Source organism: Paracoccus sp. PAR01 (assembly GCF_014851995.1).
Classification (GTDB): Bacteria; Pseudomonadota; Alphaproteobacteria; order Rhodobacterales; family Rhodobacteraceae; genus Paracoccus; species Paracoccus litorisediminis.
Genome location: NZ_JACVAW010000001.1, coordinates 612,207 through 724,273, shown reverse-complemented (window position 1 = coordinate 724,273; position 112,067 = coordinate 612,207). Strand labels below are relative to the sequence as shown.

The following is a 112,067-nucleotide window of genomic DNA, read 5'->3' as shown; positions in this document are numbered from 1 at the left end:
GGCCCTGCTGGTAGGAGAGCATTGGGCGCGCCGTGCTGCGTCCATCGTCTCGCAGCGGCGCAAGCTGTTTCTTGCCCGCCGGACGCTGGCGGCTATTGCCGATCCGGCATTTCTGGTGGGGGAAGGCGGTGCAATTCTTGCGCAGAACGCGGCCTCGATCGCGCGCGACGGCGTGCTGACCGGGGGGCGGATACAAGATGATCTGGCGCTGGGGCATGCCGAGCCCGATAGGGCCTGGCAGGATATCCGGCTGATTCTGACGAGGTCGGGCGATTATCAGGCCTCACTTTTGGGCCTTGGCTCGCATCTGGTTCGGGGGCTGGGGGCGCTGCAGCTTTGGCAGGCTGTGCCCAAGCATGTTGCGCCTGAACCCGAGTCGAACAAGTCCGTCAGCAGCGACTTCGACCGACTTCCGGTGGCCATCGTTATTCTGCAAGGCGACGCACGCATAATTCGGCTGAACGAGGCCGCTCGCGACCTGCTGGGTGACGCTATGCCCGGCCAATCTATCGCAGCGCATCTTGACGGTCTGGGGCGTGAGATCTGCGACTGGGTTGCCGATATTTCTGCAGGTCGGATGTCCGGCGGCTCGGAGGTACTGCACCTGAAAGCTGCGGGCGGCGACCGCTTTGTTCAGGTTGGATTGACTCGCGACGGTGCCGATCAGGTCATTGCCGTGCTTTCGGATGCCAGCGCGATGAAGACGCTCGAGGCGCAATTCGTGCAAAGTCAGAAGATGCAGGCGATCGGTCAGCTTGCAGGCGGAATCGCGCATGACTTCAATAATTTGCTGACGGCCATTACTGGGCATTGCGATCTGCTGATGCTGCGTCGCGACAAGTCGGATCCCGATTATTCGGATCTGGACCAGATCAGCCAGAACGCCAATCGCGCCGCCGCACTGGTGCGTCAGTTGCTGGCCTTTTCGCGCAAGCAGACATTGAAACCGCAGATCATGGATCTGCGCGACACGCTGGCTGACCTGACACATCTGCTGAACCGGTTGGTAGGCGAACGGATCTATCTGACCTTTGAGCATGATCCGACCCTGCGAATGATCCGCGCGGATCGCAGGCAGTTGGAACAGGTCATCATGAATCTTGTGGTGAATGCCCGTGATGCAATGCCGAACGGCGGCGATATCTCGATCACCACTGACAACCTGCAGATCGATGGGGCAATGCAGATCGGCAAGGCGCGCCTTCCTGCTGGCGAATATGTTCGGGTGCAGGTCCGTGATCAGGGTTGTGGGATCAGCGACGACGATCTCGGCAAGATATTTGAGCCCTTCTACACCACCAAGCGTCTGGGCGAGGGGACCGGGCTGGGATTGTCCACTGCATATGGCATCGTCAAACAGACCGGAGGCTATATTTTCTGCGATAGCCAATTGGGGCATGGCAGCACGTTCGCGTTGTATTTCCCGGCGCATGACCGCCCGGTCGAAAGCGAAGTCGCGCAGGAAGCCATCCATGTCCCGGCTCCACGGCATGAGCCCGACGCCACCGTCCTTCTGGTGGAGGATGAGGCCCCTGTGCGCGCCTTTGCCAGTCGAGCGCTGAAATTGCAGGGGTTGAAGGTGATCGAGGCCGCATCAGCCGAAGAGGCGTTGTCCTTGCTGACCGATCACCGCCTGTCGGTGGATGTCTTCGTGACGGATGTGGTCATGCCCGGCATGGACGGCCCGGCATGGGTGCGGACGGCCCTTCGTGACCGGCCACAGACGCGTGTCGTCTTTATGTCAGGCTATGCCGAGGATGCCTTTGGCGAAGGCCATGTGCCGGTGCCAAACTCGGCCTTCCTGGCCAAACCATTTTCGCTGACCGAGCTGACCTCGCTGGTCAGCCAGCAACTTCAACGGGCGCCGGTGCTGTTGTCCGCTCAGAGCGAATCGTAAAGCGCAATGTCGCGGCTCATGACCTCGCGTAGCCGCGCCTGCTCGTCCTCATTCAGGGACACATCGACCTCGGGCGGAACGTTCACGCGAGGAAGGCTGATCGCGCAGTCGAGATTGTCTTCAAGGAAATGGGTAAACGATTCCATGTCTTCGTAACGGAAGATGCGGTCGGCACGGTCGCTCTGATGGGTCAGAAAGCCTGCCTGCCCTCCGATCCGGCGATGAAATTCATGAGACGGGTTGGCATAGGCGCGCGCGAACTCGGCAAAGCTGACGCCGATCATGGCATGGTCGGGGTCGTCGATATCGTCGCGCAGCAAGAAGCGATACCAGCTTTGCAGCCAGCTGATCGGCTCGCGCATGAGGGCGACGGTGGTGAAGCTCTCGCCCGTCTCATGACGCAGCCAGGGTTCGATATATTGGCGATAGGCCCGCAGATCGGTGTGCTTCAACGGCGAGGGGCGCTGCACGGCAACATTGGCCAGTGATTCCAGCGCGGCCTCGATCGCAGTGGAACCGGCCTTGGGAGTCGCCAGAAAGACCAGCCGCTTTTCCCAAAAGATCAACATTCTGGCTGCCTCCCGGTGGTATCGAGCCTGACGGGGATAGCGGTCGGGCCGGGGGCTGTAAACTGTTTCTTAACCTTTCGCTGCGATGCTGCAACGACACGCGCAAGAGGCTGACCTGCATATCCCGAAGCTGTTCTTGCAATTTTGAAAGAAACTGCTCAGATTAGAACATCCCGTGAACAAATCGCGGGCGGGCGCTGATTGACCCCGGCGGGCGGGGTGTGAAATAAACATGGGGACAGCATGGCAGGGGCTTCACTTTTCGACATGAACGACAAGCGATCGGCAGATAAGCAGAAGGCTCTGGACAGCGCGCTGGCCCAGATCGAGCGGCAGTTCGGCAAGGGTTCGATCATGAAGCTCGGCGGTGATAATCCGGTGGCCGAGATCGAGGCGACATCGACCGGTTCGCTGGGTCTGGATATCGCGCTGGGGATTGGTGGCCTGCCCAAGGGCCGTATCATCGAAATCTTTGGCCCGGAAAGCTCGGGCAAGACCACGCTGACGCTGCATGTCGTGGCGGAAGAGCAGAAAAAGGGCGGCGTCTGCGCCTTTGTCGACGCAGAGCATGCGCTGGATCCGCAATATGCCAAGAAACTGGGCGTCAATCTGGATGAGCTGCTGATCAGCCAACCCGATACTGGCGAGCAGGCGCTGGAGATTGTCGATACGCTGGTTCGATCAGGCGCGGTCAGCCTGGTCGTGGTCGACTCGGTCGCGGCACTGACGCCGAAATCCGAAATCGAAGGCGACATGGGCGACATGCAGATGGGCAGTCAGGCCCGCCTGATGAGCCAGGCGATGCGCAAGCTGACCGGCAGCATCGGCCGCAGCAACTGCATGGTGATCTTCATCAACCAGATCCGCATGAAGATCGGTGTGATGTTCGGCAATCCCGAAACCACCACCGGCGGCAATGCGCTGAAATTCTATGCCTCGGTCCGTCTGGATATCCGCCGCACCGGCTCGATCAAGGATCGCGACGAGGTGGTCGGCAACTCGACCAAGGTCAAGGTCGTCAAGAACAAGGTGGCCCCGCCCTTCCGTCAGGTCGAATTCGACATCATGTTCGGCGAGGGGATTTCCAAGGTTGGTGAGCTGATCGACCTTGGGATCAAGGCCGGCGTGGTCGAAAAATCCGGCAGCTGGTATTCCTATGGCGACGAGCGCATCGGTCAGGGCCGTGAGAATGCCAAGCAGTTCCTGCGCGACAATCCCGAAATTGCCTATGCGATCGAGGACAAGATCCGCGCCAGCCACGGTCTGGATTTCGGAGCCACCGATGACGGCGACGATGCCGTGACCGAGGACTGATCCACCGCCCATCGCCGTGCGCGCCCCGACGGGGCGCGTTTTCCTTTGCCGCCCGCCTAAGCGTTCCGGCTTTACGCCCGCGCGCCCCTCGGTTATTTGCGGACTCTGCTCATCCGGGAAGATTGCGCCATGCCAAGCTTGAACGATATTCGCTCGACGTTTCTGAACTTTTTCGAACGCAACGGTCACCGTGTGGTCGAATCCAGCCCGCTGGTGCCGCGCAACGACCCGACGCTGATGTTCACCAACTCGGGCATGGTTCAGTTCAAGAACCTGTTCACCGGGGTTGAGACGCGCGATTACAACCGCGCGACCTCGGCGCAGAAATGTGTGCGCGCGGGCGGCAAGCACAACGACCTAGACAATGTCGGCTACACGGCGCGCCACCACACCTTCTTTGAAATGCTGGGCAATTTCAGCTTTGGCGACTATTTCAAGACGCAGGCGATCCCCTATGCATGGGAGCTGCTGACCAAGGATTTCGGCATCCCCAAGGACAAGCTGCTGGTCACCGTCTATCACACCGACGATGAGGCCGCGAATATCTGGAAGAAGGTCGCGGGCCTGTCCGATGACCGCATCATCCGCATCCCGACCAGCGACAACTTCTGGCAGATGGGCCCGACCGGCCCCTGCGGTCCCTGCACCGAGATCTTCTTTGATCACGGCGACAAGATCTGGGGCGGTCCGCCCGGCTCGCCGGATGAGGATGGCGATCGCTTCATCGAGATCTGGAACCTCGTCTTCATGCAGAACGAGCAGTTCGAGGACGGCTCGATGCGTGCCCTCGACATGCAGTCGATCGACACCGGCATGGGGCTGGAGCGGATCGGCGCGCTGCTGCAGGGCAAGCACGACAACTACGACACCGACCTGATGCGCAGCCTGATCGAGGCCAGCGCGCACGCGACCTCGAACGATCCCGATGGTCCGGGCAAGGTGCATCACCGCGTGATCGCCGACCACCTGCGCTCGACCAGCTTCCTGATCGCGGATGGCGTCATGCCCTCGAACGAAGGCCGCGGTTATGTCCTGCGCCGCATCATGCGTCGCGCCATGCGTCATGCGCATATCCTTGGTGCCAAGGACCCGGTCATGCACAAGCTGGTCCCGGCGCTGGTCAGCCAGATGGGCACCGCTTACCCGGAACTGGGCCGCGCACAGGCGCTGATCGAGGAAACCCTGAAGCTTGAGGAAACCCGCTTCAAGCAGACGCTGGATCGCGGTCTGCGCCTGCTGGACGACGAGGTTTCCCGCCTGCCCGAAGGTGCGAACCTGCCCGGTGAGGCCGCCTTCAAGCTGTACGACACCTACGGCTTCCCTCTGGACCTGACGCAGGACGCCCTGCGTGAACAGGGCCGCGCGGTCGATACTGCCGGTTTCGACACCGCCATGGCCGAGCAAAAGGCCAAGGCCCGCGCCGCATGGGCCGGTTCGGGCGAAACCAAGGACGCCGCGATCTGGTTCGATCTGGCCGAGCAGCACGGTGCGACCGAGTTCCTTGGCTATGACACCGAGGAAAGCGAAGGTCAGATCCTTGCGCTGGTGCAGGATGGCGCGGCGGTCGAGCAGGCCACCGAAGGCCAGCAGGTCCAGATCGTCGTGAACCAGACGCCCTTCTATGGCGAATCCGGCGGTCAGGTCGGCGATACCGGGTTGATCAAAACCGAGACCGGCGCGGCCCGCATCACCGATACCAAGAAATCCGGCGGTCTGTTCATCCATGTGGCCGAGGTCACCTTAGGCACGATCAGCCGCGCTCAGGGTGCGCAGCTTGCGGTCGATCACGACCGCCGTGGTGCGATCCGCGCAAACCATTCCGCCACGCACCTGCTGCACGAGGCACTGCGCCGCGCGCTGGGTGAGCATGTCGCACAGCGAGGCAGCTTGAACGCGCCGGACCGTCTGCGCTTCGACTTCAGCCATGCCAAAGCGCTGACTGCCGAAGAAATCGCCCGAGTTGAACGCGAGGTGAATGATTTCATCCGCCAAAACACCCCGGTCGAGACCCGTATCATGACCCCGGACGACGCCCGTGGTCTTGGCGCGCAGGCGCTGTTCGGCGAGAAATACGGCGACGAAGTCCGCGTTGTCTCGATGGGTGAGCTGGTCGGTTCGGGCAAGGGCGCGAATGGTCGGACCTATTCGCTGGAGCTTTGCGGCGGCACTCATGTCGCGCGCACCGGCGATATCGGCATGTTCGCGCTGACCTCGGAAACCGCCTCGGCTGCCGGCATCCGCCGGATCGAAGCGCTGACCGGTCAGGCTGCGATGGATGCCCTGCGCCGCGTCGACGGCGAACTGTCCGAGGTCGCGGGCATCGTCAAGGCGCAGGCCGGTGACGTCGTGAACAAGGTCCGCGCGCTGGCTGATGAGCGCAAGGCTCTGGCCAATGAGGTCGCCCAGCTGAAGCGCCAGTTGGCGATGGGCGGCGGCTCGGACGATGCGCCCAAGGAAATCAACGGCATCAAGCTGATCGCGCGTCGCGTCGATGGCGTTTCCGGCAAGGAACTCGGCCCGCTGGTCGATGAGATGAAGTCGCGTCTGGGCTCGGGTGCCGTGGTCGTTCTGGCCGAGGCCGATGGCAAGGCGACCGTCGCCGCTGGCGTCACGCCCGATCTGATCTCCCGTGTCACCGCAGTCGAACTGGTGCAGGCCGCGACCGCAGCGCTGGGTGGCAAGGGCGGCGGTGGCCGTCCCGACCGCGCCCAAGGCGGCGCACCCAGCCTGGATGCCGCCGACAGCGCCATCGCTGCTATCGAGACCCTGATCGGAGAGAAAGCATGACCGCGCTCTGGATTGCCCATGTCAACGTGACCAACCCGGACAGCTATGGCGAATATGCCAAGCTGGCCGGTCCGGCCATCGCCGCGCATGGCGGGGTCTTCCTTGCCCGTGGCACGCGCTATGTGCAGCTTGAGGGCAATGAACGCGCCCGCAATGTCGTCGCGCGCTTCCCCAGCGTCGAGGATGCGGTGGCCTGCTACCGCTCGGCCGAGTATCAGGCTGCCCTCGAATTCGCCAAAGGTGCTGCCGAGCGCGATCTTGTGATCGTCGAGGAAAACCCGGCCTAAGACTTATTGATGATTTCTCAAGCTTTTCGTGCCAAGCTTTGGAAAAAGCACGAAAGGGGACAGGCATGTGCCGCTGGGCAGCCTATATCGGCAGTCCGATCTATCTTGAGGACGTGATCTGTCGGCCCGGCCATTCGCTGGTCCGGCAAAGCCATGGCGCGACGCGCTGCCATACTCCGGTCAATGCCGATGGTTTCGGCGTTGCCTGGTACGGCGAACGCCCTGAACCGGGTCTTTACCGCGACATCATGCCCGCCTGGTCCGACAGCAACCTGCGCAGCCTGACCGCCACGCTGAAATCGCACCTGTTTCTGGCCCATGTCCGCGCTTCGACCGGCACCGCGACCAGCCGCAACAATTGCCATCCCTTTGTCGTCGGCAGATGGAGCTTCATGCATAACGGCCAGTTTGGCGGCTATGACCGCTACCGCCGCCATGCTGAGGTGATGATCCCCGACGAATACTACCCGCATCGCAAGGGCGCGACCGACAGTGAGGCGCTGTTCCTGATGGCCTTGGGTGAGGGGCTGGACAATGACCCAGCCCGCGCGATGGCCATCGCCACCGCGAAATTCGAATCCCTTGCCCGGCAAAAGGGCGAAGCGCCGCATGTCCGCCTGACCGCCGCCTTCTCGGATGGCGAAAGGCTCTATGCCTTGCGCTATGCCAGCGACAATCAGGCGCCGACACTGTTTCACCGCTGGTCGGACACGCGGGGCGGACGCGCCGTGGTCTCGGAACCTCTGGAAACGGATGAATCCGACTGGCTGGAGGTGCCGCCGCAAAGCTTCTGCATCTTTGATGGCCCGGATCTGGTGGTCACCCCCTTCGTGCCACAGGCTCAGGCGGCGGCCGCCTGAGGCGCGACCGCGCATTTCTCCGTTTCACAAATACCCACTGCGAGCTTTCAGCCCGCGATGCGCCCGCGTTCGGCCCGTCAGGCTGCGGCCCCCAGAACCAGCCCGCCTTCGCGCACCAGAAAATCGACGATCTCGTCGATGCCCTTGCCGTGGCGCAGTTGCGCCATGACAAAGGGCCGGGGCCCGCGGGCAACCCGCGCATCGCTTTCCAGCAGGTCCAGATCGACCCCGACATAGGGGGCCAGATCGGTCTTGTTCACCACCAGCAGGTCCGAGCGCGCAAGTCCCGGCCCGCGCTTGCGGGGGATGTCCTGACCTGCGGCGGTGTCGATGACATAGATGGTCAGGTCTGCCAGTTCCGGGCTGAAGGTCGCCGCCAGATTGTCGCCGCCTGATTCGATCAGGATCAGCTCAAGATCGGGATGGGCGGCGCGCAGATCGGCCACGGCAGCAAGGTTGATGCTGGCATCCTCGCGGATCGCCGTATGCGGGCAGCCGCCGGTCTCGACACCGCGGATGCGGTCCACGGGCAGAACCTGCGCGCGCATCAATGCCTCGGCATCCTCGCGGGTGTAGATGTCATTGGTGATGACCGCCATCGACAGGCGCGGGGCCAGCGCGCGGGCCAATTGCTCGGTCAGGGTGGTCTTGCCCGCGCCGACGGGGCCGCCGATGCCGACGCGCAGGGGGCCATTATGGCTCATGTGCGGAAAATCCTTACGTCTAAAGTTTCATGCCGCATGGCCGCAAGATCGGCGCCGAAGCACCCGGTTTCAAGCGCGTCCCGCCCTGCCTGCACCGCAAGCGCCGCTACCTCAGCGATCAGCGGATGCAGGGCGGCCAGCGCCTGTTGCGCTTGCGCCTGACCCAAGGGCAGGAAGCGCGTCGCCGCCGAGATCAGGTTGGCGGCAAAGGCATGCAGGTAATGGGCGATGATGTCCGCGTGCGGCAGGTCCAGCCCGCGCACAGCAAAACCGACGGCGACGGGCAGGGGGCGCAGCGGTTGGGGGGAACCGGTCAGTGCCTCGACCGTCTGGGCGAAGGCGCGGCCCTGATCCATGGTCTCGGTCAGGCGTTCAGCCGATCCGGCCTGCGCCCGCACCAGATCGGCCAGTTCGTCGGCATCCTCGCCGCGCACGGTCAGGGACAGAGCCACGGCATCGGTCCAGCCACCGCCGCGCCGCAGCACATCCGACACCCAAGCCCGCACGGCATCGGCATCGCGGGCACCGTCCACCATGGCCTGTTCAAGGCCGTGGGAATAGGCGAAGCCCCCGGTCGGAAAGGCGGGGGACAGCCATTGGATCAGGGTCAGACGGGACAGCATCAGTGCGAATGGAAGCCGGGGCCGTGGTCATGGCCCATGGTGCGGCCGTGGCCGTAGGCGCCGCCCTCGGGGGCAAAGGGGGCCATGGTGGCGGTGACGGTTGCGCCAAGGCCGCGCAGCATGCCTTCGAGCACATGATCGGCGCGGATCAGCAGATGGTCGGCTTCGATCTGGCAGGGGGTGTGGCGGTTGCCGATATGCCAGGCAAGGCGGGGCAGTGGCCCCTCGACGCGCAGGCAAGGCTCCATCGCTGCGACGACGCCGATCAACTGGCCGCTCTCAAGGCGAAAGGCATCGCCGGGATCAAGGCTGACGGTCTCGGGCAGGTCGACCAGAAAGGACAGACCCGCACGGGAAATCAGGCGCTTGCGGCGCAGGAAGCGGCCTTCATAGTCAAGGACGACGGTATCCTCGGCCGGGGTCGCGCGCAGGACTTCTGTCGCGCGCAGGCTGATCAGGGGCGCGCTCATTGACGCACCCCCGTCCGGGCGTGGCTTACAGCCAGACCATGTCGCGGAAGACGTAATGCACGATCCGGTCGCGCGCGATGCCCATATCGGCCAGTTCCTTGTCCGACAGCGCTTCGAGCGCCTCGATCTCGCGGCGGCGCGAGCGGCGGTCGGCATAGTTGGTCATGCCCTGACCGATGCGGGCAAAGATTGCATCCACGCGGGCGCGAAGCGACGGGGCGAATTCGGTCGATTGGATAGCCATTGGAAACCCTTCCGGTGTTGGCGAACGGTTTCCTCCCATGAGGATGACTATAGGTCATATTTGCTGTCTCAACTATGGCGGTTTTTGCAATGCTACGTTGCAGCAATGATCAGTACATGAAGTAGCGCTGCGCGAGCGGCAGTTCAGTCGCGGGCTGGCAGGTCAGCAATTCGCCATTCGCGCGCACTTCATAGGTTTCGGGATCGACCTCAATCACGGGCGTGGTGGCGTTCAGCATCATGTCGGCCTTGCCGATGCCACGGGTGCCACGCACGGCGACCGCGCCTTTCAGCATGCCGTCGGCGCAGCCGGCATCCAGCCCCGCCTGACTGACAAAGGTCACGCTTGATGCCTGCATCGCCCGTCCCATCGCGCCCCACATCGGGCGCATATACATCGGCTGCACCGGGATCGAGCCGTTCGGATCACCCATCTGCGCCCATGAGATCATGCCGCCGACCAGCACCATCTCGGGCTTGGCGCCAAACATGGCCGGGTCCCAGATCACCAGATCGGCGCGCTTGCCGGGCTCGATAGAGCCGATCTCATGCGCGATGCCATGGGCGATGGCGGGGTTGATCGTGTATTTCGCGACGTAGCGGCGGGCGCGGATATTGTCGTTCTGGCCGGTCTCATCGGCCAGCCGCCCACGCTGGACCTTCATCTTATGCGCGGTCTGCCATGTCCGGGTGATGACCTCGCCCACCCGGCCCATGGCCTGACTGTCCGAGGAGATCACCGAAAACGCCCCCATGTCATGCAGGATATCCTCGGCGGCGATGGTCTCGCGGCGGATGCGGGATTCGGCGAAGGCCACATCCTCGGGGACGCGCTTGTCGAGGTGATGGCAGACCATGAGCATGTCCAGATGCTCTTCCAGCGTATTCGCCGTGAAGGGGCGGGTCGGGTTCGTGGAACTGGGGATGACATTCGGCGCGCCGACCAGACGGATGATGTCGGGGGCATGACCACCGCCTGCGCCCTCGGTATGGAAGGCGTGGATGGTGCGGCCCTTGATCGCGGCAAGGGTGTTTTCGACGAAGCCGGATTCGTTCAGCGTGTCGGTATGGATGGTGACCTGCACATCCATCGCGTCGGCCACCGTCAGGCAGCAGTCGATGGCGGCGGGGGTGGTGCCCCAATCCTCGTGCAGTTTCAGGGTCGAGGCCCCGGCGCGGACCATTTCCTCAAGCGCCTCGGGGCGCGAGGCATTGCCCTTGGCCGAGATCAGCATGTTCACCGGCACCGAATCCATCGCCATCAGCATCCGCCCGATATGCCACGGGCCGGGGGTGCAGGTGGTCGCCAGCGTGCCATGCGCCGGACCGGTTCCGCCGCCCAGCATCGTGGTCATGCCCGAGGAAATCGCGTCCTCGACCTGCTGAGGGCAGATGAAATGGATATGCGCGTCCATGCCGCCGGCGGTGACGATACGGCCCTCGCCGGCGATGATTTCCGTGCCCGGCCCGATGATCAGCGTGACACCGGGCTGGGTGTAGGGGTTTCCGGCCTTGCCGATCCCGGCGATGCGACCGTCCCGCAGCCCGATATCGGCCTTGTAGATGCCGGAATGGTCAAGGATCAGGGCATTGGTGATGACCGTGTCCATCGACCCGCCCGCGCGGCTGATCTGGGACTGGCCCATGCCGTCGCGGATGACCTTCCCGCCGCCGAATTTCACCTCTTCGCCATAGGTGGTCAGGTCGCGTTCGACCTCGATGATGATTTCGGTGTCGCCCAAGCGGACACGGTCGCCGGTGGTGGGACCGTACATCTGGGCATATTCGGCGCGGGAAATGGTCAGGGCCATCTAGTTCTCCTGAAAGCGGTCATCCACCGGCACGGCAAGCGCGGTGGCCAAGGCATTGGTCTGGCTGGCCATGGCGATCACGGCCAGAAGCTCGGCATGTTGGTCGGGCGTCATGCCCTTGGCGCGGGCGGCGGCCGTGTGCGAATGGACGCAATAGGTGCAGCCATTCGCGGTCGAGACGGCGATATAGACCAGCTCCTTGACCAGCGGATGCAGCGCGCCCGGCGCCATCACATGCGCCGCGCGTTCCCATGTCGCGCGCAAAAGCGCCGGGTCATGGGCCAGCGCGCGCCAGAAATTGTTGACGTAATCGGTGCCGCGCGCCTCGCGGATCTCGTCAAAGACCGCCAGGCTTTCGGGCGGCGCCTCGCCATCGGCAAGCAGCGGAACGGTCGCCATCAGACCATCGCCAGAATACGGGCCGGGCCACCGGTGCCACGGGCATGTTTCGGCGCGCCGACAAAGATCGTGGCCCCCTTGGCGGGAAGCTGGTCGACATTGGCGAGGTTCTCGATCCCGTAGCGGCCACCGGGCAGCCACGAGTTATGCACCGCGAAATCCGGCGAATTGCCGGGATCGAGCGACAGGCTGTCGCTGGCAATCGCCGCCACACCCATTTCGGCCAAGAGGTCGGTCGCGGATTTCCCAAAGCCCGGGAAGGCAAACTTGCCATCGGGCGTATTGCGGAATTCGGGCGTGGCGACCTTGGCGCCCCAGCCGGAATTCATCGCGATGCAGGCGCCTTTCGGGATCTCGCCATTGGCGGAAACCCATGCCTGTACGTCCTCGGCCTCAAGGGCGGCATTGGCGTCGTCTCTGGCCTTTGCGGTGATGTCGATCACGCAAAGCGGGCAGATCAGACTTTCCGCCGGGATCTGGTCGACCGACATCCCGTCCTTGGAGAAATGCAGCGGCGCGTCGATATGGGTGCCGGAATGTTCGACGATCGTCAGCTTCCACAACTGGTAGCCTGACTTGTCGAAGTTGACGGCCTCTTCATAGGCAATGCCGGGCGCGCCGTCGAAGGTCGGGAACTTCTCGTCAAAGACATAGGTCAGGTCGACGACCTTGCCGCTGGCCTGAGCCATCGCGGGCCGGGCGCTGATCGCGCTGGCGGCAATCGCCGCCGCACCCGAGGCCGCCGCGCCCATGAACAGGCTGCGCCGGCTCAGCATGGTTTCCTTGACATGTTCGATCACGCAGGCATTGCACATCGTCCGTTCCCTCCCTTGGCAGGTCAGTCCAGCGGACCCATGACCTGACCGTTGAAACCCCAGATCGCGCGCGCCCCGGAAATGGGAATCAGCCGGACCTCGCGCTTCTGGCCCGGCTCGAAGCGGACGGCAGTGCCTGCCGCTATGTCAAGCCGCATCCCTCGCGCCGCATCGCGGTCGAAGCTGAGACCCGGATTGGTTTCGGCGAAATGGTAATGGCTGCCGACCTGAACCGGGCGGTCGCCGGTATTGGCGACCATCAGGGTGATCGCCTCGACGCCCTTGTTCAGGGTGATCTCGCCCTCGGCAGGGAAGACCTCGCCGGGGATCATGGCATCACCGCCAAGGCGACGCCCGCCGCCGCCGTGGCCGCGCCAAGGACGCGTGCGCCGCCCAGACGACCCAGACCGATCCCCGCCAGATGCAAGCCGCCGGTCGCCAGCGCAAAGCCCGCCGCATAGGCCAGCATTCCGGTCGCCGGACCTTCAGCCCCGTGGGCATGGCCGTGGAACAGCCCGAACAGCGCCACCACCGGCAAGGCAAAACCCAGCGACGGACGCAGCGCCAGCGCGACGGCAAGGCCAAGAAGGATGGATGAGGCAAGGATCATCGGCTCAACCGCTGGCAGGCCGATACCGGCAGCACCCATCGCCCCGCCCGCCAGCATCGCCGCGACAAAGGCCAAGGGCAGCGCCCACACGCCGCGGCGGTCGGATCCGGTCGCGGCCCAAAGCCCCACCGCCACCATCGCCAGCACATGGTCGGTGCCGCCCAAGGGGTGCGTCCAGCCCTCGGTGAAGGGGGCGCTATGGCCATGCGCGCCGGGATGGGCAAGGGCCGCCGTGGGCATCAGAAGCAAGGGAAGGATACGTTTCATCATGGCCTCTCAGCGGATCGGGTCGTGGACGGTGACAAGTTTCGTGCCGTCGGGAAAGGTGGCCTCGACCTGCACGGAATGGATCATCTCGGGGATGCCGGACATGCAGTCATCGCGGGTGATGACATGGGCGCCCGCCTCCATCAGATCGGCGACCGAGCGTCCGTCCCGCGCGCCTTCGACCACGAAATCGGTAATCAGCGCGATGGCCTCGGGGTGGTTCAGCTTGACGCCGCGTGCCAGCCGGCCCCGCGCCACCATGGCGGCGACCGAGACCAGCAGCTTTTCCTTTTCGCGGGGGCTCAGGTTCATCTTGTCCTCATCAGGTTCAAATCTGCCAGACGCGGGGCAGGGGACCGGGACGGACCGCCCGGATCAGCCGCATCAGGGCCTGCCGCAGCGGCCAGCCGTCATCAGCCATCAGCCGCGCCACCAGCTTGCCGTCAAAGGCGCTGGCCGCGCCGTCGGGGCCCAAGGCCGCACGGGCGGGCGCTAGGCGGTCAGCGGCGTCGGGGGCGACCAGCACCAGCGTCGCAAAAGCGCGGCATCCGGCCAGCGTGGCGGGGCTGTCGCCCGCCAGCGCGGCATCGTCCAGCCGAAGGTTTTCGATAAAGACCGGGCGGCCATCACGGGTCACCCGGCGGCGGTCGGTCAGGTCCAGCGTGCGGACGGTTTCCCCCATCGCGGCGCGGCCAAGGATCAGGGTTTCGACCCACAGACAGGTGGCGCTTCCGGTCAGCGCGATTTCCTGCTGCCGCAGGAGCGCCGCGCGGTCGAACAGGATGGTTTCCTGCGGCAGCAGGTCCAGATGCGCAGCGTCCGCGACCTCGAACCGCGCTTCGACCCGTGCCCGCCCGGTGGTCGAGCGATAGGCGCGCTCCGCCGTCTGCGTCGTCACCGTCAGCTGCGTGTTGGCACCCTGCGTCACCGCGATCTGCATGCGGTCGCCGCCGGTCAGCCCGCCCGAGGTGTTCAGCAGCACCATCTCGCAGCCGGGGGCGGGGGGCAGCATGGCCTTGGCGCTGCCGGCCTGATGCAGGCGCGCAATCCGGGTCGCGCCGCGCGAATGCGCGAATCCGGCACGAAGCGTGCCTTGGGCGCGGGGCAATACGGGTGACATGTTCTGGTGCAGCATCATGGCCTCTTGCCTGAACCATGGGCAAAGCCGCGACGAATTCGCAATGGAGCGGCGCGGTTGGCCATCCCATCTCTTTCGACCGGCCAAAAATCCGGCAGTTCGCCCAAAAAATGCGCAGGGGTAATTGCGCTTTAATCCAGCGCCTTCAATGTCTATACCATCAGCGGCATTTCATGACCGCGGAAGGGATCCAATATGGCCAATGTGGTGGTCGTCGGCGCGCAATGGGGCGACGAAGGCAAGGGCAAGATCGTTGACTGGCTGTCCGAACGCGCTGACGTGATCGCGCGTTTCCAGGGGGGCCATAACGCGGGCCACACCTTGGTCATCGGCGAAACGGTCTTCAAACTGTCGCTGCTGCCCTCGGGCATCGTGCGCAAGGGCAAGATGGCGGTCATCGGCAACGGCGTCGTGCTGGACCCCTGGGCGCTGTTCACCGAAATCGCGAAACTTGAGGCTCAGGGGGTCGAAATCGGCCCCGAGAACCTGATGATCGCGGAAAACACCCCGCTGATCCTGCCGCTGCATCAGGATCTGGACCAGCTGCGCGAAGCCGCTGCCGGTGCCTCGAAAATCGGCACGACCGGTCGCGGCATTGGCCCGGCCTATGAGGATAAGGTCGGCCGCCGCACCATCCGCGTCGCCGATCTGGGCGATGAGGAAACGCTGGATTCCCGCCTTGATCGTCTGCTGGCGCATCACGACGCGCTGCGTCAGGGCCTTGGCGCGACCCCGATCGACCGGGCCGAGCTGCGCGCCAAGCTGCTGGAAATCGCCCCCCGCCTGCTGCAATACGCGCAGCCGGTCTGGAAGGTGATGAACGACTACCGCAAGGCCGGCAAACGCATCCTGTTCGAAGGCGCGCAAGGCAGCCTGCTGGACATCGATTTCGGCACCTATCCCTATGTGACCTCCTCGACCACCATGTCGGGCATGGCCGCTTCCGGGACCGGCATGGGCCCCAGCGCCATCGGCTTCGTTCTGGGCATCGTCAAGGCCTACACCACCCGCGTCGGCGAAGGCCCCTTCCCGACCGAGCTGGAGGATGCCGACGGCCAACGTCTGGGCGAACGTGGCCATGAATTCGGCACCGTCACCGGGCGCAAGCGCCGCTGCGGCTGGTTCGACGCGGTTCTGGTCCGCCAGACCTGCGCCATTTCCGGCGTGAACGGCATCGCGCTGACCAAGCTGGACGTGATGGACGGGTTCGAGACCATCAAGATCTGCACCGGCTACGAGATCGACGGCGTGCGTTACGACCACCTGCCGACCGCCGCCGCGCTGCAATCGCGCGTGACGCCGATCTATGAGGAAATGGACGGCTGGTCGGAATCGACCCAAGGTGCGCGCAGCTGGGCCGATCTGCCGGCGAATGCCATCAAGTATGTCCGTCGCATCGAGGAACTGATCCAGTGCCCGGTGGCGCTGCTCTCGACCTCGCCCGAGCGTGACGATACCATCCTTGTCACCGATCCCTTCGCGGACTGAGATGAACCTGAAGGCGCGCAAACGCTGGTCCTTGGTGATCCTGCTGATCGGCCTGCCACTGTATATCGTGGTGGCCGTGACGCTGGTGAACTGGATGGATCGCGCCTTTGGACGCCAGCCGATCATTGTCGAGCTGGCGGTCTATATCGGGCTGGGCATCCTGTGGATCCTGCCCTTTCGCCGGGTCTTCACCGGCATCGGCAAGGGCGAATGACCGTCCTTGCCAGCCGCCAGCCGGTCACCTTGATCGGCGGCGGTCCGTTTTCGCAGGCGGATATTGATGCGGCGCGGGCTTTGGCCCCGGTGATCGCCGCCGCCGATGGTGGTGCGGATCGCGCGCTGGCCCATGGCTTGACCCCCGAGGCGGTCTTTGGCGATTTCGATTCCCTGTCCGATGCTGCCCATAAGGCAATTCCGGCGGATCGCCTGCATCACATTGCGGAACAGGACAGCACCGACTTCGAAAAATGCCTGATACGGATCGACGCGCCGCTTGTTCTGGCGGTGGGTTTTTCGGGCGCGCGGCAAGACCATTTTCTGGCCGCGCTGAACGTGCTTTCTCGCCGCATTGGCCCGCCTTGCATTCTGATCGCCGGGGATGACGTGATCGCACTATGTCCGCCCCGGATCGCACTGGATCTTGCTCCGGGGACGCGGGTGTCGCTGTTCCCGATGGGGCAGGCGACGGGCCGCTCGACCGGGTTGCGCTGGCCAATCGACGGGCTTGAATTTGCGCCAATGGGCCGGGTCGGGACCTCGAACGAGGCGACGGGTCCGGTGGTGATCGAAACCGATGGTGCGATGCTGTTGATCCTGCCGCGCAAATCTCTGGACCTTCTTGCGGCGGTTCTTGCCGAAGGGCAGAGCGCCCGCTAAGCCTTGGGCCATGAAAACCGGTGGCCCGATTACCCTCGCAGCGCCCGCGCGCTTTCCCGCAACTCCGCCCGCACAGGCCGATGTCGTCATCATTGGCGGTGGCATCGCCGGGGTGATGACCGCGCTATATCTGGCCGAGGCCGGGCAGCGCGTGACCCTGTGCGAAAAGGGCCGCATCGCCGGAGAGCAAAGCTCTCGCAACTGGGGCTGGGTGCGCCAGCAGGGCCGCGATCCCGGCGAATTGCCGATCATGGTCGAGGCCTTGCGCCTGTGGCAGGGCTTGGACCAGCGGCTGGGTGAGGTGGTCAGCCTGCGCCGCACCGGCACCACCTATCTGGCGGCATCCGAAGCCGATCTGGCCAGCTATGAAAGCTGGCTGCCCCATGCCCGCGCGCATGGACTGGACACGCACCTGCTGGGCCGGGCCGAGCTTGACCAGATCCTGCCCAATGCTACGGGCTGGGTCGGGGCGCTGACCACGCCCAGCGATGCCCGCGCCGAGCCCTGGACCGCCGTTCCCGCCATTGCCGGACTGGCCGCTGATGCGGGCGTGACCATCTGCGAGGATTGCGCCGTGCGCGGGGTCGAGACCTCGGGCGGGCGGATCTCGGGCGTGGTGACCGAAAAGGGCAGGATCGCCGCGCCCTTGGTGCTGCTGGCCGGGGGCGCATGGTCGTCGCTGTTCGCGGGCAATTCCGGTCTGTGGTTTCCGCAGCTATCGGTCCGAGCGACGGTTGCAGCGACCGAGGAGATGCCGGATTTCCATGCCGGAAACGCGGCGGATGCGGGCTTTGCCTTTCGGCGGCGGACGGATGGCGGTTACACGCTGGCTCCGGGCATCGGTCATGACTTCTGGATCGGTCCGGCGGCCTTCCGCAATCTGCGGGCGTTCCTGCCGCAGATCCGGCGTGACCTGAGCCATACCCGCCTTAGCCCTGCCGCCCCGAAAGGCTTTCCCGACGCATGGGGCACGGCCCGGCGCTGGGGGGCAGACGACGTGTCGCCGTTTGAGCGGATGCGTGTGCTGGACCCCGCCCCCAACATGGCCCGGATCGAGCGTTTGCGCGGCGATTTCGCAGCGGCTTTCCCGAAACTGGGCAAGCCGGCCATCGCCCGCGCATGGGCGGGGATGATCGACGTGACACCGGATCAGGTTCCGATTCTGGACGAAAGCCCGATTCCCGGCTTTTTCATCGCGACGGGCCTGTCCGGGCATGGTTTCGGCATCGGGCCGGGCATTGGCCGCGTCATGGCCGATCTGATGCTGGGCAAGCCCGTGGGCCATGATCTGACCCGCTTCCGCTTTGCCCGTTTTTCAGACGGATCGAAGATCGAGCTTGGCCCCTCGATCTGAGCGGGTGGCAGCCCTTGCGGCGGCTTGGCAAAACCGCCAAGCTTCCAGCGAAGGAGATGTCATATGCCCGTCAAGAACCGTTTCGCCGAACTTCTGCCCGAGATCACCGCATGGAGACGGGATTTCCACGAAAATCCCGAACTGCTTTATGAGGTGCATCGCACGGCGGGCAAGGTGGCCGAATTGCTGCGCGGTTTTGGCGTCGATGAGGTGGTCGAGGGCATTGGCCGGACCGGCGTTGTGGGCGTCATCAAGGGCAATCGCGACACGCAGGGCCGCGTGATCGGGTTGCGCGCCGACATGGACGCCTTGCCGATCACCGAGATCACCGGCGCGAACTACGCCTCGAAAACGCCGGGTATCATGCATGCCTGTGGTCATGACGGCCATACCGCGATGTTGCTGGGGGCGGCGAAATACCTGTCCGAGACGCGGAATTTCGACGGCACCGCCGTGGTGATTTTTCAACCCGCCGAAGAGGGCGGCGGCGGCGGTCTTGCCATGATCCAGGACGGGCTGGCGGATCGCTGGGGCATTCAGGAATTCTATGGCATGCACAATATGCCGGGCCTGCCGACCGGTAGCTTTGCCATCCGCGAGGGTGCGATGATGGCTGCTGCCGACCAGTTCGACATCATCGTCACCGGCCGGGGTGGCCATGCCGCCAAACCCCATGAGACGATCGACACGACGCTGGTTTCAGCCCAGATCATCGTGGCGCTGCAATCCATCGTCTCGCGCAATATCGATCCGCTGAAAAGCGGCGTGGTCTCGGTCTGCGTGGTTGAGACGGATTCGACGGCGCATAACGTGATCCCGCAGGTGGTGAAGCTGAAGGGGACGGCGCGGAGTCTTGATCCCGCCGTGCGCGACCAGCTTGAAGAAGGCATCAAGCGCGTGGCCGAAAATGTCGCCGCGGCCTTTGGCGCGCAGGCGCATGTCGAATATGAGCGTGGCTATCCGGTGACGATGAACGATCCCACGTCGGCGCAGCATGCCGCCGAGGTGGCGCGCCAGATCGCGGGCGGGGTGGACATGGATCTGGCCCCGCTGATGGCGGGCGAGGATTTCAGCTACATGCTGAACACCCGTCCCGGCGCCTATATCTTTGTCGGGAATGGCGACACCGCCATGTTGCATCACGCCGCCTATGATTTCGACGATGATGCGATCCCGGCCGGGTCGAGTTGGTATGCGGGTATGGTCGAGGCGCGGATGCCGCTTTCGGCCTGAGCGCTGGGGGCCTTGGACCCCGGCCATAGTGCCGGGGGTTTCACACCCCCGGACCCCCCGTGGGGTATTTCCAAAACGAAGAAAGGGGGCGTTGCGGCCCCCTTTTAGCGTCAGAAGTGGATGGTGCGTCCGTAGGCCGACAGCACGGATTCGTGCATCATCTCGGACAGGGTCGGGTGCGGGAAGACCGTCTCCATCAGCTCGGCCTCGGTGGTTTCCAGCGTGCGGCCGATCACATAGCCTTGGATCAGTTCAGTGACTTCGGCACCGACCATATGGGCACCCAGCAGCTCGCCGGTTTTCGCGTCGAAGATGGTTTTGACCAGACCTTCCGGTTCGCCAAGGGCGATGGCTTTGCCATTGCCGACGAAGGGGAAGCGGCCGACCTTGATGTCGTAACCTTCTGCCTTGGCCTTTTCCTCGGTCAGACCGACAGAGGCGACCTGCGGGTTGCAATAGGTGCAGCCGGGGATCGAGTTCGGCTTGATCGGGTGCGGGTGTTGGCCGGCGATCAGTTCAGCGACCATGACGCCTTCATGGCTGGCCTTATGCGCAAGCCAAGGAGCGCCGGCGACGTCACCGATGGCGAAAAGTCCTTCGACGCCGGTGCGGCAATATTCATCGGTCACGACATGGGTGCGGTCGATCTTGGCGCCCAGTTTCTCGAGGCCAAGGTTTTCGACATTGCCGACGATGCCGACGGCGGAGATCACGGTGTCGAAGTCATGCGTTTCGGTCTTACCGCCGATCTCGATATGGGCGGTGACTTTGCCCTTGGCGCGGTCAAGCTTCTTGACCGTGCCTTTTTCGATGATCTTCATGCCCTGCTTGACGAATTGCTTCTTCGCCAAAGCCGAGATTTCCGCGTCCTCGACCGGCAGCACGCGGTCCATGACCTCGACCACCGTCGTATCTGCGCCGAGCGTGTTGAAGAAGCTGGCGAATTCGATGCCGATTGCGCCCGAGCCGATGACCAGCAGCTTGCCCGGCATCCGCGGTGGGTTCAGCGCGTGCTTGTAGTTCCAGACCAGATCGCCATCGGGCTCAAGACCCGGCAATTCGCGGGCACGCGCGCCGGTGGCCAGCACGATGGACTTGCCGGTGACTTCCTCGGTGCCCTTGTCGGTCTTGACCGAGATCTTGCCGGGGCCGGCCAGCGTCGCCTCACCCATGATCACGGTGACCTTGTTCTTTTTCAGCAGGTGGCCGACGCCGCTGGCCAGCTGTTTCGCCACGCCGCGCGAGCGCTGGACGACGGCGGGCAGATCATAGCCGATATTGCCTGCGGACAGGCCGAATTCCTTGGCGCGGTGCATCAGGTGGAAGACCTCGGCCGAACGCAGCAGCGCCTTGGTCGGGATGCAGCCCCAGTTCAGGCAGATGCCGCCCAGATGCTCGCGTTCGATCACTGCGACCTTCAGGCCAAGCTGGGCTCCGCGGATGGCGCAGACATAACCGCCCGGACCCGAGCCGATCACCACCATGTCGAAGGATTGCGCCATGGAATTCCCCCTCTGGAAAAAGATAGTTGAGCGTTAAACCATTTACTCGAGATCGGCAAGCGACAGCTTGCCCGAGACCAGCGCGCCATAGCCGCCTGCCTGCATCACGTGCATTTCCGCTGGTGTCGGATCGCGCCCCAGCGCCGCATTGCGCCACGGGAAGCGGCCGAAACGGGCGATGGTGTCGCGGTGCAGTTCGGCGTGGTGCACATTCTCGCCGGGCATGAACTCGGCGAAAAGCGCGACCGCGCGGTCTTGATCGGCCAGATCCTCGGAATGCTCGAAGGGCAGGTAGAAGAACTGCCGGGCGGGGGGCTGGATCTGCAGATCGTACCCGTTGGCGATGGCCGCATCCGCGATGGCGCAGGCGAGGGCGTCGGTGGCAAAGGCGCGGGGATCCTCGCGGAACATGTTGCGCGGGAACTGGTCGGTCAGGATCAGCGCGGCCAGCGTACCTTCGGCGGTTCCGGTCCAGTCCGGGGTCAGCGTTGCCGCCTGTTCCCATGTCGCCATGAAGCGGTCGCGGATGGTTTGATCGAGTGTGTCTGACCGCGTGTACCAGCCTTGCGCGCCGACCTCATCCAGCCAGAACCGGACGATCTGGTCCGGGGTTGCGATGCTTTGGGTCATGCCATCCCTCCATATTTGCGGGGATGGTTGCATTGGCCGGGCCGGGCCGCAAGGTCACGTAGCGGGTTTCTGCGCCTCGTCCGGGCCAGCGTTTTCCAGCGCGGCCTCGATCGCGACGGTGGTGGCCGAGGGGGCGATGACCGCAAAGTTCTGGTCCATGGCCGGGGCCGCGCGGCGCAACATGCGCCAGCCCGCGTAAATCGTCAGCAGGGTCAGCAGGAAGCCGATATAGACCCAGAAGCCCTCCGGCCCCAGCTGCGACATCAGCCAGCCGGTGATCAGCGGCCCGGTGATCGCGCCGACGCCGTTGATGAACAGCAGCCCTGCCGAGGCCGCGGCCATGTCCCGGTTGTCCAGAAAGTCGTTGGTATAGGCGATCAGCAGCGAATAGACCGGGTTCGCGACGCCCCCGATCAGCGCCGCGGTCAGCAGCAGACCCCAGATGCCCGGCTGCACGTAAAGCGTGACGAAGCTGACGATCAGCCCGACCAGCGACAGCACCATCACGATCATCCGCCGGTCATTATGGTCCGAGAACCAGCCGACCGGATATTGCAGCACCAGCCCGCCCATGTAGATCGCGGCGACAAAGGCCGAGATCTCGGTCACGGTCAGCCCCTTGAGCGAGCCCCAGACCGAGGCCATGCCGAAGATGGCCGAGAACACCCCGCCCATCAGGAACATGCCGATGCAGCCCAGCGGAGAGACCTGGAACAGCCGTGCGAAGGACATCCTTTGAATCGACGCGAATTGCGGCGCGGGTTGGCGCGACAGCAGGATCGGCAGGAACGAGAAGCTGACCAGAACCGAGGGGATGACGAACAGCATGTAGCCCGCCGGATCGCTGATATTCATCAGAAGCTGTGCCGTGATGATGCCCAGCATCTGCACGATCATATAGGCCGACAGCGCCTGACCGCGGGTTTGATTGCTGGCACTGGCATTCAGCCAGCTTTCCGAGGTGATGTAGACCCCCGAGAAGCAGAAGCCGATCGACAGCCGCAGCACCGCCCAGAAGATCCAGTGCGGCCAGACCGCGTAAAGGATCAGCACGGACGAGATCATCGAGGCCAGCGCGGCAAAGACGCGGACATGGCCGACCTTCTGGATCATCCCCGGCACCAAGCGCGAGCCCAGCAGGAAGCCGCCGAAATAGGTCGACATGACCACCGACATCTGGGTGGTGCTGATGCCTTCGATCGCGCCGCGGATGCCCAGCAATGTGCCCTGCATCCCGTTGCCGACCATCAGCAGCAGGATGCCAAGAAGCAGGGGCCATGTGGTTCGCAGCACGGTCAGCATGTCGAAATCCCTTAGGGAATCAAAAGTGAGGCATCGCCATAGCTGAAAAAGCGATAGCCCGAATCCACGGCGTGACGATAGATCTCGCGGATGCGGTCCTGCCCCATCAGCGCGCTGACCAGCATCAGCAGCGTCGATTTCGGCAGGTGGAAATTGGTCATCAGCGCGTCGGTCACCCGGAAACGATAACCCGGATAGATGAAGATTTCGGTGACATCGCGGAAGGGCAGGACGATTCCGTCCTCGGAGGCGGCGGATTCGATCAGGCGCAGCGCGGTGGTGCCGACCGGGATCACGCGACCGCCGGCGGCGCGGGTGGCGTTGATCGCCTCGGCCGCTTCCGGCGTCACCTCGCCCCATTCGCCATGCATCTTGTGGGTGGTCACGTCCTCGACCTTGACCGGCAGGAAGGTGCCCGCGCCGACATGCAGGGTGACATGGACAAAGCGGACGCCGCGCGCCTTCAGCGCCTCAAGCAGATCCGCGTCGAAATGCAGGCTGGCGGTGGGCGCGGCGACGGCACCGGTATTCCGGGCCCAGACGGTCTGGTAATCCTCGCGGTCGGCCTCATCGGGGGCGCGAAGTGCGGCGATATAGGGGGGCAGGGGCATCGCGCCGACCTGGCTCAGCGCGGCGTCAAAGGCCTCGCCGGTAGCGTCAAAGCGCAGGGTCAGCCCGGCCTCGGCGATCTCGGTGACCTCGGCGGACAGTGCCTCGCCGAAATGGATGGTCTCGCCCTGCTTGAGCTTGCGCAGGGGCTTGGCCAGCGCTTTCCAGCCGCCATTGGCATCGGGCTCCAACAGCGTGATCTCGACCTTGGCCACGGCCTCGCCCTGCGGGGTCTGGCGGGTGCGGCTACCGGTCAGGCGCGCGGGGATGACCTTGGTGTCATTCAGCACCAGCAGATCGCCCGGACCCAGCAGGTCGGTCAGGTCGCGCACATGCAGGTCGCTGATCGCGTCGCCCTTGGCCAATAGCAGACGGGCCGCGCTGCGCGGGCGCGCGGGGCGGGTGGCAATCAGCCCTTCGGGCAGGTGAAAATCGAAATCGTCAAGCTTCATAGGGGGCTTCTCGCGCCGCTGAATTCCAGCGTCAAGGCGGCGGATAATCACAAAGTGAAAAGCTCAGGCTTTACATGCCGCACGGAATCAGTAAGTTTTGCGCATTCCTGAGGTGAGTCCCATGATCATCTGCCACTGCTCCCAGATCTCCGACCATGACATCCGCGCGGCGGTGGACTGGATGCGTGCAGCCGATCCAGAAGCGATCATAACCCCCGGAAAAGTCTATCATACCCTTGGCAAGCGGCCCGATTGCGGCAGCTGCATGCCCTTGTTCCTAGACACGATGCGTCATTGCGATAATCTGGCCGTGCCCCCCATTCTTCGGGGTCTAAGAGCCACGCGCAAAGGAGCAATCCATGAAGGGCGACGCCAAGGTCATCGAGTATCTCAACGCAGCGCTACGGTCTGAACTGACCGCTGTCAGCCAGTATTGGCTGCATTACCGCCTGCAAGAAGATTGGGGCTACGGCCGCATCGCCGAGAAGTCCCGTGCCGAATCCATTGAGGAAATGAATCACGCGGATCGGCTGATCCAGCGCATCATCTTCCTTGAGGGACATCCGAACCTGCAGAAACTGGACCCGCTGCGCATCGGCCAGAACCTGAAGGAAACTTTGGAATCCGATCTGGCTGCCGAATATGACGCGCGCACGCTGTACGTCGAGGCACGCGACCACTGCGAATCCGTCAAGGACTATGTCAGCAAGGATCTGTTCGAAGCGCTGATCACCGATGAGGAAGGTCATATCGACTTCCTCGAAACCCAGCTTGACCTGTATGAGTCGATCGGCGCGCAGAATTACGGCCATCTCAACGCGAAACCGGCCAACGAAGCCGAGTGATCCGACCGGGATCGCGCCAACGGGGGGCCTATTGGCCCCCCTTTATCATGCGCCCAGCCAGTCCTGCGCCAGGGCGGGCAGGTCATCGAAATGCTTGAGCATCGCTTCCGGGGCCAGACGGGTCAGCGCCTCGCCTTCGGGGCCAAAGGCGACCAGTGCAACTTTCACCCCCGCAGCGGCGGCGGTTTTGCGGTCTGTTTCGGTGTCTCCGACAAGGAAGGAATGCGCGACCGCGCCGCCCGCCGCCTCGACCGCGGCGGCATAGGGGCGGGGGTCGGGCTTCCTGACCGGCAGCGTATCCGCGCCGATCATCGCAGCGAAGCGGTCGCGGATGCCCAATTCTCGCAGCAGGATTTCGGCCAGCGCCTCGGGCTTGTTGGTGCAGACCGCCAGAAGGTGGCCGGCCTCGGCCAGACGATCCAGCGCGGCCTCGGTTCCCGGATAAAGCCTTGTATGGACGGCGATGCGGGTGCCGTAATGGTCAAGCAGGCGGGGATAATCCTCATCCTCGGCGCCGGGGGGCAGCAGGGTGTCGGCACCGATCCTTGCATAGCCCGCGCGCAGCATGGCGCGGCCGCCGTGAAAGGCGATCAGCGCATCCGCGACCGGGTCCAGAAGCTGGCCAAGGCCGCGATCCGTGAAACAGGCATTGGCCGCCGCGATCAGGTCGCCCGAAGTATCGGCCAGCGTCCCGTCCAGATCGAAGACCACCGTTCCCGCCATGCTGTAACCTTCCGTCAAGATGTGTGATGCGCCGGGGTCTTTCCCCGATGCCGCCCCATAGGTAGAACGCCAAGATCAGATAAGAAACAGGCAAGAGGCCGTCATGTCAGACAATCCCGTCGCTCTCATCGTTCTGGCCGCCGGTCAGGGCAGTCGGATGCAGTCGGACCTGCCCAAGGTGCTGCACCGTCTGGGCGGCGTGCCTCTGGTCGCGCATGCGCTGGCCGCCGGTCGTGCGGTCGAACCCGAGCGGGTCGTGGTTGTCGCCGGCCACGGCGCGGATGCGGTGAAGAAGGCGGTCGGCAAGCTGGACCCCGAGGCGCTGGTCGCCCTGCAGGAAGAGCAGCTTGGCACCGCCCATGCCGTCAGCCAGGCGCTGCCGCAGCTTGAGGGCTTCGAAGGCCGGGTGATCGTGCTGTATGGCGACACCCCCTTCATCGGAGAGGACACGCTGCTGGCGCTGGCCGCCCATTCCGCCGATGTCGTGGTGTTGGGCTTCGAGGCTGCCGATCCCGGCCGCTATGGCCGTCTGGTGACCGGCCCCGAGGGGCTGGAGCGGATCGTCGAGTACAAGGACGCCGATGAGGCCACGCGCGCCATCCGTCTGGTGAATTCCGGCGTGCTGGCCGCCGATGCCGGGCTGCTGCGCGAATTGCTGCCCCGGATCGGCAATGCCAATGCGGCGGGTGAGTATTACCTGACCGACATCCCCGCCCTTGCCCGCGCCGAGGGCCGCCGGGTCGAGGTCGTGACCTGCCCCGAAGCCGAAACCCTTGGCATCAACACCCGCGAGGAACTGGCTGCCGCCGAGGCCGCATTCCAGTCCCGCGCCCGCATCCGCGCGCTTGAGGATGGGGTGACGCTGGCCGATCCGGCCACGGTCTGGTTCGCGCTGGACACCTTTGTCGGCCGCGATGCGATCATCGGCCAGAACGTGGTCTTCGGTCCCGGCGTCACCGTGGAAAGCGGGGCCGAGATCCTGCCCTTCTGTCATCTGGAAGGCTGCCATGTCAGCTCGGGCGCGACGGTCGGTCCCTTTGCCCGCCTGCGTCCCGGCGCGGAGCTGGGCGGCGACGTGCATGTCGGCAATTTCGTCGAGATCAAGAACTCGGTGCTGGACGAAGGCGTCAAGGTCGGCCACCTGACCTATCTGGGCGATGCCCATATCGGCGAGGCCACGAATATCGGCGCGGGCACCGTGACCTGCAATTACGACGGCGTCGGCAAGCACCGGACCGAAATCGGGGCCAATGCCTTCATCGGGTCGGACACGATGCTGGTCGCGCCTGTGCGCGTGGGCAACCGCGCCATGACCGGCTCGGGTTCGGTCATCACCGAGGATGTGCCCGATGACGCGATGGCCATTGGCCGCGCCCGTCAGGTGACGAAACCCGGCCTTGCCACCCGCCTGATGCAGGCTTTGCGCCAGAAGAAGGGGCAGTAACATGTGCGGAATCATCGGCATTCTGGGCAATCACGAAGTTTCGCCCCAACTGGTCGAGGCGCTGAAGCGTCTGGAATATCGCGGCTATGACAGCGCCGGCGTCGCCACCGTCGATGCCTCGGGACAGCTTGACCGCCGCCGCGCTGTCGGCAAGCTGGTCAACCTGTCCGACCGGCTGGTGCATGAACCGCTGCCCGGCCATGCCGGGATCGGCCATACCCGCTGGGCCACCCATGGTGCCGCGACCGAGGCCAATGCCCATCCGCATCGCCGCGGCCCGGTGGCCGTCGTCCATAACGGCATCATCGAAAACTTCCGCGAGCTGCGCGATGAGGTCGTGGCGCTGGGCCTGACGCCCGAATCCGACACCGATACCGAAACCGTCGCCCTGCTGACCGCATGGCACATGGATCAGGGTCTTGGCCCCGTTGAGGCCGCCCGCGCCACGCTGTCGCGCCTGCATGGCGCCTTTGCGCTGGCCTTCCTGTTCCAGGGCGAGGGCGACCTGATGATCGCCGCCCGCAAGGGCAGTCCGCTGGCCGTCGGCCATGGCAAGGGCGAGATGTTCATCGGCTCGGACGCGGTGGCGCTGGCGCCCTTCACCGACCGCATCACCTACCTTGAGGACGGCGACCACGCGATCATCACCCGGCAAGGGGCCCAGATCTTCAACGCCGCAGGCCAACCCGCCAACCGCGAGATCCAGCAGATCGACGTGGGCGCGACCCAGATCGACAAGGGCGGCTACCGCCATTTCATGGCCAAGGAAATCGCCGAGCAGCCCGCCGTGCTGGGCGATGCGCTTGAGCATTACATCAAGGACGGTCGCATCGTCCTGCCCGAGGCGATTGATTTCAGCGACGTGGACCGGCTGACGCTGGTGGGCTGCGGCACCGCCTATTACGCCGCCTGCGTTGCCCGCTACTGGTTCGAAAGCATCGCCGGGCTACCCTGCGATCTGGATGTGGCCTCCGAGTTCCGCTACCGCGAGCCGCCTCTGTCGCCCCGCAGCTGGGCCATGTTCATCAGCCAGTCGGGCGAGACGGCCGATACGCTGGCCGCGCTGCACTACGCCCGCGACAAGGTCGCCAAGACCGTCGGCGTGGTCAATGTCGGCACCTCTGCCATCGCACGGGACGCGGACATTGCCCTGCCGACGCTGGCCGGGATCGAGGTCGGCGTGGCCTCGTCCAAGGCCTTCACCTGCCAGCTTGCGGTCCTTGCCGTGCTGGCGCTGAAAGCCGCCCATGACCGGGGTCGCCTGACAGATGGCGAATTGCGCGCGCATCTGGCTGATCTGCGGGCGCTGCCGGGGCTGCTGAACCAGACGCTGGCCGTCAGCGACGAATGCCGCCGCCTTGCGGGCTGGCTCTCCGAGGCGCAGGACGTGCTGTATCTGGGCCGCGGGCCGCTTTATCCGGTGGCGCTGGAAGGAGCGCTGAAGCTCAAGGAACTCAGCTATATCCACGCCGAAGGCTATGCTTCGGGCGAACTCAAGCACGGCCCGATCGCGCTGATCGACCGCAATGTGCCGGTGGTGGTCGTTGCTCCGCGCGACGCGCTGTTCGACAAGACCGTCTCGAACATGCAAGAGGTCATGGCCCGCCACGGGCAAGTACTGCTGATTTCCGACGCCGAGGGGATCGAGAAAGGCGGGCACGGTATCCGTGCCAGCCTGACCCTGCCTTCCGGAGGGGGCGCTTTCGCGGCGATCCTCTATGCCGTGCCGATGCAATATCTGGCCTATCACACCGCTGTCGCGAAGGGCACGGATGTGGACCAGCCGCGCAACCTCGCGAAGTCGGTGACGGTCGAATGACCGCCTGGGGCGGGACCTAGTCGGTCTCGCCCACCGCTTTCCAGATCACCGCGCCGATCACCGCACCGATGATCGGCGCGACCCAGAACAGCCACAGTTGCGAAATCGCCGTGCCACCTGCGAACAGCGCCTGACTGGTCGAGCGCGCCGGATTGACCGAGGTATTGGTCACCGGGATCGAGATCAGGTGGATCAGCGTCAAGGTCAGGCCGATGGCCAGTGGCGCAAAGCCCACCGGCGCACGCCCATGCGTCACGCCCAGAATGACGAACAGGAAGAACGCGGTCAGCACGATCTCGATCACCAGCCCCGACAGCATCGAATAGCCATCGGGAGAGGCCGCGCCATAGCCATTCGCCGCGAATGACCCCAGATTTGCCCCGGTCTTGCCCGAGGCGATGACATAAAGCACTGCCGCCGCAAGGATCGCGCCGATCAATTGCGCGATGATATAGGGACGACCCGCCCGCCGGGGAAACGCCCCGCAGTGGCCAGACCGATCGTGACCGCCGGGTTGAAATGCCCGCCCGAGATCCCGCCGACCGCATAGGCCATGGTGACGACCGTCAGACCGAACGCGAGCGAAACGCCCAAAAATCCAATGCCCAGATCAGGCACACCGGCTGCCAGAATGGCGCTGCCGCAACCGCCGAAAACCAGCCAGAACGTGCCAAGCGCTTCCGCGCCCAATTGCTTCTGCATTTCAGGACTCCAATCACAAGGATAGTTCGTCAAATTAGTGCATTGCGGGGCGATGCTCTCATCATCCTGCGGGTCTGGAAACGAAATTCGCCCGGCCACTGCCGACAGGCCGCGACTGTTGCAGCCTCGCTTCAGCCATGCAAAAGCCGGGCCGCATTGCTGCGACCCGGCTTCTTTCTTGCCCAAATATCCCGGGGTCCGGGGCAGCGCCCCGGCGTAACGTATGACGTCAGCCGATCGTCGCCATGTCCTCGCGCCAGACCGCGATCACGCTGGAACGCGGTTTGCCATTGCCGTCTGGCCAGCTGCCGCCGGGATGCTGGATGCCGACAAAAGCAACCTTTTTATCCGCCGACCAGCACAGGCCGGTGACTTCGGCGCCGTTCGGAGCGGTCAGAAAGCGGGCGATCTCGCCGGTTTCGGGATTGCCGACCAGCATCTGGTTGTTGCCCATACCAGCGAAGTTGCCCTCGTTGCTGTCCTCGCCATCGGTCTGGATCCACAACATGCCTTCGCTGTCAAAAGCCATGCCATCGGGCGAGTTGAACATATTGCCCGCATTCACATTGGGCGACCCGGCAAAGGCGTCCTTGTGGACATTGGGGTTGCCGGCCATGACATACAGATCCCAGGCGAACTTGTCGGCACCATGATCCTCGCCCTCGGGACGCCAGCGCACGATCTGGCCGAATTCATTGGCCTCGCGCGGGTTGGCGGCGTTCGTCGGCATCGCCTCGCCGCCGCGTTTCGAGTTGTTGGTCAGCGCGCAGTAAGCCTCGCATTTCGCGGGATGGGCGGCGATCCATTCCGGGCGGTCCATGGTGGTCGCGCCGACCTTGGTGCCGGCCAGACGGGCATAGACCAGCAACTCGGGCAGGGTCATGCCGGTGGTCTCGGGCGTTAGCGCCAGCCATTCGCCGCTCATGTCGTCGTTGAAGCGCGCGACGTAAAGCGTGCCGTCGGACAGCAGGCCTTCGGTGGGCTGACCCTCGGCCCAGGTCCCGTTCGAGACATAGCGATAGATGAACTCGCCGCGTTCGTCATCGCCCAGATAGACGACGATGCGACCGTCTTTCGCCTGCACCATCTCGGCATTCTCATGCTTGAAGCGGCCAAGGGCGGTGTGCTTCACCGGGGTCGATTTCGGGTCGGCAGGGTTGATCTCGACCACCCAGCCGAAGCGGCTCGGCTCATTGGGGTTGGTGGTCAGGTCGAAGCGCGCGTCGAACTTTTCATAGGCATATTGGCTTTCGCCCTTCAGGCCATAGCGCTTCTCGGCCGGGGTCTGCTCGCGCTCGGCGGTCATGCCGAAATAGCCGTTGAAGTTTTCCTCGCAGGTCAGATAGGTGCCCCACAGCGTGCGGCCCGAGCCGCAATTGTTCAGCGTGCCCAGAACCGCCCGACCATCGGGGTCGGCGGCGGTCTTCACGAAATCCGTGCCCGCAACCGGACCACCAAGGGTCATCGGCGTGTCATTGGTGATGCGGCGGTTATAGGGGCTGTCCAGAACGACGCCGTAGCCCGCGCCGGTATCGGCCACTTCCATCACCGTCACGCCCTGCATGTTTTTCAGCAGCTGGACTTCCTCGGCGGTGCGGGGGGTGCCTTCGGCCTCAACCGGCAGGTTGATCTCGGGGTTCACATATTCCGAGTTGACGGCGATGACCTGCTTGCCGTCGACCTCGAACAGCTCCATCCCGTCGGTATTCTCGCCAAAGACTTTGTCGGACATGGCAAGGGAAACCCCGGTTTCGGCCGAGAAGCTGTCCTTGGCCTCGGTGACCAACGCATCGCCCCAGCGCACCAGCGGCTTCCAGGCATAGCCCTTGGGCACCTGAATTTCGAAACCGGTGCCTGCGGCGACCGGCTCGAACTTGAAGGCCGCCGCCTGCGCGCGGGCCGAGGTCGCGCCCAGCATCGCCGAGCCAAAGACCGCGGCACCCGAGCCGACCGCCAGCACGCCGAGAAAACCACGGCGCGAGATGGCGCGGTCGACAACCTCGTCGAATTGCTGGCGGGTGGGACGCGGATCGCGCAACTCGTCGAATTCGTCCCAGGACAGGTCAAGCGTGGTTTTCTTGGTCATGGCGGCCTCTGGCTAGCTGATGATCGCTTGCACGGGCGCTGTCCGCGCCTCGTATCGCGGACCCTATCGCAGTGGGGCATGACGGCGGGCCGACAGTCATGCGACAATTCTCTGACAATCGGGCACGAAAAAAAACCGCCCGGTCGCAGGACACGGGCGGCATGAATTGGGCAGAAGAGAGGGAGGGAGGAAGAAGGGGGGTGCTTACAGGTGGATACGCTGAAAAGCGGCCTTGTCGATGCCCAGCTTGTTCAGGTCACGAGCCGTCGGCACACGGTGCATTTCCACGGCCGAGGCGGCATGGATCGCCGCGCGGAGCGTGCTGAAAGCCTGTCGGATGGAATGAAGGACGGTCATCGTTTTTCCTGTCTGGTCCTGAATGTTTCGGTACCAGTCAGATGGGCGCTCCCGCCGGTTTGCACAACGTGGCAAAGGGTCAAAGCCGCCATGCCCACAGGACATGGCGGCCCGATTTTGTTGCGAAGGGACCTTAGTCCTCGTCGCCGCCCAGTTGGGCCAGAACCTGACCCTTGCCACGGGCGCGTAGGATCAGCGGCACGATCAGCGCCAAGGCGGCGATGCCCAGCAGGGTCGCGGCGATGGGCGATTGCACCAGCACGGTCCAGTCGCCTTGGCTGATTGCCAATGCGCGGCGCAGCTGCTGCTCGGCCATCGGGCCAAGGATCAGACCGACGACAATCGGCGCGATCGGATAGCCGAAAAGCCGCATCACATAGCCCAGCACACCAAAGCCCAGCAGCATCCCCAGCTCGAAGCTGGACGGGTTTGCACCGATGGTGCCCAGCGTCGCGAACAGCAGGATGCCCGCGTAAAGCCACGGTTTCGGCACGGTCAGCAGCTTTACCCACAGCCCGATCAGCGGCAGGTTCAGGACCAGCAGCATGGCATTGGCGATCAGCAACGAGGCGATCAGCCCCCAGACCAGCGTCGGGTTCGTGGCAAACAGCAGCGGCCCCGGTTGCAGGCCGAATTGCTGGAAGCCCGCCAGCATGATCGCCGCCGTGGCCGAGGTCGGCAGGCCCAGCGTCAGCAGCGGCACCAGCGTCCCGGCGGCGGATGCGTTGTTCGCGGCCTCGGGACCGGCGACGCCTTCGATGGCGCCATGGCCGAATTCCTCGGGGTGCTTGGACAGCTTTTTCTCGGTGGCGTAGCTCAGGAAGGTGCCGATTTCGGCCCCGCCCGCGGGCATGGCACCGATGGGGAAGCCAAGGAAGGTCCCGCGCAGCCACGGTTTCCACGAGCGCGCCCAGTCGCTGCGGCTCATCCAGACCGAGCCCTTGACGGCGGTGACCTCATCGTCTTGCTGGTTTTTCTGACCGGCGATGAACAGGGCCTCGCCAATGGCGAACATGGCGACGGCCATGGTGGTGACCTCGATCCCGTCCAGAAGTTCCGGCACGCCGAATGACATGCGCGCCTGACCAGTCAGCTGGTCGATGCCGACGCAGGCCAGCGCCAGACCAAGGAACAGTGAGGTCAGCCCGCGCAGCGCGGAATCCCCGAAGGCAGCGGAAACGGTGACAAAGGCCAGCACCATCAGCGCGAAATATTCACGCGGGCCAAAGACCAGCGCCACTTTGACGATGCTTGGCGCAAGGAAGGCCAGCAGCAAGGTTGCGATCAGCCCCGCGACAAAGGACCCGATGGCGGCGGTGGCCAAGGCCGGGCCGCCACGGCCCTTGCGGGCCATCTTGTTGCCCTCAAGCGCGGTGATGATCGAGGCGCTTTCGCCCGGCGTGTTCAGCAGGATCGAGGTGGTCGAACCGCCATACATCCCGCCGTAATAGATGCCCGCGAACATGATCAGCGAGCCTGCCGGGTCCAGCCGGTAGGTGACGGGCAGCAGCAGCGCCACGGTCAGCGCCGGGCCGATGCCGGGCAGCACGCCGACGGCGGTGCCCAAGGTCACGCCGATCAGCGCGTAAAGCAGCATCATCGGCTCGGCCGCGGTGGCCAGACCCTGCATCAGGAAATCGAATGCACCCATGTCTCAGGCCCCCCGAAAGATCAGATGCTCAAGCGGACCCGCAGGCAGATGCAGCATCAGAAGCTGGGAGAAGACCGCCCAGACGGCAAAGGCAAAGACGATGCCCAGCGGGATCGTCATCGCCAGATTGCGCTTGCCAAAGGCCCGCGCGGTAAAGGCGAACAGGATGCCCGTGGCGATCGAGAAACCCGCGACATGCAGCAGCAGCAGTTGCGCGGCAAGGCCCGCGATGATCCACAGGACCGGGGGCACGTTCTGTTCGGGACGCTCGGGGAAGTCGCCCTTCAGCGCGGCAAAGACGGTCCAGACCGACAGCCCCAGCAGCCCGTAAGCCACGACGCGCGGGACGCTGGCCGGACCGACGCCGGAATAGCCGCCCAGATCGGCAAGGCGTGCGCTGTCCCACAGCATCACGCCCGCGACGACGGCCAGACCGGCGGCGATGACCAGCGCCGCCGTATCCCGGCGGCGCTGTTTTTGCGGTTCGTTTACGCTCATTTCACCAGACCGATGTCCTTGAGGACGGTCCCGGTCGAGGTCACATCCTTTTCAAGCTGGGCGTCGAAATCCGCGCCCGACAGGTAGGTGTCCGACCAGCCCTTGTCGGCCAGTTGCTTCTGCCAGTTCTCGGATTTCACCATTTTCTCGACATCGGCGGTCACCTTGGCCTTCTGCTCGTCCGACAAACCCGGAGCAGCGGCGACCATGCGCCAGTTCTGCAGCTCGACGTCCAGACCCGCTTCCTTCAGGGTTGGCGCGTCGGCACCGGCGATGCGCTCGGGCGAGGACAAGGCCAGCAGACGCAGCGTGCCTGCCTTGATCTGGGCGTCGAATTCGCCCAGCGAGGAAATCCCTGCGGTCACCTGATTGCCAAGGATCGCGGCCAGCGCTTCGCCACCGCCGGAATAGGCGATGTAGTTGATCTTGGTCGGATCGACGCCCGCCGCCTTGGCGATCAGGCCAACGGCGATATGGTCGGTGCCGCCAGCCGAGCCGCCAGCCCAGCTAACCGCGCCCGGATCGGCTTTCAGCGATTCGATCAGTCCGGCAATGTCCTTGATGGGCGAAGCGGCGGGGACGACGATGGCCTCATATTCGCCGGTCAGGCGCGCGATCGGGGTCACGTCCTTCAGCGAGACGGGCGAGTTGTTGGTCAGGATCGCGCCGACCATGACATAGCCGCCGACGATCAACGCGTCGGGGTTGCCCTTGTTCTGGCTGGCGAATTGCGCAAGGCCGATGGTGCCGCCGGCGCCGGGGACGTTCTGGACCTGCACCGATTTCGAGATGCCTTCTTCCTGCAGCACGGTCTGCATGGTGCGGGCGGTCTGGTCCCAGCCGCCGCCCGGATTGGCGGGGGCGATGATGGTGTAATCGGCCATGGCGGGCATGGCGACCGAGCCGGCAAGCAGGCTGGCGAGAACGAATTGCTTCATGACATTCCTCCGCAGGGCGCCGCGACGGTCATGGCCGCCCGGTCGCATGTCTTGTTTTTTCTGACCTGACCCCCAGCCTCTCCCAAAGCGGGGGGTGTCCTCCTTGGAGCGGCACACGGGCCGGTCCGGAAACCGTTTCATCACAGGAACCTGTCATGGACCTGACATGGCGGACAGAAATTCAAGAAAGGTTAATGACCCGCGATTGCCTCGTTCCAGCGCGCCAGCAGTTTTGCCCGTGTCGCCTGATCCAGATAGGCCAGCAGGCCGGGGCTGACCGGCACCGGTTTCAGCCGCAGCCCGGCCAGATCCTGCATGCCGCCCGCCGGGCTTTGCTGGCCCGCGACTTCAAGGCTGACGGCGGAAAGGCGCAGGGTCTGGGACAGCAGCGTCTGCCCCTCGGGGGACATCAGGAAGGCCAGAAAGCTGGTGCCCAGATCGGGGCGGCGGGCGGCGGCGGGCACCAGAGCCACCCGCGACACGACTACGGTGAAATCTCGCGGCAGGATCACGCCCACCTCGGGGTGGCGGCGCGACCATTCGGCGGCATAGGAGCCCAGCAGGTTGTAGCCAACCGCCAGCCTGCCATCCGAGATCCGCTCCAGCAGCTCGCCCGAGGTGGCGAATTGCTGCACACCCGCCCGACCCATCGCAGCCACGACCGACCAGATATCGGGGTAAAGCTCCTGATCGCGGGCCATGAACAGGTAACCCACGCCCGAGCGCGAGATGTCATAGGTGCCGATCCGGCCTTGCGCCTGATCGGGATGCTCGGCCATCCAGCGCATCAGGTCGGTGCGGGTGGCGGGCGGTGCGCGGCCCGCGAAACTGGGCTTGTGATAGGCAAAGACGGCAGGCTCGAAGGTCAGCGCATAGGCGGTGTCGCGCCAGTTCGCCCAGTCGGGCCAATCGGCGGTGTCGGGCGTTTCGACCGCGCGGGCAAAGCCGTCATTGGCCAGCTTGATCTGCAGGTCCATGGCCGAGGAAAAGGCGAAATCCGCCGTGCCCTCGCCCGATTGCGTCTCGGCCACGATGCGGTCATGCAGATCGCCGGTCAGCAGGTTGCGGTAGCGGACCAAGACATCGGGATGGCGCGCCTGAAAGGCCTGGATCAGCGGTGCGGCCAGATCATTGTCCAGCGAGGAATAGACCGAAAGCTCATTCCCGGCGCTGCCCGTCCGTGCGGGAAACACCGTGGTCTGGGCCGCAGCCGCGCCGGTCAGCAGCGTCAGAAGGGCGGCGATTGCTGGCAGCAGGGCGGGCAGGCGCATGATCGCGCGACATTGCCAAAGCCGCGCCCCGTTCACAAGCGCCGCGCGCGGGGATAGGTTCGCAGCCATTGGGGGGACGTCGTGCGCATCTTGCTGGTCGAGGACAATCTATCACTGGCCGAGGGGCTGCATGCCCTGCTGCGCCAATCGGGCTATGCGGTGGACGTGGTCCATGACGGTGCCTCGGCCGAGGCCGTGGCTGCCGCCGAAAGCTTCGATCTGGTCATCCTTGACCTGAACCTGCCGCAGATGGACGGGCTGGAGGTGCTGCGCGCCATGCGCGCCCGCCGCAATCCCGCCGCCGTGATGATCCTGACCGCGCGCGGCGCGCCCGAGGACCGGGTGAAGGGGTTGGACCTTGGCGCTGACGATTACCTGATCAAGCCCTTCGACATCGGCGAGTTCGAGGCGCGCATCCGCTCGCTTCTGCGGCGTCAGGCGGGGCTGCGCACGGCGACGGTCAGCTTCGGCGGGCTGAGTTTCGACCAGAACAGCCGCAGCTTTAGGGTGGGCGATCAACCGCTGGACCTGCCGGCACGTGAACGCGGGTTGCTGGAACTGCTGATCACCCGTGCGGGTAAGGTCGTTCCCCGTGAAACCATCGTGCAGTCCCTGACCTCGCTGGAAGACGACCTGTCCGCCAATGCAATCGAGCAATATGTCAGCCGCTTGCGCAAACGCCTTGCCCCCGCCGGGGTGACGGTCAAGACGGCGCGCGGCATCGGCTATTTCCTTGACCGGGCGTAGGCCGTTCTCGATCCGACGGCGGCTGCTGTTGTGGCTGCTGGTCGCCACGGCGGCATTCGGGACATTGGCGCTGATCGATACCGGGCGCGAGGCCGAGCGCATGGCGAATGCGCTGGCCGATCGGGTCCTGGCCGGTTCCGCGCTGGTCATCGCGGAACGCGCCTCGCTGGATCAGGACGGCCGCATCGCCATCGAGATCCCTTACGGCGCGCTGGAGATGCTGAGTTCGGCGGCCGAGGACCGGGTGTTCTACCGTGTCGACGGCCCGCCCGGCCATCTGGTGACCGGCTATGCCGACCTGCCGGTGGCGCGCGCCCGGCAAGGGGCCGATCCGGCCTTTTCCGACGGTGTTTTCCGCGGTGAACCGGTGCGCGTCGCCAGCCTTGCCCGCGCCGCATCGACCGGCATCGATGAGGTGCCCTTCGTCGTCACCGTGGCGGAAACCACGCGGGCGCGGGTCGAACTGACGCGCACGATCCTGATGCGGTCGGCCTTGCGGCTGGCGCTGATGATCCTTGGGGCGGTGGGGATTGTCGGCATCGCCGTTACCGTGTCCTTGCAGCCGCTTTATCGTCTGGGCGAGGCGATTGCCGAACGCAGCCCCGACGATCTGGGCCCGGTCGAGACCCGCGTGCCATCCGAGGTGCGCGGGCTGGTCGGCACCATCAACCTGTTCATGTCGCGGCTGAAATCGGCGCTGGACGGGTTGCGGAATTTCACCGGCAATGCGGGCCACCAGCTGCGCACGCCTTTGGCGGTGGTGCGCACGCAACTGGCGCTGGCGGCGCGGGCGGGCAGTCTGGCCGAGGCGCAGGAAGCCGCGCAAAAGGGCGATGCCGCCGTGGCGCATGCCGAGCGTATCCTTGCGCAATTGCTGCTGTTGGCCAAGGTCGATGCGACCTCGGGGCGGGATGTAGGCCAGATGGATCTGGTCGGTTTCGCCCGCGACCTGACCGCCGACCATATCCCTGCCGCTGCCGAAATGGGGATCGATCTGGGCTATGAGGGCGAGGAGGCGCAGGTCCTTGTCCGTGCCGAACCCCTGCTGCTGGGCGAGGCTTTGCGCAACCTGATCTCGAACGCGATACTGCATGGCCGGGCGGGGGGCATGGTGACGGTCCGGGTCCGGCGTGAGGATGCGAATGCCGTGCTGGAGGTCGAGGATGACGGGCCGGGCATCCCGCCCGAGGCCCGCGCTGCGGCCGTAAACCGTTTCGCGCGCGGTCGCACGCAGGGGCCGGGCATGGGGCTGGGCCTGCCGGTCGTCGATGAGATTGCGGCGCTGTTCGGGGGGCGCCTGACGCTGGTCGATGGTGCGGGCGGGCAGGGGCTTTGCGCCCGGATCAGCCTGCCTTTGGCGGAAACCTGAGGGCTGATAGCGCAAAAACAGAAGATCAGGCTTGCGTTTCAGGAATGGAGTCGCCATTTTCCCGGAATTCGCGAAAGCGTGAATACAGTTTGGTGTCCGGGCCCCTCTGGCGAAACGTGGCGGCACGTTCGTGATGTCGGCACCGATCTTTGACCAGCCGCCTGGACCTTAGTTCTCACATGCAGCACGGAAGCAACCCTCTCGCGGGGGGAAACGCGAATGGAGCCCAATCCTCAACCCTTAGCTATTTCCGCTGGTCCTTCATCGTCACGGCCATCGGCCTGGCGCTGGGCGCGGTGCTTGGCTGGCAAGCGACCGGAACCGTCGGCGGGACGCTGTCGGTCTTCTTCATCTGCGCCGTGCTTGCGGTGCTTGAGATCTCGCTGAGCTTCGACAACGCCATCGTCAACGCCAACAAGCTCAAGGACATGACACCGGAATGGCAGCATCGCTTCCTGACCTGGGGCATCGTCATCGCCGTCTTCGGCATGCGGATCGTCTTCCCGCTGCTGATCGTCGTGGTCGCGGCCAATATCGGCCCGTGGCAGGCGATGGTGCTGGCAGCAACGCAGCCTGACCAGTATTCGGCCATCATGCATGACGCGCATCTGCCGATCGCGGCCTTTGGCGGCACCTTCCTGATGATGGTCGGCCTGTCCTTCTTCTTCGACCATGAAAAAGACGTGCACTGGGTTCGCTGGCTTGAGGACAAGATGCAGCGCTACGCCACGATTCGCGGCATCGAGGTCGCAATCGTTCTGGTCACCGTGCTGATCTTCTCGCGCTTCCTGGGTGAGGCCGAATCCGAGGTCTTCTTCCGTTCGGCGATCTGGGGCCTGCTGACCTTCCTTCTGGTCGAGGTTCTGGGCGGTCTTCTGGACAGCACGCAACAGCAGACGCTGCAGGCGGGTGCCAAGGGTGGTCTGGGTGCGTTCCTGTATCTGGAAGTTCTGGATGCCTCGTTCAGCTTCGACGGTGTGATCGGTGCGTTTGCGCTGACCCACAACCTGTTCATCATCGCCATCGGCCTTGGCATCGGCGCGATGTATGTCCGCTCGATGACCATCATGCTGGTCGAGCGCGGCACGCTGGCCGAGTACCGCTTCCTTGAACACGGTGCTTTCTACGCGATCATCGCGCTGTCGATCATCATGTTCGTGCAGCCCCTGATGCATATCCCCGAGGTCATCACCGGCCTTGGCGGTGCGACGCTGATCGGGATCTCGCTGTGGTCCTCGATCCGCTGGAACCGCAAGAAGGTTGCCGAGGGCTAAGGCCTTCACCCCGATGAAATGACAGGGCCGCCCTTCGGGGCGGCCTTTTTTCGTCGAATTTTGACATGGCGCTGCTAGCCTTGGCGCGGGTTCATCGGTTCGGGGCGCGGGTTTGCGGTATATTTTCCTTATTGGGCTGGCGCTGGTGACGGCGGGTTTGCTGCTTCTGGCGTTTCGTTGGCGCGGTGGCGCATTGCCCCGTCTGGGTCTGGTGGTGCTGGCCATTGCCATCCTGCTGGGGGGGGCGTGGCGGCTGATGCCGCAGGCGATACCGCGCCATGACGACGGTGCGGATGTGCGGGCGCTGTATCAGGAACCGCGGGTGCTGCCGCAGGGGCCGCAGCGGGTCTATCACCTTGGCCACAGCCTTGTCGGGCGCGACATGCCCGCGATGCTGGCGCAGCTGGCTGGACATGACTACGCGCTGCAACTGGGCTGGGGCGCAGCGCTGAGCGAGCATTTCAAGGGGCCCGAGGCCGTCAACGGCTTCGATCAGGAAAACGCCACGCCCCATTACCGCGACGCGCATCAGGCGCTGGCCAGCGGCGAATACGATGCCTTTGTCATGACCGAGATGGTCAGCCTGCGCGACGCGATCATGTACAAGGATTCGCTGGCCGCTGTCGGCAAATGGAGTGCCGAGGCAGTGGCCGGAAACCCGGATATCGATCTGTTCCTGTATGAAAGCTGGCACAATCTGAAGGACCAGCCCGATTGGCTGCGGCGGATCCCCGGCGATCTGGACGGGCTGTGGAGCCAGCTTCTGTGGTCCGCCGCGCGCGGGGCCGGGCGTCCGGTCTGGCTGATCCCGGCGGGGCAGGTCATGGCGCGGCTGGTGACTGAGGCCGAATCGTCGGGCGGTATTGCCGAACTCAGGCGCCGCGAGGATCTGTTCACCGACGATATCCATGTGAATGATCTGGGCGTCTATCTGGTCGCGCTGACACATTACGCGGTGATCTATGGCAAAAGCCCGGTCGGGCTGCCGTATCAGCTGAAGCTCGCGGATGGTTCGGATGCCCGCGCGCCGTCTGCCGAATTGGCGCGGCGGATGCAGGAAACTGTCTGGCAGGTGGTCACCTCGCAGCCGCTGACGGGTCTGTGAGGCGGGGGAACCCGAACCGGCTGCCGGGCGTAATCCCTGAGAAAGGCGGCATGTTGTCGCGCATCTCAAGGAAAGGAATACGTGATGAAGTTCCTGTCCGCTGCCCTTGTTCTGGGCGTGATCCTGACTGTTTCGGCCTGCGGCGAAAACGCCACTACCCGCGCCGCGACCGGTGGAGTTGGTGGTGCCGTGGTCGGTGGGCCTGTCGGTGCCGTGGCAGGTGCCACGGTGGGCGCGGCGACGGCCAAGTAGGGCTTAGGCGCCCCGGCCCGGTTGCTGCATCAGCGCCAGCCAGTCGCGGATGCCGCTCAGGGCCTCGGCCTCATCCAGATAGGGGATATGGCCGCGATCGGGGACCTCGGCAAAGATCATGTCGGGGCGGCGCGCGCGCATCTGCGCCGCAATCTCGGGTGACAGCAGGTCGGAATTCGCGCCCCGGATCAGGGCCAGCGGCAAGCCATCCGCGGCGTTGAACAGCGGCCACAGGTCGATATCGGGACCGTTGAATCCTTCAAGGAAGGATTGGCGCAATTCGGGGTCGTAGCTGATCTTGAGCCCGTCCGGGGTCGCAATGTAATGGCGCGTGGCCTCGGACAGCCAGCGGCTGTCGGGGACATTGCGGAACTCGGTCATCAGACGGGGCAGCTTGCGGGCCAGTTCCTCATGGGTCTTGGCGGCGGGGTTGCGACCCACATAATCCTTGATCTTTTCCAGCCCCGGTCGGTGCAGGATCGGGCCGACATCGTTCAGGCACAGGCCCAGCATCCGATCCTTGGCTGTCGCGGCCAGAAACATGCCGATAATGCCGCCGCGCGAGGTGCCCAGCACCGCGGCCTTGCCGACGCCCAGATGGTCCAGCAGCTCCAGCGCGTCCTGCGCCTCGCGCTGGACGGTGTAGCTGGCGGCCCCGGTCCATTCCGATCCGCCCCGACCGCGATAGTCGGGCCGGATCAGCCGCACGCCCTGCAGATGCGGGGACAGATAATCGAAATCGGCGCCGCTGCGGGTCAACCCCGACAGCGCCAGCACCGGCAGTCCCTGACCCTGATCCCGAAAGGCAAGGCGGGCGCCGTCACTGGCGGTGAAGTGGCTGACATCCATCACAGGTTTTCCGAATGCGGCATCCCCAGCACGTGATAGCCACCATCGACCAGAACGATCTCGCCGGTGGTGCAGGCACCCCAATCCGAGCACAGCCAGACCGCCGTCCCGCCAATGGCTTCCAGCGTGGCATTGGCGCGCAGGGGGGCATTCGCCTCGGTATGACGATAGGTCTTGCGCGCGCCGCCGATGGCCGCGCCCGCCAGCGTCTTCATCGGGCCGGGGCTGATCGCATTGACGCGGATACCCTCGGGGCCCAGATCGTCGGCCAGATAGCGCACGGCCGATTCCAGTGCCGCCTTGGCCACGCCCATCACGTTGTAGAAGGGCGTCACCCGGTTCGAGCCGCCATAGGTCAGCGTGATGATCGAGCCGCCATCGGTCATCAGCGGCCGCGCACGGCGGGCCACGTCGATCAGCGAATAGCAGGAAATCGTCAGCGAATTCTTGAAGTTATCGCGCGAGGTATTGATGAAGCGCCCGGCAAGTTCGTTCTTGTCGGAAAACGCGATGGCATGGACGACGAAGTCCAGCTTGCCCCAGCGCTTCTCGATCTGGCCAAAGGCCGCGTCCAGCGATGCGTCGTCATTCACGTCCACGTCGACAAGGAAATCCGAGCCGACGCTGGCGGCCAGCGGTTCGACCCGCTTTCCGAAAGCCTCGCCCTGATAGGAAAAGGCCAGTTCCGCGCCCTGATCGGCCAGCGCCTTGGCAATGCCCCATGCGATAGAGCGCTCATTCGCGACCCCCATCACGAGACCGCGTTTGCCCTTCATCAAATCCGACATGTTTCTTATCCGTTGTATCTGGACAGCAGCATCGAGCCATTCGTACCGCCAAAGCCGAAGGAGTTGGTCATAACCGTATCCAGTCCGGCATTTTCGATCAGGCGCGTTGCAATTTCGCCTTCATGAATGGCGGGGTCCAGCGTCTCGACATTGATCGAGGGCGCGATGAAGTCATTGTCCAGCATCAGCAGGCAGTAGATCGCCTCTTGTGCGCCGGTGGCGCCCTGACTGTGACCGGTCATCGATTTGGTCGAGGAGATCAGCGGGGTCGAGCCTTCGCCAAAGACGCGGCGGACGGCCTGAACCTCGCCCACGTCACCAACTGGGGTCGAGGTGCCATGCGCGTTGATATAGCCGACCTTGCGGCCCGGTTGCAGGGTTTCCAGCGCCAGACGCATCGCGCGCTCGCCGCCTTCGCCCGAGGGCGCGACCATGTCATGCCCGTCCGAGGTCGCGGCATAGCCGGTGACTTCGGCATAGATCTTGGCGCCGCGGGCTTTCGCGTGTTCGAGTTCCTCAAGCACCAGAATGCCGCCGCCGCCCGAGATGACGAAACCGTCGCGGTTCGCGTCAAACGCGCGCGAGGCCTTTTCCGGCTGGTCGTTATACTTGGACGACATCGCGCCCATCGCGTCGAACAGGCAGGACAGGGTCCAGTCCAGTTCCTCGGCGCCGCCGGCAAACATGATGTCCTGACGGCCGAAAGCGATCTGTTCAGCAGCGTTCCCGATGCAATGCAGCGAGGTCGAGCAGGCCGAGGTGATCGAGTAGTTCACGCCCTTGATGCGGAACGCGGTGGACAGGTTGGCCGAAATGGTCGAGCTCATGCATTTCGGCACCGCGAAAGGCCCGATCTTCTTGGGCGCGCCCGAGTTCAGCACCAGCTGATGCGCCGCGAACATGCTCGAGGTCGACGGCCCGCCCGAACCGGCGATCAGGCCGGTGCGCGGGTTCACCACGTCGCTTTCCTCAAGGCCCGCATCGGCGATGGCCTGCTGCATGGCCAGATAGCCATAGGCGGCACCCGGACCCATGAAGCGCAGCACGCGCTTGTCGATCAGCTCTTTGGGGTCCAGCTTGACCGCGCCGGCAACCTGGCTGCGGAAGCCGTATTCCTTCATGTCCTCATTGGCGGTGATGCCGGATTTTCCGGCTTTCAACGCGGCAAGGACTTCGTTCTTGTCGTTTCCGATGCTGGAAACGATGCCTAGACCAGTGACGACAACGCGGCGCATGGGGGCTCTCCTGAATTCGGTGGTGAAGTCAGCTTTCCGACAGCGCGACTTTCATGTCTTTGACCAGATAGATGACTTCGCCATCTGCCTCGACGCGACCATCCGCGACGCCCATGGTCAGGCGGCGGGTCTGCACGGCTTTGGTGAAGTCGACGTAATAACGCAGCATCTTGCGATCCGGGCGGACCATGCCGGTCAGCTTGACCTCGCCCACGCCAAGCGCGTAGCCGCGGCCGGTCCAACCCCGCCAGCCCAGATTGAAGCCGGTCAGCTGCCACAGCCCGTCAAGGCCAAGGCAGCCCGGCATGATCGGGTTGCCGGGGAAGTGGCAGGAAAAGAACCACAGGTCCGGGTTGATGTCGAATTCCGCGACGACATGGCCCTTGCCATGCAGCCCGCCATCGCCCGAGATCTCGGTGATGCGGTCCATCATCAGCATCGGCGGCTCGGGGAGCTGCGCGTTGCCGGGGCCAAACAGCTCGCCACGGGCACAGGCCAGCAGGTCGTCCTTGTCAAAGCTGGTCCGGGTCATCGTCATGCGCGCTGGTCTCCTCGATGGAAGTCGGGTCAGAATATGCTGCCGCACCGGGGAACCCGGCACGAAACTTGCGCAGGGTCTACCATTCAGCCCGCCAGAGGCGCAAGGGTTGCCGGTTTACGCCGGGTTAACCATCAAATCCTCAGGCTGTGCTGAGAATTCGCGCTTAGAACCACTGGCCGGGCTCCATCAGCCCGAAATCCATCAGCTGCTGGGAATGCCAGCGAAAGGGCTGCGAATTGCGCCAGGCAAAGCTGCGGATTTCGCGCCGCGAACCGGGATTGCGGGCCAGCGCCTTGGCCACGCGGAACGATGCCATGGCCGCGGTCAGGTTATGATGCCACGGGCAGGAATAGGTGTTGTATTCCGCAACGTTAAATCGGTGGTCGGGCAGAATGCGCAGGCCGGGCTGAGTGCGAAACAGCGCGATCCGGTCGATCCGGCGGCGGTCGGCGGGGATGTGCTCCTCAAAGCGCCAGCGCAGCCCGCCGTGGAAGTCCAACTGCCGCTCCAGAAAGTTGCCGTCGCGGTCCTTGCGGCCAAGTGCGAAATAGCCGCTGCGGTCGAACATCGCCTCGTTGATGCTGACCGCGTCGGGGAAGCGTTCCAGATCGGGGGCGTAAAGATCGACGACATAGGTCAGCATCGCCCGCCGGCGTTCCTCGGCGTGAAAGGCGAGCATCTCGCCGACGGTGCGGTGTTCCGAGAAGGGATAGAACAGGAATTCGGCGTTGTAGCCGTAATGCAGCCAGGTATCGGTGGGCACCGCGTCGATCATCGCATTGACGGCTGCGACATGTGCGCGGGGCTGACGGGCGTCGAATTGCAGGTTGACGATGCGGCCATCGGGATCGTCGGGCAGCGCATGCGGGGGCAGCGGTTCGTTCGACAGCGCAAGGATCAGCCGGAAGCCGCATTTCAGCTGATGGGTCAGCGTCTGCATGACGGCTGCGGAATCCTCGATCAGCAGCAGGGCAATCGGGCCTTTTTGCAGGCGGTCAGGGGACTGGGTCAGGAATTCGGCAAGGGGCGGATGGCTCATTGACGGCGGCTCGGTTTGTTCGCGCGGGCATCATCTATGCATGGGGTTGGTCCGGGGTAAAGCCGACTTTGCCCCGAAAGCCGTCACGGACCGGTGCGAAACCTGCCCGTTGCCAAGCGAATCCTGTTGAAATGAGCGATTTGCACGACTATCTAACCGCGCAAACAATTTGGCCATGTAAGGATCACAGCCATAGCCCGCAGACCGCATAACGCTCCGCCCACCCGCGACACCGGCCCCCGCGTCAACGACCGCATTCGAGTCCCCGAAATCCGCCTGATCGGCGCTGAGGGCGAGAATATCGGCGTAGTGACGCCCGCCCGCGGGATGGAGCTTGCACAGGACGCCGGGCTGGACCTGGTCGAGATTTCGCCCAATGCCGTGCCGCCGGTCTGCAAGATCATGGACCTCGGCAAGTTCAAGTATGAACAGCAAAAGCGCGAAGCCGAAGCCCGCAAGAAGCAGAAGATCATCGAGATCAAGGAAATCAAGTTCCGTCCCGGCACGGATACCCATGACTACGAGGTCAAGATGCGCTCGGTCATGAAGTTCCTGACCGAGGGTGACAAGGTCAAGGTGACCCTGCGCTTCCGTGGCCGTGAAATGGCGCACCAGCAGCTGGGGCTTGAGCTTCTGAACCGCGTGGCCGGCGATGTCGGCGAAGCGGGCAAGATCGAATCGATGCCCAAGCTTGAAGGGCGTCAGATGGTCATGATGATCGCTCCGAAATAAGGCAGGAATATGGCGGCGGATGTGACGATTCTGGTTCTGCGTGAACCGGGCGCCGATACGGCGCTGCCCTTGCCCGAATACCAGACCTCCGGTTCCGCAGGCGCTGACCTGCGGGCCGATCTGGGCGGGGCTGAGCTGGTGCTTGAGCCCGGCCAGATCCGCCTTGTGCCCACCGGCTTGCGCGTGCAGATCCCCGAAGGGTTCGAAATGCAGATCCGCCCCCGCTCCAGCCTTGCGTTGAAGCATGGCGTGACCCTGCCCAATACGCCCGGCACGATCGACAGCGATTACCGCGGGCCGCTGGGCGTCATCATGATCAACCTTGGCCAGCAGCCCTACACCATCCAGCATGGTGAGCGCATCGCGCAGGCGGTGGTCGCGCCGGTGACCCGCGCGCGCTACGTGATGGCCGAGGCGCTTGAGGAAACCCTTCGCGGCGCGGGCGGTTTCGGCTCGACCGGCCGGGCCTGATTTCATGCTCATCCTGATTGCGATGGCTGCCGTGCTTGCCGCGGGGGCCATCCTTGGCTGGCCTGCCGTTCGCGGCTGGGCTATCGTCGCCCTGCTTTGGGCGGCGAGCGTCCTGCTGCTGGCCGTCGCGCCGGGTTCCGGTGCGGCGCGTCTGGTCGGGGGCGACCTGCGGCTCTGGCTGCTGGGCGGGGGCATTGTCGCCATCGTGCTGGCCTACCGCATGGCATTGCGCCACCTGCACAGAAAGGCGATCCCCTTGCCTGAGACCAAACCCGCCGCCACCCCTGCCGGTCCGCTGTCTGACGCCGAGCTTGACCGCTATGCCCGCCATATCGTCCTGCGCGAGCTGGGCGGTCCCGGTCAGGCGGCCTTGCGCCGGGCACGGGTGCTGATCGTGGGGGCCGGGGGGCTGGGCGCGCCGGTCTGCCTGTATCTGGCCGCCGCTGGGGTCGGGCGGATCACCGTCGCCGATGACGACCGGGTCAGCATCTCGAACCTGCAACGTCAGGTGATCTTTCGCGTCAGCGATGATGGTCAGCCCAAGGCCGGGGCGGCCGCCGGGGCGATGCGCGCCCTGAACCCCCATGTCACCGTGACCGTGCTGGATCGTCGCATCTCGGATGCCGACGCGGGTCTCATCGCGGAACATGATCTGGTGATCGACGGCACCGACACTTTTGCCGCGCGACAGGCGGTCAATGCGGCCTGCGTCGCGGCGGGTGTGCCGCTGATCGCAGGCGCCATCGCGCAATGGGAGGGGCAGGTCACCGTCTGGGACCCCAAGCGCGGCGCGCCCTGCATGAGCTGCATCTTTCCGCAGGCCCCGGCCGCCGGGCTGGCCCCTGCCTGCGCCGAGGCGGGCGTGGTCGGGCCATTGCCGGGCGTCATCGGCAGCATGATGGCGCTGGAGGCGATCAAGATCATCGCCGGTGCGGGTGAGCCCTTGCGCGGTCGGATGATGATCTTTGACGGGCTATGGGGCGAAAACCGCACCATGAAACTGGCGCGGCGCGACGATTGCCCGGTCTGCGGCTCTGGACATTTCCCTCAGGGGTGAAACACTCGCGGGCAACCATTCAGGAGGCCCCGCATGAACCCCGAACTGACCAACTGGACCGGCACGCTGGGTCTGCCGCGTTTCGACCTGATCTCGGATCAGGATTTCGCCCCTGCCTTTGACACCTGCCTGCAATTGGCCGGTGAGGCGGTCGAGGCGATCGCCGCCAACCCCGAACCGCCCAGCTTTCAGAACACCGTCGCCGCTCTGGAAACCGCCGAGGACCCGCTGAACCGGCTTTGCGCGGTTTTCTACACGTTGGCTAGTGTCGATTCGAACCCTGCGCGCGAGGATCTGCAGCGCCAGATCGCACCCCGTCTGGCGGCGCATGGCTCCAAGGTCAGCATGGACCCGCGCCTGTTCGACCGGGTCGAAGCCGTGATGCAAGAGAAGGACACGCTTGCCCCGCAGGATCGCCGCCTGACCGAATTGACCCTGCGCGGATTGCGCCGCTCGGGTGCCGGTCTGACCGGCGAGGCCCGCGACCGCATGGCCGCGATCCGCGAGCGTCTTGCGGTGCTGTCCACCGATTTCGCCCAGAACGTGCTGGCCGATGAGCGCGACTTCACCATGGCCATCGCCGATGACCGGCTGGCGGGCCTGCCTGACTGGCTGCTGCGCGCGATGCGGGCCGCCGCCAAGGAGCGTGGGCTTTCGGGCCAGATCGTGACGCTGAACCGCTCGCTGATCGTGCCCTTCCTTGAACATGCGGGCGACCGCGCCCTGCGCGAACTGGCATGGCGGGCATGGACCGCGCGCGGCGACGGTTCGGGGGCAGGCGGTGCCAAGACCGACAACCGCCCCATCGCCGCCGAGATCCTGCAACTGCGCCACGAACGTGCCCAACTGCTGGGTTACGCCGATTTCGCCAGCTACAAGCTGGAGCCGGAAATGGCTGGCAGCGCCGAGAATGTCGAGGCGCTGCTGCGTCAGGTCTGGGACCCCGCCAAATCCCGTGCCGAGGCCGACGGGCGCCAGCTTGAGGCCATGCTGAACGATGACGGCGTCAACGGCGCGCTGGAGCCCTGGGACTGGCGCTTCTATGCCGAACGCCGCCGCAAGGCCCTGCATGATCTGGATGATGCCGCGGTCAAGCCCTACCTGACGCTGGATGCGATGATCGGCGCGGTGTTCGACACCGCGAACCGCCTGTTCGGGCTGGAGATGCGCGAGTTTCAGGCCCCGCTATGGTCGCCCGATGTCCGCGCATGGGAAATCACCCGTGACGGTCGCCAGATGGCAGTGTTCCTTGGCGATTTCTTTGCCCGGCCCAGCAAACGCTCGGGGGCATGGTGTTCGTCGTTGCAGCAGCAGCACCATATCGGCAAGGGGCAGCGTCCGATTGTCGTCAATGTCTGCAACTTCACCCCGCCCGAGCAGCCCGGTGCGCCCGCCTATCTGTCATGGGATGACGCGCATACGCTGTTCCACGAATTCGGCCATGCGCTGCATCACATCCTGTCGGATGTTGGCTGGCCCTCGATTTCGGGCACGTCCGTGGCGCGGGATTTCGTCGAACTTCCCAGCCAGTTGTTCGAGCATTGGCTGGAACAGCCCGAGGTGCTGGACCGCCATGCCCGCCATGCCGAAACCGGAGAGCCGCTGCCCGCCGCCCTGCGCGACCGCATCCTTGCCGCCCGCAATGCCGATTCCGGCTTTGCCACGACCGAATATCTGGCCAGCGCGCTTGTCGATCTGGATTTCCATCGCGGCCAGCCTCCGGCCGATCCGATGGCGCGCCAGGTCGAGATCCTGAAGGAACTGGGTGCGCCTGCCGCCATCCCGATGCGCCATGCGACACCGCATTTCGCGCATGTCTTTTCGGGTGATGGCTATTCGGCGGGCTATTACAGCTACATGTGGTCCGAGGTCATGGATGCCGACGCCTTTGAGGCCTTCATGGAAAAAGGCGATGCCTTTGACCCTGAAACCGCCCGGAAACTTGAGGAATGGATCCTCTCGAAGGGGGATTCTCTGCCCGCTGATGAACTTTGGTTGAAATTCAGGGAACGAAAACCGGGGGTTCACGCTTTGTTGAAAGGACGCGACCTTATTGAGGTTGCCTCATGATTCAACGGGAGAAACGAGATGACACGGACCACGCTGCTCTTTGCCTTCGCCGCTGCCGCAACCTTGGTGGGCCTTGCCGCCTGCGATCAGGTCGCTCCCGTCAAGCCCGAGCCGACTCCCGGTCCGGTGGCACAGTCGAGCGCGCTGAACGGCACCTATAATCTGTTGAAGTCGCAATGCGATAACGTGACCAGCGACAAGAGCCTGGTGATCGACGGCAACAAGTTCAGGTTCCCTGCTGCGACCTGCACCGCTACCGGCTCGACTCAGGAAATTGGCAAGACCCGCGTTACCCTGTCCTGCGAAGGCTCGCCTGCAGCCGGCAACCGGGTGGTCGATCTGCAGACGCTGCCCGACGGCACGCTGCGCATGACCGAGGATTCGATCACGCTGACCTACTTCCAGTGCATGAAGGCCTCGGCCAGCTCCAGCTCGCTGATCGGTCAGTCCATGTAGGATCGTCGTCCGGCACGGGTCGCCCATGGGGCGGCCCGCATCGGGTGCGGTATCACTCGCGGGTTTCGTCCGCGTCGACGCCCCAGATCGTGGATTTGGGCACCCAGCCCTTTTCCCCGCCGCCCGAAACGCGGCACCATTCGGGGTTGCATTCGTGCAGGCGCACGATGGCCCCGGCTTCGGCACGGGCGACGACATCGGCGCGTTCGTCGGGCTTGGCCAGCAGTTCAAGCATGTCCTTGCGCACGATCGCCGTCCGAACCCCTGACAGAAGCGAATAATGCACCCAGCCGCCCGCGCCGTCCTGATCCTCGACCCGGCGCCAATGGCCGAATTCCGCGACCACCCGCAGCGGCATCCCGGCATGGCGGAACACCCAGTCGATGCGATGTGACAGGCTGGGACCGCGACGGGCATTGCCCTCGCCGCCTTTCAGGCTGACATAGCGGGGCAGGGGCAGGTTGGTGACAGAGCCTCGATGCGGGTCGCGCTGTCCTTCGGCATGGCGGCTGATCTCGGCATCGGCAGAGACTTCGGGGATCTGCTGCGCATCCAGATTCTCGCCCGGATCGGTGGCCTGTGCCTGAACCCCTGTGGCCAATCCGACACCCAGCGCCAGAGCCGCAAGGCCCGCCAGAACCATTCTGTGATTCATCTGCCCGTCCTGTTCTTCCGGGGTCTTGTGCCTGCCCCTCGACGCAGGCACTTTGCCAAATGAGGCCCGGCTTGGGAAGACAGCAAGGGCCACGAGGGGGAGAGAAGAGCCATGCCAGCCACAGGCCCGGCCGATGCGCGGCTGAAGGTCTTCGTGACCCGCCGTCTGCCCGAACTGGTCGAAACGCGGATGGCCGAACTGTTCCATGTCGTCCTGAGCGACGAGGATCGCAAGCTTTCCCGCGAGGAACTGCTGGCCGCCATGCAGGATTGCGATATTTTCGTGCCCTGCGTCACCGACCGCATCGACGCCGAGATGCTGGCGGATGTCGGCGACCGGCTGAAACTGATCGCGAATTACGGCGCGGGCGTCGATCACCTTGACGTGAGGGCGGCCTGCGCGCGCGGGATCTCGGTCTCGAACACGCCGGGGGTGGTGACCGAGGACACCGCCGACATGACCATGGCGCTGATCCTGGCCGTGACCCGCCGTCTGCCCGAGGGCATGGCCGAGATGCAGGAGGGCAGCTGGCAGGGCTGGTCGCCGACCAACCATCTGGGCGGGCGCATCGGCGGCAGGCAGCTGGGTATCCTTGGTATGGGCCGGATCGGTCAGGCAGTGGCCCGCCGCGCGCGGGCCTTTGGCATGGGTGTGCATTACCACAACCGCCATCGCCTGCGCCCCGAGGTCGAATCCGCGCTGGAGGCGACATGGTGGGAAAGCCTCGACCAGATGCTGGCGCGCGTGGATATCGTCAGCGTGAACGCGCCCCATACCCCGGCGACCTTTCATTTGCTGAATGCCCGCCGTCTGAAGCTGATGAAACCGACGGCGGTGGTGGTGAACACCTCGCGCGGCGAGGTGATCGACGAAAACGCCCTGACCCGGATGCTGCGTGCCGGCGAAATCGCGGGGGCGGGCCTTGATGTGTTCGAACACGGCCATGACATCAACCCGCGCCTGCGGGCGCTGCCCAATGTCGTGCTGCTGCCGCATATGGGCTCGGCTACGGTCGAAGGGCGTATCGAGATGGGCGAAAAGGTCATCATCAATATCAAGGCTTTCATCGACGGCCACCGGCCACCGGATCTGGTCCTGCCCAATATGGTCTAGGGCGCGCGCGGCGTTTGCGTCCGTTCCGTCGCTGATTTGCGTCATGTCGTTTTTCGGCGACAGAATGTCGCGGGCGTCATGCCGGTCAGGCCGCGCGCTCTGTCACAACTCGGTCAGGGAAGCTCGCGCGCGAAAGGAATGCTGGCCATGAATACCCATGTGAAGGCTCTGGTGGTCGGAGGCGGCGCGGTCGGCTGCGGGATCGCGTTGCATCTGGCGCGCGCTGGCTGGGACACCATGCTGGTTGAGCGCGATGAACTGACCGCGGGCTCGACATGGCATGCGGCGGGGCTGCTACCCTTGTTCAACATGGGCTATGCGACCGGCCATATCCACGACTACTCGGTCAAGCTTTATGCCGGGCTTGAGGCCGAGACCGGGCTGAATGCTGGGTTTACCCGCTGCGGCAACCTGCGCATGGCCCAGACCGACGCGCGGATGGACGAATACCAACTGTATTCTGCCACCGCCGAGACCATCGGGGTCGAGCATGAGTTTCTGACACCCGCGCAGATCAAGGAGCGCTGGCCGCTGGTCCGCACCGAAGATCTGAAAGGCGCGCTGTTCCACCCGACCGACGGCTATATCAACCCTGCCGACGTGACGCAGGCGATGGCCAAGGGCGCCCGCATGGCTGGCGCGCGGATCGAGCGGCGGATTCAGGTCAATGGCTATCTGTGGACCGGTGACGAATGGATCGTCACCTGCGAGCGCATGGTGGAAAAGGGCGGCAACCTGATCCCCTCGGGCGAGGTGTTCGAGATCCATGCCGAACATGTCGTGACCGCGACCGGCAACCACGCGCAGCGCACGGCGCGGCTGCTGGGCATCAAGATCCCGGCGATTCCCGTGGAACACCAGTATATCGTGACCGAACCCGACCCGGCGCTGGCCGCATGGCGCGCGGCAGGCAATCCGGAACATCCGGTCCTGCGCGATGCGGACGCGAAATGGTATGTGCGCGAGGAGCGCGGTGGCTGGATCCTTGGCCCCTATGAACGCAACGCCCCGGCGCGCTTCCTGTATGACGTGCCCGAAAGCTTCCGCGCCGATCTGTTCCCGCTGGATCTGGAGCGGATCGAGGAAGAATACATGTCGATGATCCACCGGATTCCGACCTCGGAGACGGTGGGTCTGAAGGACGACTTCAACGGCCCGATCTGCTACACGCCGGACGGCAACCCGCTGGTCGGTCCGGCACCCGGCCTGCGCAACATGTGGCTGGCCGAGGGCTTCAGCTTTGGCATCACCGCCGCTGGCGGCGTCGGCCATTACCTTGCCCAGATGATGACGGCGGGCGAGGCCGAGATCGACATGGCCGCCCTTGACCCGCGCCGCTTCGGCGGTTGGACGACCACCGAATATGCCGCGAAAAAGAACGAGGAATGCTATGAGCATGTCTTCGTCCTGCACCATCCCGATGAGGAACGCGAAGCCTGCCGCCCGCTGCGCACCGCCCCTGCCTATGATCGCCAGATCGCGGCAGGCGCGCAGATGGGGCAGGTGAACGGCTGGGAGCGCCCGAACTATTACGCCCCCTCCGGTTTCGACGACCATGCCGCGCGCAGCTTCCGTCGCGGTGGCTGGTGGCAATTTGCGAAAGCCGAGGCCGAGGCGATCCGCCAGACCGCGGGCCTGATCGATGCCAGCGCCTTTGCCAAGCATCGCGTCACCGGTCCCGGCGCGACGGCTTTCCTTGACTGGTTCACCACCAACAAGCTGCCCAAGGTCGGGCGCATCAACCTGACCTATGCCCTGACCGAGACCGGCACCACGCGCACCGAATACACCATCGTCCGGCTGGCCGAGGATGACTATTACCTGATCTCGGCGGGGGCATGGACGGATTACGACTCGGACAACCTGCGAAAGCTGGCCGAGGAGAAGCGCGTCGCATTCGGGCAGGTGATCGTGCAGGACATCACCACGCAATGGGGTGTCTATGCCATTGCCGGGCCGAACAGCCGCAAGATCCTGTCTGAAATCGTGCGCGACGCCGATCCTGCGACCGTCCTTGGCAACAAGCGCTTCCCGTGGCTGACGATGCGCAATATCGAACTGGGCATGTGCCCGGTCCGCGCCATCCGCGTCGCTTATACCGGTGAGCTGGGCTGGGAGCTGCATTACCCGATCGAGTTCGGCCGCTACCTGTGGGACCTGCTGCTGAAGGCTGGCGAAAAGCACGGGCTGAAGCTGGTCGGCGCGCGGGCGCAGAACTGGCTGCGGCAGGAAAAATCCTATCGTGCCTTTGGCACCGAACTGGGCCGAGACGCCACCCCGCTCGAAGCCGGGCTGGACCGCTTCGTCGATCTGGACAAGGACTTCCGTGGCAAGCAGGCGATGCTGGACAAGGGCATTCGCAGCAAATGCGTGACCCTGCTGATCGACGGGCCGGACGACGCCGATCCCTGGGGCCGCGAGGGGCTGTTCCTGGACGGTACCCGCGTCGGGCGGCTGACCTCGGGCGGGTATTCGGCGGCTTTCGGCAAGCAGATCGGCATGGGCTATGTCCGCCCCGATCTGGCCCAGCCGGGGACGAAGCTGAAGGTGCGGATGCAGCTTCAGCTATGGGACGCGGTGGTGACCGAGGACAGTCCCTATGACCCGGAAAACAAGGTGATCCGCATCGACGGGTGACCTGATGCAAAGGCCCGCCCGCAAGCGGGCCTTTTGCGCCACATGCGGGTCGGCTATGCGCCGGGGCTTGGTTGACCCGTTGAAAGACGCGGTATAGGTCCAACGCAAGCGAGGACGACCTCCCCCGTTCACCGGGCTGTTTTTGTTCGGGACGACCCGAGATTTCCGGAGGTCATGATGCGCAAGGTCGGCGATCGCATTCGTCACGCACTCAGCTTTGAAATTCTTGGCCTGCTTATCGCCACGCCGCTGGGCGCGTTGCTTTTTCACATGCCGGTGCATGAGATGGGCGTGGTCGCGCTGGTCGGTGCCACCATCGCGACGACGTGGAATATCATCTATAACTACGTCTTCGACGTGATCTTGCAGCGTTTCACCGGAACGACGCTGAAAAGCGGCGTGGTCCGCATCTTTCACGCGGTCCTGTTCGAGGCGGGTCTGCTGCTGATGCTGCTGCCCTTTGTCATGTGGTATCTGGGCGTCACGTTCTGGCAGGCGCTGGTGATGGATATCTCGTTCGCGGTCTTCTACATGGTCTATGCCTTCGTGTTTAACTGGGCCTATGACCGGATCTTTCCGCTGCCGGAATGGCAGACGGCCTCATCCTCGCAGCGTCTCTAGGCGCCTTTCCAGCTCGGCATGCAGGCTTTGGCGTTCCTCGGGTGACAGGAACGCCCCCAGTTCGATCTCGCGCTTGCCGTCGGTCAGGACAAGGTAGTCCTCGACCGGGCCGTTATGGCGTAAAGCCACGCGGACCCAATAGGGATTGGTCTGCCAGACCCGATCCGGTCTGCCGGGGTCGGAACGCGTCAGGGTCAGACTGCCCCGATCAAGCAACATGACTTCTCGCATGCCCGCGTCGCGATAGCTGCGGCTTATGGCGTGCCACAGTCCCCAGACCGCCAGACCGGCAAAGGGCAGCAACCCCCATAGTTCCGGCGTTCCCAGCAGGGCCAGCAGCGGCAGCGCCAGCCCGGCGGCGGTCAGCGCGATCACCCAGACGAAACCCCGTCGGGGCAGCGACCGATAGGGCCAGACCTCCAGACGAAAAATGGCCCCGGATCGCTCCGGGGCCATGTCTTGCCATTGGTAAGGCATCGCGGGATCAATGCGCGTGGCTGCGATCCCAGTCTTCCTGCTTCGGCAGCGTCTCGAACGTGTGTTCGGGCGGCGGCGAGGGCAGGGTCCATTCCAGCGTATCGGCATGCTCGTTCCAGTAATTCGGGACGTTCACGCGCTGACCCCGGAACAGGGTGTAGAAAACGATGCCGATGAAGAACAGGAACGAGGCGAACGAGATATAGGCCCCGATCGACGAGATGTTGTTCCAATAGGCAAACTCGACCGGATAGTCGATGTAGCGGCGCGGCATGCCCTGACGGCCCAGGAAATGCTGCGGGAAGAAGATCATGTTCGAGCCAAGGAACATCATCCAGAAATGCAGTTTGCCTGCCCATTCCGGGTACTGGCGGCCCGACATCTTGCCGATCCAGTAATAGACCCCGGCAAAGATCGCGAAGACCGCGCCCAGCGACATCACGTAGTGGAAGTGGGCCACGACGTAATAGGTGTCGTGGTAAACGCGGTCGAGCGGGGCTTGCGACAGCACGACGCCGGTCACGCCGCCGACGGTGAACAGGAACAGGAAGCCGAATGCCCAAAGCATCGGCGTCTTGAACTCGATCGAGCCGCCCCACATCGTCGCGATCCACGAGAAGACCTTGATGCCCGTGGGCACGGCGATGGTCATGGTGGCCAGCATGAAATAGCTTTGCTGGGTCAGCGACATGCCGACGGTATACATGTGGTGGGCCCAGACGACGAAGCCCAGGATACCGATCGCGGCCATGGCCAGAACCATCGGCAGATAGCCGAAGATCGGCTTCTTGGCGAAGGTCGAGATGACGTGGCTGATGATGCCAAAGCCCGGCAGGACGATGATGTAGACTTCCGGGTGGCCAAAGAACCACAGGATGTGCTGATACAGGATCGGGTCGCCGCCACCGGCGGGATCAAAGAAATGCGTGCCGAAGTTGCGGTCCATCAACAGCATGGTGATCGCGCCCGCCAGAACCGGCAGGCTCAGCAGGATCAGCCAGGCGGTGATGAAGACCGACCATGCAAACAGCGGCACCTTGAACAAGGTCATGCCCGGCGCGCGCATGTTCAGGAAGGTGGTGATGATGTTGATCGCGCCAAGGATCGACGACGCCCCCGAAACGTGGACGGCAAAGATCGCAAGGTCCATCGAGTAACCGGCCTCGGTCGTCGACAGCGGCGGATACAGCACCCAGCCCACGCCCGAACCCGGCTGGTCGCTTCCCCCCGGAGCAAGCAGCGAGGCGATGCCAAGGCAGACGCCGCAGACATACATCCAGTAGGACAGGTTGTTCAGGCGCGGAAAGGCCATGTCCGGCGCACCCAGGTGCAGCGGCATGAAATAGTTGCCGAAACCGCCGAACAACGCCGGAATCACGACGAAGAACATCATCAGGACGCCGTGATAGGTGATCATCACGTTCCAAAGATGGCCGTTCGGGGTGCATTCCGCCGAAGCGTCGGCGATGAAGCGCGCGCCCTCAAGGCACATGAACTGCACGCCGGGATGCTGCAGTTCCATCCGCATGTAGACGGTGAACGACACCGAGATCAGGCCGACGAGACCGGCCGTGAACAGGTACAGGATACCGATATCTTTGTGATTTGTTGACATGAACCAGCGGGTAAAGAAGCCGCGGGTGTCATGATGGTCTCCGTGGCCGTGAACGGCTGCGTCTGCCATGCTGAACTCCCTAAACATGCGCGGGCCGGCCGTTCGGGGCCGACGGACTCGGCTCAAGTTCTAGAATGAAAAATCTGACCCGGCAATCGCGGCTGCTGCTGCCAAGAGCGTTCCCAAGGGTGACGAGGCACGCTGGGAACGCCCCTGTTGCAGGACCGCGACAGGTCGCGAGGTCAGTTGGTCGCCGGAGCCGCTGCCGGGGCTGCTGCTGCATCCGCTGCGGGGGCCGCACCCGCCTCGGGCGAATGCTGGGCAAGGAACGCAACCACGTCGGCCTGATTCTTGGCCATCTTGAAGGTCATCTTGGTCTTGAGCGTCTTATCCCCGACCTTTTCTTCGACATATTTGTTCGGGTCGGTGATGTAGGCGGCCAGATCATCGGTGGTCCAGACCTCGCCGGCCTCGCCCAGCTTCACCAGCGCGTCGGAATACTTGAAGCCTTCCTGGGTCCCGGCCTTGCGACCGACGACGCCGAACAGGTTCGGGCCGGTCTTGCCGCCCTTGACCACATCCGTGCCGTCGGGCGACTGGATCATGTGGCAGGCCTTGCACTTCTTGAACTCTTTTTCGCCATTCGCGGCGTCCTGAGCCATGGCCGGGGCAGCAAGTGCGACGGCGGCGAGCGTGGCGAAAATGGTCGTCTTCATGGCATTTCCTCTGGGTCGTTGTCCTGAAAGCGGATGGGACCTCTCCCTCCCCCTGATGCGAATTGGCTATCATGGGCGAGGGCGTCAGGATACCGTCAAAAAGTCGCAAGAAGCGTAAAGCTGCTTGTTGGTGCGGGATAAAATCAGCCTTGGATCGGCGGGAAATTCTGCGGAAAGGTCCGCATCAAGGCCACGTCCAGATCGTCCAGCCCGACAGGGTGGCCCAGATCGACAAGGCTGGTCACGCCATGACCCGAGATTCCGCAGGGCACGATGCCCGCATAATGCGTGAGGTCGGGCTCCACGTTGATGGAAATGCCGTGGAAGCTGACCCATTTGCGCAGCTTGACGCCAATGGCCGCGATCTTGTCCTCGCGCATCGTGCCGTCGGGCAGGGCGGCCTTGTCGGGCCGCGCGATCCAGACGCCGACGCGGCCGTCGCGGATTTCGCCCTTCAGGTTGAATTCGGCCAGCGACTGGATCACCCAGTTCTCCAGCGCGGCGACAAAGGCGCGGATGTCGCGCCCGCGGCGGTTCAGGTCCAGCATGACATAGACGATGCGCTGGCCCGGCCCGTGATAGGTATATTGCCCGCCGCGCCCGGCGGCGTGGACCGGAAAGCGCGCATCCAGCAGGTCGGCTGCCTTGGCGCTTGTGCCAGCGGTGTAAAGCGGCGGATGCTCGACCAGCCAGATCAGCTCATCAGCCACGCCCGCGTGAATGGCGGCGGCGCGCGCCTCCATGAAGGCGACGGCGTCGTCGTAATCGGTCAGTCCGGGGGCGGTGATCCATTCGGTCATGGCCGTCATTTGGCGGCAAAGCGCGCCCGCTGCAAGAGGGGCGGCGCTATGATGAATCCTGCTCATCATCATTGTGCGGATGTTGAATTTCACTAAATGACCCTGAACGTCTATAAAGACGGTTCACCTAGCCCGGAATCCGCCATGACCCTGCCTCTTTCGCCTGTCTTCGAAGCCCTGCGCGCGGCTGCCCGCGACCGCATCCTGATTTTGGACGGGGCGATGGGGACGCAGATCCAGCAGCTTGGCTTTGGCGAGGGCGATTTCCTTGGTCATGGCGGCGCCTGCGCCTGCGGCTGTCACCCGCCCGCGCTTGGCGATCATCCCCAGCAGGGCAACAACGACCTGCTGATCCTGACCCAGCCCGAGGCGATCGAGGAAATCCATTACCGCTACGCCAAGGCGGGCGCGGATATCGTGGAAACCAACACCTTCTCCTCGACCACCATCGCGCAGGCTGATTACGGCATGGAGCACGCGGTCTATGACCTGAACTTCCACGGCGCGCGTCTGGTGCGTCAGGCGCTGGACCGCGCCACCGCCGAGGATGGCCGCCCGCGCTGGGTTGCAGGGGCGCTTGGGCCGACCAACCGCACGGCCTCGATCAGCCCGGATGTGAACAATCCGGGTTATCGCGCGGTGACCTTCGATCAACTGCGCATTGCCTATGCCGAGCAGATCCACGGGCTGATCGACGGCGGTGCCGATATCATCCTGATCGAGACGATCTTTGACACGCTGAACGCCAAGGCCGCGATCTTTGCCTGTGAAGAAGTCTTCGCGGAAAAGGGCCTGCGCCTGCCGGTGATGATCTCCGGCACGATCACCGACCTGTCGGGGCGCACGCTTTCGGGCCAGACGCCGACCGCCTTCTGGTATTCGCTGCGCCACGCGACGCCGATCACCATCGGGTTGAACTGCGCCCTTGGTGCCGAGGCGATGCGCCCGCACCTTGCCGAACTTTCGGGCGTCGCGGATACGCTGATCTGCGCCTATCCCAATGCCGGTCTGCCCAACGAAATGGGCCAATATGACGAGTCGCCCGAGGATATGGCCGCCCAAGTCGCCGATTTCGCGCGCGAGGGGCTGGTCAATATCGTCGGCGGTTGCTGCGGCTCGACCCCGGAACATATCGCGGCGATTGCCCGCGCCGTGGCCGATATCCCGCCGCGCGCGCTGCCGGAAATCGAGCCGCGCCTGCGCCTGTCGGGGCTGGAACCCTTCGTCAAGACCGACGAGATCCCCTTCGTGAACGTGGGTGAGCGCACCAACGTCACCGGCTCGGCCCGTTTCCGCAAGTTGATCACCAATGGCGATTTTGCCCCCGCTTTGGATGTCGCCCGCGATCAGGTCGAGAACGGCGCCCAGATCATCGACATCAACATGGACGAAGGCCTGATCGATTCGAAGCAGGCGATGATCGACTACCTGAACCTGATCGCCGCCGAGCCCGACATTGCCCGCGTTCCGGTGATGATCGACAGCTCCAAATGGGAGGTGATCGAGGCCGGGTTGAAATGCGTCCAAGGCAAGCCGGTGGTGAACTCGATCTCGCTGAAGGAAGGCGAGGAGCAGTTCCTGAAACAGGCGGATCTGTGCCGCCGCTACGGTGCCGCCGTCGTGGTCATGGCCTTTGACGAAACCGGGCAGGCTGACACCGAAAACCGCAAGGTCGAGATCTGCGCCCGCGCCTATGACCTGCTGGTGAACAAGGTCGGCTTCCCGCCCGAGGACATTATCTTTGACCCGAACATCTTCGCCGTGGCGACCGGGATCGAGGAACACGACAATTACGGCATGGACTTCATCGGCGCGACCCGGCGGATCACGCAATCGCTGCCCCATGCCCATATCTCGGGCGGGGTCTCGAACCTGTCCTTCAGCTTCCGCGGCAATGAACCCGTGCGCGAGGCGATGCATGCCGTGTTCCTGTATCACGCCATTCAGGCGGGCATGGACATGGGCATCGTCAATGCCGGGCAGCTGGCCGTCTATGACCAGATCGCGGCCGACCTGCGCGAGGCCTGCGAGGATGTGGTCCTGAACCGCAAGCCCGCCAATGGCCGCACGGCCACGGAAAACATGCTGGACATTGCCGAGCGCTTCCGCGGCGAGGGCGGTGCCAAGGCCCGTGAAAAGGACCTCACCTGGCGCGAATGGCCGGTGGCGCAGCGTCTGGCGCATGCGCTGGTCAATGGCATCACCGAATATATCGACGAAGACACCGAGGAAGCCCGCCTGTCGGTCGAGCGTCCGCTGCATGTCATCGAAGGCCCGCTGATGGACGGGATGAACGTCGTCGGTGACCTGTTCGGCGCGGGCAAGATGTTCCTGCCGCAGGTGGTGAAATCTGCCCGCGTGATGAAACAGGCCGTGGCCCATCTGCTGCCCTATATGGAGGCCGAAAAGGCCGAGAAGGGCGGCTCGACCAGCGCTGGCAAGGTGCTGATGGCGACGGTCAAGGGCGATGTCCATGACATCGGCAAGAACATCGTCGGCGTCGTTCTGGCCTGCAACAATTACGAAATCATCGACCTTGGCGTCATGGTTCCGGCAGCCAAGATCCTTGAGATCGCCAAGGCTGAAAACGTCGACATCATCGGCCTTTCGGGCCTGATCACGCCGTCTCTGGATGAGATGGTGCATGTCGCAGCCGAGATGGAGCGTGAGGGCTTCGACATTCCGCTGCTGATCGGCGGCGCGACGACAAGCCGCGTGCATACCGCCGTGAAAATCCACCCCCGCTATGCCAAGGGGCAGACGGTCTACGTCACTGACGCCAGCCGCGCCGTGGGCGTGGTGGGCAGCCTGCTTTCCGGCCAGAAGACCGCCTATGTCGACACCATCCGCACCGAATATGCCGATGTGGCGAACAAGCATGCTCGCGCCGAGGCCGAGAAGAAGCGCCTGCCGCTGGCCTCGGCCCGCGACAATGCTGTCAAGATCGACTGGACCGGCTATGAGGCCAAGACCCCGGAATTCCTTGGGTCAAAGGTGATCGACGATTTCGATCTGGCCGAGATCGCGCGCTATATCGACTGGACCCCGTTCTTCCAGACATGGGAGCTGAAGGGCGTCTATCCCCGCATCCTGCAGGACGAGAAACAGGGCGAAGTCGCGCGGCAACTGTTCGCCGATGCGCAGGCCATGCTGAAGCGCATCATCGATGAGAAATGGTTCCAGCCCCGCGCCGTCATCGGCTTCTGGCCAGCGAACCGGCTGGGTGACGATATCCGCCTGTTCACTGCGGACGACCGCGAACAGGAACTGGCGACGCTGCACACCCTGCGCCAGCAGATCGCCAAGCGCGACGGGCGTCCGAACGTGGCCATGGCCGATTTCGTCGCGCCCGAAGGTGCCCGCGACTATGTCGGCGGTTTCGTCGTGACGGCGGGGGGCGAGGAGCAGGCCATCGCCAACCGCTACAAGGCCGCGCATGACGATTTCTCGGCCATTCTGGTGCAGGCACTGGCCGACCGCTTCGCCGAGGCCTTGGCCGAGATGATGCATGAGCGCGTCCGCAAGCAATACTGGGGCTACTCGACTGAGGATTTCGCCCCCGAGGAGTTGATCGGCGAACCCTATCCCGGCATCCGTCCCGCGCCCGGCTATCCGGCCCAGCCCGACCATACGGAAAAGCTGACCCTGTTCCGGTTGCTGGACGCCACGGCGGCCACCGGGGTCGAGTTGACCGAATCGATGGCGATGTGGCCCGGTTCCTCGGTTTCCGGCCTCTATCTGGGCCATCCCGACGCCTATTACTTCGGCGTGGCCAAGGTCGAGCACGATCAGGTGCTGGACTATGCCGCGAGGAAGGGCATGACCGTTTCCGAGGCCGAACGCTGGCTGGCCCCGATCCTCAACTACATTCCGCAAGCTGCCGTGGCGGCGGAATGAAAGAACTTCGCGGCGGCTGCAAAAGACCCCTTTTCATCCGCCGCGCAACCGTCTAAGAGGCGCTTGCTACGAAGATGCGGTCGTGGCGGAATTGGTAGACGCGCAGCGTTGAGGTCGCTGTTCCTTAACCGGAGTGGAAGTTCGAGTCTTCTCGACCGCACCAAAGCAATGAAAGCCGTGCAGCCTTGAATGGCTGCGCGGCTTTCGTCTTTTTCGCGATCATGACAAGGCTGCGACAAAGAAATGGCACGTTTGCGCCAGTGCCGTGACGGCATCCGGGTGCTGTCGATTGCTTGGGCGCGGACCTGCCCGAATCCCCGATTGCGGGCCCGCGCAAAACCCCAGCCACATGAACGGCTTGGATGCCAAAGCGCATTCCTGCAGTGGCGTAAGATGCGCAGCCGGCCAAGGGCCTCTGCCCGATTTTGGGGCAGGCTTGGGCCGCTGCACAACATCTGCACATGCCAGTTGCCATACCGCATCGCCCCCGCTTAGGCTTGAATTGCGGAAAACAAGAACCACGAGAAACAGGGAGTCCCGCATTTGGCAGTCGCAGCCGGTAACGACGCATTCGTCGTCTTCGATCATGTGCAGAAAAGCTATGACGGTCAGACCCTTGTCGTGAAGGATCTGAACCTCAGCATCGGCAAGGGCGAGTTCCTGACGATGCTGGGGCCCTCGGGATCGGGCAAGACCACCTGCCTGATGATGCTGGCAGGCTTCGAGACCGCGACTCATGGCGAAATCCGCCTGAACGGGCGCAACATCAACGACGTGCCGCCGCATAAGCGCGGCATTGGCATGGTGTTCCAAAGCTATGCGCTGTTCCCGCACATGACCGTGGGCGAGAACCTGTCCTTCCCGCTGGAAGTGCGCGGCATGAACTCGTCCGAGCGCAATACCCGCGTCGCCCGCGCGCTGGACATGGTGCAGATGTCGAAATTTGCCGCCCGCCGTCCGGCCCAGCTTTCGGGTGGCCAGCAGCAGCGGATCGCCTTGGCCCGGGCGCTGGTCTTTGACCCGGAACTGGTGCTGATGGACGAGCCGCTTGGCGCGCTGGACAAGCAGCTGCGCGAGCATATGCAGTATGAGATCAAGGCGCTGCATGACCGGCTGGGCATCACGGTCGTCTATGTGACCCATGACCAGGGCGAGGCGCTGACCATGTCGGACCGCATCGCTGTCTTCAACGATGGCCGCATCCAGCAACTGGCCCCGCCTCCGGTGCTGTATGAAAAGCCCGAGAACAGCTTCGTCGCGGGCTTCATCGGTGAAAACAACGCGCTGCAGGGCAATATCGAGCAGCTCGAAGGCGGCAAGGCGCTGGTGCGGCTGGGCAATGGGGATCTGATCGACGCGACTCCGGGGAATATCTGCGAAATCGGCAAGCCCACCACCGTCTCGATCCGGCCCGAGCGGATCGAGTTCAAGCCCAGCCTGATGCCCGCCGGCGCCCATACGCTGGAGGCCGAGGTCAAGGACGTGGTCTATATGGGCGACATCCTGCGGGCGCGGCTGAAGGTGGCGGGTCACGACAATTTTGTCATGAAATACCGCAACACGCTGGGGCAGGTGAAGCTCTCCCCCGGTGAGACGATCCGCATCGGCTGGCATCCCGAAGATGCCCGCGCGCTGGACCCGGTCTGATTTTCAACAAGAATTTTCTATCCAATGTGAGGGAGCACTACATGAAACGGACGCTCATCCTGACCTCGGCGCTGGTGGCGATTGCCTCGGGTGCCTATGCTCAGGACAAGGAAGTGAACCTGCTGAGCTGGGGCGGCGCCTATGGCAACAGCCATGTCGAGGCCTATGCCAAGCCGTTCGAGGCCAAGACCGGCATCAAGGTCAAGGTCGCCGATGCCGACAACCCGGCCACCCCGATCAAGGCGCAGGTCGAGGCGGGCAACGTGTCCACCGACGTGGCCTCGGTCGAATATGCCGATGCCGTGCGCCTGTGCGACGAGGGCCTGCTTGAGCCGATCGACGCCTCGATCCTGGTCCCGGCCGCTGATGGCACCGCCGCCTCGGCCGATTTCATCGAGGGCGCGGTGACGGATTGCTTTGTCGGCACCGATGTCTATTCGATGATCCTGGCCTATGACGACAGCAAGTTCGCGGATGCCAAGCCCAGCGGTGCCGCCGATTTCTTCGACACCGCCAAGTTCCCCGGCAAGCGCACCATGCGCAAGGGTGCCAAGTTCAATCTGGAATTCGCGCTGATGGCCGATGGCGTCCCCGCCGCCGAGGTCTATCAGGTTCTGGGCACGCCCGAGGGCGTCGACCGCGCCTTCAAGAAGCTCGACAGCATCAAGAAGGACGTGATCTGGTGGGAAGCCGGCGCGCAGCCGCCGCAGCTTCTGGCCGATGGCGAGGTCAGCATGGCCTATGCCTTCAACGGCCGGATTTTCAACGCCGCGCAGGGCGAGGGCAAGCCCTTCAAGATCGTCTGGGACGGCCAGATCTATGAGATGGAAGGCTGGGTGATCCCGAAAGGCGCGCCGAACCTTGAAGCAGCCAAGGAATTTGTCGCCTTCTCGACCTCGCCCGAGCCGCAGGCCCGCGCTGCCGAGTTCATCAGCTACGGCCCGCCGCGCAAATCGGCTGCCGCGCTGGTCGGCAATATCAACGGCACCGACGTTCCGATGGGTCCGAACCTGCCGACCACCGCCGACAACATGAAGGCGGCGCTGGGTTCCAACCTCGACTTCTGGGTCGATCACGATGCCGAGCTGAACGAGCGTTTCAACGCCTGGCTCGCCAGCTGATTTTTTGGCCGCGGCGGCAGGTTCGCCGCGGCCTTTTCTGCACCCGCCGGGTGTCAAAAATCACGGCCAAAGAGCCGGATACGCAAACAGGGAGTTAAGAAAGCCATGAGAAGAACACTGATTCTGACTTCGGCCCTCTGCGGTCTGGCCTTTGCGGCCCAGGCCCAGAACAAGGAGGTGAACGTCGTCTCCTGGGGTGGCGCCTATGAGAAGTCGCAGGTCGAAGCCTATAACAAGCCCTTCGCCGAAAAGACCGGCATCAAGGTCAACATGATCGCCGCCGACAACCCGGCCACGCCGCTCAAGGCGCAGGTCGAGGCCAAGAACGTCACCGGCGACGTCTTTGACATCGAGGTTTCGGACGCGATCCGCCTGTGCGACGAAGGTGCGCTGGTCGAGATCGACCCGGCATCGCTGCCCGCCGCGCCCGACGGGACCACTGCTGCCGATGACTTCCTGCCCGGCGCGCTGCAGGATTGCGCGGTCGCGAACATCTACTGGGGCACGGTCATCGCCTTTGACACCACGAAGTTCGCGGATACGAAACCGTCGACCGCCGCCGATTTCTTCGACACGACCAAGTTCCCCGGCAAGCGCGGCCTGCCCAAGAACCCCAAGCGCACCCTGTATCTGGCGCTGATCGCCGATGGTGTCGCGCCCGACAAGGTCTATGAGACGCTCTCAACCCCCGAAGGCGTCGCGCAGGCCTTCAAGAAACTCGACACGATCAAGAAAGATGTCGTCTGGTGGGAAGCGGGCGCGCAGCCCGTGCAGCTGCTCGCCGATGGCGAGGTGGTGATGGCCACCGGCTATAACGGTCGCTTCTTCGACGCCATGGTCGGCGAGGGCAAGCCCTTCGAGATCATCTGGGACGGGCAGTACATGGACATGGACATGTTCGCCATTCCCAAGGACGCGCCGAACCCCGAAGCCGCGATGGAATACCTGAAATTCGCGACCGACACCCAGCGTCTGGCCGATCAGGCAAAATACATCGCCTATGGCCCGGCGCGCAAAAGCTCGGCGGCGCTGGTCGGCATGTACCAGGACGGCAAGACCGAGATGGCCCCGCATATGCCGACCGTCGCGGATCACATGAAGACCGCCGTCATGGATGACCCGGAATTCTGGGCCGACCACAACGCCGAGCTGACCGAGCAGTTCAACTCCTGGCTGGCGGCAAGCTGACCCAATTCCGCCGCCGTCCATTCCGGGCGGCGGCGCCCTTCGACCGACTGACGACCTTTGAAGGACCAGGATGGCCAAAGCCCTTGACCCCCATGCCGCGATCGTGACCGAGGCCGTCGGCCTTCTGCCCGAGGGCACGCTGCAGACCGCCGACGGACAGCCGCTTTCCCGCGCTTTGGCGCGCAGCTCGCGCCGGGCGCGGCGGCGGGCCTTTCTGCTGGTGCTGCCGCTGCTGGCCTTTATCCTGCTCACCTTCGTGTTGCCGATCGGCCAGATGCTGCAACGCTCGATCAAGAATGACGGTTTTTCCGCGAACATGCCGCAGCTGAGCGCTTGGTTCGATGCCAACCCGCGCGGCACCGAACCCGATGAGGCGGCATGGGGCGCGCTGGCTGCCGATCTGCAGGCCGCGGCCGAGGCCAAGACCATCGGCGTGGTCGGCACGCGGATCAATTACGACATGGCGGGCACGCGTTCACTGTTCACCGGGGCGGGCCGCAAGGTCAGGGACGGGCTTGAGCCGCCCTATCGTGACGCGATACTGGACATCGACCAGAAATGGGGCGACCCCCGGCTGTGGTCGGTGATGCGCGAGGCGTCCTCGCCCTATACCGGCAACTTCTATCTGGCCGCGATGGACCGGACGCGGGACGACAACGGCAATATCGTGCAGGTGGCCGAGCAGCAGCGGATTTACCTCAAGCTGTTCCTGCGCACCTTCTGGTTGTCGCTGATCATCACCTGCACGACGTTCCTGCTGGGCTTTCCGATCGCGCATCTGCTGGCGACCTTGCCGATGCGCAAGTCGAACCTGCTGATGATCCTTGTCCTGCTGCCCTTCTGGACCTCGCTGCTGGTCCGGACCACGGCCTGGATGGTGCTGTTGCAGCAGCAGGGCGTGGTGAACGATATCCTCGTCTGGTTGGGGGTGATCCGCGACGATCAGCGCTTGCAGATGATCTTCAACCAGACCGGCACGATCATCGCCATGACCCATATCCTGCTGCCGTTCATGATCCTGCCGCTTTATTCGGTGATGCGCACGATCAATCCGTCCTATGTCCGCGCCGCGCGTTCGCTGGGCGCGACCAGCTGGACCGCCTTCCGTCGGATCTATTTCCCGCAAACCCTGCCGGGATTGGGGGCAGGGGCGCTGTTGGTCTTCATCCTTGCGGTCGGCTATTACATCACGCCTGCCTTGGTCGGCGGCTCGTCCGGGCAGCTGATCTCGAACATGATCGCGATGCATATGACGCAGACGCTGAACTGGTCGCTGGCGGCGGCGCTGGCCACATTGCTGCTGGGCGGGGTGCTGATCCTGTACTGGGTCTATGACCGCCTTGTCGGCATCGACAATCTGAAACTGGGGTAATCGACATGGCGCTTCCAACCTATGCGACCAAGCTGGAGCGGGCCTGGCACTACGCTTATCTCGCGATCTGCGCGGCGATCTTCTTCTTTCTGATCGCGCCGATCGTCGTGGTCATCCCGCTGAGCTTCAACGCCGAGCCCTATTTCACCTTCACCGACAAGATGCTGTCCTTTGACCCGACGGGTTATTCGATGCGCTGGTATGACAGCCTGCTGACCTTCGGCATGGTCAAGCCCGAGGCTCCACGTGATCTGAGCTGGTGGGCGGATGTCTGGCAGAACGCGAAATGGGTGCAGGCGGCGAAAAGCTCGATGATCATCGGCTTCTTCGCGACGATCGTGGCGACGGTGCTGGGGACGCTGGCGGCACTGGGGCTGTCACGGCCGGAAATGCCCTATCGCCGGGTGATCATGGCAATCCTGATCTCGCCGATGATCGTGCCGATCATCATCACGGCGACGGGGATGTTCTTCTTTTACTCGAACCCCTGCGAGCCACTGACCTGGATCGGGCTGAACCCGCAATGCGGCAGGCTTGCCGGGACCTATCTGGGCGTGATTCTGGCCCATGCGACTCTGGGTATCCCCTTTGTCATCATCACGGTGACGGCGACGCTGGTCGGGTTCGATCAGTCGTTGTCGCGGGCGGCGGCCAGCCTTGGCGCCAACCCACGCACGACGTTTTTCCGCGTGATCATGCCGCTGATCCTGCCCGGCGTGATCTCGGGCGCGCTGTTTGCCTTTGTCACCTCGTTCGATGAGGTTGTGGCGGTCCTGTTCATCGCCGGCCCCGACCAGCAGACCATTCCGCGTCAGATGTGGAACGGCATCCGTGAGCAGATCTCACCCGCGATCCTAGCCGTGGCGACGCTGCTGGTGATCTTCTCGGTCGCGCTGCTGACGGTGGTGGAACTGCTGCGCCGCCGGTCCGAGCGGCTGCGGGGCGTCACGCCGCATTGAGCGGCTCACACCCCGGCCCTGAACCCGCCGCCCGAGGGGCGCGGCGTTTTCATGGCGGTCGCAGCTTCTTCGTTTCCGAAATACCCCCGCCGGAGGCCGCTGCTGGTGCCGCCCGGACCGTCCGCCCGCCGCAGCGCGCCTGCCTCTATGGCAGGACCGAGATCCAGAACCAGATTGTCAGCATCGACAAGGCGGTCGAGACCAGCACCGTCGAGGCTGCGACTCGTTTCGCGGAATTGTAGATCGCCGCGAACAGATAGGCATTCACCCCCGGCGCCATGCTGGCGGTGATCACGGCGGAACGCATCGCCTCGGTCGGCAGCTTGAACATCAGCCCCAGCCCATAGGTGGTGACCGGATGGATCACCAGCGAGCAGATGCAGCAGAGTGCGATGGCAGTGCTGTCGCCCTCGGGGCGGTAGCGATAAAGAACGCCGCCCAGACCGAACAGCGCCGCGGGCAGCGCCGCGCGGGCCATCATGTCGGCGGCGGCCCAGAAGCCCTCGGGCATGACCAACCCGGCGCTGAGCAGGACATTCATCACCGCGCCGCTGAGAATCCCCAGGATCAGCGGCGTATGCAGAACGCCCGACAGCGCTCGCATCGCGATCTGGCCGACGCGCAGGCTTTGGCCGCGCGCGCGGGTGATCTCCATCATGGTGATGCCAAAGGTGTAAAGCAGTGGCGAATGGATCGCGATAATGGCGACGTTGCCGGCCAGCGCCTCATGCCCGTAGGCGCGTTCCATGATCGGAATGCCCAGCAGCAGCGAGTTCGAGAACAGGCAGCAGAAGCCGATCGCCACCGCATCCTCGGGGCTGCGCTTGAGATAGAACCGCGAGACGCCCCAGCCTAGGAAATAGGACAGGAACGCCCCGGTATAAAAGGCGATCCACATGCCAAGGTTGAAGTTCGCCGCCAGATCCAGCCGCGCCACATTGGTGAACAGCAGCACCGGCACCGCGAAGTTCTGGGCAAATCGCATCAGCCCGTCGACGGCGACCTCGGTGAACATCTTTCGCCAGGCAACCAGATAGCCAAAGCCGATGACGATGAAGACCGGAAGAATGACGTCGAAAAGAATGGTCATGTCAGATGTAGCACCAGTCCATCATGAGCAGGGATGACATTGTCCGGCGTCTCGGCCATGACATCGTCGTAATCGAGATCGATATGCATGTTGGTGATCACGCCATGGGCGCAGCCAGAGCGTGCGATCCAGTCCAGCGTCAGCGCCAGATGGGCATGGCTGGGATGCGGCTTGCGGCGCAAGCCGTCGCAAATGAAGGTCTGCGCGCCGATGATCGCGGGCCAGGCCGCCTCGGGGATGTCCTTGACATCGGGCAGATAGACCAGCCCGCCGCGATCGGCGGGAATGCGGAATCCCAGCGCCTCGGTATCGCCGTGATCGACCTCGAACGGGATCAGTTCCAGCGCGCCGCCCGCGCCGGTGATGCGGATCGGCCCCTCGATCAGATGCATCTGGCAGATCGGCGGATAGGAGGAACCGGGCGGCGTCTCGAACACATAACCGAAGCGCTGCATCAGTGCTGCGGCGGTGCGCGCATCGGCATGGACCGGCATGCGCTTGCCCATGTTGAAGACGATCTGGCGCAGATCGTCGATGCCGTGGATATGGTCGGCATGGGCATGGGTATAGACGACGGCGTCCAGCTCTCCGATGCCGGCATCCAGAAGTTGCGGCACCAGGTCCGGGCCGGTGTCGATCAGGACGCGCGTCACCCCCATCGGTCCTTCGCGCTCCAGCAGCAGCGCGCAGCGGCGGCGGCGGTTGCGGGGGTTCTGCGGATCGCACTCACCCCAGCGGTTGCCCAGCCGCGGCACGCCGCCCGATGAGCCACAGCCAAGGATCATGGCTCGGATCATGCAGCGGCCTTGGCGAACAGGCGGTCGAAATTCGCGGTGGTCTGGGCGCGGAACTCGGCCTCGGACAGTCCCAATGCCTCGGCCCCGATCCGGGCGGTATGGACGACATGCGCGGGTTCGTTGCGCTTGCCGCGATAGGGCGGGGGGGCCAGATAGGGCGCGTCGGTTTCGACCAGAATGCGGTCGAGGGGGGCGGCGGCGAAGATCTCGCGGATCTCGGTCGAGCGCGGGAAGGCGGCGATCCCCGACATGGACAGGTAAAAGCCCAGATCCAGCGCGGCGCGGGCCAGTTCCGGGCCGCTGGTATAGCAATGCATCACGCAGTCGAAGGCCCCAATGCGGTGCTCCTCGGTCAGGATACGGGTCATGTCGGCATCCGCGTCGCGCGAATGGATGATCAGCGGCAGACCGGTGCGTCGCGCGGCCTCGATATGGATGCGCAGGCTTTCGGCCTGAATGATCGCGCTTTCGGCGGTGTAATGGTAATCAAGGCCCGTCTCGCCGATGCCGACGAATTTCGGGTGACGCGCCAGCAGGACCAGTTCCTCGACCGCGACCAGAGGTTCCTCGGCGGCATACATCGGATGCGTGCCCGCGGCATAGAAGACACCTTCATGCGCCTCGGCCAAAGCGCGGACGGCGGGTTCGTTCTGCAGGCGGGTGCAGATCGTGACCATGCGGCGCACGCCAAGTGCATTGGCGCGGGCGATCAGTTCGGCCTGTTGGCCTTGGAAATCGGGGAAGTCCAGATGGCAGTGGCTGTCGACAAGCTCGGGCAAAGCGGGGGTTTCGGACATCGGACAGGCTCCCCGATTGTGGCAGGCTTCAGGATGCGGGCTGGTTCGCAAGCCCGATCAGCATATCCATCACCAGCGCGGAAGGGTCAAGGTTGACCGCCCGGCCCAATCGCGCACGTGCCGATAGTTCGGCTTGCGCTGCCGCCCAAAGCTGCGCTGCCCGCTGATCGGGCGCAATGCGGGCCAGAACCTCGGCCTCGCCCTCGGCGGCTTCGGGATAGGGGGGACCCAGAAGGCCCGCGCGTGCGGCACGGGTCAGGAAGCGGTCGATCAGCGTGACGATCAGATCGAAAGGGTCGCCATCGGCACTGGGGCGGCCTGCGGCGGTGTCGGCCAGCGCCGCCACGGCCCGGCGGTCGATGCGGGGGTAATCGGCGAACAGACGGACGATGGCTTGATACAGGTCCAGTCCGCCCTGACCGGCAAGGCGAACCGCCTCTCCGACCGAACCGCCTGAAAGGGCAGCCAGCCGCGCGGGATCGCCCTCGATTCCCAGATCAAGCAGAATGGCGGCCATGCCATCGGGGTCCAGCGGCAGCAGCCGCAATTCGCGGCAACGCGAGCGGATGGTGGGCAGCAGGCGACCCGGCTGATGCGCGACAAGGATCAGGACCGCACCTTTCGGCGGCTCCTCAAGCTGCTTCAGCAGCGCATTGGCGGCGGCAAGGTTCATCTCATCGGCGGCGTCGATGATCGCCACACGGCGGCCACCCTCGGCCGCGGACATGTGGAAAAAGGATTGCAGCCGGCGGATTTCATCCACGGTGATCTCGGTGCGGATACGGCCGGTCTTTTCATCGACAGGACGGCGCACCAGCATCAGGCGGGGTTCCGACAGCGCCCGGATGCGGCGCACGACCGGGGCTTCGGGGTCGGTCCACAGCCGGTCCGGCGCGCCGCCGGACAACAGCCATTTCGCCAGGGCCCAGGCCAGGGTTGCCTTGCCCGTGCCGCGCGGGCCGGTCAGCAGCCAACCGTGATGCAGGCGATCCGCACGGGCCGCGCCAAGGAAATCCGCGACCGCCTGATCCTGACCCAGAACCTGGCTTGCCTCGCGCGGATGCGGGGCACCGGGGGCGCGGTCGGGTTCGGGGATATCCTCGTCGCTCATGGCAGGGCGGCAAGGACGCGGGCCGCGACCTCGTCCTGCGAACCGCTGCCGTCGATCAGCCGGATGCGGTCGGGAAACTCCTGCGCCAAGGCCAGAAAACCCGCCCGCAGGCGCTTCTGGAATTCCAGCCCGAGGCTTTCGAAACGGTCCTCGGTTCCGCCGCGTTCAGCGCCGCGGCCACGGGCGGTGGCGGGATCGGTGTCGATAATGCAGGTCAGGTCGGGTTCGATGCCGATGACCAGACGGTGCAGATCTTCGACCAGCTGGCGGTTTTCGGCCCGGACCAGTCCCTGATAGACCCGCGAACTATCGGCGAAGCGGTCCGAAATCACAGTCTCGCCCCGCGCGAGCGCGGGCTGGATCAGGCGTTCGACATGGTCGCGTCGTGCAGCGGTGAACAGCAGCAGCTCGGTTTCCGGGGACCAGCGTTCGCCGCGACCCTCAACCAGCAGCTTGCGGATCTGCTCGGCCCCTTCGCTGCCACCGGGTTCGCGGGTCAGCGAGACCGTCACGCGACGGCTGCGCAGCGTATCCGCCAGCCGCCGCGCCTGCGTCGATTTCCCCGAACCGTCGATCCCCTCGAAGCTGATGAACATCCCGGCCAGCGGCTTAGTTGTTCACGGCCTGCATGGCGTGCTGGCTCAGGCGCGAGGCCGCGTTCTGCAGCCGCCCGAACACGCCCGCGCGGCCGACATCGCTGGCCGCCAGCAGCGGCAGGCGCGACTGTCCGGCGCCGGGGATGTTGACCAGCAACTCACCCAGCTTGTCGCCCTTGGTGATCGGCGCCTCGATCGGGCCGTTGAAAACGGCCTCGGCGGTGACGCCCGATTGCGAGCCGGCGGGCAGCAGCACCTTGACGCCGTCTTCGGTGGTCAGGCCGACCTTGCTTTGGTCACCCAGCCAGACCGGAGCCTGCGCGACGATTTCACCCTTGGGGACGATGGTGCGCATGGTGAACTGGCGATAGGCCCAGTTGACGATCCGCTCGGCCTCTTCGGCGCGGGCGCGATCGCTGGGCAGGCCGGAAATCACAAAGATGATGCGCCGTCCGCCCTGAACCGCCGAGCCGACCAGACCGTAGCCCGCTTCCTGCGTATGGCCGGTCTTGAGTCCGTCAGCCTTCCAGTCGCCGCCGCCAAGATGCAGCAGCGGGTTGCGGTTGTTCTTGTTGGAGGGCACCCGCCCCTTGTAGCTGAACTGGGTCATGCCGAAGTTCGGGTAAAGATCGGGGAATTCGGTGATCAGTCGCAGCGCCAGCGTGCCCAGATCGTGCATCGACATGACATGTTCGGGGTCCGGCCAGCCCGAGGCATTGGCGAAATGCGATTTCGTCATGCCCAGTTCCTTGGCGCGCTGGTTCATCGACCGGGCAAAGGCTTCCTCGGTCCCGGCGAGTTCCTCGGCGACCACGACGCAGGCATCGTTGCCCGAGTTGATGATGATGCCGTGGATCAGTTCCTCGACGCTCGGCCGGTCGGCGGGTTCGACAAACATCCTCGATCCGCCCATCTTCCATGCCTTGGTCGACACCGGAAGGGTCTGATCCATGGTCACACGGCGATCATGCAGGGCCTCGAACAGCATGTTCAGGGTCATCAGCTTGGACATCGAGGCCGGGGGCAGCGGGGTGTCGGCGTTCTTCTCCATCAGGACCGTGCCCGTCGCGACATCATAGACCCAGGCGGCGCTGGCATTGGTGTCGAAGGCGCGCGCGGGCAGGGCGAACGCCATGACAAGGGCGATGATGCGAAGCGTCATGAGGCGCATGGAGTATCCTTGAGACCTGTCGGTTTGGGCATATGACTATCGCAGCCGTCGCGTGGCCGCAACGCCGCACGGGCCGTCGCGGCCCGCGTTTTTCATGATGCGCGACATGGGCAGGCCCGTGGTTCGGGCCTTCTTTCAGTAGCTGCGGATCAGGCCGACCAGACGGCCCTGCACGCGCACCTTGTCCTCGGGCAGAACGCGGGTTTCATAGGCCGGGTTTGCGGCCTCCAGCGCGATCATCCCGCCCTTGCGGCGATAGCGCTTCAAGGTCGCCTCAAAGCCCTCGACCAGCGCCACGACGATATCGCCATTTTCGGCGGTGGTCTGTTCGCGGATCACCACGACATCGCCGTCGTTGATCCCGGCTTCGATCATGGAATCGCCTTTTACTTCAAGCGCATAGTGGCTGTCCTGCGCGCTGAGCATGGTGCTGGGGACGGCAATGTGATGCGAGACTTCCGAGATCGCCTCGATCGGGACGCCTGCAGCGATGCGCCCCATCACCGGCAGTTCCACCGCCGAAATCGCGATGGGCATGGCGTTGCGGGGCTGAGGCACGGGGCGGTCGGGCACGACGCCCTCGATCACCCGGGGCTGGAAGCCGGTTCCCTTGCTGAGGTTATCGGGCAGACGCAGGATTTCCAGCGCGCGGGCGCGATGCGGCAGACGGCGGATGAAACCGCGTTCCTCAAGCGCCGTCACAAGACGGTGAATGCCCGATTTCGACCGCAGATCCAGCGCCAGTTTCATCTCATCGAAGGACGGAGGCACGCCGTCGCGGGCCATGCGCGCCTGAATGAATTCAAGCAGCTGGATTTGCTTCCTGGTCAGCATCGTCTTTTCCTGCTCTGCCGCATTTGTCATGATGTTCCTTGAATGTTCTAGAACAATCAAACCCTTGCGTCAATGACTATGCCGATTCGCGTAAATAAGCGGTTAACCACGCTGTGACTTACAGCGCGATGAAGCTGACCTGCTCGCCAGCCTTGCGTGCCGGGTCATGGGCAGGGCGCACCAACAGGGCGTCGGCCTCGGCCAGAACCCACAGGCGGGCGCTGTCCTGATCCTCAAACGGCGCGATCCGGGGCAGGCTTTCGCCGGGGATCAGCCGCGCGCGCAGGTAATGCTGGCGGTCGCCCTCGGGGGGAAGGTCGCGGTCCAGCACGGCCTGTGCCACGCCGTCGCCCGTGGGCAGGCCCTGCATGGCGCGGATCAGCGGCTGCATGAACAGCTTCGCACAGACAATGGCCGAAACCGGGTTGCCGGGCAGGCCCAGCATCGCCGTCTCGCCGATCCGGCCCGCCATCAGCGGCTTGCCGGGGCGCATCGCCAGCTTGTAGAAGGACCGCTCCATCCCCAGCCCCTCGGCCACGCGCGCGATCAGGTCGTGATCGCCGACCGAGGCGCCGCCGATGGTCACGATCAGGTCGGCACCTTCGGCCTCGGCAAAGCGGGCGCGCAGGCTGTCTTCGGTGTCGCGGGCAAGGGGCAGGATAAAGGGCTCGGCCCCGGCCTCGCGCGCGAGCGCCGCAATCGCGATGTCGTTCGAGCTGACGATCTGTCCCGCGCCGGGCTGCTGGCCGGGACGGACCAATTCATCCCCGCCCGCCAGCACCGCGACGCGAGGGCGGCGGGCGACGCTGACCCGCGCCACGTTCATTGCCGCGATCAGTCCCAGATCCGAGGCTCGCAGCGCCCGGTCCGGCCGGAACGCCGTGCCTTCGGTGAAATCATTGCCCCGCAAACGGATATTCAAATTCGCGCTCGCACCCTCGACCGTGATGCGGCCGCCTTCGCGCGTGACATGTTCCTGCATCACCACGCGGTCATAGCCGGGCGGTACCTCGGCCCCGGTAAAGATGCGGATGGCCGAGCCGGGCGGAGTTTCCCCGGCAAAGGGCTCGCCCGCCGCCGCCGTGCCGATCACCTCGACCGGGCCGGGCAGATCCGAGGAGCGCAGCGCATAGCCGTCCATGGCCGAGGCATCGAAGGGCGGCTGGGTCAGGCGCGCCACGGCGGGGGCGACCATCGCACGACCCAGCGCCTCGGCGACCGCGATTTCCTCGGACTCGGGCGGTTGCGCCAAGGCAAGGACAAGGGAGCGGGCTTCGTCGACGCTGATCATGGGGGACCCTTTCAGGAGCGGAACTCAGGGGGCGCGGAACTCGCCCGATTTGCCGCCGGTCTTGGACAGCAGGCGGATGCCTTCGATCCGCATGTCCTTCTGCGCCGCCTTGAGCATGTCATAGACGGTCAGGCAGGCGGTGGTGACGGCGGTCAGGGCCTCCATCTCGACCCCGGTCTTGCCGGCGGTCTTGACGGTGGCGGTGACGCGGATGCCGGGCAGATCGGGTTCGGCCGCCAGTTCGACGGCGACCTTGGTGATCGGCAAAGGATGACACAGCGGGATCAGATCCGAGGTGCGCTTGGCCCCCATGATCCCGGCCAGACGCGCGACGCCCATGACATCGCCCTTGGCCGCACCACCCTGCGCCAGCGCAAGGGTGTCCGCAGACATGATCACCACACCTTCGGCCACAGCCTCGCGCGCGGTCTCGGCCTTGTCCGAGACATCGACCATATGGGCCTGACCCTGCGCGTCGAAATGCGTAAGCGTCATGCGGCAAGGCCCAGAATATTGCGAGTGGCCCCGGTCACATCGGCCTGCCGCATCAGGCTTTCGCCGATCAGGAAGCGCTTGACCCCGACACCCGCCATCAGGTTCAGGTCGGCAGGGGTGAACAGCCCGCTTTCGCAGACCAGATCGCGGTCGGACGGCACATGCGGGGCCAGATCCAGCGTGTTCTGGATGCTGATCTCGAAGGTCTTCAGGTTGCGGTTGTTGACCCCGATCAGCGGCGATTTCAGGCGCAGCGCGCGGTCCAGTTCCTCGCGGTCATGGACCTCGATCAGCGCGTCCATGCCCCAATGCAGCGCTGCGTCCTCAAGCTCGGCGGCCAGCGCGTCATCGACGGATGCCATGATGATCAGGATGCAATCGGCACCCCATGCGCGGGCCTCGGCCACCTGATAGGTGTCATAGAGGAAATCCTTGCGCAAAGCGGGCAGGTTGCAGGCGGCGCGGGCCGCAGTCAGGAATTCCGGCGCGCCCTGAAAGCTGGGGCCATCGGTCAGCACCGACAGACAGGCGGCACCACCGGCCTCATAGGCCTGCGCCAGCGACGGCGGGTCGAAATCGGGGCGGATCAAGCCCTTGGACGGGCTGGCTTTCTTGATCTCGGCGATCAGGGCATGGCCGGTCGCGGCCTTGTCAGACAGCGCACGGGCGAAACCGCGCGGAGCATCAGCGGCGCGGGCGGCTTCCTCGACCCCGGCCAGCGGGCGAACGGCCTTGGCGGCTGCGATTTCCTCAAGCTTGTAGGCTTTGATGCGGTCAAGAATATCCATGCGCGTTTTTACCCTGCGACGGCTGTTTCGGAAAGGGCCCAGTCAATGGGCATATCGCCGCGGGCCGCCAGCCAGTCATTGACCCGGCTGAACGGACGCGAGCCGAAAAACCCGCGCCGGGCCGACAAGGGAGAGGGATGGGCGGTCTCGATCACCAGATCCTGTGCGCGCGGCAGACCGGCCAGCGCCTTTTGCGCATGCGCGCCCCACAGGATGAAGGCCAGCGGGCGTTCCTTCTGCGCGCGGGCAACGGCCTGACGCGCCAGACGGTCCCAGCCCCATTTCGCATGCACCCCCGCCTGTCCGGGCAGCACGGAGAGCGAGGTGTTGAGCAGCAAGACCCCTTGCCGCGCCCAATGGCTGAGGTCGCCATTCGGTGGGGCGTGGCCCAGATCCTCGCGCATCTCGGTGTAGATGTTCTTGAGCGAACGCGGCAGCGCGGTTTCCGGCGTGACCGAAAAGGCCAGCCCGTTCGCATGTCCCGGCGTGGGGTAGGGGTCCTGACCCAGAATGACGACGCGGGCAGCTTCGGGCGGGGTCAGCTCCAACGCGGCAAAGACGCGGGACGCGCCCGGCAGCCAGTCCTGACCGTCCAGCCGGGCGCTGATGCCCGGCCAGTCCTGATCGAAAAAGGGCAGTCCGGCCCAGGCTTCGGGCAGGCTCATGCCTCGGGCGCGCCGACATGTGCGGCGAGGGCCTCCAGCTTGGCCTTGGCCTTGCCGCTGTCGATGGAGTCGCGCGCCATTGCCGCCCCCTCGCGCAGATCGGCGGCCTTGCCCGCAATGAGCAGGGCGGCGGCCGAGTTCAGCAGCACCGCATCGCGGTAGGCACCGCGGTCGCCCGCCAGCAGCCCGCGCAGGGCACCCGCATTCTGCGCCGGATCGCCGCCAAGGATGGCATCGAACGGGTGGCTGTCGATCCCGGCATCGGCGGGGGTGATCTCGAATTCGGTGATCTCGCCCTCTTTCAGCTGCGCGACCCAGGTCACCCCGGCGATCGAGATCTCATCCGTGCCATCCGAGCCATGGACCAGCCACGCCATGTCGCTGCCCAGCTCGCGCAGGGTTTCGGCCATCGGGCGGTTCCAGATCCGGTCGAAGGTCCCGGTCAACTGCCTGCGGACCGAGCCGGGATTGGTCATCGGCCCCAGCAGGTTGAAGATGGTGCGCGTGCCCAATTCGGCGCGGGCCGGTCCGACATGGCGCATGGCCGGGTGGTGCATCGGTGCCATCATGAAGCAGATGCCGATTTCGGCCAGTGCCCTTTCCGCGACCTCGGGCGGGGTCATGACGTTCAGGCCCAGATGGGTCATCGCGTCGGCCGAGCCAGATTTCGAGGACAGGTTGCGGTTGCCATGCTTGGCGACCGGCACGCCCGCACCCGCCACGACAAAGGCCGTCGCGGTCGAGATGTTCAGCGTGCCCTTGCCGTCGCCGCCGGTGCCGACGATGTCGATGGCGTCGTCAGGGGCCTTGATGCGGTTCATGCGGGCGCGCATGGCGCGGGTGGCGGCGGCGATTTCCTCGACCGTTTCGCCGCGCACGCGCATCGCCATCAACAGGCCACCGATCTGGGCGGGGGTGGCCGCACCCTCGAACAGCGCCGAAAAGGCGGCCTCGGCTTCGGACCCGGTCAGCGGGCGTTCGGCGGCGATGCCGATCAGCGGGCGGATATCCGACGCGCTCATGCCGCCGATTCCATGTTCGAGCAGCGGCGCAGGAAGTTGCGGATCATGTCGTGGCCATATTCCGAGGCGATGCTTTCGGGGTGGAACTGCACGCCCTCGATCGGCAGGGTCCGGTGCATCAGCCCCATGATCGTGCCATCCGCCGCCGTCGCGGTGACGCGCAGGCAGTCGGGCAGGCTTTCGGGTTCCACCGTCAGCGAATGGTAGCGCGTCGCGGTCAAGGGCGAGGGCAGGCCGGTGAAAACCCCGGTGCCGTCATGGCTGATCGCATCGGTCTTGCCGTGGACGATCCGGCTGGCGCGGACGACCTTGCCGCCGAATGCCTCGCCAATGGCCTGATGGCCAAGGCAGACGCCGAACAGCGGAATCGCACGTTCCGACGCGGCCCGGATCAGCGGGACGATGATCCCGGCCTGTGCCGGATCGCAGGGACCGGGAGAGATCACGATCCCCTGCGCGCCCATGCCCAAAGCCTCGTCCACGGTCAGCGCATCGTTTCGCCAGACCCTGACATCGGCTCCTGCCTCGCCCATGTAATGCACGAGGTTCCATGTGAAGCTGTCGTAATTGTCGATGAGCAGGATCATGGCAGGGCCTTGCATTGGGGGGTGAACCCCGGAAAATCTGCGGCTATAGATGGTGCAAAGCCTGCACAAGGGTCAACCCCGCGGGCAATAAAAACAGGGGCGGAGGGCCGTATCGCGCATGGCAAAGGGATTTGCGGCGGGACTGTTTCACGGGGCGCTGACCTGCGTCGCCGCCTTGGCCGCTTTGTCGCTGATCCTGCCGCAACCGGCCCGGCGCGACCAGACCTCGACCCCCGAGGCGATTACACCCGCCCCGCCACCAGCACCGGTGGTCAAGGTTGATCCGCCAGCTATCCCAGACAGTTCGCCCCCGCCCGCCGCTCCGGTGCCCGCCCCGTCCCAATCCCCGGTGGTCGAGGATATGACCCCGCCCGAAGGATCGGAATTCGCGCGCGGCACCGATATCGCCCCGGTCTCACCCGCGCCGATGGCCGCGGTCGCGCCGCGATCGGTCGAGGCTCCTGTCGCCCCGGCCCCGCAGGCCGAATCCCTGCCCGCACCCGCCGATCCCGCCCTGCCGCCCGAGGCGCGGGGCGAAGTCCCCGAAGTTTCGGGCATGTCCGCCCCGGCCCCCGACCCGATCGCGCTGCCGGACACCCCGCCCGACAGCCCCGCCGCCATGCAGTCCGCGTCACGCGCGGCCCCGCAGGGGCTGGCGGCGCCGGCTGACGAGCCGGTCTTTGCACTGCCATCCGAACCGCAGCCCGATCCGCAACCGGCCAGTGCGCCCGCGCCGGAACAGGGCCTGAACCTTTCCACCCCTCCCGATTTCGGCGCCCTGCGCCTGAACGGGGCAAACGAGTGATCCGATGCTTCCCCTGAACCCCGCCATTGCCGCCACCTTCCGCCCGCCCGTAATGGAGGCGCGGCGCTGGCTGGAAGGCGTCACCTTCACCCCCGAGCGCCCGCTGATCAACGTGAGCCAGGCCGCCCCGGTCGATCCGCCGCCGGAGCCGCTGCGCCGTGCCATGTCGGAAGCCGCGCTGAACCAGCCCGACGCGCATTTCTACGGCCCGGTGCTGGGCCGCAGTGAGCTGCGCGAGGCCGTGGCCACGGATTGGAGCCGCGCCTATGGCGGCGTGATCCGCCCCGAGCAGGTCGCGATCACTCAGGGCTGCAATCAGGCCTTCTGCGCCACGATCCAGACGCTGGCCGGGCCGGGCGATGAAATCATCCTGCCGTTGCCGTGGTATTTCAACCACAAGATGTGGCTGGACATGCAGGGCATCCGCTCGGTCGGGCTGCATTGCGGGCAGGGGATGATCCCCGATGCCGCCGAGGCCGCAAAGCTGATCACCGACCGCACCCGCGCCATCGTGCTGGTCAGCCCGAACAACCCCTCGGGGGCGGAATATCCGGCGGAAACGCTGCGCGCCTTCTTTGATCTGGCGCGCTCGCGCAATCTGGCGCTGATCGTGGATGAGACTTACCGCGATTTCGACAGCCGCAGCGGCGCGCCGCATCACCTGTTCGCCGATCCCGATTGGGGCGACACGCTGATCCATCTGTACAGCTTTTCCAAGGCTTACCGCCTGACCGGGCACCGCATCGGCGCTGTGGTGGCCAGCGAAGCCCGGATGATCGAGATCGAGAAGTTCCTGGATACCGTCGCCATCTGCGCCAGCCAGATCGGCCAGATCGGTGCGGCTTGGGGCATGGCGAACCTGACCGAATGGCTGGCCGGTGAGCGGGCCGAGATCCTTGCCCGCCGCGCGGCGATGGATGCCGGAATGGCATCGCTGGAGGGCTGGAAGGTCAAGGGCTGCGGGGCCTATTTCGCCTGGGTCGAGCATCCTTTTGACCTGCCTTCGCCGGAACTGGCCAAGCGGCTGGTGCGCGAGGCGAGCGTGCTGCTGCTGCCCGGCACCATGTTCATGCCCGAGGGCGACGCGGACGGCGCGCGCCATGTCCGCATCGCCTTTGCCAATGCCGACGTCGCCGGGATCGGTACGTTGATGCATCGGCTTGCGAGTTTTCGCGGCTAAGCGCGCGCCCCGCGCGCTTGTGAGCAGGCGTGCCGCGTCCGTCAGGGTCGCGGCACTTGCCGTGGGGCCCGCAGCACCCTAAAGACTGCAAGGACGAAAAAAACGGGCAGGACAGCTAATGCGCGGCAAGGGCAAATCGACCATCGTCTGGTTGCTGATGGGGATGCTGGTCCTGGGGCTTGGAGGCTTCGGCGTCACCAATTTCTCGGGCGGCACGGCGGATATCGGATCGGTGGGCGAGGTCGAAGTGTCCTCGCAGGACTATGCGCGGGCCTTGCGCAACGAAATGCAGGATTTCGCGGCACGTACCGGCAAGCAGCCGACCGCTGCCGAGGCCAAGGCCATGGGGCTGGATCAGATGGCCCTGTCGCGGCTGATGGTCTCGGCCGCGCTTGAGGATCAGGCGAACCGTCTGGGCATCTCGGTCGGCGATCACGCCGTGGCCGAACAGATCACCAATGCCGCCGCCTTCAAGGGCATCGACGGCAAGTTCGACCGCGCCCGCTATGCCGACACGCTGCAGCGCGAAGGCATCCGCGAAGCCGATTTCGAACATGACCTGCGCATGGATGCGGCACGCGTCATCCTGCAACAGGCGACGCTGGCCGGGATCAAGGCCTCGCAGCCGGTCACCGACCGCTCGCTGGGCTGGCTGCTGGAAACCCGCGACATCCACTGGCAGGAACTGACCGCAGCCGATCTGGCCGCGCCGATCGCCACGCCCGACGATGCGACGCTGGAAGCATGGCACAAGGCCAATGCCGACCGCTTCACCCATCCCGAGATCCGCAAGATCACCTATGTCTGGCTGACCCCCGAGATGATCGAAAAGACCGTCGAGGTCGACGATCAGGCCCTGCGCGACCTTTATGAGCAGCGCAAGGACGAATACCAGCAGCCCGAGCGCCGCATGGTCGAGCGTCTGGTCTTTCCGACCGTCGCCGCCGCCGAAGAGGCCAAGGCCCGTCTGGACAAGCATGAGATCAGCTTTGAACAGCTGGCCGCCGAACGTGGCCTGACGCTGGCCGATCTGGATCTGGGCGAGGTTTCGCAGGCCGATCTGGGTCCGGCGGGTGCGCCCGTCTTTGCGCTGGACCAACCCGGCATCGCCGGTCCGGTCAGCAGCGATCTGGGCCCGGCGCTGTACTCGATGAACGCCATTCTTGAGCCGGTCGACGTCACCTTCGAACAGGCCAAGGGCGATCTGCGCCTTGAGGCCGCGATCGACCGCGCCCGCCGCCAGATCGATGAGCAATCGGCCTCGATCACCGACCTGATGGCCGGTGGTGCGACGCTGGAGGATTTGGTCAAGGAAACCCACATGCAGCTGGGGCAGATCGACTGGACCGCCAGCACCGGCGACGATCCGGGCAGCATCGCGGCCTATCCCGAATTCCGCCAGCACGCCGCCGAGGTCACCCAGTCCGACTTCCCCGAGCTTTACACCTTCGAGGATGGCGGCATCTTCGCCCTGCGTCTGGACAAGATCGAGCCTCCGGCACTGATCCCCTTCGCCGAGGTGAAGGACCGCGTTGCCGCCGACTGGCTGCAGAACGAAACCATGCGCCAGCTGATGGCGCTGGCCGAGGAACGCAAGCTGGCCAATGCCGCCGCGATCGAGCCCGCGAATCCTGCTCCGGCGGCGGCGACCGCCCCGGTCGCGCAGGCGGTGGGTGCGGCCCCCGCGCCGACCCCGGTCATCCCCCAGCAAGCCCCCGAAAAGGGCCATGCGGAAACCGGCCTGACCCGTGGCGGCTTCATCAACGGCGTGCCGCAGGAAGTCGTCAGCAAGGCCTTTGAAATCACCGAGCCGGGCGAGGCCGAGATCGTCGATGCCGACAATCGCGTCTTCCTTGTCACGCTGGATCAGGTCCATGCCGCCGCGACCGACGCCCCCGAGGCTGGGCAGATGCGCGACAGCATCGCCAACCGTCTGGGCGATTCCATGCGTCAGGATGTGTTCGACTATTTCACCCGCGCCGTTCAGGCGCAAAGCGGCGTGACCGTGAACCAGACCGCGATCGACGCGGTGAACACGCAGATGCAGTGATGGACATCTCTCCCGACTTTACCGATTTCGAACGCGGCTGGAGCGAGGGGCGCAACCAGCTTCTGACCATCCGTCTGGCCGCCGATCTGGACACCCCGGTCAGCCTGATGCTGAAGCTGGCCGAGGCCGCGCCCAACAGCTTCATGCTGGAAAGCGTGACCGGCGGCGAGGTGCGGGGCCGTTATTCCTTTGTCGGCATGAAGCCCGACCTGATCTGGGACTGCCGCGACGGCGTCGCCCGGATCAACCGGACGGCGCGCTATTCGGATGAGTTCACCACCGATGACCGCCCGGCGCTGGACAGCTTGCGCGCGCTGATCGCCGAATCCCGCATCGACATGCCCGACGGCGTGCCTGCCGGGGCAGCGGGCCTTTTCGGCTATCTTGGCTATGACATGATCCGTCTGGTCGAGCGCCTGCCCGATGTGAATCCCGACCCGCTGGGCCTGCCCGATGCGGTGATGATGCGCCCCTCGGTCGTGGCCGTGCTGGACGGCGTCAAGGGCGAGGTTCTGCTTTGCGCCCCCGCATGGCATCAGGACGGCACCCCCGCCCGCGCCGCCTATGCCCAGACCGCCGAGCGCCTGATGGAGGCGCTGCGCTCGCTCGACCGTCAGCCCAGCGAGCCGCGCGCGCTTGGCCATGACCTGAAGGTCGGCGAATTGCGCAGCAATTTCAGCAAACCCGCCTATCTAGCCGCGGTCGAGAAGGCCAAGGATTATATCCGCGCGGGCGACATCTTTCAGGTCGTGCCCTCGCAACGCTGGGCGATGGATTTCCCGCTGCCGCCCTTTGCGCTTTATCGCAGCCTGCGCCGCACGAACCCCTCGCCCTTCATGTTCTACCTGAATTTCGGCGGCTTCCAGATCGTCGGTGCCTCGCCCGAGATCCTCGTGCGCCTGCGTGGCGGCGAGGTCACGGTGCGCCCCATCGCGGGCACCCGCAAACGCGGTGCCACCCCCGAGGAAGACAATGCGCTGGAAGCCGATCTGCTGTCCGACCAGAAGGAGCTGGCCGAGCATCTGATGCTGCTGGATCTTGGCCGCAACGATGTCGGCCGGGTGGCGAAAATGGGCACGGTGAAACCGACCGAGCAATTCATCGTCGAGCGCTACAGCCACGTCATGCATATCGTCTCGAACGTGGTGGGTGAGCTGCGCGAAGGCGAGGATGCCCTGTCCGCGCTGCTGGCAGGGATGCCCGCAGGCACGGTCTCGGGCGCGCCCAAGGTCCGCGCCATGCAGATCATCGACGAGCTGGAGCCCGAAAAGCGCGGCGTCTACGCTGGCGGCGTGGGTTACTTCGCCGCCAATGGCGAGATGGACATGTGCATCGCGCTGCGGACCGGCGTGGTCAAGGATCACACGCTTTACATCCAAGCCGGTGGCGGCGTCGTCTATGACAGCGACCCCGAGGCCGAGTTCATGGAAACCGTGAACAAGTCCAACGCCCTGCGCCGCGCCGCCGAAGAAGCCGCACGTTTCGTGCGCGGGAACGGGTAGCGCGATGACAACGATCATCACCGGCGCAAACCGAGGGATCGGAGCAGGGCTGCTGGCAGCCATGGCGGCGCGCGGTGATGATGTCATCGGCACCAGCCGCAAGGCCACTGGCGATCTGGTACCCTGCGACGTGGCCCAACCCGATGGGCTGACGCCTTTGGTCACCGCATTGGGCGCGCGTCCGCTGGACCTGCTGGTCTGCAATGCCGGGGTCTATCTGGATCGCGGGCAAAAACTGGATCACGGCTTTCCGCCCGAGGATTGGGCCGCCGCCTTCGCCGTGAACGTGACCGGCGTGTTCCTGACGGTGCAGGCACTGCTGCCCGCGCTGCGCAAGGCCCGTGGCAAGATCGCCATCATCTCGTCGCAGATGGGCTCGGATACCCGCGCGCCCGGCGGCAGCTACATCTATCGCGCTTCCAAGGCGGCGGTGCTGAACCTTGGGCGCAATCTGGCCGCCGACCTGCGGCATGAAGGCATCGCGGTCGGCATCTACCATCCCGGCTGGGTCCAGACCGATATGGGTGGATCAGGCGCCGAAATCACCGTCGAGACCTCGGTGCAGGGCCTTATCGCCCGCTTCGACGCGCTGGACCTGCACACTACCGGCAGCTTTCTGGACTATGACGGCAAGACGCTGGCGTTCTAGGTAGGGTATCTCGGCAGGTTCGTGCGATCTTGCATCATCAAATGCGAGAGCCGTATTCGACTGCGTTGAAGATGGTAGGCTAAGTTTTTGGTGTCACGCCGGAGCGTAGCAACCTGTGCGTGACCCGCCGTCCAAAAACCGGCGGCAGGCCAAATGACAGGACCATTATCCCGCACGGTATGGGTTGACCGCGCGGAACGTCAGAGCAGAAAATCTCCGGATCCCAGACGAGTGCTGCCGTTTAGCTGGATCTCGAAATCGAAGATGGTATCGCCGTTCACATCGCCCCTGATCAGCGTCATGTCACCACTACGGACCTGCCAGACGGCATGCGCACGTGCCGCGCCCCCCGATAGGTCCAGCGCCTGATTACCCGCTACCGCCGAATTGGCGTCGACCCCTTGCAGATCCAGATCATCGATCCCCCGCTGAAAGTCAGTGATCTGATCGCGATTGGTCCCTTTGCCGGTAACTCCGGTCGCGAAGACGAAGACATCCACCCCCTGTCCGCCAGTCATCGTATCAACGCCGCGTCCGCCATCCAGCGTATCATTGCCCGCGCCGCCATCCAGCCGATCACGGCCATCCCGGCCCAGTAGCAGGTCGTTACCGTCCTGCCCATTGATCAGGTCATTGTCATTGCCGCTGTCGAGCGTGTCATTGCCGCCACCTCCGAGCAGGGTGTCATTGCCGTAGTAGCTGCTAAGGCGGTTGCCGAGGCTGTTGCCAGTCATGTGATCATCTTGGCCGGACAGAGCTGCCGCCGCCTCAATGTTTCTCAGGACAATCCCGCCGTAACCGTCAATTGTCTGAGGCCCGGTCAGCGCCAGATTGACGCGGCCATAGATATGGACGGTATCAAAGCCCGCCCCGCCATCGAGGACCTGATTGGCTCCGCCGGCAGTCAATGTATCATTGCCCGTCCCTCCGTTCAGGATCTGACCGCCCTGTCCGCCCAAGATTCTGTCATGGCCGCCCATGCCCTCGATCATCTCGATCGAGGTAAAGTTATGGCCATCAAGCGTATTGGTGCGGCTATCTCCGCGCAGCGTATCCACGCCTGCACCGCCATCGACCCATCCGCGAGGGATGGGATAGTTGCCTCCCATAATCAGCAGATCGTTTCCGGCTCCACCGCTCAGGATATCCAGATCGCCGCCACTGATAAGCGTGTCATTGCCGCTGCCGCCTTGCAGTGTCTCCATGACATGTGCGCTGCCGCGCAACCAAAAGTTTGCTCCGCCGACTGCCTTGATTGCCTCGAAGTCGACAATCAGATCGCGGCCCTGCCCGGTATCCTGGCGTTCGGTATTCGACAGATCGATCCGAAAGGTGCCCAGATCCGCCCGGATCAGCAGTGTGTCGGTCTGCGAGCCGCCATAAAGATCGTCATCTCCGGTTCCGCCAGAGATCGTATCACGGCCTTCTCCACCATAAATTGTGTCATTGCCGGGACCGCCGTAAACGGCGTCGTGCCCGAGCAGGCCATAGATCAGGTCGCTTCCGGCAAAGCCATTGATGGTATCGCGGCTGCTCTCGTCGCCCCAATTCTCGCGAATGATATCGTCACCGGGCGTGCCGTTGATGGGCATGGTTCATGCTTTCGCTATCCAAAATCGCAGTCTGAATGGTCATGCGACATGGTCGGAACAAGGCGGAACGGCTGGTCAGGATGTTTTTGGCGAGCCATGTTGCCACCGGGCGACATCTAAGCCCGACGGCCACGTTGGAGCCCGGATGGCACGCTGTCCGACTGTGGGCTGGCCGGGGTATCACGTCGTTGACCGGGTAAACGCCCACATCCATTGTCGTCGGTCAGATATGGTTTTTTTTGACCGGGATCTGGACGTCGGCGTCCTTTCCCTGGAAGCTTGGGACCGCCCCAACGCCAGGGGCGAGGAGTTGAGCAAGCGAGGCATGACGGCCCCTTTAAAGAATGGTCCACAAGTAGTCCTATTGGATTTGACGGCCCGATGGCTTTGGGACCAGTTGTCGTAGGGGAAGTGTACCCTCGCTCTACAGCCCGTCTACGCGCAGTGTCCGTGGGTCACAGCAAAAAACCCCAGCACTTGCCGGGGTTTTCAGACATATCGCGATGTGGTTGCGTACAACGCGCGCAGGCGTTGCGGGGATCAGTCTTCGCCGCGATAGGGCTGGACGTATTGCAGCGCCATGTCCCAGGGGAAGAAGATCCAGGTGTCCTGGCTAACCTCGGTCACATAGGTCTGGACCATCGGGCGGCCTTTCGGCTTGGCATAGACGGTGGCGAAATGCGCCTTGGGATACAGCTTGCGGACATGCTCCAGCGTGCGGCCGGAATCGACCAGATCGTCGATGACCAGGATGCCCTCGCCATCGGCCATCAGCTCATGGTCGGGGGCTTTCAGGACCTGGATCTCGCCCTGCTTGGCCTCGGCGCCGACGGCCTTGTAGGATTTGACCGAGATCGTGTCGATGGTGCGCACGTCCAGCTCGCGGGCGACGATCATCGCGGGGACAAGGCCGCCACGGGTGATCGCAAGGATGGCGCGCCATTCGCGTCCGTCCAGGCGCCATGCCAAGGCCCTCGCATCGCGGTGCATCTGGTCCCAGCTGATATGGAAGCCACGCTCATGCGGCAGGCGGTCGTTCATTCGTTCAGTCCTTTCAGTGCTTGATGATCAACATCAGGCCCAGCAGTGCCAGCGCAATGGCCGCAGCCCGGTCGATCCAGATTTTTGCGCCAAAATAGCGCCTCCGCATCCCCGCTGTCGACATCAGAACTGCAACAAGCGTGTACCAGAACAGCTCGGTGGCAAGACATATCGCATAAATCAAGGCCTGACGCTGCGGAGCCATCGGCTCGGGGAACACCGACAGAATCAGTGCCGCATAGAACAGCGCCGGTTTGGGGTTCGAGAGATTCAGCGCGATCCCGCCCCAGAAACCCTTGGAGGTGCCTCCTGCGGCCTGAGGCAGCGGCTGGGTCGAGGCGCGCCATAGCGCCCATGCGAACCACAGCAGGTAAACTCCGCCAAAGATCTTCATCGCCATGAACAGCGGCGGGTGCAGCTTGAACAGCACCGCCAGTCCCGCCAGCGCAAAAATGCACCATAGCGATGCGCCCGTGGCCAGACCCAGTGCATAGGGCAGGGCGCGGGCCCGACCATGCGCGAAGGCGGTCTGCACCGTCGCGATGATCGCCGGGCCCGGCGTCAGGATCGCCAGCGACAGCGCCGAGACAAGCGCAATGACCTGCTCGACGCTCATGGCTGGGGATCAGTCCTTCTTGGTGGTGGCGATGTCGGGCGCGTCGACGGCCTTCATGCCGACGACATGATAGCCCGCATCGACGTGATGGGTTTCGCCGGTGACGCCCGAACCCAGATCCGACAGCAGATACAGGGCCGACTTGCCGACCTCGTCTTGCGTCACGTTGCGGCGCAGGGGCGAGTTCAGCTCATTCCATTTCAGGATATAGCGGAAATCGCCAATGCCGGATGCCGCCAGCGTCTTGATCGGACCGGCCGAGATGCCGTTCACGCGGATGCCGTCCTTGCCCAGATCTTCGGCCAGATAGCGGACGCTGGCTTCCAGCGCGGCCTTGGCAACGCCCATGACGTTGTAATGCGGCATGACGCGTTCTGCGCCATAATAGGTCAGTGTGACCATCGAGCCGCCATTCGGCATCATCGCGGCCGCGCGACGCGCCACGGCGGTGAAGGAATAGACCGAGATGTCCATGGTCAGCAGGAAGTTGTCGCGCGTCGTGTCGGCATAGCGCCCGCGCAGCTGTTCCTTATCCGAGAACCCGATCGCATGGACGATGAAGTCGATGCTGTCCCAGCGCTCGGCAATGGCGGCGAACAGCCCGTCGATCGAGGATTCATCCCCAACGTCGCATTCCGCGATCAGGTCCGAGCCAAGCTGCGCGGCCAGCGGCTCGACGCGCTTCTTCAGAGCATCGCCCTGATAGGAAAAGGCCAGTTCGGCCCCTTGGTCGGCCAGCGCCTTGGCGATGCCCCAGGCGATTGACTTGTCGTTTGCGAGCCCCATGATGAGGCCGCGACGGCCTTTCATCAGCCCCATACCGGCTTCACTTGACATGATGCTGCCCCTAGCGCTTCTACGTTTCGGCAGGATTAGGACAACTGCAAGGAGGCATCAAGCAGTATCACCATGACTGATCGCACGGGAATTTTTGCCGGGGATGACCCTTTCGTCATTGCGCGCGACTGGTTGGCCGAGGCCAGTAAAACCGAACCCAATGACGCCAATGCCATCGCGCTGGCCACGGTCGATGCCCAAGGGCTGCCCGATGTGCGCATGGTCCTGCTGAAAGAGATCGAGGGCGAGGGTGAAAACGGCGCCTTTGTCTTCTATACCAATTTCGAAAGCGCCAAGGGCAGCCAGATCGAGGCCACCGGCGTCGCGTCCTTCGTCATGCACTGGAAAAGCCTGCGCCGTCAGATTCGGGTGCGCGGCCATGTCAGTCGGGTCGAGCCGGAGCTGGCCGATGCCTATTACGACTCACGTGCCCTGCAGTCGCGGATCGGGGCTTGGGCGTCGAAGCAAAGCCGACCGCTGGAAAGCCGGGCGGCCCTGATGGCTGAGGCTGCAAAGCAGGGTATCAATCTGGGGTTGCGACCGTCACGTCCTCCGCACTGGGGCGGATACAGAATTCGTCCGGTTCAGATCGAATTCTGGGCAGACGGTGCCTTCCGTCTACACGACAGATTTCAGTGGATTCGCCGTGATTTTGCCAAACATAATAGCGATTTGCGCAGTTCCACTAATGTATCAGATCAAAGTTTATGGTTGGTAACACGTCTTAACCCTTGATGAGAGGGAATGTTTTATACATGGTATGGAAAACCTGACCAGGACTGAGCAGTCCGGGACCCGTTCATCTTTGCGTTGTGAATTGATCCCTAAGACACGTCTGAGCAAGATCAGGGCCATGAGTAGGGTGGACGCATGAGTGTGGGCGACGATCAGCTCCGAGAGATAGTCGGAGTCGTCAAATGGTTCGATGGCGGGAAGGGTTTCGGTTTTCTGACCGATCCTGACGGCGGATCGGATATCCTGCTGCATTCCAACGTTTTGCGTAATTTTGGACAAAGCTCGGTGGCCGAGGGCGCGCGTGTTCGCGCCATGGTCCAGAATACTGCGCGCGGCGTGCAGGCGGTCGAGGTGCTGTCGATCGACGCCCCGGCCAGCGAGCCGATGCCCGCCATTGCCGATCTTTGCGCCGCCACCCCCGATGAGGTCGCGCGCCTGCCGCTGCTGCCGGCGCGGGTGAAGTGGTTCGACAAGGCCAAGGGCTTTGGCTTTGCCAATATATTTGAACAAAAGGCCGACGTGTTCCTGCATGTCGAGGTCCTGCGCCATTCCGGTTTTTCCGATCTGGCGGTGGGCGAGGCGATCGCGCTGCGCGTCGTCGATGGCCGGCGGGGGCTGATGGCCGCGCAGGTCATGTCATGGGAACGTGCAGCGCAGGAGGCCAAGGGGCCAATGTTGGGGGGAGCGGCCGCGCTCGCTAAAATGCGGCTGGTTGCGGGCGCGGTATGAATTGGCTGGTCGCAGCTGTTCTCGTGATGATGACCTCACCGGTGGCGGCGCTTGCCGCGGCCCCGGTCTGTAGCACCGACAAGGCGATCTTTCTGGGCGGGGCCGCGCCGGTCTCGGTCACGGTCGAGATCGCAGACGATCCCGACGAACGCGCGCAGGGGCTGATGTTCCGCCGCGAACTGGCCCCAGATGCGGGCATGCTGTTCATCTATGAACAACCGCAATCGGTCAGCTTCTGGATGCGCAACACGCTGATTCCGCTGGACATGATCTTTATCGATTCGCGCGGTGCCGTGCGTCACGTGCATCCCAATGCCCGCCCGCTGGACGAGACCTCGATTCCCGGCGCGCAGGTGGGCGACCCTGCTCCTGCCCGTCTGATGGTGCTGGAAGTCGCGGGCGGAGAGGCTGCGCGACTGGGTATCCGGCCGGGTATGGTGCTGGCCCATCCCGCCCTGCCGCAGAAAACGGCCCTCGCGCGCTGCAACTAAGCGCGGCGACTGCGATTTCCTCTTTCCCCTTCCCGCGGCAGCGGCTAGACAAGCCTCGGTTCGGGGCGTAGCGCAGCCTGGTAGCGCGACGGTTTTGGGTACCGTAGGCCGGAGGTTCGAATCCTCTCGCCCCGACCAGTTTTCCCATAGTTCAGCGATGTTTGCCGCATTGGCCCGAAAAGGCTGCCGGCAAATGATCCCACGTCCTTTCCTCCCTTGCCCTTTCGCCGTGCCCCCCCTAGAACGCCCCGAAATATGTGGCTGCTGGGGGGCAAGGGATGCCGCTTCTGGTGATGAAATTCGGCGGCACTTCGGTGGCCGACCTTGAGCGCATCAAGAATGCTGCTCAGAAGGTCAAACGCGAAGTCGAACGCGGATATGACGTCATTGTCATCGTCAGTGCCATGTCGGGCAAGACGAATGAACTCGTGGGCTGGGTCGAGGCGACCTCACCCTTGTTCGACGCACGCGAATATGACGCGGTCGTCGCCTCGGGCGAGAACGTGACCGCGGGCCTGATGGCGCTGACGCTTCAGGAAATGGACGTGCCGGCGCGCAGCTGGCAGGGCTGGCAGGTGCCGATCAACACCACCGCGCAGCATTCCTCGGCGCGCTTCGTCGACATTCCGCGCAAGAATATCGACACGAAATTCGCCGAAGGCATGCGCGTCGCCGTGGTCGCGGGCTTCCAGGGGCTGTCGCCCGAGGGTCGCATCACCACGCTGGGCCGGGGCGGTTCGGATACCACCGCCGTGGCCTTTGCCGCTGCCTTCGATGCCGAGCGCTGCGACATCTATACCGATGTGGACGGGGTCTATACCACCGATCCGCGCATCACCTCCAAGGCGCGCAAGCTTGACAAGATTGCCTTCGAGGAGATGCTGGAACTGGCCAGCCTGGGCGCCAAGGTCCTACAGACCCGCTCGGTCGAGCTGGCGATGCGCTACAAGGTCCGCCTGCGCGTGCTGTCGTCCTTTGAGGACACGGATGAGAAATCCGGCACCCTGGTCTGCGATGAGGATGAAATCATGGAATCGAAAGTCGTCAACGGCGTCGCCTATTCCCGCGAAGAAGCCAAGATCACCCTGGTCACCGTCGAGGACAAGCCGGGCATCTCGGCCGCGATTTTCGCGCCTCTGGCCGAAGCGGGCGTGAACGTGGACATGATCGTCCAGAACATCTCGGAAAAAGATTACGACGATCACCCCGGCAACGTGACCGACATGACCTTCTCGTGCCCGGTCAATCAGGTCGCCCGCGCCAAGAAGGCGATGGAAGAGGCCAAGGCCGCCGGTCAGATCGCCTATGACGATCTGGTCGTCGACACCGAAGTCGCCAAGGTTTCGGTCGTGGGCATCGGCATGCGCAGCCATGCCGGCGTCGCCGCGCATATGTTCAAGGCGCTGGCTGATGAGAACATCAACATCAAGGTCATCTCCACCAGCGAGATCAAGATTTCGGTGCTGATCGACCGCAAATATATGGAACTTGCGGTGCAGGCGCTGCATGATGCCTTCGAACTTGAACAGGCCTGAGTGAGCGACCGGGCCGTGATCGGAGGATCCGTGCCCGACCGCAAGGACAGCGACTCGCGCAAGCTGCTTTTGCGGCTTCGCGAGATCTTGGCAGCCCCCGGAGGCGGGCAAGACCGGCTTGACCGCATCACCCATCACATCGCCGATTCGATGGGGACGCAGGTTTGTTCGATCTATCTGTTCCGCGACCCCGAAACACTTGAACTTTGCGCGACCGAAGGGCTGAAATCAGCCGCCGTCCACAAGACCCGGCTACGTCTGGGCGAAGGTCTGGTCGGTCGCGTTGCCCGTTCCGGGCGCTATGTGAATACCGCCGACGCGCCGTCAGAGCCCGGCTTCCGTTTCATGCCCGAGACAGGCGAAGAGGTCTATTCCAGCTTTCTTGGCGTTCCCATCCAGCGTGTCGGCGAAAAGCTGGGCGTATTGGTCGTCCAGTCCCGCGATGTGCGCCGCTTCAGCGACGATGAGGTCTACGGGCTTGAGGTCGTCGCCATGGTGCTGGCCGAGATGGTCGAACTGGGCGCGTTTCTTGGTTCGACCGATGGCATGCCCGCCCAGCACCGCTTTCCGATCATGCTTCGCGGCGGCATCGCGCAAGAAGGCGTGGCCGAGGGCCGCGTCTGGCTGCACGAACCCCGCGTCGTGGTCACGAATCCGGTCGGAGAAGACCCGCTGAAGGAAAAGGCCCGGCTGAACGAGGCCGTCGCCATGCTGCGCGTGACCGTGGACACGATGCTGGCCGCGACCGACATGGGCTCGGGCGACAGCGCCGAGGTGATGGAGACCTATCGCCTGTTCGCCCATTCCCGCAGCTGGCTGCGCCGCATGGAGGAAGCGATCGACCTTGGCCTTTCCGCCGAGGCTGCGGTCGAAAAGGAACAGAGCCAGGCCCGTGCCCGGCTGGAAAGCGCCGCAGACCCCTATCTGCGCGACCGGCTGCATGATCTGGACGACCTGTCGAACCGCCTGCTGCGCATCCTGACCGGGCAGGGCGGCGATACCGGGGCCGAGATGCCCGACAACCCGATTCTGGTCGCCCGCAATATCGGCCCTGCCGACCTGCTGGATTACGGTCGCAAGCTGCGCGGCGTGGTGCTGGAGGAGGGCTCGGTCGGCAGCCATGCCACGGTGGTGGCGCGGGCCTTGGCGATCCCGCTGGTGATCCATGCCGAGCGCATCACCTCTGAGGCGCTGAACGGCGATCCGATCCTTGTCGACGGCGATATGGGCATCGTCCATCTGCGCCCCGAGGAAACCGTCGCCAATGCCTTCCGCGACAAGATGGCGATGCAGGCCGAGGCGCAGAAGCGCTATGCGGGCCTGCGCGACCTGCCCGCCACCGCCACCTGCGGCACCACGATCCAGCTTTATATGAATGCAGGGCTGATGGCCGATCTGCCCAGCCTTGAAAGCTCGGGCGCGGAAGGGGTGGGGCTGTTCCGGACCGAGCTGCAGTTTCTGGCCCGCACCCGCGTCCCGCGCCGGGGCGAGCTGGCAGCGCTGTATGCCAAGGTGCTTGAGAACGCCCAGAACAAGCCGGTGATGTTCCGCACGCTGGATATCGGCTCGGACAAGGTGCTGCCCTATATGAAGCCGCAGGACGAGCCCAACCCCGCCATGGGCTGGCGTGCGATCCGGGTGGGGCTGGACAAGCGCGGCGTGCTGCGGATGCAGTTACAGGCGCTGATCCGCGCCTCGGTCGGGCGTCCGCTGCATGTGATGTTCCCCTTCATCACCGAGATGTACGAATTCGAGGAAGCCCACCGTCTGCTGATGGAGCAATTCGCGCGCGAGCAGCGACTGGGCCATGACGTGCCGACCGATCTGCGGGTGGGCGCGATGTTGGAGACGCCCTCGCTGGCCTTCGCGCCAAAGAAGTTCTTCGAGATGTGCGATTTCATCTCGGTGGGCGGCAATGATCTGAAGCAGTTCTTCTTTGCCGCCGACCGCGAGAATGAGCGCGTCCGCCGTCGTTACGATTCGCTCAACACCTCGTTCATCGCGCTGCTGGAACAGATCCTGCAGCGCTGCTCTGACGCGCGCGTGCCGGTGTCCTTCTGCGGTGAGGATGCAGGCCGCCCGATCGAGGCGGTGACCTTTGCCGCCTTGGGCTTCCGCCGCCTGTCGATGCGTCCGGCTTCGATCGGGCCGGTCAAGCACCTGATCCGGCGCGTGGACCTGAATGAACTGAAACGCGTGATCGACGATGCCCGCGACATTGGCGAAACCAACCTACGGCGCCCCGTCACCGACTGGCTGGCCCGGCAATCCTGAGCCTTTGACGGTCTGATACCAGAACAAGCAAAAGCCGCCCGAGGAGGCGGCTTTTTGCATTGGTCTTGAGGGAAGGTGGCGGACCCGGAGCGATTCGAACGCCCGACCCCCAGATTCGTAGTCTGGTGCTCTATCCAGCTGAGCTACGGGTCCGCAATATGGCGGTGATCTAGAATGACCGGCCTGCAGGTGCAAGGCACAATCTGAACTTTTCACCACCTGTCTTCGCGCGGTTTGGTAGTCATTCCCTGATGGGAAAACTGCCGCTCCTGCGAAGGAAGTGACATGGCGGACCCGGAGCGATTCGAACGCCCGACCCCCAGATTCGTAGTCTGGTGCTCTATCCAGCTGAGCTACGGGTCCGCTGTGAGGCGGTGATTTAGAGACAGCGGCCGGGGGGCGCAAGGCTAAAAATCACCTTTCTTGTCCGAGGGGCTGAAATAATTCCCCCGGCCGGTTCGCGCCCTATTCCACGGCCGCCTCCTCGCGCAGTGCGATGCCCGCCAGATCGCGGGGCAGGTGCAGGCAGAATTGCGTGCCGTCCTCGTCGCTGCGCAGCAGCTCCAGCCTGCCGCCGTGGTTGCGCACCAGATCCGAGGCAATGGCCAGTCCCAGCCCGGTGCCGCCCTTGCGTGAGCCGCCCGAGAAGGGCTGGAACAGGTAGTCGCGCGCCTTTTGCGGCAGGCCCGGTCCGGTATCGCCGATGCGGATGAACCATTCCTGCTCATCCTCGCCTGCGCCGATCTCGATGGTGCCGGGCTTGCGGGTGGCCTCGATCGCCTGCCGCCCGTTGCGGACAAGGTTCGACAGCACGCGGAACAATTGCTCACGGTCGGCACGAATCGTCAGCCCGGCGGGAATGTCGGTCAGGAATTCGATGGCAGGGGCATCATCCGCCGTCTCGGCGGCCAGCGCCTCGGCCTCGGTCACTTCCGCTACCAGTGCCGACAGGTTGAAGCGCGACAGCGACGGCGCGGGTTCCTCGGCCTTGCCAAAGGCCAGGGTCGTCTCGCACAGGTTCACCGCGCGGCTGATCGAATTGACCAGCTTGGGCGCGGCACGGCGGACGGCGGGGTCTTCGCTGGTTTCCAGCCGGTCGGCAAAGATTTGTGCCGTGGTCAGGATATTGCGCAGGTCGTGGCTAATCCGCGCCACCGCCTGTCCCAGCTGCGCCAGCCGCGCCTTTTGCTTCAGCGCCGAGGTGACGGTGTGCTGCATGGCGGCCAGCGCGGCCTCGGCCTCGTTCAGCTCGGCCAGCCGCGCGGTGGGGGTGATGATCGAGCGCGCATCCTCGGGGGCATTGGCATAGGCGGTCATGTGGTTGATGACGCGCCGGATCGGCACCAGCAGCATGCGCTGCGCTGCGACGTTCAGCAGAAGTGCGGTCAGGATCGAGAAAGCCGCCGAAATCGCCAGCAGCCGCAGCCCGTAATCGATCATCTCGGTGCGCAGCTGCTTGGTGTCGGTGGTGATCTCGATCAACTGGCCGGCCTGATTGACCGGCTCTCCGATGACGCGGATGACGCGATTCTCGGGGTCCAGAAGCTGCTGCATGGCATTCTTGGCCGAGGTCCAGAACGGCTGCGCGCGCAGGTCATAGGTCGCCGCGATCGGCCCGGGGATGGGCGAGGACAGCACCAGCTGCCGCACCTCGTTGCGGCGCAGGACGACGTTGAACACGCCGGCATTGCTAAGCAGCTCGGATTCGAGGTCCGAGGCCAGCGACTCATCGGTCGCCAACAGCGCGAGACTGGCAATCTGCGCCCGTTCCAGGCGCGATTCCAGAAAATCCAGGCGATAGTTCGCAATCGCTGGCAGCAGGATCAGCACTTCGGCCAGAAGCACGAAGATCCCTGTCAAAAGTGCGAATCGCCCGGAAAGGGTATTCAGGGTCATGTTAGCCTTTTGTATTCTACCCTAATCCGTGGCGTAGGCGGCGCAGTATCAGGTTGCACCGCACCCGATCAAACATCCGTGACCGGGCGCGAGTTCCCCGTGAAGCTGCATCGCGGCAAATAATCGGCAATGTGGTTGACTCAGGCTCGGGGTCCGACTATGCAGCGGGCCTCGAATAGACCGGCGCGTCTTGCGTGGGCTTTGTGCCCATACCCTGACCCGCCCTGACCCGGAGTTACAAGATGTCGAAACGCACCTACCAGCCGTCGAACCTGGTTCGCGCCCGTCGTCACGGCTTCCGTGCCCGCATGGCGACCAAAGGTGGCCGTCGCGTGCTGAACGCCCGCCGCGCCAAGGGCCGCAAGTCGCTGAGCGCGTAAGTCCTCGCCGAAAGGCGTAGGGCTAAGTCTCATGACGTGTGCAGCCGAAGTCGCCGCCGCTGACCGGAATGTTCCACAAGGGCAACCGGACAGGGCGGCTTCCGGCATTTCCGGGGGCAATCCCGTCAAGCCGGAGATCCTGCGCAAGCGGGCTGATTTCCTGCGCGCGGCGCAGGCAAGGCGTCAGGGCATGCCCGGCTTTCTGCTGCAGGCCCGTCGCCGGGCCGAGGGCGAGGCCGAGGGCATCGTCCGGATCGGCTATACCTGCTCAAAGAAGATCGGCAATGCCGTTGCCCGTAACCGCGCCAAGCGCCGGCTGCGGGCGCTTGCGCATGAGATCCTGCCCCTGCAGGCCAGGCCCGGCTGGGATTATGTGCTGGTCGGGCGTCCCGGCGCCACGATCGAGCGCGATTTTGCCGAATTGAAGCGCGATCTGGAGCAGGCGCTGTCACGCGTCCACGGCGAAAGCCGGGGCCGGGCATGAGCCCGCTTGCCCGCATCGTCGCACTTCCCGTCCATGCCTATCGCCTGATCGCCAGCCCCTGGGTTGGCCATGGCTGCCGATTCCAGCCGACCTGCTCTGCCTATGCTCTTGAGGCGCTGGAGCGGCATGGCGGGCTGAAGGGCGGCTGGCTGACGGCCCGGCGCATCTGCCGTTGCCATCCCTGGGGCGGGCATGGCTACGATCCCGTGCCGGGTTCCGAGCCGCAGGACTGACGCCCGCGCGTCATCCGTGATATGAACCTGCGCGACAGCGCCAAGACCAGGACAGGACCGATGCGGGACGAACTCGACACCGACGATTCCTTCGATCAGGACATCCACCCGCTGTTTCGCGGCGCGCCGACCTCGACCGAGTTCCGGAAGCTGAGGAAACGTCTGGTCCGCGAGACCCGCTCTGCCATCGAGACCTATGACATGATCCGCCCCGGCGACCGCTGGCTGGTCTGCCTGTCGGGTGGCAAGGACAGCTACACGCTGCTGGCGGTCCTGCACGAATTGAAATGGCGCGGTCTGCTGCCGGTCGAGCTTCTGGCCTGCAACCTCGATCAGGGTCAGCCGGGTTTCCCTGCGACCGTGCTGCCCGAATTCCTGACCGATCGTGAGGTCGCGCATCGGATCGAATATCAGGACACCTATTCCATCGTGAAGGAAAAGGTCCCCGAAGGCCGCACCTATTGTAGCCTGTGTTCGCGCCTGCGCCGGGGAAACCTGTACCGCATCGCGCGCGAGGAGGGTTGCTCGGCCGTCGTTCTGGGCCATCACCGCGACGATATTCTTGAGACCTTCTTCATGAACCTGTTCCACGGTGGGAGGCTGGCCTCGATGCCGCCGAAGCTGTTGAACGAAGAGGGCGACCTGAACGTGCTGCGTCCCTTGGCCTTCATCGCCGAATCCGATTGCGAGCGTTTCGCCCGTGCCATGAACTATCCGGTGATTCCTTGCGATCTGTGCGGCAGCCAAGAGGGCCTGCAGCGCATGCAGGTCAAGAAGCTGCTGGACGAATGGGAAACGCGCGCCCCGGGCCGTCGCAATGTGATGTTCCGCGCATTGATGAATGTGCGCCCCTCGCATCTGCCTGATCCCAAGCTGTTCGATTTCACCTCGCTGATCCCGAATGCATCGGATTTTAACGAAAAACCGGCTGAGGACGTGCCGCAGCTGCGGGAGCTTTAACCGAACGAAAAGATTCCCCCACCTAGGCTTCGGGTCATGAAACATGATTCGGTGCGCTATGGTTTTGGGAATTGGCACGGCGGTTGAGCGGCTCCGGCAGGCGATGCGGCTGCCCATTGCGCTGATGACGGGCGCAAGCAGGTCTGTCCTGGTGCTGCGGCTGGTCGAGGGCGAGGCCTTGCGCCGCCGCCTTGGTCCCGCGCTGTTTGAGCGGATGCTTGACCACGTGATGCTGCGCCTGACGATCGAACTGGGCCTGAACCCGCAGGCGCGACGACCCGGTCAGACCGAGATTTCAGGCCTGCTGTCGACACGGGCGGATGCAACACTGCCGCAGCGGGTGGCCCTGCTGGGCCGGATCTGTGCCGATAGCGTCGATCTGGGCGAGATGCCTGTCGCCATCTGGGCCGAAGGTGTGATCGTGCGCGGCGACATGGCAAGCGATCCGGCGCGGATGATCGATTTCGGACGCGAGGCCTTGGCTTCGGCGGGGCAGGGCGGGCCGATCGAAACCATCCGCATCCTGTCCTATTTGCCCGACCAGCCATTCAGGCCCATGATTTCGTCGATTGAGACGACTCCGCATATATTGCCACGCTTTCAGCCGCAGATTTGCTGCGATACCGGTCGGCTGATCGCGCTGGACGTTGAAGGCTGGCGAATTGAGGGCAACCTGCCCCCGACACCGCTGGACCAGATTGCGCCAAGCTTGAACGATGAAGGTTGGGGCGCATTAGTACTGGCCACGCTGCGGCAGGCGCTGTCGGCCCTGTGCGGCTGGGATCGGGATGGCCACGACATTCCCTTCCTGTCCTTGCGCCTGCCCGCGCGCGCCCTGAGCGACTCAATCTTGGCCGAGTCGATCCTGTGGGAACTGGACCGTCAGGATCTGTCTCCGGACCGCATCGAGATCGTCTTTTGCGAGCCGATCGGCACCGGGGCCAAGGGGCAGGCGGCGAAAGACAACCTGCAACGGCTGGCGGCTGGCGGTTGCCGCATGGCGGTCGGCGATTTTGGCACCGGCAGCGCGGGTCTGGCCGACCTGCGCGGCTTCGGTGTCAAACGGGTTCGGATCGGTCGGGCCTTTGTCGACGGTTGCCACTATCGGGGAGATCAGCAGCGCATGATCCTCGCCATTCTGGCATTGGCCGAGAACCTTCGGCTTGAGGTTCTGGCCGATGAGGTCGCGGTGCTGGACGAACGCGCCTTCCTGTCACAGATCGGCTTCAGCGCGGTGCAGGGCAGCGCCGTCGCGCCCGCCATGGAAGCCGACGCGATCGAGCCCTTTCTGCTTAGCCATCGCCACTCATTGCCGCGGGCCCTTCCGCTGGGGCGTGGCCGCTAGGTCCGAAACTCTCCCCTTGTTCATCGGTTGTCAGGTCTCGATCACGGGGAAATGGGCGCGGGGCGGGTCCCCGCGCCCCTGTTCTTCTTGCAATCTTGGGGGAACGGGGGCAAAAACCGGCCTCGCATGCGCCGGGCCGGTGCGGCGGAATGACCGGGAAGCGTCCTGCCACGGCGCGGCACCGGGCAAATTCCCTTGACCTTTGGTGGTCGGTTCTGTTGAAGCGGCCCGAACCCATTGGGTCATAGACGACGAAGGGCTGGTCCGGAATGGAAGACAACAACCGCAACCTCATATTGGCGATGGTGCTTTCCGCCCTCGTCATTCTCGTCTGGTCGATCTTCTTCGCCCCGGAGCCCGCTCCGCCGGTGCAGGAAACTGCGCAGACTCAGGCGGTTGACGGACAGGTCGCGCCCGGCACCGCGGCTGCGCCCGCAGCTGGCCAGACCGGCACGGCCCCCGCCCTTGCGGGCGCCAGCGCCGATCCGTCGCAGGCTGCCGCCCGCGTCGGCATCGAATCGCCCTCGCTGAAAGGCACGATCTCGCTGGCCGGTGGCCGCATCGACGATCTTGAGCTGACCGGCTACCACGAGACGCTGGACCCGAATTCCCCCAATGTCCGCCTGCTGTCGCCGACGGCGCAGGCTGGGCTGAAAGCCGAAGGCTCGCCCGTCGCGCCCGGCGGCGCTGCTGCGGTGACGGTGCAGAAGCCCTATTACGCCGTCTATGGCTGGATGCCTGCCGCTGGCACCGACCCGGCGTTGGTCCCCGGCCCGGCGACGGTCTGGAGCGTTGAGTCCGGCGATGTGCTGGCCCCCGGCAAGCCGGTGACCCTGCGCTGGGACAACGGTGCGGGCCAGATCTTCCGCCGCACCTATGAGCTGGACGACAAGTTCCTGTTCACCATCAGCCAGTCGCTGGAAAACAAGGGTCAGGCGCCCTTCGCGGCCGCGCCCTATGGCATCCTTGCCCGCCACGGCAAGCCCGACACGCAGAACTACTACGTCCTGCACGAAGGTGCTGTCGGCATGACCGACGGCAAACTGCTGGAAAAGAAATACAAGAGCATCACCGAGCTTGACGCCGCCGCTGGCGAAGGCCCGGCCGAGCTGATCGAGGTCAAGGAAAACGGCTGGATCGGCTTTACCGACAAATACTGGATGACGACGCTGGCCCCTGCGCCGGGCAGCTCGTTCACCGCCGTGGTGAAATACGCCCCCGGCGCCGACATCTTCCAGACCGAAACCCGGATGCCGGTGCAGACCGTCGCCCCCGGCGCGACCGGCACCAGCGCGAGCTATCTGTTCGCTGGCGCCAAGGTTTGGGAAACCATCAACGGCTATCAAGAAGCTCCCGGCATCGACCGTTTCGTCGACTCGATCGACTGGGGCTGGTTCTACTTCCTGACCAAGCCGATCTTCCGCCTGCTGCACTGGCTGCATGGCTTCATCGGCAACATGGGCTGGTCGATCATCGGCCTGACCTTCATCCTGAAGCTGCTGGTCTTCCCGCTGGCGCGCAAATCCTACATCTCGATGGCCAAGATGAAGGAATTGCAGCCGCAGATGGAGGCCATCAAGGAGCGTACCGGCGAAGACCGGATGAAGTACCAGAAAGAGGTCATGGAGCTGTACAAGCGTGAGAAGGTGAACCCCGCCGCGGGCTGCCTTCCGGTGCTGCTGCAGATCCCGATCTTCTTCTCGCTCTACAAGGTGATCTTCGTCACGATCGAACTGCGTCACGCGCCGTGGGTCGGCTGGATCCATGACCTTTCCGCGCCCGATCCGTCGAGCCTGTGGAACCTGTTCGGCATGCTGCCCTGGGCGGCTCCGGGTCAAGGCAGCTTCCTGCACAGCTTCACCCTGCCGGTGCTGGCGATCATCCTGGGCATCTCGATGTGGATGCAGCAGAAACTGAACCCGGCTCCCGCCGATCCGGCGCAGAAGATGATCTTTGCCTGGATGCCGTGGATCTTCATGTTCATGCTGGGCGGCTTCGCCTCGGGTCTGGTGCTGTACTGGATCACCAACAACCTGATCACCATCGCGCAGCAGTACACGATCATGTCGATGCACGGCCACCGCCCGGACTTCTTCGGCAATATCAAGTCTGCCCTGCCGACGCGGCCCAAGGCCGATGACAAGAAAGGCGGAAAATGACCGGACATATCGCCCGGATCCGTCGCTACCCGATCAAGTCGCTCGGGGGCGAGGACATGACGGCTGCGTCGCTTCGGGCGGCGCACCGGCTGCCGGGCGACCGTGTCTGGGCCATGCTGACCGAGGCGGGTGAACGCCATGCCGGGGACGGACCGCAGCCTGAACGCTGGCTGCCGAAATCCTGCTTCCTGCGCGGCGTGGCCTCGGCCACGCTGCAAGCCGTTTCGGGGGGCTGGGGTGAGGGCGTGCCCGAAGGGTCAATCCGCCTGAGCCATCCCGACCTGCCCGACCTGCGCTTCGACCCAGAAACCGAGGGCGCGCGCCTGCTGGACTGGGTTGCGCCGCTTTGGCCCGCTGACAAGCCTGCCGCCACGCGGCTGGTGCGCGGTCCGACCGGCTGGACCGATGTGAACCAGCCATGGGTCTCGATCCTGTCGCTGTCGAGCCTGCGTGATCTGGAAACCCGTCTTGGCCAGCCGCTGGGCATCGAGCGTTGGCGCGCGAACCTGTGGGTCGACGGCTGGGAGGCTTATGCCGAACAGGACATGATTGGCCAGATTCTGACCATCGGCGATGTCGAGCTGCGCGTGACCGAGGCCATCGGCCGCTGTGCCGCGACCAGCGCCAATACTGAAACCGGCCGTCTCGATTGCGACATGCCCGCAGCGCTGACCGAGCAATTCGGCCACCACCAGTTCGGCATCTATGCCGAAGTGGTCACGGGCGGCGAGATCGCCCTTAATGACGAGATCCGCCCATGAAGGTTTCCTTTCCCATTGCCCCCGAACCCGATTTCGACACCGCCGAAGCTGCGCGGAAGTTGTTTGCGGGGCCAGTCGACTTCCTCAAGGGCGTCGTCGCCATGGACGGCCTGCCGCCCGCCGACCGTCCCGAGGTCTGCTTTGCCGGACGCTCGAACGTGGGCAAGTCCAGCCTGATCAATGCGCTGACCGGGCGAAATCACCTTGCTCGCGCCTCGAACACGCCGGGCCGGACGCAAGAGGTGAACTATTTCACCCTGGGCGAACAGGCCTATCTGGTCGACCTTCCGGGCTATGGTTTTGCCAAGGCCCCGGTGCCCGTTGTCGCCAAGTGGCAGGCGCTGCTGAAGAAATATCTGTCTGGCCGCCCGACCCTGCGTCGCGCCTTTGCCTTGATCGATTCGCGCCATGGCGTGAAGGATGTCGACCACGAGATCATGCATCTTCTGGACCGCGCGGCCGTACCGTTTCAGGTCGTCCTGACCAAGACCGACAAGATCAGCCGTCAGGAACTTGAGGCCGTCGTCGTTCAGGTCGAGGAGGCGCTGCAAAAGCACCCCGCCGCCTATCCGGAGCTGGTCATCACCAGTTCGGAAAAAGGCCATGGCATTGCCACCTTGCGCGCCATCATCGCCGGTCTGGAATAAGCCCGGCCTCGGCAGGCCAAGGCCTGCCGGTCTGGACCTTGGCGGGGCTTGGACTTAGTCTCGCGCCCGACGAACAGGGGCCCCTGATGAGAAAGCAGAACATGAACCGTGATTGGATCGCCACCGCCCGCACACTCTCGGAAGCGCTGCCCTATATGCAGCGATATTCGGGCGCGGTCGTCGTCGTGAAATTCGGCGGCAACGCGATGGGCGACGATGAGGCCATGGCCGAATTCGCCCGCGATATCGTGCTGATGCGGCAGGTGGGCATCCACCCGGTCGTGGTCCATGGCGGCGGCCCGATGATCAATGAGCTGCTGAACAAGCTGGGCATCGAAAGCCGCTTCGTGCGCGGCAAGCGCGTCACCACCCGCGAGACCGTCGAGGTGGTCGAGATGGTGCTGTCGGGCCTTGTGAACAAGCGCATCGTGCAGGCGATCAACGATGCCGGCGGCCGCGCCGTCGGCATTTCCGGCAAGGATGACGACCTGATGGTCTGCGAGGCGGACGATCCCGAACTGGGCTTTGTCGGTCGCCCGGTCGAGATGAATGTCCAGATCATCCGTGACCTGTACAGTGCGGGCCTGATCCCGGTCATCGCCCCTGTGGCGACGGGGATGGAGGACAATGAGACCTTCAACGTCAATGGCGACACTGCCGCTGGTGCGATCGCCGGGGCGCTGAAGGCCGACCGCCTGCTGCTGCTGACCGATGTCTCGGGCGTCAAGGACGCGAGCGGAGAGGTCGTGACCCAGATGACCCCCGAGCAGGTGCGCGGCATGATCGCTGACGGCACCATCGCTGGCGGCATGATCCCCAAGACCGAAACTGCGCTGAAGGCGGTGGAGGAAGGCGTGCGCGCCGTGGTCATCCTTGACGGGCGCGTTCCGAATGCCAGCCTGCTGGAACTTTTCACCGAACATGGTGCCGGTTCGCTGATCCGTTCGACCGAACCGCGGGTCAAACCGCGCGGTTTGCGGCAGGGCGGAAGCGGGCTGTAAGCCGACTGCGACAAACGAGTCCCTTGCCCGCCCGGCGAAAGCTGTGGCAGGTTTGCGTTCACTGACTCCATTGGCGGCAAAGGCACGCGCATGACCCCACTCGGACACTGTCGGCTGATCCTCACCCGCCACGCCAAATCCTCTTGGGACGATCCGGAACAGCCGGACCACGACCGCCCGCTGAATGACCGGGGGCGGCGCTCGGCGCGTGCGCTGGGGGATTGGCTGGCGAGTCGCGGCTATGAGCCCGAGGAGGTCATCTGCTCGACCTCGGCCCGCACCCGCGAGACATGGGAGCGGGTGGCCGTGGCGCCGCTTGAGGTGCGCCCCCATCTGCGGCTTGAACCGACGCTGTATCAGGCCTCGGCCGATAAGATGCTGGAGATCCTGCGCGGTGCGACCGAGCCTACGGTGATGATGCTGGGTCATAATCCGGGCATTGCCGAATTTGCGGCGCTGCTGCCGGCGCGGGCTCCGGTCGATCCCGAGTTCCGCCGCTATCCCACGGCGGCGACGCTGGTGGTCGATTTCCAGATCGACAAATGGGGCGACCTGCAGCCGGGCGAGGGCAGCGTGCTGGATTTCGTACGAATGGACGGTCGGGTCTGACGGTCCCGACTCAAGCAGGAAAACCAACACGGCCGCGAGAGATCGCGGCCTTTTTCATTGCGGCTGTTTGGGTGTTTGAAAAGCAAATGGCCGGACCCGAAGGTCCGGCCATTTCGCGGTTTCCCGATGAAGGGAAATGGTAGCGGAGGAGGGATTTGAACCCCCGACACAAGGATTATGATTCCTCTGCTCTAACCAGCTGAGCTACTCCGCCGCGGTGCGGGCTAACTACGGCGAGTGGCGGGGAGGGTCAAGGGCATTTTCGCGACTTTTTTCACGCAAGCAATTTTCCCTGTGGATAGGCTGTGGATAGCCGTTAGGCGCGCGACAGGGGCGTGCTTTGCGTGCGAAATCAACAAAGGGGCGGGATGGATTTGGGTCAGCATTCGCTGGGATTCGCGCTGTGATCTGCGTGCAGCGCGCGTACGCCGACTATACACCGGGCGTATACCGGCAATGGGGCAGGGCGTTGTGTAGGGTGCGCTTAAGCGCACCCTACGAGAGCTTCAGCCGCGGGCGCGGACGACTTGCAGAAGCGGCATCACGTCGGACATGTCCGGGCCGTGTGCCTGCCCGGTCAGCGCCTTGCGCAGCGGCATGAACAGGCCCTTGCCCTTGCGGCCGGTGGCCTCTTTCACGGCGCTGGTGAATTCGCTCCAGCTGGTGTCGGTATAGGGCGGCGGCGGCAGCAGCGTCATCGCCTGCGCGATGAAATCGGCATCCTCGGGATCGATCTGAGGTTCGGCCCCTTTCGAGAAGATCTCCCACCAGCCCGCCAGATCGTCCAGCTTGGTGATGTTCTGGGACGCCACGCGCCAGAAACGCTCGGCCTGATCGGCAGGGACGCCAAGCGCTGCGATGCGGTCCTTGACCACGTCGAAGGGACGGGCCTGGTTCGCCTCGCGGGTCAGCGGCCACAGGTCCTCGGCATCGAACTTGGTCGGCGAGGCGCCGAATTGCGACAGTTCGAAGCCATTGGCCAGGCTGTCAAGATCCATGCGCAGCTCGACCGGCTGCGAGGAACCCAGACGCGCCATCAGCGACAGCAGCGCCTCGGGCGAGACGCCGGCTTCGCGCAGGTCCTTGATCGCCAGAACGCCAAGGCGCTTGGACAGCTCCTCGCCCTGCGCGCCGGTCAGCAGGCTGTGATGGGCAAAGGCCGGAGGGGTCGCCCCCAGCGCGCGGATGATCTGGATCTGGGTCGCGGTGTTCGTCACGTGGTCGGCGCCGCGCACGATATGGGTCACGCCCATATCGGCGTCATCGACCGAGGACGCGAACGTATACAGCACCTGACCGTCGGCGCGGATCAGCACCGGGTCCGAGACCGAAGCCGCGTCGATCGAGATATCGCCCAGGATTCCGTCGGGCCATTCGATGCGTTCCTGATCCAGCATGAAGCGCCAGTAGCCGTCACGGCCCTCGGCACGCAGCTTGGCGATCTCATCAGCCGTCAGCTTCAGCCCTGCGCGGTCATAGACCGGCGGCTTGCCCATCTTCAGCTGCTTCTTGCGCTTCAGGTCCAGCTCGACCGGGGTCTCGAAGACCTCGTAAAGGCGGCCGGACTTGCGCAGGCCGTCGGCGGCCTCGGCATAGCGGTCAAGGCGGTCGGACTGGCGTTCGATCCGGTCCCAGGTCAGCCCCAGCCATTCCAGATCGCGCTGGATGCCGTCGGCATATTCCTGCTTCGACCGCTCGCGGTCGGTATCGTCAAGCCGCAGGATGAAGGTACCGCCCGACTTGCGCGCGATCAGGTAGTTCATCAGCGCGGTGCGGAGGTTGCCGACATGGATGTGGCCGGTGGGGGAGGGAGCGAAACGTGTGATGGTCATCGAGGGGTCTCCTGTCGGCTTCGCTCTTTCACAAAACCCGGTTTTTGTCCATATCGGGGGGGCAAAGCCGAGGATTGACATGCCCGAATGGAAAGACGCCGTCGCCCCTGATGCGGGGCTGATCGAGGAACTGGCGCGACAGGCCGTCGCCAGCCTGCCCGCCGCGTTCGCCGGAGCTGCCGCGCAGGTGGTGCTGCGGGTCGAGGATTTCGCCAGCGAGGACTTTCTGGATGAGCTGGAGATTGACGATCCGCTGGAGCTGACCGGTCTTTATGACGGTGTGCCGATGACTGAAAAAACGAGCAGCGCGCCGCAGCATTTCCCCGATACGGTCTGGCTGTTCCGCCGCGCCATTCTGGACGAATGGGCCAGCCGGGGCGACGTGACGCTGGCGGCGCTGGTCGGCCATGTCGTCGTTCATGAGTTTGCCCATCACTTCGGCTGGTCGGACGAGGACATCGCCAAGATCGACCGCTGGTGGGAATGATCAGCTGCGCGGCATGCCCGCCGGGCGTGCCGTGCGCTTCTGCGCCGCGATGCGGAAAGGCGCGTTCGGGGCGCCATAGCCTTGATAATTGCCCTGCCGCTGCACGACTTCCAGAAAGAACCCGTCCTTGCGCGGCATCGAATACAGCTGAAAGAACTGCCCGCCCGCGTCTTCGTCATACATGATGTTGGCGGCGCGCAGACGCTTGGTCAGGCTTGGGTCCAGCCCGAAGCGCGCGGCCAGATCGTCGTAGTAATTCGCCCCGATCCGCAGGGCCGGGAAGCCCAGCCCGGCCAACGCCGCCGCCGAGGCAAAGATGTCGGCGCTGGAAAAGGCGATATGTTGGACGGATGAGCCGAGGCTTTCCTCGATGAAGCGACCGGCAAGGGTGCGCCGCGCCTCGGCCCCGTTCAGCGTCACCCGCATCCGGCCGGAACGGATCGCTTGGCTGCGGACCAGCCCATCAGGGTCGATCACATCCACCATCGGCGATTTCTCGGCCTGAAAGATCTCGGTGTAAAACAGGGATGAGCTGAGCATCTCATCATAGGGCATGGTCTGGGCGATGTGGTCGATGCCCGTTAGGCCCGCGCCGGGCAGGGGCTGGGGATCGGTCTGGAAATCGACCTGCCAGATCCGCGACAGATCGGCGCCGCCGTCAAGGAAACGGATCACACTGCCGCTGACGCCGCGAATGGCGGGGATGGTCAATTCGCCGGGACCGGCGGCCTCGGTATGGGGTTGCGCCAGCAGGGCAAGGGCGCGGGCATGGCTGGCCGCGGCATCCGGCACCTTCAGCCCGATTTCCGAAACCGTGGTGCCATGGGCGACAAAGCTGGTGCGAGCGAATCCCCGCGCGTCGGTATTGACCAGCAGATTGACGCCGCCCTGCCGCCACAGCGTCACAGGTTTCGACACATGCCGACCGGCCGGGGCAAAGCCGGTCGCGGTCAGAAGCGCGGTCAGTTCGGACGCGTCATCGTCGCTGGTGGCGAACTCGATGAACTCGACCTGCTCGACCGGTGCGGGCGGCGGAAAATCGGGCAGGTCCACGGCCAAGGCAGGCTCGGCCCGACGTGCGCGGTCCTGCAGCGCGATCAGGCTGCGACGCCCGTCCAGCGCCACCAGACGGGGCAGGCCCGCGCGGAACTGGTCGTTGAAGATCTCAAGGCTCAGCCAGCCGTCATAGCCGGTGGCCAACACCGCGCGCATGAAGCCGGTGACGTCCAGATCGCCCTCGCCCGGCATGTTGCGGAAGTGGCGCGACCAGTACAGCAGGTCCATCTCGATCGCCGGGGCATCGGCCATCTGGACGAAGAAGATCTTGTCTGCGGGGATCGAGCGGATCGAAGCGGGATCGATGCGGCGGCCCAGCGTGTGGAAGCTGTCGAGGATCAACCCGATATTCGGATGATCGGCGCGGCGGACCACCTCCCATGCATCGCGGTGATCGTTGACGAAGCGGCCCCAGCACAGCGCCTCATAGCCGACGCGGACGCCGTATTGCTGGGCCAGATCGCCGAGTTCGTGGAAATCACTGGCCATGCGGTCGATGCCGCCCATCGCCGCCGGGTGCAGCGATGAGCAGAACAGCACCAGATCGGTGCCCAGTTGGTTCATCAGCTCGAACTTGCGGGCGGCGCGGGCGAAGGCACGGGAACGATGCGGTTCGGGCAGGCCCTCGAAATCGCGGAAGGGCTGGAACAGGGTGATTTCCAGCCCGTGGTCGCGGACCATCCGCCCGACCTCGACCGGGCTGAAATCCGAGGCGATAAAATCCTGCTCGAAGATCTCGATCCCGTCGAAACCGGCGGATTGGATGGCGGCCAGTTTCTGGGTCAGGTTGCCCGAAAGCGAGACAGTGGCGATCGAGGTCTTCATGCTGGCTCCTGTCCCCTATCCCCGGCACATGGATTTGATGCCGGAAATCCGTGAAAAAACAAGCGTCCGCTGCGATGGGACAGGCTGGGACAAGATGCGGGCTTTCGCGACGCGCGTTTTTCTGGCAGCACATGGGCGCAATCGGATGAGGGCGATGGCAGGCAGAACCGGAACATTCAGGGAAAGCAGCGCGTGGGGCGAAACCCTGCGTTTTCTTGCGCTTGCCCTGCTGATTCCCTTCCTGTGCAATGCGCTGGTCATGCCGGGGACCATGCCCGCGCTGAACGGGCAGGGGCAGGTCACGGTCATCCTGTGCGGCGAGGATGCGCCGGTGCAGATGGCGCTGGCCGATGACGGCAGCCTTGCGCCGCTTCCCGCTGGCGATGACGAGCGGGGCGCGAAACCCTGTATCTGGAGCCTGCACGCCCAATCCCTGCTGGTCCCGGAGGGAACGGCGGTTCCGGCGGACCGGACCCCTGACCGGCAGGATTTCCTGCGGCCCATCGCCGCAGCCCCGGTTCTGGCCGAGGCGGTTCCACCGCAGGCGCGGGGGCCGCCGGTCATCCTGTGAACGATCCTGATCGCGGGGCGGATGGATGCCCTGCCTGACCGACTGTTTGACCGGATGACCTAGAATGAACAAACGCATTTCCCTTGCCGCGCTGGGCGCTTCGCTGCTGCTTTCCGCTGGCCCCGTCCTTGCCCATGCCTCGTTGGAACAGACCGAGGCTGCGG

Annotated in this window: 109 protein-coding genes, 5 tRNA genes and 1 pseudogene (2 of these 115 cut by a window edge); 58 read left to right on the top strand and 57 right to left on the bottom strand. The window is 64.5% G+C overall.

The annotated features are described in order from the left end of the window. A protein-coding gene (locus IB235_RS03705; protein ID WP_225612030.1) for an ATP-binding protein crosses the window boundary here: on the top strand, window positions 1-1,897 show its 3' portion. 140 nt of this gene lie to the left of the window's left edge; the window shows 1,897 of its 2,037 coding nt (coding positions 141-2,037); its start codon lies off the left edge, out of view; the stop codon is at window positions 1,895-1,897. Here the strand turns inward: IB235_RS03705 and IB235_RS03700 are convergent. Next, on the bottom strand, window positions 1,882-2,466 hold the full coding sequence (locus IB235_RS03700) for a sulfotransferase family 2 domain-containing protein (protein ID WP_155038243.1): 585 nt from the start codon (window positions 2,464-2,466) through the stop codon (window positions 1,882-1,884). The two genes, IB235_RS03705 and IB235_RS03700, sit on opposite strands and share 16 nt — an antisense overlap. A 243-nt stretch (window positions 2,467-2,709) precedes the next feature. Between IB235_RS03700 and recA the strand changes: the two genes are divergently transcribed. The 4 genes from recA to IB235_RS03680 all read left to right on the top strand — a co-directional run bounded on the left by recA (window position 2,710) and on the right by IB235_RS03680 (window position 7,714). Next, a complete protein-coding gene (gene recA / locus IB235_RS03695) occupies window positions 2,710-3,780 on the top strand; it encodes a recombinase RecA (RefSeq protein WP_155038242.1) in 1,071 nt (356 codons plus the stop codon). Between the two features lie 129 nt (window positions 3,781-3,909). After that, complete coding sequence (gene alaS / locus IB235_RS03690) at window positions 3,910-6,567, top strand: alanine--tRNA ligase (protein ID WP_192335620.1); 2,658 nt, start codon at window positions 3,910-3,912, stop codon at window positions 6,565-6,567. Beyond that, entirely contained in the window at window positions 6,564-6,854 is a 291-nt protein-coding gene (locus IB235_RS03685; protein ID WP_192335618.1) for a DUF1330 domain-containing protein, read from the top strand. Before alaS ends, IB235_RS03685 begins: the two co-directional genes overlap by 4 nt. A 65-nt stretch (window positions 6,855-6,919) precedes the next feature. Beyond that, window positions 6,920-7,714, top strand: a complete 795-nt coding sequence (locus IB235_RS03680; protein ID WP_192335616.1) for a class II glutamine amidotransferase — start codon at window positions 6,920-6,922, stop codon at window positions 7,712-7,714. 77 nt (window positions 7,715-7,791) lie between these two features. On the opposite strand, the gene ureG is transcribed toward IB235_RS03680, so the two are convergent. The 11 genes from ureG to IB235_RS03625 all read right to left on the bottom strand — a co-directional run bounded on the left by ureG (window position 7,792) and on the right by IB235_RS03625 (window position 14,791). Beyond that, window positions 7,792-8,418, bottom strand: coding sequence for an urease accessory protein UreG (ureG, locus tag IB235_RS03675; RefSeq protein ID WP_192335613.1), 627 nt, complete (start codon window positions 8,416-8,418; stop codon window positions 7,792-7,794). Beyond that, on the bottom strand, window positions 8,415-9,044 hold the full coding sequence (locus IB235_RS03670) for an urease accessory protein UreF (protein WP_192335915.1): 630 nt from the start codon (window positions 9,042-9,044) through the stop codon (window positions 8,415-8,417). The genes ureG and IB235_RS03670 overlap by 4 nt, the downstream gene beginning before the upstream one ends. Next, window positions 9,041-9,511, bottom strand: a complete 471-nt coding sequence (locus tag IB235_RS03665) for an urease accessory protein UreE (RefSeq protein ID WP_192335611.1) — start codon at window positions 9,509-9,511, stop codon at window positions 9,041-9,043. The genes IB235_RS03670 and IB235_RS03665 overlap by 4 nt, the downstream gene beginning before the upstream one ends. A gap of 25 nt (window positions 9,512-9,536) precedes the next feature. After that, window positions 9,537-9,755, bottom strand: coding sequence for a DUF1127 domain-containing protein (locus tag IB235_RS03660; protein WP_155038235.1), 219 nt, complete (start codon window positions 9,753-9,755; stop codon window positions 9,537-9,539). Window positions 9,756-9,864: 109 nt separating this feature from the next. Further along, window positions 9,865-11,565, bottom strand: coding sequence for an urease subunit alpha (ureC, locus tag IB235_RS03655; RefSeq protein ID WP_192335609.1), 1,701 nt, complete (start codon window positions 11,563-11,565; stop codon window positions 9,865-9,867). Beyond that, window positions 11,566-11,964 (bottom strand): carboxymuconolactone decarboxylase family protein, encoded by a 399-nt coding sequence (locus IB235_RS03650; protein ID WP_192335607.1) that lies wholly within the window; start codon window positions 11,962-11,964, stop codon window positions 11,566-11,568. After that, window positions 11,964-12,779, bottom strand: coding sequence for a cyclase family protein (locus IB235_RS03645; protein WP_192335605.1), 816 nt, complete (start codon window positions 12,777-12,779; stop codon window positions 11,964-11,966). The genes IB235_RS03650 and IB235_RS03645 overlap by 1 nt, the downstream gene beginning before the upstream one ends. A gap of 23 nt (window positions 12,780-12,802) precedes the next feature. After that, the gene (locus IB235_RS03640; RefSeq protein WP_192335603.1) at window positions 12,803-13,111 is read right to left on the bottom strand and encodes an urease subunit beta; all 309 of its coding nucleotides are present in this window, start codon (window positions 13,109-13,111) and stop codon (window positions 12,803-12,805) included. Further along, window positions 13,108-13,656, bottom strand: coding sequence for a HupE/UreJ family protein (locus IB235_RS03635; RefSeq protein WP_192335601.1), 549 nt, complete (start codon window positions 13,654-13,656; stop codon window positions 13,108-13,110). The genes IB235_RS03640 and IB235_RS03635 overlap by 4 nt, the downstream gene beginning before the upstream one ends. Before the next feature lie 9 nt (window positions 13,657-13,665). Then, the gene (locus IB235_RS03630) at window positions 13,666-13,968 is read right to left on the bottom strand and encodes an urease subunit gamma (protein WP_192335599.1); all 303 of its coding nucleotides are present in this window, start codon (window positions 13,966-13,968) and stop codon (window positions 13,666-13,668) included. 16 nt (window positions 13,969-13,984) lie between these two features. Further along, window positions 13,985-14,791 (bottom strand): urease accessory protein UreD, encoded by an 807-nt coding sequence (locus IB235_RS03625; protein WP_225612029.1) that lies wholly within the window; start codon window positions 14,789-14,791, stop codon window positions 13,985-13,987. A gap of 198 nt (window positions 14,792-14,989) precedes the next feature. Here IB235_RS03625 and IB235_RS03620 point away from each other — a divergent pair, with 198 nt between their 5' ends. The 5 genes from IB235_RS03620 to IB235_RS03600 all read left to right on the top strand — a co-directional run bounded on the left by IB235_RS03620 (window position 14,990) and on the right by IB235_RS03600 (window position 19,745). Further along, window positions 14,990-16,282 carry an adenylosuccinate synthase gene (locus IB235_RS03620; protein ID WP_155038227.1) on the top strand — a complete coding sequence of 431 codons (1,293 nt, stop codon included), beginning with the start codon at window positions 14,990-14,992 and terminating at the stop codon, window positions 16,280-16,282. A 1-nt stretch (window position 16,283) separates the two neighbouring features. Beyond that, a complete protein-coding gene (locus IB235_RS03615) occupies window positions 16,284-16,496 on the top strand; it encodes a DUF2842 domain-containing protein (protein WP_155038226.1) in 213 nt (70 codons plus the stop codon). After that, window positions 16,493-17,158 (top strand): thiamine diphosphokinase, encoded by a 666-nt coding sequence (locus IB235_RS03610; RefSeq protein ID WP_192335595.1) that lies wholly within the window; start codon window positions 16,493-16,495, stop codon window positions 17,156-17,158. Before IB235_RS03615 ends, IB235_RS03610 begins: the two co-directional genes overlap by 4 nt. A gap of 10 nt (window positions 17,159-17,168) precedes the next feature. Further along, window positions 17,169-18,512, top strand: coding sequence for an FAD-binding oxidoreductase (locus IB235_RS03605; protein WP_192335593.1), 1,344 nt, complete (start codon window positions 17,169-17,171; stop codon window positions 18,510-18,512). Window positions 18,513-18,575: 63 nt separating this feature from the next. Next, on the top strand, window positions 18,576-19,745 hold the full coding sequence (locus IB235_RS03600; RefSeq protein ID WP_192335591.1) for a M20 aminoacylase family protein: 1,170 nt from the start codon (window positions 18,576-18,578) through the stop codon (window positions 19,743-19,745). A gap of 110 nt (window positions 19,746-19,855) precedes the next feature. Here the strand turns inward: IB235_RS03600 and lpdA are convergent, their stop codons facing one another. The 4 genes from lpdA to queA are packed head-to-tail and all read right to left on the bottom strand — an operon-like array spanning window position 19,856 to window position 24,240. Then, window positions 19,856-21,247 (bottom strand): dihydrolipoyl dehydrogenase, encoded by a 1,392-nt coding sequence (gene lpdA / locus IB235_RS03595; RefSeq protein WP_192335589.1) that lies wholly within the window; start codon window positions 21,245-21,247, stop codon window positions 19,856-19,858. A 42-nt stretch (window positions 21,248-21,289) separates the two neighbouring features. Beyond that, on the bottom strand, window positions 21,290-21,877 hold the full coding sequence (locus IB235_RS03590) for a DUF924 family protein (RefSeq protein WP_192335587.1): 588 nt from the start codon (window positions 21,875-21,877) through the stop codon (window positions 21,290-21,292). Window positions 21,878-21,931: 54 nt separating this feature from the next. After that, window positions 21,932-23,179 carry an MFS transporter gene (locus IB235_RS03585; RefSeq protein ID WP_155038220.1) on the bottom strand — a complete coding sequence of 416 codons (1,248 nt, stop codon included), beginning with the start codon at window positions 23,177-23,179 and terminating at the stop codon, window positions 21,932-21,934. 11 nt (window positions 23,180-23,190) lie between these two features. After that, on the bottom strand, window positions 23,191-24,240 hold the full coding sequence (gene queA, locus IB235_RS03580; protein ID WP_192335586.1) for a tRNA preQ1(34) S-adenosylmethionine ribosyltransferase-isomerase QueA: 1,050 nt from the start codon (window positions 24,238-24,240) through the stop codon (window positions 23,191-23,193). Window positions 24,241-24,361: 121 nt separating this feature from the next. On the opposite strand from queA, the gene IB235_RS03575 reads away from it, so the two are divergent. Beyond that, complete coding sequence (locus IB235_RS03575; protein ID WP_155038218.1) at window positions 24,362-24,652, top strand: bacterioferritin-associated ferredoxin; 291 nt, start codon at window positions 24,362-24,364, stop codon at window positions 24,650-24,652. Further along, entirely contained in the window at window positions 24,600-25,085 is a 486-nt protein-coding gene (gene bfr / locus IB235_RS03570; protein ID WP_192335583.1) for a bacterioferritin, read from the top strand. The genes IB235_RS03575 and bfr overlap by 53 nt, the downstream gene beginning before the upstream one ends. 45 nt (window positions 25,086-25,130) lie before the next feature. Here the strand turns inward: bfr and IB235_RS03565 are convergent, their stop codons facing one another. Continuing rightward, window positions 25,131-25,808, bottom strand: a complete 678-nt coding sequence (locus tag IB235_RS03565) for an HAD-IA family hydrolase (RefSeq protein WP_192335581.1) — start codon at window positions 25,806-25,808, stop codon at window positions 25,131-25,133. Window positions 25,809-25,911: 103 nt separating this feature from the next. Here IB235_RS03565 and glmU point away from each other — a divergent pair, with 103 nt between their 5' ends. Together glmU and glmS are read left to right on the top strand one after the other, a co-directional pair. Continuing rightward, window positions 25,912-27,252: a bifunctional UDP-N-acetylglucosamine diphosphorylase/glucosamine-1-phosphate N-acetyltransferase GlmU gene (gene glmU / locus IB235_RS03560; protein WP_192335579.1), complete on the top strand. Its 1,341-nt coding sequence runs from the start codon at window positions 25,912-25,914 to the stop codon at window positions 27,250-27,252. Window position 27,253: 1 nt separating this feature from the next. Further along, window positions 27,254-29,071, top strand: a complete 1,818-nt coding sequence (glmS, locus tag IB235_RS03555) for a glutamine--fructose-6-phosphate transaminase (isomerizing) (protein WP_192335577.1) — start codon at window positions 27,254-27,256, stop codon at window positions 29,069-29,071. Window positions 29,072-29,087: 16 nt separating this feature from the next. Here glmS and aqpZ read toward each other — a convergent pair. From aqpZ to IB235_RS03520, 7 genes and pseudogenes are all read right to left on the bottom strand, one after another. Next, a pseudogene (gene aqpZ, locus IB235_RS03550) lies at window positions 29,088-29,773 on the bottom strand (aquaporin Z). Between the two features lie 229 nt (window positions 29,774-30,002). Beyond that, window positions 30,003-31,859, bottom strand: coding sequence for a PhoX family phosphatase (locus IB235_RS03545; protein ID WP_192335575.1), 1,857 nt, complete (start codon window positions 31,857-31,859; stop codon window positions 30,003-30,005). A 204-nt stretch (window positions 31,860-32,063) separates the two neighbouring features. Continuing rightward, window positions 32,064-32,216 (bottom strand): hypothetical protein, encoded by a 153-nt coding sequence (locus tag IB235_RS03540; RefSeq protein WP_170297594.1) that lies wholly within the window; start codon window positions 32,214-32,216, stop codon window positions 32,064-32,066. A 133-nt stretch (window positions 32,217-32,349) separates the two neighbouring features. Beyond that, on the bottom strand, window positions 32,350-33,867 hold the full coding sequence (locus IB235_RS03535; protein ID WP_155038211.1) for a tripartite tricarboxylate transporter permease: 1,518 nt from the start codon (window positions 33,865-33,867) through the stop codon (window positions 32,350-32,352). A 3-nt stretch (window positions 33,868-33,870) separates the two neighbouring features. Beyond that, entirely contained in the window at window positions 33,871-34,365 is a 495-nt protein-coding gene (locus IB235_RS03530) for a tripartite tricarboxylate transporter TctB family protein (RefSeq protein WP_155038210.1), read from the bottom strand. Beyond that, a complete protein-coding gene (locus IB235_RS03525) occupies window positions 34,362-35,303 on the bottom strand; it encodes a tripartite tricarboxylate transporter substrate binding protein (protein ID WP_192335573.1) in 942 nt (313 codons plus the stop codon). The genes IB235_RS03530 and IB235_RS03525 overlap by 4 nt, the downstream gene beginning before the upstream one ends. Before the next feature lie 191 nt (window positions 35,304-35,494). Further along, window positions 35,495-36,643, bottom strand: coding sequence for an ABC transporter substrate-binding protein (locus IB235_RS03520; protein ID WP_192335571.1), 1,149 nt, complete (start codon window positions 36,641-36,643; stop codon window positions 35,495-35,497). Between the two features lie 12 nt (window positions 36,644-36,655). On the opposite strand from IB235_RS03520, the gene IB235_RS03515 reads away from it, so the two are divergent. From IB235_RS03515 to IB235_RS03495, 5 genes are all read left to right on the top strand, one after another. Further along, window positions 36,656-37,321, top strand: a complete 666-nt coding sequence (locus IB235_RS03515; RefSeq protein WP_192335569.1) for a response regulator transcription factor — start codon at window positions 36,656-36,658, stop codon at window positions 37,319-37,321. Further along, the gene (locus IB235_RS03510) at window positions 37,308-38,690 is read left to right on the top strand and encodes a sensor histidine kinase (protein WP_225612028.1); all 1,383 of its coding nucleotides are present in this window, start codon (window positions 37,308-37,310) and stop codon (window positions 38,688-38,690) included. The genes IB235_RS03515 and IB235_RS03510 overlap by 14 nt, the downstream gene beginning before the upstream one ends. Before the next feature lie 179 nt (window positions 38,691-38,869). Beyond that, complete coding sequence (locus IB235_RS03505; RefSeq protein ID WP_155038206.1) at window positions 38,870-39,964, top strand: DUF475 domain-containing protein; 1,095 nt, start codon at window positions 38,870-38,872, stop codon at window positions 39,962-39,964. Window positions 39,965-40,076: 112 nt separating this feature from the next. Continuing rightward, a complete protein-coding gene (locus IB235_RS03500) occupies window positions 40,077-41,069 on the top strand; it encodes a hypothetical protein (protein ID WP_192335567.1) in 993 nt (330 codons plus the stop codon). A gap of 84 nt (window positions 41,070-41,153) precedes the next feature. Beyond that, entirely contained in the window at window positions 41,154-41,321 is a 168-nt protein-coding gene (locus IB235_RS03495; RefSeq protein WP_170297592.1) for a hypothetical protein, read from the top strand. A 3-nt stretch (window positions 41,322-41,324) separates the two neighbouring features. Here the strand turns inward: IB235_RS03495 and IB235_RS03490 are convergent, their stop codons facing one another. The 5 genes from IB235_RS03490 to IB235_RS03470 form a co-directional block, all read right to left on the bottom strand. Then, complete coding sequence (locus IB235_RS03490) at window positions 41,325-42,170, bottom strand: alpha/beta fold hydrolase (RefSeq protein ID WP_192335565.1); 846 nt, start codon at window positions 42,168-42,170, stop codon at window positions 41,325-41,327. After that, complete coding sequence (locus IB235_RS03485) at window positions 42,170-42,958, bottom strand: enoyl-ACP reductase (RefSeq protein WP_192335563.1); 789 nt, start codon at window positions 42,956-42,958, stop codon at window positions 42,170-42,172. The genes IB235_RS03490 and IB235_RS03485 overlap by 1 nt, the downstream gene beginning before the upstream one ends. A 5-nt stretch (window positions 42,959-42,963) precedes the next feature. Further along, complete coding sequence (gene fabB, locus IB235_RS03480) at window positions 42,964-44,193, bottom strand: beta-ketoacyl-ACP synthase I (protein WP_155038202.1); 1,230 nt, start codon at window positions 44,191-44,193, stop codon at window positions 42,964-42,966. Between the two features lie 28 nt (window positions 44,194-44,221). Further along, complete coding sequence (gene fabA, locus IB235_RS03475) at window positions 44,222-44,731, bottom strand: bifunctional 3-hydroxydecanoyl-ACP dehydratase/trans-2-decenoyl-ACP isomerase (protein WP_155038201.1); 510 nt, start codon at window positions 44,729-44,731, stop codon at window positions 44,222-44,224. A 166-nt stretch (window positions 44,732-44,897) separates the two neighbouring features. Further along, the gene (locus IB235_RS03470; RefSeq protein WP_155038200.1) at window positions 44,898-45,773 is read right to left on the bottom strand and encodes a glycosyltransferase family 2 protein; all 876 of its coding nucleotides are present in this window, start codon (window positions 45,771-45,773) and stop codon (window positions 44,898-44,900) included. A 192-nt stretch (window positions 45,774-45,965) separates the two neighbouring features. Between IB235_RS03470 and infC the strand changes: the two genes are divergently transcribed. Genes infC through IB235_RS03445 form a run of 5 tightly spaced genes read left to right on the top strand, consistent with a single transcriptional unit; the run spans window position 45,966 to window position 50,559 of the window. Continuing rightward, complete coding sequence (infC, locus tag IB235_RS03465; protein WP_192335913.1) at window positions 45,966-46,505, top strand: translation initiation factor IF-3; 540 nt, start codon at window positions 45,966-45,968, stop codon at window positions 46,503-46,505. Between the two features lie 9 nt (window positions 46,506-46,514). Further along, entirely contained in the window at window positions 46,515-46,976 is a 462-nt protein-coding gene (gene dut, locus IB235_RS03460; protein WP_192335561.1) for a dUTP diphosphatase, read from the top strand. A gap of 4 nt (window positions 46,977-46,980) precedes the next feature. Continuing rightward, window positions 46,981-48,033, top strand: coding sequence for a molybdopterin-synthase adenylyltransferase MoeB (locus tag IB235_RS03455; RefSeq protein WP_192335559.1), 1,053 nt, complete (start codon window positions 46,981-46,983; stop codon window positions 48,031-48,033). Between the two features lie 33 nt (window positions 48,034-48,066). Next, the gene (locus IB235_RS03450) at window positions 48,067-50,103 is read left to right on the top strand and encodes a M3 family metallopeptidase (RefSeq protein ID WP_192335557.1); all 2,037 of its coding nucleotides are present in this window, start codon (window positions 48,067-48,069) and stop codon (window positions 50,101-50,103) included. Window positions 50,104-50,121: 18 nt separating this feature from the next. Further along, on the top strand, window positions 50,122-50,559 hold the full coding sequence (locus tag IB235_RS03445; RefSeq protein ID WP_155038196.1) for a hypothetical protein: 438 nt from the start codon (window positions 50,122-50,124) through the stop codon (window positions 50,557-50,559). Window positions 50,560-50,611: 52 nt separating this feature from the next. On the opposite strand, the gene IB235_RS03440 is transcribed toward IB235_RS03445, so the two are convergent. Further along, a complete protein-coding gene (locus IB235_RS03440; RefSeq protein ID WP_155038195.1) occupies window positions 50,612-51,214 on the bottom strand; it encodes an SH3 domain-containing protein in 603 nt (200 codons plus the stop codon). 111 nt (window positions 51,215-51,325) lie between these two features. Between IB235_RS03440 and IB235_RS03435 the strand changes: the two genes are divergently transcribed. The 3 genes from IB235_RS03435 (at window position 51,326) to IB235_RS03425 (ending at window position 55,585) form a co-directional block, all read left to right on the top strand. After that, window positions 51,326-52,327 (top strand): D-glycerate dehydrogenase, encoded by a 1,002-nt coding sequence (locus tag IB235_RS03435; RefSeq protein ID WP_155038194.1) that lies wholly within the window; start codon window positions 51,326-51,328, stop codon window positions 52,325-52,327. 147 nt (window positions 52,328-52,474) lie between these two features. After that, entirely contained in the window at window positions 52,475-54,964 is a 2,490-nt protein-coding gene (locus IB235_RS03430) for an FAD-dependent oxidoreductase (RefSeq protein ID WP_192335555.1), read from the top strand. Between the two features lie 177 nt (window positions 54,965-55,141). Then, window positions 55,142-55,585, top strand: coding sequence for a PACE efflux transporter (locus IB235_RS03425; protein ID WP_192335553.1), 444 nt, complete (start codon window positions 55,142-55,144; stop codon window positions 55,583-55,585). Here IB235_RS03425 and IB235_RS03420 read toward each other — a convergent pair. From IB235_RS03420 to lipB, 4 genes are all read right to left on the bottom strand, one after another. Continuing rightward, entirely contained in the window at window positions 55,565-56,062 is a 498-nt protein-coding gene (locus IB235_RS03420; protein ID WP_192335551.1) for a DUF2244 domain-containing protein, read from the bottom strand. The two genes, IB235_RS03425 and IB235_RS03420, sit on opposite strands and share 21 nt — an antisense overlap. Window positions 56,063-56,069: 7 nt before the next feature. Beyond that, window positions 56,070-57,746, bottom strand: coding sequence for a cytochrome c oxidase subunit I (gene ctaD / locus IB235_RS03415; RefSeq protein WP_155038190.1), 1,677 nt, complete (start codon window positions 57,744-57,746; stop codon window positions 56,070-56,072). Between the two features lie 173 nt (window positions 57,747-57,919). Next, on the bottom strand, window positions 57,920-58,393 hold the full coding sequence (locus IB235_RS03410) for a cytochrome c family protein (protein WP_155038189.1): 474 nt from the start codon (window positions 58,391-58,393) through the stop codon (window positions 57,920-57,922). Between the two features lie 143 nt (window positions 58,394-58,536). After that, window positions 58,537-59,265, bottom strand: coding sequence for a lipoyl(octanoyl) transferase LipB (lipB, locus tag IB235_RS03405; protein ID WP_370576832.1), 729 nt, complete (start codon window positions 59,263-59,265; stop codon window positions 58,537-58,539). Between the two features lie 72 nt (window positions 59,266-59,337). Between lipB and metH the strand changes: the two genes are divergently transcribed. From metH to IB235_RS03370, 7 genes are all read left to right on the top strand, one after another. Continuing rightward, window positions 59,338-63,090, top strand: coding sequence for a methionine synthase (gene metH, locus IB235_RS03400; RefSeq protein WP_192335547.1), 3,753 nt, complete (start codon window positions 59,338-59,340; stop codon window positions 63,088-63,090). Between the two features lie 76 nt (window positions 63,091-63,166). Continuing rightward, a tRNA-Leu gene (locus IB235_RS03395) sits at window positions 63,167-63,253 on the top strand. Between the two features lie 380 nt (window positions 63,254-63,633). Continuing rightward, window positions 63,634-64,737: an ABC transporter ATP-binding protein gene (locus IB235_RS03390; protein ID WP_155038186.1), complete on the top strand. Its 1,104-nt coding sequence runs from the start codon at window positions 63,634-63,636 to the stop codon at window positions 64,735-64,737. A gap of 41 nt (window positions 64,738-64,778) precedes the next feature. Then, a complete protein-coding gene (locus tag IB235_RS03385) occupies window positions 64,779-65,858 on the top strand; it encodes an ABC transporter substrate-binding protein (protein ID WP_192335545.1) in 1,080 nt (359 codons plus the stop codon). 105 nt (window positions 65,859-65,963) lie between these two features. Next, complete coding sequence (locus IB235_RS03380; protein ID WP_192335543.1) at window positions 65,964-67,046, top strand: ABC transporter substrate-binding protein; 1,083 nt, start codon at window positions 65,964-65,966, stop codon at window positions 67,044-67,046. 70 nt (window positions 67,047-67,116) lie between these two features. Next, the gene (locus IB235_RS03375; protein WP_192335541.1) at window positions 67,117-68,418 is read left to right on the top strand and encodes an ABC transporter permease; all 1,302 of its coding nucleotides are present in this window, start codon (window positions 67,117-67,119) and stop codon (window positions 68,416-68,418) included. A 5-nt stretch (window positions 68,419-68,423) separates the two neighbouring features. Then, window positions 68,424-69,377 carry an ABC transporter permease gene (locus tag IB235_RS03370; RefSeq protein WP_192335539.1) on the top strand — a complete coding sequence of 318 codons (954 nt, stop codon included), beginning with the start codon at window positions 68,424-68,426 and terminating at the stop codon, window positions 69,375-69,377. A 145-nt stretch (window positions 69,378-69,522) separates the two neighbouring features. On the opposite strand, the gene IB235_RS03365 is transcribed toward IB235_RS03370, so the two are convergent. The 13 genes from IB235_RS03365 to IB235_RS03305 all read right to left on the bottom strand — a co-directional run bounded on the left by IB235_RS03365 (window position 69,523) and on the right by IB235_RS03305 (window position 80,621). Then, window positions 69,523-70,467, bottom strand: a complete 945-nt coding sequence (locus tag IB235_RS03365; RefSeq protein WP_155038181.1) for an AEC family transporter — start codon at window positions 70,465-70,467, stop codon at window positions 69,523-69,525. Then, complete coding sequence (locus IB235_RS03360; protein WP_192335537.1) at window positions 70,464-71,264, bottom strand: MBL fold metallo-hydrolase; 801 nt, start codon at window positions 71,262-71,264, stop codon at window positions 70,464-70,466. Before IB235_RS03360 ends, IB235_RS03365 begins: the two co-directional genes overlap by 4 nt. Beyond that, window positions 71,261-72,061, bottom strand: a complete 801-nt coding sequence (locus IB235_RS03355; RefSeq protein ID WP_155038179.1) for a TatD family hydrolase — start codon at window positions 72,059-72,061, stop codon at window positions 71,261-71,263. The genes IB235_RS03360 and IB235_RS03355 overlap by 4 nt, the downstream gene beginning before the upstream one ends. Before the next feature lie 28 nt (window positions 72,062-72,089). Continuing rightward, window positions 72,090-73,172: a DNA polymerase III subunit delta' gene (locus IB235_RS03350; protein ID WP_192335535.1), complete on the bottom strand. Its 1,083-nt coding sequence runs from the start codon at window positions 73,170-73,172 to the stop codon at window positions 72,090-72,092. Next, complete coding sequence (gene tmk, locus IB235_RS03345; protein ID WP_192335533.1) at window positions 73,169-73,768, bottom strand: dTMP kinase; 600 nt, start codon at window positions 73,766-73,768, stop codon at window positions 73,169-73,171. Before tmk ends, IB235_RS03350 begins: the two co-directional genes overlap by 4 nt. 13 nt (window positions 73,769-73,781) lie before the next feature. Continuing rightward, window positions 73,782-74,939, bottom strand: coding sequence for a D-alanyl-D-alanine carboxypeptidase family protein (locus tag IB235_RS03340; protein ID WP_155038176.1), 1,158 nt, complete (start codon window positions 74,937-74,939; stop codon window positions 73,782-73,784). A 135-nt stretch (window positions 74,940-75,074) separates the two neighbouring features. Further along, window positions 75,075-75,773, bottom strand: a complete 699-nt coding sequence (gene lexA, locus IB235_RS03335; RefSeq protein ID WP_192335531.1) for a transcriptional repressor LexA — start codon at window positions 75,771-75,773, stop codon at window positions 75,075-75,077. A 118-nt stretch (window positions 75,774-75,891) separates the two neighbouring features. Continuing rightward, on the bottom strand, window positions 75,892-77,064 hold the full coding sequence (glp, locus tag IB235_RS03330) for a gephyrin-like molybdotransferase Glp (protein WP_192335529.1): 1,173 nt from the start codon (window positions 77,062-77,064) through the stop codon (window positions 75,892-75,894). Window positions 77,065-77,088: 24 nt separating this feature from the next. Beyond that, the gene (gene moaC / locus IB235_RS03325; RefSeq protein WP_192335527.1) at window positions 77,089-77,559 is read right to left on the bottom strand and encodes a cyclic pyranopterin monophosphate synthase MoaC; all 471 of its coding nucleotides are present in this window, start codon (window positions 77,557-77,559) and stop codon (window positions 77,089-77,091) included. After that, window positions 77,556-78,347, bottom strand: a complete 792-nt coding sequence (gene trpC, locus IB235_RS03320) for an indole-3-glycerol phosphate synthase TrpC (RefSeq protein ID WP_192335525.1) — start codon at window positions 78,345-78,347, stop codon at window positions 77,556-77,558. Before trpC ends, moaC begins: the two co-directional genes overlap by 4 nt. 8 nt (window positions 78,348-78,355) lie before the next feature. Continuing rightward, entirely contained in the window at window positions 78,356-79,012 is a 657-nt protein-coding gene (locus IB235_RS03315; protein ID WP_192335523.1) for a uracil-DNA glycosylase, read from the bottom strand. Beyond that, window positions 79,009-80,034 (bottom strand): anthranilate phosphoribosyltransferase, encoded by a 1,026-nt coding sequence (gene trpD, locus IB235_RS03310; RefSeq protein ID WP_155038171.1) that lies wholly within the window; start codon window positions 80,032-80,034, stop codon window positions 79,009-79,011. Before trpD ends, IB235_RS03315 begins: the two co-directional genes overlap by 4 nt. Further along, on the bottom strand, window positions 80,031-80,621 hold the full coding sequence (locus tag IB235_RS03305) for an aminodeoxychorismate/anthranilate synthase component II (protein ID WP_155038170.1): 591 nt from the start codon (window positions 80,619-80,621) through the stop codon (window positions 80,031-80,033). The genes trpD and IB235_RS03305 overlap by 4 nt, the downstream gene beginning before the upstream one ends. Before the next feature lie 118 nt (window positions 80,622-80,739). Between IB235_RS03305 and IB235_RS03300 the strand changes: the two genes are divergently transcribed. The 5 genes from IB235_RS03300 to IB235_RS03280 all read left to right on the top strand — a co-directional run bounded on the left by IB235_RS03300 (window position 80,740) and on the right by IB235_RS03280 (window position 86,807). Next, a complete protein-coding gene (locus IB235_RS03300) occupies window positions 80,740-81,426 on the top strand; it encodes a hypothetical protein (protein ID WP_192335521.1) in 687 nt (228 codons plus the stop codon). 4 nt (window positions 81,427-81,430) lie between these two features. Beyond that, window positions 81,431-82,606 (top strand): aminotransferase, encoded by a 1,176-nt coding sequence (locus tag IB235_RS03295; protein ID WP_192335520.1) that lies wholly within the window; start codon window positions 81,431-81,433, stop codon window positions 82,604-82,606. A gap of 118 nt (window positions 82,607-82,724) precedes the next feature. Next, the gene (locus tag IB235_RS03290) at window positions 82,725-84,656 is read left to right on the top strand and encodes a peptidylprolyl isomerase (RefSeq protein ID WP_192335518.1); all 1,932 of its coding nucleotides are present in this window, start codon (window positions 82,725-82,727) and stop codon (window positions 84,654-84,656) included. Continuing rightward, window positions 84,656-86,158: an anthranilate synthase component I gene (gene trpE / locus IB235_RS03285; RefSeq protein WP_192335517.1), complete on the top strand. Its 1,503-nt coding sequence runs from the start codon at window positions 84,656-84,658 to the stop codon at window positions 86,156-86,158. The genes IB235_RS03290 and trpE overlap by 1 nt, the downstream gene beginning before the upstream one ends. Window positions 86,159-86,162: 4 nt before the next feature. Further along, window positions 86,163-86,807, top strand: a complete 645-nt coding sequence (locus IB235_RS03280; RefSeq protein ID WP_192335516.1) for an SDR family NAD(P)-dependent oxidoreductase — start codon at window positions 86,163-86,165, stop codon at window positions 86,805-86,807. 200 nt (window positions 86,808-87,007) lie between these two features. Here the strand turns inward: IB235_RS03280 and IB235_RS03275 are convergent, their stop codons facing one another. From IB235_RS03275 to fabI, 4 genes are all read right to left on the bottom strand, one after another. After that, entirely contained in the window at window positions 87,008-88,399 is a 1,392-nt protein-coding gene (locus IB235_RS03275) for a calcium-binding protein (protein WP_192335515.1), read from the bottom strand. Window positions 88,400-88,939: 540 nt separating this feature from the next. Next, window positions 88,940-89,440 (bottom strand): xanthine phosphoribosyltransferase, encoded by a 501-nt coding sequence (gpt, locus tag IB235_RS03270; RefSeq protein ID WP_155038164.1) that lies wholly within the window; start codon window positions 89,438-89,440, stop codon window positions 88,940-88,942. Window positions 89,441-89,453: 13 nt separating this feature from the next. After that, window positions 89,454-90,056: a LysE family translocator gene (locus IB235_RS03265; RefSeq protein ID WP_192335514.1), complete on the bottom strand. Its 603-nt coding sequence runs from the start codon at window positions 90,054-90,056 to the stop codon at window positions 89,454-89,456. A gap of 9 nt (window positions 90,057-90,065) precedes the next feature. Continuing rightward, window positions 90,066-90,893, bottom strand: a complete 828-nt coding sequence (gene fabI, locus IB235_RS03260; RefSeq protein WP_281353094.1) for an enoyl-ACP reductase FabI — start codon at window positions 90,891-90,893, stop codon at window positions 90,066-90,068. Window positions 90,894-90,965: 72 nt separating this feature from the next. Here fabI and pdxH point away from each other — a divergent pair, with 72 nt between their 5' ends. From pdxH to ptsP, 6 genes are all read left to right on the top strand, one after another. Next, the gene (pdxH, locus tag IB235_RS03255; protein ID WP_155038162.1) at window positions 90,966-91,628 is read left to right on the top strand and encodes a pyridoxamine 5'-phosphate oxidase; all 663 of its coding nucleotides are present in this window, start codon (window positions 90,966-90,968) and stop codon (window positions 91,626-91,628) included. 135 nt (window positions 91,629-91,763) lie between these two features. Beyond that, window positions 91,764-92,357, top strand: coding sequence for a cold-shock protein (locus IB235_RS03250; RefSeq protein WP_155038161.1), 594 nt, complete (start codon window positions 91,764-91,766; stop codon window positions 92,355-92,357). Further along, complete coding sequence (locus IB235_RS03245) at window positions 92,354-92,848, top strand: DUF192 domain-containing protein (RefSeq protein WP_155038160.1); 495 nt, start codon at window positions 92,354-92,356, stop codon at window positions 92,846-92,848. Before IB235_RS03250 ends, IB235_RS03245 begins: the two co-directional genes overlap by 4 nt. Before the next feature lie 61 nt (window positions 92,849-92,909). Next, window positions 92,910-92,986, top strand: a tRNA-Pro gene (locus IB235_RS03240). A 140-nt stretch (window positions 92,987-93,126) separates the two neighbouring features. Then, window positions 93,127-94,383, top strand: a complete 1,257-nt coding sequence (locus tag IB235_RS03235; protein WP_155038159.1) for an aspartate kinase — start codon at window positions 93,127-93,129, stop codon at window positions 94,381-94,383. 30 nt (window positions 94,384-94,413) lie between these two features. After that, window positions 94,414-96,657: a phosphoenolpyruvate--protein phosphotransferase gene (gene ptsP / locus IB235_RS03230; RefSeq protein ID WP_192335513.1), complete on the top strand. Its 2,244-nt coding sequence runs from the start codon at window positions 94,414-94,416 to the stop codon at window positions 96,655-96,657. A 76-nt stretch (window positions 96,658-96,733) separates the two neighbouring features. Here the strand turns inward: ptsP and IB235_RS03225 are convergent. From IB235_RS03225 to IB235_RS03215, 3 genes are all read right to left on the bottom strand, one after another. After that, a tRNA-Arg gene (locus IB235_RS03225) sits at window positions 96,734-96,810 on the bottom strand. A 133-nt stretch (window positions 96,811-96,943) separates the two neighbouring features. After that, window positions 96,944-97,020 (bottom strand) — tRNA-Arg (locus IB235_RS03220). A 102-nt stretch (window positions 97,021-97,122) separates the two neighbouring features. Continuing rightward, window positions 97,123-98,553 carry a HAMP domain-containing sensor histidine kinase gene (locus IB235_RS03215; RefSeq protein WP_155038158.1) on the bottom strand — a complete coding sequence of 477 codons (1,431 nt, stop codon included), beginning with the start codon at window positions 98,551-98,553 and terminating at the stop codon, window positions 97,123-97,125. A 242-nt stretch (window positions 98,554-98,795) separates the two neighbouring features. Between IB235_RS03215 and rpmH the strand changes: the two genes are divergently transcribed. The 10 genes from rpmH (at window position 98,796) to IB235_RS03165 (ending at window position 107,132) form a co-directional block, all read left to right on the top strand. Then, window positions 98,796-98,933 (top strand): 50S ribosomal protein L34, encoded by a 138-nt coding sequence (gene rpmH / locus IB235_RS03210; protein WP_017998233.1) that lies wholly within the window; start codon window positions 98,796-98,798, stop codon window positions 98,931-98,933. A gap of 31 nt (window positions 98,934-98,964) precedes the next feature. Then, window positions 98,965-99,417, top strand: a complete 453-nt coding sequence (rnpA, locus tag IB235_RS03205; protein WP_192335512.1) for a ribonuclease P protein component — start codon at window positions 98,965-98,967, stop codon at window positions 99,415-99,417. After that, window positions 99,414-99,650 carry a membrane protein insertion efficiency factor YidD gene (gene yidD / locus IB235_RS03200; protein WP_155038156.1) on the top strand — a complete coding sequence of 79 codons (237 nt, stop codon included), beginning with the start codon at window positions 99,414-99,416 and terminating at the stop codon, window positions 99,648-99,650. Before rnpA ends, yidD begins: the two co-directional genes overlap by 4 nt. 60 nt (window positions 99,651-99,710) lie before the next feature. Further along, window positions 99,711-100,610 (top strand): tRNA 2-thiocytidine(32) synthetase TtcA, encoded by a 900-nt coding sequence (gene ttcA, locus IB235_RS03195; protein ID WP_192335510.1) that lies wholly within the window; start codon window positions 99,711-99,713, stop codon window positions 100,608-100,610. A gap of 58 nt (window positions 100,611-100,668) precedes the next feature. Beyond that, window positions 100,669-101,955, top strand: a complete 1,287-nt coding sequence (locus tag IB235_RS03190) for an EAL domain-containing protein (RefSeq protein WP_192335508.1) — start codon at window positions 100,669-100,671, stop codon at window positions 101,953-101,955. Window positions 101,956-102,224: 269 nt separating this feature from the next. After that, window positions 102,225-104,114 carry a membrane protein insertase YidC gene (gene yidC / locus IB235_RS03185; RefSeq protein ID WP_192335506.1) on the top strand — a complete coding sequence of 630 codons (1,890 nt, stop codon included), beginning with the start codon at window positions 102,225-102,227 and terminating at the stop codon, window positions 104,112-104,114. Next, window positions 104,111-104,875: an MOSC domain-containing protein gene (locus IB235_RS03180; RefSeq protein WP_192335504.1), complete on the top strand. Its 765-nt coding sequence runs from the start codon at window positions 104,111-104,113 to the stop codon at window positions 104,873-104,875. The genes yidC and IB235_RS03180 overlap by 4 nt, the downstream gene beginning before the upstream one ends. Then, window positions 104,872-105,522, top strand: a complete 651-nt coding sequence (gene yihA, locus IB235_RS03175) for a ribosome biogenesis GTP-binding protein YihA/YsxC (RefSeq protein ID WP_192335502.1) — start codon at window positions 104,872-104,874, stop codon at window positions 105,520-105,522. Before IB235_RS03180 ends, yihA begins: the two co-directional genes overlap by 4 nt. A gap of 101 nt (window positions 105,523-105,623) precedes the next feature. Further along, the gene (gene argB / locus IB235_RS03170; RefSeq protein ID WP_155038555.1) at window positions 105,624-106,523 is read left to right on the top strand and encodes an acetylglutamate kinase; all 900 of its coding nucleotides are present in this window, start codon (window positions 105,624-105,626) and stop codon (window positions 106,521-106,523) included. Between the two features lie 90 nt (window positions 106,524-106,613). Further along, on the top strand, window positions 106,614-107,132 hold the full coding sequence (locus IB235_RS03165) for a histidine phosphatase family protein (RefSeq protein ID WP_155038150.1): 519 nt from the start codon (window positions 106,614-106,616) through the stop codon (window positions 107,130-107,132). A gap of 137 nt (window positions 107,133-107,269) precedes the next feature. Here IB235_RS03165 and IB235_RS03160 read toward each other — a convergent pair. Both IB235_RS03160 and gltX read right to left on the bottom strand, forming a co-directional pair. After that, window positions 107,270-107,346 (bottom strand) — tRNA-Met (locus IB235_RS03160). A gap of 292 nt (window positions 107,347-107,638) precedes the next feature. Beyond that, on the bottom strand, window positions 107,639-108,964 hold the full coding sequence (gene gltX / locus IB235_RS03155; protein WP_192335499.1) for a glutamate--tRNA ligase: 1,326 nt from the start codon (window positions 108,962-108,964) through the stop codon (window positions 107,639-107,641). A 79-nt stretch (window positions 108,965-109,043) separates the two neighbouring features. Between gltX and IB235_RS03150 the strand changes: the two genes are divergently transcribed. Further along, window positions 109,044-109,451 carry a metallopeptidase family protein gene (locus IB235_RS03150; RefSeq protein WP_192335497.1) on the top strand — a complete coding sequence of 136 codons (408 nt, stop codon included), beginning with the start codon at window positions 109,044-109,046 and terminating at the stop codon, window positions 109,449-109,451. Here the strand turns inward: IB235_RS03150 and IB235_RS03145 are convergent, their stop codons facing one another. Beyond that, on the bottom strand, window positions 109,452-111,332 hold the full coding sequence (locus tag IB235_RS03145) for a bifunctional sugar phosphate isomerase/epimerase/4-hydroxyphenylpyruvate dioxygenase family protein (protein ID WP_192335484.1): 1,881 nt from the start codon (window positions 111,330-111,332) through the stop codon (window positions 109,452-109,454). A gap of 154 nt (window positions 111,333-111,486) precedes the next feature. On the opposite strand from IB235_RS03145, the gene IB235_RS03140 reads away from it, so the two are divergent. Both IB235_RS03140 and IB235_RS03135 read left to right on the top strand, forming a co-directional pair. Beyond that, window positions 111,487-111,903: a hypothetical protein gene (locus tag IB235_RS03140; protein WP_192335482.1), complete on the top strand. Its 417-nt coding sequence runs from the start codon at window positions 111,487-111,489 to the stop codon at window positions 111,901-111,903. A 64-nt stretch (window positions 111,904-111,967) separates the two neighbouring features. Next, window positions 111,968-112,067, top strand: the 5' portion of a protein-coding gene (locus IB235_RS03135) for a copper chaperone PCu(A)C (RefSeq protein ID WP_192335480.1). Its footprint extends 896 nt past the window's final position; only the first 100 of its 996 coding nucleotides appear in the window; the start codon lies at window positions 111,968-111,970; its stop codon lies off the right edge, out of view.

Excerpts from the sequence above, each read along its gene's own strand:
- IB235_RS03605 (WP_192335593.1), top strand. The coding sequence starts at position 17,169 with ATGAAAACCGGTGGCCCGATTACCCTCGCAGCGCCCGCGCGCTTTCCC.
- IB235_RS03455 (WP_192335559.1), top strand. The coding sequence starts at position 46,981 with ATGCTCATCCTGATTGCGATGGCTGCCGTGCTTGCCGCGGGGGCCATC.
- IB235_RS03350 (WP_192335535.1), bottom strand. The coding sequence starts at position 73,172 with ATGAGCGACGAGGATATCCCCGAACCCGACCGCGCCCCCGGTGCCCCG.
- recA (WP_155038242.1), top strand. The coding sequence starts at position 2,710 with ATGGCAGGGGCTTCACTTTTCGACATGAACGACAAGCGATCGGCAGAT.
- IB235_RS03505 (WP_155038206.1), top strand. The coding sequence starts at position 38,870 with ATGCAGCACGGAAGCAACCCTCTCGCGGGGGGAAACGCGAATGGAGCC.
- IB235_RS03660 (WP_155038235.1), bottom strand. The coding sequence starts at position 9,755 with ATGGCTATCCAATCGACCGAATTCGCCCCGTCGCTTCGCGCCCGCGTG.
- trpE (WP_192335517.1), top strand. The coding sequence starts at position 84,656 with ATGGACATCTCTCCCGACTTTACCGATTTCGAACGCGGCTGGAGCGAG.
- glmS (WP_192335577.1), top strand. The coding sequence starts at position 27,254 with ATGTGCGGAATCATCGGCATTCTGGGCAATCACGAAGTTTCGCCCCAA.
- lpdA (WP_192335589.1), bottom strand. The coding sequence starts at position 21,247 with ATGGCGCAATCCTTCGACATGGTGGTGATCGGCTCGGGTCCGGGCGGT.
- IB235_RS03620 (WP_155038227.1), top strand. The coding sequence starts at position 14,990 with ATGGCCAATGTGGTGGTCGTCGGCGCGCAATGGGGCGACGAAGGCAAG.
- IB235_RS03165 (WP_155038150.1), top strand. The coding sequence starts at position 106,614 with ATGACCCCACTCGGACACTGTCGGCTGATCCTCACCCGCCACGCCAAA.
- rnpA (WP_192335512.1), top strand. The coding sequence starts at position 98,965 with ATGACGTGTGCAGCCGAAGTCGCCGCCGCTGACCGGAATGTTCCACAA.
- IB235_RS03565 (WP_192335581.1), bottom strand. The coding sequence starts at position 25,808 with ATGGCGGGAACGGTGGTCTTCGATCTGGACGGGACGCTGGCCGATACT.
- IB235_RS03275 (WP_192335515.1), bottom strand. The coding sequence starts at position 88,399 with ATGCCCATCAACGGCACGCCCGGTGACGATATCATTCGCGAGAATTGG.
- IB235_RS03625 (WP_225612029.1), bottom strand. The coding sequence starts at position 14,791 with ATGCTGCACCAGAACATGTCACCCGTATTGCCCCGCGCCCAAGGCACG.
- IB235_RS03190 (WP_192335508.1), top strand. The coding sequence starts at position 100,669 with ATGGTTTTGGGAATTGGCACGGCGGTTGAGCGGCTCCGGCAGGCGATG.
- IB235_RS03535 (WP_155038211.1), bottom strand. The coding sequence starts at position 33,867 with ATGGGTGCATTCGATTTCCTGATGCAGGGTCTGGCCACCGCGGCCGAG.
- glmU (WP_192335579.1), top strand. The coding sequence starts at position 25,912 with ATGTCAGACAATCCCGTCGCTCTCATCGTTCTGGCCGCCGGTCAGGGC.
- IB235_RS03600 (WP_192335591.1), top strand. The coding sequence starts at position 18,576 with ATGCCCGTCAAGAACCGTTTCGCCGAACTTCTGCCCGAGATCACCGCA.
- IB235_RS03680 (WP_192335616.1), top strand. The coding sequence starts at position 6,920 with ATGTGCCGCTGGGCAGCCTATATCGGCAGTCCGATCTATCTTGAGGAC.
- lexA (WP_192335531.1), bottom strand. The coding sequence starts at position 75,773 with ATGCTGACCAGGAAGCAAATCCAGCTGCTTGAATTCATTCAGGCGCGC.
- IB235_RS03370 (WP_192335539.1), top strand. The coding sequence starts at position 68,424 with ATGGCGCTTCCAACCTATGCGACCAAGCTGGAGCGGGCCTGGCACTAC.
- IB235_RS03450 (WP_192335557.1), top strand. The coding sequence starts at position 48,067 with ATGAACCCCGAACTGACCAACTGGACCGGCACGCTGGGTCTGCCGCGT.
- IB235_RS03520 (WP_192335571.1), bottom strand. The coding sequence starts at position 36,643 with ATGGCTGCGAACCTATCCCCGCGCGCGGCGCTTGTGAACGGGGCGCGG.
- IB235_RS03545 (WP_192335575.1), bottom strand. The coding sequence starts at position 31,859 with ATGACCAAGAAAACCACGCTTGACCTGTCCTGGGACGAATTCGACGAG.
- IB235_RS03485 (WP_192335563.1), bottom strand. The coding sequence starts at position 42,958 with ATGTCGGATTTGATGAAGGGCAAACGCGGTCTCGTGATGGGGGTCGCG.
- ureC (WP_192335609.1), bottom strand. The coding sequence starts at position 11,565 with ATGGCCCTGACCATTTCCCGCGCCGAATATGCCCAGATGTACGGTCCC.
- queA (WP_192335586.1), bottom strand. The coding sequence starts at position 24,240 with ATGAAGCTTGACGATTTCGATTTTCACCTGCCCGAAGGGCTGATTGCC.
- IB235_RS03630 (WP_192335599.1), bottom strand. The coding sequence starts at position 13,968 with ATGAACCTGAGCCCCCGCGAAAAGGAAAAGCTGCTGGTCTCGGTCGCC.
- IB235_RS03385 (WP_192335545.1), top strand. The coding sequence starts at position 64,779 with ATGAAACGGACGCTCATCCTGACCTCGGCGCTGGTGGCGATTGCCTCG.
- IB235_RS03140 (WP_192335482.1), top strand. The coding sequence starts at position 111,487 with ATGGCAGGCAGAACCGGAACATTCAGGGAAAGCAGCGCGTGGGGCGAA.
- IB235_RS03305 (WP_155038170.1), bottom strand. The coding sequence starts at position 80,621 with ATGATCCTGCTCATCGACAATTACGACAGCTTCACATGGAACCTCGTG.
- IB235_RS03495 (WP_170297592.1), top strand. The coding sequence starts at position 41,154 with ATGAAGTTCCTGTCCGCTGCCCTTGTTCTGGGCGTGATCCTGACTGTT.
- IB235_RS03635 (WP_192335601.1), bottom strand. The coding sequence starts at position 13,656 with ATGAAACGTATCCTTCCCTTGCTTCTGATGCCCACGGCGGCCCTTGCC.
- IB235_RS03355 (WP_155038179.1), bottom strand. The coding sequence starts at position 72,061 with ATGTCCGAAACCCCCGCTTTGCCCGAGCTTGTCGACAGCCACTGCCAT.
- IB235_RS03540 (WP_170297594.1), bottom strand. The coding sequence starts at position 32,216 with ATGACCGTCCTTCATTCCATCCGACAGGCTTTCAGCACGCTCCGCGCG.
- IB235_RS03445 (WP_155038196.1), top strand. The coding sequence starts at position 50,122 with ATGACACGGACCACGCTGCTCTTTGCCTTCGCCGCTGCCGCAACCTTG.
- IB235_RS03700 (WP_155038243.1), bottom strand. The coding sequence starts at position 2,466 with ATGTTGATCTTTTGGGAAAAGCGGCTGGTCTTTCTGGCGACTCCCAAG.
- IB235_RS03645 (WP_192335605.1), bottom strand. The coding sequence starts at position 12,779 with ATGTGCAATGCCTGCGTGATCGAACATGTCAAGGAAACCATGCTGAGC.
- IB235_RS03215 (WP_155038158.1), bottom strand. The coding sequence starts at position 98,553 with ATGACCCTGAATACCCTTTCCGGGCGATTCGCACTTTTGACAGGGATC.
- IB235_RS03640 (WP_192335603.1), bottom strand. The coding sequence starts at position 13,111 with ATGATCCCCGGCGAGGTCTTCCCTGCCGAGGGCGAGATCACCCTGAAC.
- IB235_RS03300 (WP_192335521.1), top strand. The coding sequence starts at position 80,740 with ATGGCAAAGGGATTTGCGGCGGGACTGTTTCACGGGGCGCTGACCTGC.
- IB235_RS03425 (WP_192335553.1), top strand. The coding sequence starts at position 55,142 with ATGCGCAAGGTCGGCGATCGCATTCGTCACGCACTCAGCTTTGAAATT.
- yidC (WP_192335506.1), top strand. The coding sequence starts at position 102,225 with ATGGAAGACAACAACCGCAACCTCATATTGGCGATGGTGCTTTCCGCC.
- IB235_RS03615 (WP_155038226.1), top strand. The coding sequence starts at position 16,284 with ATGAACCTGAAGGCGCGCAAACGCTGGTCCTTGGTGATCCTGCTGATC.
- glp (WP_192335529.1), bottom strand. The coding sequence starts at position 77,064 with ATGATCAGCGTCGACGAAGCCCGCTCCCTTGTCCTTGCCTTGGCGCAA.
- moaC (WP_192335527.1), bottom strand. The coding sequence starts at position 77,559 with ATGACGCTTACGCATTTCGACGCGCAGGGTCAGGCCCATATGGTCGAT.
- IB235_RS03265 (WP_192335514.1), bottom strand. The coding sequence starts at position 90,056 with ATGAGCGTCGAGCAGGTCATTGCGCTTGTCTCGGCGCTGTCGCTGGCG.
- IB235_RS03235 (WP_155038159.1), top strand. The coding sequence starts at position 93,127 with ATGCCGCTTCTGGTGATGAAATTCGGCGGCACTTCGGTGGCCGACCTT.
- IB235_RS03365 (WP_155038181.1), bottom strand. The coding sequence starts at position 70,467 with ATGACCATTCTTTTCGACGTCATTCTTCCGGTCTTCATCGTCATCGGC.
- metH (WP_192335547.1), top strand. The coding sequence starts at position 59,338 with ATGACCCTGCCTCTTTCGCCTGTCTTCGAAGCCCTGCGCGCGGCTGCC.
- IB235_RS03440 (WP_155038195.1), bottom strand. The coding sequence starts at position 51,214 with ATGAATCACAGAATGGTTCTGGCGGGCCTTGCGGCTCTGGCGCTGGGT.
- IB235_RS03295 (WP_192335520.1), top strand. The coding sequence starts at position 81,431 with ATGCTTCCCCTGAACCCCGCCATTGCCGCCACCTTCCGCCCGCCCGTA.
- lipB (WP_370576832.1), bottom strand. The coding sequence starts at position 59,265 with ATGATGATGAGCAGGATTCATCATAGCGCCGCCCCTCTTGCAGCGGGC.
- IB235_RS03575 (WP_155038218.1), top strand. The coding sequence starts at position 24,362 with ATGATCATCTGCCACTGCTCCCAGATCTCCGACCATGACATCCGCGCG.
- fabI (WP_281353094.1), bottom strand. The coding sequence starts at position 90,893 with ATGTCAAGTGAAGCCGGTATGGGGCTGATGAAAGGCCGTCGCGGCCTC.
- IB235_RS03315 (WP_192335523.1), bottom strand. The coding sequence starts at position 79,012 with ATGAGCCTGCCCGAAGCCTGGGCCGGACTGCCCTTTTTCGATCAGGAC.
- IB235_RS03180 (WP_192335504.1), top strand. The coding sequence starts at position 104,111 with ATGACCGGACATATCGCCCGGATCCGTCGCTACCCGATCAAGTCGCTC.
- IB235_RS03585 (WP_155038220.1), bottom strand. The coding sequence starts at position 23,179 with ATGCTGACCGTGCTGCGAACCACATGGCCCCTGCTTCTTGGCATCCTG.
- ctaD (WP_155038190.1), bottom strand. The coding sequence starts at position 57,746 with ATGGCAGACGCAGCCGTTCACGGCCACGGAGACCATCATGACACCCGC.
- IB235_RS03410 (WP_155038189.1), bottom strand. The coding sequence starts at position 58,393 with ATGAAGACGACCATTTTCGCCACGCTCGCCGCCGTCGCACTTGCTGCC.
- IB235_RS03150 (WP_192335497.1), top strand. The coding sequence starts at position 109,044 with ATGCCCGAATGGAAAGACGCCGTCGCCCCTGATGCGGGGCTGATCGAG.
- IB235_RS03590 (WP_192335587.1), bottom strand. The coding sequence starts at position 21,877 with ATGACCCAAAGCATCGCAACCCCGGACCAGATCGTCCGGTTCTGGCTG.
- IB235_RS03650 (WP_192335607.1), bottom strand. The coding sequence starts at position 11,964 with ATGGCGACCGTTCCGCTGCTTGCCGATGGCGAGGCGCCGCCCGAAAGC.
- IB235_RS03430 (WP_192335555.1), top strand. The coding sequence starts at position 52,475 with ATGAATACCCATGTGAAGGCTCTGGTGGTCGGAGGCGGCGCGGTCGGC.
- IB235_RS03525 (WP_192335573.1), bottom strand. The coding sequence starts at position 35,303 with ATGAAGCAATTCGTTCTCGCCAGCCTGCTTGCCGGCTCGGTCGCCATG.
- bfr (WP_192335583.1), top strand. The coding sequence starts at position 24,600 with ATGAAGGGCGACGCCAAGGTCATCGAGTATCTCAACGCAGCGCTACGG.
- IB235_RS03420 (WP_192335551.1), bottom strand. The coding sequence starts at position 56,062 with ATGCCTTACCAATGGCAAGACATGGCCCCGGAGCGATCCGGGGCCATT.
- rpmH (WP_017998233.1), top strand. The coding sequence starts at position 98,796 with ATGTCGAAACGCACCTACCAGCCGTCGAACCTGGTTCGCGCCCGTCGT.
- fabB (WP_155038202.1), bottom strand. The coding sequence starts at position 44,193 with ATGCGCCGCGTTGTCGTCACTGGTCTAGGCATCGTTTCCAGCATCGGA.
- fabA (WP_155038201.1), bottom strand. The coding sequence starts at position 44,731 with ATGACGATGACCCGGACCAGCTTTGACAAGGACGACCTGCTGGCCTGT.
- gltX (WP_192335499.1), bottom strand. The coding sequence starts at position 108,964 with ATGACCATCACACGTTTCGCTCCCTCCCCCACCGGCCACATCCATGTC.
- pdxH (WP_155038162.1), top strand. The coding sequence starts at position 90,966 with ATGACTGATCGCACGGGAATTTTTGCCGGGGATGACCCTTTCGTCATT.
- IB235_RS03340 (WP_155038176.1), bottom strand. The coding sequence starts at position 74,939 with ATGCGCCTCATGACGCTTCGCATCATCGCCCTTGTCATGGCGTTCGCC.
- IB235_RS03145 (WP_192335484.1), bottom strand. The coding sequence starts at position 111,332 with ATGAAGACCTCGATCGCCACTGTCTCGCTTTCGGGCAACCTGACCCAG.
- ureG (WP_192335613.1), bottom strand. The coding sequence starts at position 8,418 with ATGAGCCATAATGGCCCCCTGCGCGTCGGCATCGGCGGCCCCGTCGGC.
- IB235_RS03380 (WP_192335543.1), top strand. The coding sequence starts at position 65,964 with ATGAGAAGAACACTGATTCTGACTTCGGCCCTCTGCGGTCTGGCCTTT.
- IB235_RS03245 (WP_155038160.1), top strand. The coding sequence starts at position 92,354 with ATGAATTGGCTGGTCGCAGCTGTTCTCGTGATGATGACCTCACCGGTG.
- gpt (WP_155038164.1), bottom strand. The coding sequence starts at position 89,440 with ATGAACGACCGCCTGCCGCATGAGCGTGGCTTCCATATCAGCTGGGAC.
- ttcA (WP_192335510.1), top strand. The coding sequence starts at position 99,711 with ATGCGGGACGAACTCGACACCGACGATTCCTTCGATCAGGACATCCAC.
- IB235_RS03290 (WP_192335518.1), top strand. The coding sequence starts at position 82,725 with ATGCGCGGCAAGGGCAAATCGACCATCGTCTGGTTGCTGATGGGGATG.
- IB235_RS03250 (WP_155038161.1), top strand. The coding sequence starts at position 91,764 with ATGAGTGTGGGCGACGATCAGCTCCGAGAGATAGTCGGAGTCGTCAAA.
- alaS (WP_192335620.1), top strand. The coding sequence starts at position 3,910 with ATGCCAAGCTTGAACGATATTCGCTCGACGTTTCTGAACTTTTTCGAA.
- IB235_RS03490 (WP_192335565.1), bottom strand. The coding sequence starts at position 42,170 with ATGGATGTCAGCCACTTCACCGCCAGTGACGGCGCCCGCCTTGCCTTT.
- dut (WP_192335561.1), top strand. The coding sequence starts at position 46,515 with ATGGCGGCGGATGTGACGATTCTGGTTCTGCGTGAACCGGGCGCCGAT.
- trpD (WP_155038171.1), bottom strand. The coding sequence starts at position 80,034 with ATGAGCGCGTCGGATATCCGCCCGCTGATCGGCATCGCCGCCGAACGC.
- IB235_RS03280 (WP_192335516.1), top strand. The coding sequence starts at position 86,163 with ATGACAACGATCATCACCGGCGCAAACCGAGGGATCGGAGCAGGGCTG.
- yidD (WP_155038156.1), top strand. The coding sequence starts at position 99,414 with ATGAGCCCGCTTGCCCGCATCGTCGCACTTCCCGTCCATGCCTATCGC.
- IB235_RS03435 (WP_155038194.1), top strand. The coding sequence starts at position 51,326 with ATGCCAGCCACAGGCCCGGCCGATGCGCGGCTGAAGGTCTTCGTGACC.
- IB235_RS03685 (WP_192335618.1), top strand. The coding sequence starts at position 6,564 with ATGACCGCGCTCTGGATTGCCCATGTCAACGTGACCAACCCGGACAGC.
- IB235_RS03375 (WP_192335541.1), top strand. The coding sequence starts at position 67,117 with ATGGCCAAAGCCCTTGACCCCCATGCCGCGATCGTGACCGAGGCCGTC.
- IB235_RS03530 (WP_155038210.1), bottom strand. The coding sequence starts at position 34,365 with ATGAGCGTAAACGAACCGCAAAAACAGCGCCGCCGGGATACGGCGGCG.
- IB235_RS03610 (WP_192335595.1), top strand. The coding sequence starts at position 16,493 with ATGACCGTCCTTGCCAGCCGCCAGCCGGTCACCTTGATCGGCGGCGGT.
- IB235_RS03470 (WP_155038200.1), bottom strand. The coding sequence starts at position 45,773 with ATGAGCCATCCGCCCCTTGCCGAATTCCTGACCCAGTCCCCTGACCGC.
- argB (WP_155038555.1), top strand. The coding sequence starts at position 105,624 with ATGAACCGTGATTGGATCGCCACCGCCCGCACACTCTCGGAAGCGCTG.
- tmk (WP_192335533.1), bottom strand. The coding sequence starts at position 73,768 with ATGTTCATCAGCTTCGAGGGGATCGACGGTTCGGGGAAATCGACGCAG.
- trpC (WP_192335525.1), bottom strand. The coding sequence starts at position 78,347 with ATGGATATTCTTGACCGCATCAAAGCCTACAAGCTTGAGGAAATCGCA.
- IB235_RS03665 (WP_192335611.1), bottom strand. The coding sequence starts at position 9,511 with ATGAGCGCGCCCCTGATCAGCCTGCGCGCGACAGAAGTCCTGCGCGCG.
- IB235_RS03360 (WP_192335537.1), bottom strand. The coding sequence starts at position 71,264 with ATGATCCGAGCCATGATCCTTGGCTGTGGCTCATCGGGCGGCGTGCCG.
- yihA (WP_192335502.1), top strand. The coding sequence starts at position 104,872 with ATGAAGGTTTCCTTTCCCATTGCCCCCGAACCCGATTTCGACACCGCC.